A 114184-nucleotide genomic window follows, 5' to 3' on the forward strand; every position below is an offset into this window, starting at 1 on the left:
GCCGGGCCGCCGGTGGCCTGCTGCGTCGTCCCGACCGGCCGACCGTCCTGGTCTGCGACGACGACCAGTTGGCGGCCGGCGCCTACAAGGCGGCGCGGGAGCTGGGCCTGGACGTCCCCGCCGGGCTGTCGATCACCGGGTTCGACGACGTGCTGCTGGCCACCGCGCTGGAGCCGGAGCTGACCACGGTACGGCTGCCCGCCGAGGAACTGGGGGCCGCCGGGATGGCCACCCTGCTGGAGATGCTGGAGGGCGGCGCCCCGCGGTCCCGCTCGCTGCCCGGCGAGCTGGTGGTGCGCGGCTCCACGGCGCCCCCGCCGTGACGCCGCGGCGACCGGCCCGATTCGTCGCCGTCCACCTGCCGAATGTCGGACGACTCGGGTAAAAGATTCACATGTCACATGTGCCGCCGATGGTCCATTCCACGACAGCGAACGGTCCGGTCTACCTGCTCGCCTGGGAACGGTCCCCGGACGGCGCGTGGGAGGCGGACATCGCCTGGATCGAGGTCCACGAGGAGGGCCGACAGGGCCGTACCGCCCGGGTCGCCGCCGACGACATCACCAAGATCGAGGGCCAGGACTACTCCGACGTCCCCCGCCGCTCCGGCTGATCGCACGGGCCGCACCGGCCGCACCTCGGCCGAGCAAGCAGGCGATCTTTCCGGGCAGGCGGGTAGAGGGGGTCCATGTTCTTCTTTTTCTCCAACCGGCTCGGATGCCTCGGATCGCTGGCGATCAGCCTGCTCATCACCGCCGTCCTGCTGCTGGTGTTCATGCGGTGACGCGTCAGGGGCGGGGAGAGGTGCGGGTCCAGCGGCGCTGACCGAGACGGCGCCCCATGGCCGCCGCGCAGCGCGGGCACACCCGCTGGACCCTGTCGACCGCCCCGCGCCTCCGCCGGATCGGGAGCCCCGGCGCCCTCGTGGTCAGGGGAACGCGTGCTCCACACGCAGGTGCTCGCGCAGGGAGGTCAGCTCCAGCAGCGCCTGGTGACAGCGGCCGCAGATCCACACGCCGTCGGGCACCGTGAGACCGCGCGCGGCCGCGTCGTCGCGGGCGCAGACCAGAAGATAGGACCGAACGGCCCGCCGCCATGCCCGCCGACAGTGACCGACCACCAAGGACATCTACCGCTCCTTCCCGACACCATCCTGCGATCGGCCCAGAATAGGACAAAAGGAAGGTAAACGGGCATGGAGCCGGGCTCCGGCGCGCACACCGGTCCGCCGTCGTCGCGGCGGCCGGCGTGCGGCGCGGAGCCCGCGTCAGGTCCGCGTCAGGTCCGCGTCAGGTCCGCGGCGGGTCCGCGGCGGGTCACTGACCGATTTTCACCCCCGGCTGGCCGTACCGGTACTCCAGCGGCCGGTAGTCCCGGCTGCCCGGGACGTGGGCCGCGGCACGGTGCCTGCCCAGCGGCAGGACCGTGCGGCCGAAGCTGTTCTCGAACATCATCGCCGCGGCCGTGTAGAGGGCGATCACGGAAGAGATCACGAACAGCCATCCTCCGATGCGCTGCGCCCACGTGGCGCCCGCGAAGAAGCCGGCCGCGGTGAACCCCGACGCCACGGCGAGGACCGCCAGGGTCGCGGCCAGGCCCAGGTTCTGGCCCAGCGCGGCCACCGCCCCCAGGGCGGTGATCACGGTCAGCACCACGAACCAGAACGCGAAGCTCGAGCTCGCCGCCCCGATCAGCGGGATCTGCGTCAAGGGAAGCGCGCCCAGGGCGGCCACCAGGAACAGCAGCCCCCACGCCAGCCAGAACGCGCCCCACATCCCGTGCATCGCGGTGGCCAGCCCGTCCCGCGCCCGGTAGGACCACATGCCGGACAGGAACTGGGCGAGCCCACCGAAGGTCAGCACGAACGGGAACACCACCAGCGGCGTGGCCGCGTTGCCGTACCAGCCCGCCTGCCAGGCGCCCACCATCATGAGGGCGCCCGCGAGCCCGAACAGGCCCAGGATCGACGGCGCCGCGACCGGCTGGAGGAAGACCCGGGTCCTACCCTCCCAGAGGGCGTGCTCCTCCCCCGCGCGCTCCAGGTGCTCCGTACCTCCGGGTGCCATCGGCGCGGCGGGCTCCCTGCCTCCGGCCCCCATCGGTGTGGCGGGTTGTCTTCGTTCCGTCATGATTCCCCCCTTGGACACTGGGTCCCTGCATTCGCCCGTAACCGGGATTGAGCAGCTCAAACCGCTATCAAGAGACGATCAGGGCGACACCCCGCAGGCGGCGGCCCGGATCCGTTCACCGGGCACGAGCCGCCTGCGCCGCTCACGGTGGAGGGGGGATACGCCGGATGACCCGGAATCCATGGAGCCGGGGATCACCCCGGCCCGGTGCGGAAAACCCTCACTCCCCCGAGGAGGACCGCTCGGGCCGGAGGCCCCTGATCGTCGATACGGTCAGGGCGCTCTCGACCACCGCATCGGCGAGCGCCGGTCGGCGCCATCGCGAGGCGAACGGTGCCACCGCCAGGCAACTGGCGACGTGCAGCACGTCGACGGCACCGCCCACCGCGCACGCGACCGGGGTCGGATGCCGCACGTACAACCCGGCCTGTACCAGGTGCCGAAGGCCCAGGACGCGCAGCACCCACCGGTCGGCGGGGCTCGTGGGCCGACCGGCCGACGCCCGCAGCAGGAGCCCCGGAGCAACGAGCAGGGCCGCACCCCAGCAACCTCGGGCCAGGAGAGCCGACGCCCCCGGATGCGGCCGCTTTCCCGGCCGGCCGTCGCCCGGTGCCCTGCGGGAGGCGGTCAGCATCCCGCATCCCTCGAAACCGGCGTCCGAGCCCGGGAGCGGGCCATGGCATCGGGGATCCACATGAGCTCAGCATATTCAGCCGCCGCCGTGGACCCAGACCACGTCTCCGCAGGGCAACCGCCGCTTTATCCAGGCCGAGTCCGTACCCGGTGTCCTTCCAGAAATCCTGGTACGGCTCGGCCGGAACGGTCCTCTTCATCTCCCCCGGCAGCGCCGGGCGCAGCAGCCGGGCGGACCCAGCGCTGAGGCACCCGGATGCCCGCCGTCACGGTTCCGATACGGCGCAGCGTCCGGTCAGGAACCACAATCCCCTGATGTCTCGTTAGGGGAACACTTTTCACGGGCCCCGGCGTCCCGGACCCGCGGACCGTCGGCCGCCAGGACCAGGCGGGTTCCGACGTTGATGACCATCCGCAGCTGCTCCTTCCGCCTGCCGTGCCCCGGCGCGGCCTCGACCTCCCCGGCTCTGCCTGTGACCAGCAGTTCGCTGGTCCGCAGGCGCAGGTGCGGCACGGGCTGCAGCGCCAGATGGGGGCCGAGCCGCTTGATCGTGCGGCCCACCGCCGAATGCGTCACTCCGAACAGGACGGCCAGTTGCCGAACGCTCGCGTTCGAGCGGTAGTAGCAGGCCACCAGCAGGATCCGGTCGACTAGGGAGAGCGCCCAGGGCCGGCCTGTCCGCCCGCGGTCGGCGCCGTCGCCGGTCCGGGCCCGCACCGTGGCCGCCAACGTCATGAATTCCGGCAGGGACAGCCCGGTGAACCACTCGACCGACCGGGCATCAACAGAGTTGATCGAGCATGAGCCAAGATCGCCGCGTTCCACGGCACCTCAGCACCCCAGGGCGCGGGAATACATGTGAGCCCGACCGAAAATGGCCGCCGCCCTGCGGCCTCCGGCGAAGGCGGCGTGAACCGGCTGCCGGTGTGCGGCGGCCGCCTGGGCAGGCCGCACCGGTGACCGCAACAGGCCAGAGAACGGCCGTTGTCGGTCAAGGAGCTGTGGAAGGATTGCGAGCGTCATGGGGCTCCGGTCGGTGGTGCGCTGGTTGCGCGCGGCGGCGTTCGCCGCGTCCTGCGCCGGGCTGGCCGCGGCAGGGCACCTGATCGGCGGCGGCGCCGTCGACCCGCCGACCCTGCTGCTCGGATTCCTGATCATCTTCGTCCCGGGCCTGCTGCTGACCGCACGCGAGCGCACCCTCGCGACGATCCTGCCGGCGGTCGCGCTCTCCCAGGTCGTCCTGCACGTCCTGCTGACGCGGTCGGCCGCCGAGACGGCGCCGGCGCCGTTCCCGGACCCCGCGGTCGCCGCGCCTCATCACGGCGGCTCGCCGGGGCTGGCCATGTTCCTCATGCACACGGTGTCGGTGCTCGTCACGGCATGGTGGCTGGAGTACGGGGAGGCCAGACTCTGCGGCCTGGCCCGGCAACTGGCCCTATGGGTGCTGCGGCCCCTGCTGCTCCTGATCGGGTACGCCGCGCCCGGCGACCCGTCCCGTCCGTCGGTCTGGTTCTGGACACGGCCCCGGCCCGTGGTCGCGGTGCTCCGTCACAGCGTGGTCGGGCGGGGACCGCCGGCGTCCGGTCGCCCTGGGACCATCAGGCCGCCGGCCACCGCGCTTCCCGTCATGCGGTGAGGACGGCCTGACGTTCCTGGGCGGCCGAGGGCCGGGGGCGATGCACGCCGCCCGGCTCGTACGCGTTCCCTCGTACTCCCGGGAGTCGTCGAACGCCGTGCCGTGCGCGCGGTCGTTCCCGGCGTCGCGCCCGAGACATCCGTACGGGTGATCCGGCCGCGTTCGTTCGCCGACGACTCCTCCACCTGCCGTGGAGGAACAACCTGTGATCTCGCAATCCCGGACCCGCCGCTGTGCGCCGGGCGTCGTGGCCTTGGCGCTCGCCTCGTCCCTGACCGCCTGCGGAGGTTCACCCCCCACCAGCGCGGAAGGCCGCACACCGTCCTTCGGCCCGGCACAGCGGACGTCCTATCCGCTCACCCTGGACAACTGCGGCCAAAAGCTCACGTTCTCGCAGCCCCCGCGCCGCGTGCTGATCCTCAACGGCGCCTCGGTGGGTGAGGTGGAAAGCCTCCTCGCGCTCGGCCTGGGCAAGAGCGTCATCGCCAACGCGCAGTCCTACGGCGTCTCCGACGATCCCTCGATGGTCGCGGCCATCAAGGCGCTGCCGACGGGCGGCCTGAGCACCAACGGCAACTTCGACGTGCCCGCCGAACAGGTCCTGGCGGCCAAGCCCGACCTGGTGATCTCCACCTGGTCGGGTGGGTTCGACGCCAAGAAGGGGTTCGCCACCCGCGAGCGGCTGGCCGCCGCCGGGATCCAGACGCTGGTCAATCCGGCCAACTGCGCGCTGGGCAAGCCCGAGGCCACCCCCGAGGAGAAGCGGGCCCTCAAGAACCAGTCGACCAACTCCTCACTGGAGTTCATCGCCCTGCTCGGCCGGGTCTTCGACGTCCAGCAGCGGGCGGTCGAGCTGATCGGCCGGATCCGCGCGCGGATCGACGCGGTCCGCACCAGGGTCGCCGGCCGACCGCCCAAGAAGGTGCTGATCGTGTACCCGGGCATGGCGGCGATGAACGCCAACGGGCTGCCCGCCGTGATGACCGGCGGCATCTACGACGACATCGTCACGGCCGCGGGCGGCGTCAACGCCTTCGCCGGCCGCGGCGAGGAGACCACCCGCACCCTCACCAAGGAACAGTTGGCCACCGCCCAGGTCGACGTCCTCGTGGTCGGCCGGTACACCCCCGCCGAGCGGCCCGAGGCCGAGGCCACGAAGCTGTTCGCCCAGTTCCCGCACTGGAACGCAGCCAAGACCAGGACGTTCACGGTCGTCTCCGACAGCGTCTACCTCGGACCGCTCAACGCCGTGGCGGTCGAGCGGCTGGCCCAGGTGATGCACCGATGACCACGGAAATGACCACGGAATCGGTACCTGCACCGCGGTACCGGGGACCGCACCTGGTGCCGGCCCCCGCGACCGGACTGCTCATCTCCGCCCTGGCCGCGGCCTGGCTCCTCGCCTCCCTGCTCGCCATCTCGCTCGGCTCGGTCCACCTGCCGCTGAGCTCCGTCTGGGAGGTCGTCGGCGCCCACCTGACCGGACGCGCGGAGACCGCCGATCCGCTGCACGACCAGGTGGTGTGGGACATCCGCACCCCTCGCGTCCTGCTGGCCGCGCTGGTCGGGGCCGGCCTCAGCGTCGCCGGAGTCGTCTTCCAGGCGCTGGTGCGCAACCCGCTGGCCGACCCGTACGTGCTGGGCGTGTCCTCCGGGGCCTCGCTGGGCGCCGTCCTGGTCACCGCGGCCGGCACCGCCGCCCTCGGCGGGCTCGGCGGGCTCGGCGTCACCGGCGCGGCGTTCACCACTGCCCTGCTGACCGTCCTGGTCGTTTACCTGCTCGCCCAGCGCGGCGGGCGCCTGCTGGACTCGTGGCTGCTCCTGGTCGGGGTGGCGGTCGGCTACTTGTGCGCCGCCGCCACCACCTACGCCCAGCTCCAGCTCGACCCGAGCGAACTGCAGGGCGTCATGTTCTGGCTGATGGGCAGCGTGGCCGGCGCGACCTGGCAGCAGCTCGGCGTTCCCGCCGCCGTGATCGCGGTCTGCCTGGCCTACCTGATGGTGCAGGCGCGCGCCCTGAACGCCCTGCTGGCCGGGGAGGACACCGCCGCCGGGCTCGGCGTGCCGGTGCACGCCCAGCGGATCGCGCTGCTGGTGATCGGCTCGCTGCTCACCGCCACCATGGTCAGCGTCGCCGGCGGCATCGGCTTCGTCGGGCTGATGGTGCCGCACATGGCCCGCCTCATCGTCGGCCCCGACCACCGCCGGCTGCTGCCGGTGGCGATGCTGTCCGGGGCCGTGTTCCTCGTCCTGGTCGACCTGGCCGCCCGCACCGCCCACCGGCCCGAGGAACTGCCGGTCGGCGTCTTCACCACCGGGCTCGGCGTGCCCTTCTTCCTGTGGCTGCTGCGCCGCCGTTCCGCACGGAGGACCTGATGCGTCTCGACCTCACCGGCATCGATGCCGAGATCGACTCCCGGCCGATCCTCACCGACGTCCACCTGTCGGCCGCCCCGGGCGACTTCGTCGCCCTTATCGGCCCCAACGGCAGCGGCAAGTCCACGTTGCTGCGCACCGTCTACCGGGCGCTGCGCCCGACCGGCGGCGTCGTACGGCTGGACGGCGCCGACCTGTGGGGCATGCCGGCCCGCCGGGCGGCCCGCCACCGCGCGGTGCTCACCCAGCACTCCGACGCGGACGTCGACTTCTCCGTGACCGAGCTCGTGACCACCGGCCGGATTCCCCACAAGCGCCTGCTGGAACGCGAGAACGAGACCGACCGCGCCATCGTCGAACACTGCCTCGACCGGGTCGGCATGCGCTGGGCGGCGGACCGTCTCGTCTCGACCCTCTCCGGCGGCGAGCGGCAACGCGTCCTGCTGGCGCGCGCCCTCGCCCAGCAGGCCCCCCTGCTCGTTCTGGACGAGCCGACCAACCACCTGGACGTACGCGCCCAGCTCGACCTCCTCGACCTGGTGCGTTCTCTGGGCCTCACCGTCCTGGCCGCACTCCACGACCTCGACCATGCCGCCGCCTACGCCGACCATGTGGTCGTCCTGTCCAAAGGCCGCGTCGTGGGTCACGGCCCGCCGTTGGACGTGCTCACGCCGGCCTTCATCGAGGAGGTCTTCGGTGTACGGGCGCATGTGGACGTCCACCCCCTGACGGGACGGCCGCACATCGCCCTGGCGTCCCTGGCACCGCAGGCCGTGTCGTAGTGCGCTGCGCGGTCATTCGTCCGGGCTGACCAGTCCTGTCCGGTAGGCGATGACGACCAGTTGCGCACGGTCGCGCGCACCCAGTTTCGCCATCGCGCGGCTGACATGGGTGCGCGCGGTGGCCGGGCTGAGGAACAGTTCGGCGCCGATCTCCTGGTTGCTCAGGCCCTGCCCCACCAGGGCCAGCACCTCCCGCTCGCGCTCGGTGAGCACGGCCAGCCGGTCCTGTGCGGACTTGGCCGCGGTGCGCCGCGCGGTGAACTGGCCGATCAGGCGTCTGGTGATCCGCGGCGCGAGCAGGGCCTCCCCCGCGGCGACCACCCGGATGGCGTGCAGGAGCTCGGCCGGCCCGGCGTCCTTGAGCAGAAAGCCGCTGGCGCCGGCCTGCAGCGCCTCGAAGACGTGGGCGTCGGTGTCGTAGGTGGTGAGGATGAGGATCCGGACGCCCTCCAGCCCGCGCATCCGGGTGATCTCGGCTGTGGCCTGGATTCCGTCCAGCTTCGGCATGCGGATGTCCATGAGGACGACGTCGGGGCGGGCGGCGCGGGCGCGCTCGACGGCTTCGGCGCCGTCGGCCGCCTCCGCGACCACGGTGATGTCGTCTTCGAGGTCGAGCAGCACTTTGAACCCCGAGCGCACCAGCCCCTCGTCGTCGGCGAGCAGCACCCTGATCGCAGCGGTGGCCGGCGGTTCCGCGGACGCCGTGTTCACAGCCGCGCCCCGGTCGGTGCGAGCGGCAGCCGGGCGGTGACCTCGAACCCTCCGCCCGGAAGCGGCCCGGCGTCGAGCTCCCCGCCGAGCAGCCGGCAGCGTTCGCGCATGCCCAGGATTCCGCGGCCGGGCTTGGCCGGCGTGTCCACGCCGTTGCCGGGCGGCCGATCCGCACGGCCGTCACCGGAGCCGGTGCGGCGGCCCTCGTCGGTCACCCGGATCTCCAGGACGTCGATCCCCGGGTTCAGTGCGACCGTCACCCGGGTCGGGCCGACGTGCCGGATCACATTGGTGATCGACTCCTGGAGGATCCGGTAGGCGGCACCGCCCACCGCGCTCGGCAGCGGCGTCGGGGGCTCGGTCGCCTGGAGCGTGACGTCCAGCCCGGCTTCGCGTGCCTTGGCGGTGAGTTCGTCGATCTGTTCCAGGCCGGGGTGCGGCGCGCGGCCGTCGTTGTCGTCACGGAGCACGCCGAGGATGGCGCGCATCTCCCGCAGCGCCCGGGAACTGGTCTGCTCGATGGCCCGCAGCGCCTCGCGCGCCTGTTCGGGCCGCTTGTCGAGCACGTGCGCGGTGACCCCGGCCTGCACGTTGATGATCGCGATGGCGTGCGCGACGGTGTCGTGGACCTCGCGCGCGATCCGGAGCCGTTCGGCGTCGACCCGTGCGCGCGCCTCCTCCTCGCGGGTCCGTTCGGCCAGTTCCGCGCGTTCCTGGGCTTCGGCCGCGATGACCCGCCGGGACCGGACGGACTCGCCGAGAGCCGCGCTCAGAACCGACACGCCGATGCGGAAGAACACCCAGCCGATGGCGGCGCGCGGCTCGATGTCGGCCGCCGCCACCAGCCACCCGGCGGCCAGCACCGCGATGCCCGCGCCGGCGATCACCAGTGACCGGCGCCCGTCACCATAGGCGGCGAGGGTGTACAGGGAGACGAAGAGCCCGATCCAGGCCGGCCCGTCCGGGAAGTCGAGCCCGTAGTACACCAGGCCGGCGAGTGCGGTGGTGACGAACACCGGTACCGGCCACCGGCGGCGGACGGCCACCACCAGGCCGCTCACCACCAGCAGCGTGAAGCCGAGGTTTCCGAAGTCGGTGAGCGGACGCGGTGCCCCCTCGGCGGCGGCGCGGGCGACCGTGCCCTGCACCTGCATCACGGTGACGAAGAGCGCGAGCACCACGTCCTGCACCGCCGCACGCAGGGGGAACGGTCCGGCGCGGCGTTCCATGCCGTGATCGTACAGTTCCGGCGCGCGGACGAGGCTCCGCCCGAACGCGTGACCTGCTACGTCGACGGGCGTAGCGGAACCCGGTCCGGCTACGCCCGACTGCGTAGCCGCCGCCGTCCGCGGTCCGAGGCCACGGCCGCCGCATCGGCGCGACGATCGCCGCCATGAACGATCACCCTCACCCCTCTCGCGGAGCGCGCCATGCGTAGATCCTTCACCGGCCTGGCGGCCCTGCTGACGCTGGCCGTGGTCGCCCAGTTCTTCCTGGCCGCGGCCGGCGCGTTCGACACCGCGCCCAACGACGAGTCCTTCCAGCCGCACCGCGCGCTGGGCTACGGGATCATCCTGCTCGCGGTCCTGGCGACCGTCGCCGCCGCGGCGGCCCGGATGCCCGGACGGATCATCGGGATGAGCGGCCTGGTCGCCGGGCTCGCGGTCGTCCAGGTCGTGATCCGGGGGATCGCCAAGGCGTTCGATGACACCGGCGGCAGCACGGCCGCCGGCGAGCTCGTCTTCGGCCTGCACGCGGTCAACGGCCTGGCCATCCTGGCGGTGGCCGTGATGCTCGTCCGCCAGGCCCGGCAGCCGTCCAGGGCGGCCGCGCCCACCGGGCAGGCACCATGACCACCGGGCTGTGGATTGCCCTGGACCATGGCGTCGCGCTGCTGAGCGCGGCCACCTGGTTTGCGGCCGGGGTCACGCTGGCGCTGCGGCGCGCCCGGTCGGCGCTCGCCGCCCTCGTCGCGGCGGTGCTCGTGACGCTCGCCCGGGTCGTCACCGTGGCGATCCTGGCCGGCCGGGGCTGGTGGTTCGTCCAGGAGAAGGTGCTCCTGGGGCTGCCGATGCTGGGGGCCGCCGGGGCCGTCGCCGTGCTGCTCGCCGGCCCGCGGCTGTTCGCGGCGACGCGGGGGCGGGGCGACGGCGGGTCGGCGGGCGGCGTGATCTCGGTGTTCACCGCGGCTTACGCGGCGCTGGCCGGTCTCGCGGTGACCTTCCTGGTCGGGTACCCGCTCACCGTGAGCACGGCCTTGATCACGATCTCGCTCGTGTGCGCCGGTGCGCTGCTGACCGCGCGAGTGGTCGCGCCCCCCGCCGAGAACGCCCATGGCCGTCCTTCGGGCGAAGTCCTGGGGACCGTGGGGTCCGTCCCCGGAGGAGACGCCGAGGCGGGCGCCGCGCGGGCACCGGAGGGCCGAAGCGCGATCTCACGCCGCCGGTTCATCGGCTGGACCGGCGGCGCGGTCGCAGTGACCGCGGCCGGTGCCGGCACCGGGCTGTCGTTCCTCCCCGCCGAATCGGTGACCACGGGAGGCGGCCCCGGACGCACGTCCCGGGCGGCCGTGTCAGTGGCCGGCCTGCGGGGCTCCGGCTCACCGGCGCCGGGGGGCATCGTGCGGCGGCATGTGCTCACCGCGAAGAAGGCCACCGTGCAGCTCCCGTCCGGACGCCGGATCGACGCGTGGACCTACAACGGCCAGGTCCCCGGTCCGGCGATCACCGCGACCCAGGGCGACCTGATCGAAGTGCGGCTGCACAACACCGACATCGGGGACGGCGTGACCCTGCACTGGCACGGCTACGACGTACCGTGCGGCGAGGACGGCGCGCCGGGTGTGACCCAGCGGGCTGTGGGACCCGGTGAGGACTTCGTCTACCGGTTCCGCGCCGACCAGGCGGGCACCTACTGGTACCACACCCATCACGCGTCCCACGTCGGCGTACGCAAGGGGTTGTACGGAACCCTCGTCGTGAAACCGCGCGACGGACGGCGAGCCGACGAGCACTCCGCGGCGGAGCAGGTGGACCTGACCCTGCCCGTGCACACCTTCGACGGCACCGTCGTGATCGCAGGCGGGGACGGCCGGACCGAACACCCCGCGCCACCCGGTGCGCCCGTGCGGCTGCGATTGATCAACACCGACTCGGATCCGCACCGGATCGTCCTCACCGGAACCCCGTTCCGGGTGGTGGCCGTCGACGGCCGGGACCTCAACCGGCCCGGCGAGGTCGGCGACGTCGGGCTGCGCCTGCCCGCAGGCGGCCGGTACGACCTGGTGTTCCGTATGCCGGACACGTCCGTGGCGCTCGTCATCGACGACGATCGTGACGGCGGAGTGCGCCTGCGCCCGCAGGGCGGTGCCCCCGGTGAGGCGCGCGTCGAGGACACCTCCGGCCTGCCCGAGCTCGACCTGCTGCGGTACGGGACTCCGGCCGCCGTGCCCTTCGACGCCCGCAACGCCGACCGGCACTTCACCATGGTCCTCGACCGCGGAGTGGCCATGGTCGACGGTCGCCCGGCGTATGCGCACACCGTCAACGGCCGGGGCCACCCCGCCATCCCCGACCAGCTCGTCACCGAAGGCGACATCGTCCGGTTCACGGTCGTCAACCGGAGCCTGGAAACGCATCCCTGGCATCTGCACGGCCATCCCGTGCTGATTCTGTCCAGGGACGGGACACCGTCGAGGGGCAGTCCGCTGTGGGTGGACACCTTCGACGTCCGGCCGGGCGAGAAATGGGAGGTCGCATTCCGCGCCGCGAATCCCGGAATCTGGATGAACCACTGCCACAATCTGCCCCACGCGCATCAGGGCATGATGCTCCAGCTCCGCTACGACGGCGTCACCACGCCATTCGGCGGCTCGCACCACGGCAGCCCGGGCCATGGCCACTGACCTCCCGCGCCGCCCATCGTCGTCCTCGGGATCGCCGTATGACCGGACTCCCACGATCCGCCCTATCGGCCAGAGCCCGCAATTGAGCGCAATGCGCAAAGAATCAAGGAGAAAATGATGACGGCCGAAACTCCCCGTACGGGGGGAGCCCTGGCGGGACTGGCCCGGTTCTGTTACCGGCGCCGCCGCCTGGTCCTCCTGGCCTGGATCGCCGGCGTGATCGCCGTGGCGTTCGCCGGCTTCGGCTATGGCGCCGCCTCCGACAACGACTTCTCCGGCGGGGACTCCGGGTCCGCCAGGGCGCAGGAACTGATCGACAAGCACTTCCCCGAGCAGCGGGGGGACACGCTGACCCTCGCGATCAAGGCGGACCGGGGCATCGACGACCCCGCCGCCCGGCAAAAGATCGAGAGGGTCATCGCCGAACTGGCCGCCTCACCCGTCACCGGACCGGTGATCTCGCCGTACCAGGACGAGGATCTGGTGACGCAGGATCGCCGTATCGCCCGTACGACCATCCCGCTGACCGACAAGGAGGTGAAGAAGAGCGAGGTCGAGCCCCTGGTGACCACGGTCCGGGACGCCTCCGGCGACGGCGTGACACTGGGGCTGGGCGGGGACCGGGCGGAGAAGGCCGAGACGCCCGGGCAGGGGCCGGCCGAGAGCGTGGGTGTCCTGGCGGCGGCGGTGATCCTGTTCGTCGCCTTCGGGTCGCTGGTGGCGATGGGCCTGCCGATCGTGACCGCGCTGCTGGCGATCCTCGGCGGCATCGCCCTGATGAAGCTGGTGGGGCACGTGGTCCCCGCGCCGGACTTCACCGTGGTCCTCGCCGCGATGATCGGGCTCGGCGTGGGCATCGACTACGCACTGTTCATCGTGACCCGCTACAAGGACGCCCTGCGGGACGGCGACGAGCCCGAGAGCGCCACGGTCCGGGCCATCACCACCGCGGGTCACGCGGTGCTGTTCGCGGGCACGACCGTCGTGATCGCGCTGCTGGGCCTGGTCGTCATGGGGCAACGGCTGATGACCGGCGTGGCCGTCGCCGCGTCGGTGACCGTGCTGGTGACGATGATCGCCGCGGTGACCCTGCTGCCGGCGTTCCTGGGCTTCACCGGCCACCGGATCGACGCGCTGCGCCTGCCCCGTCGCGCGTCCCGCCATCAGGGGGCCGGCGGTGCCCCATCCCGGGAGCGCCGCACTCCCGCCGAGCGCTGGGCCGGTGTGGTGCAGCGCAGGCCGCTGGTCGCCGCGCTCGTGGCCGTCGCGGTCTTGCTGGTGCTGGCCGCCCCCGCGCTGTCGATGCGGCTGAGCCTGCCCGACGCCAGTGTCCAGCCCCGCGACAGGAGCAGCTACATCTCGTACGAGATCCTCTCCGAGGGCTTCGGTCCCGGCTACGGCGCGCCCCTAATCTTCGCCACTCGGGTCGGCTCTCGGGACGCCGACCTGCGCCCCGTCGTCGAAGCGGTCGGCAGGACCGAGGGCATCGCCCACGTCACCCCGCCTCGGATCAGCGAGGACGGGCGGGCCGCGACCTTCATGGCCTTCCCCACGACCGGGTACCAGGAGGAGGCGACCGCGGACCTGGTGCACAGGCTCCGTGACGACGTGCTGCCCAGGGCACCCGGCGGCGAAGGGGTCCACGTCGGCGGCCCCAACGCCGGCACGATCGACTTCGCCGAGGAGGTCGGCTCACGGCTGCCCCTGATGATCGCGGTCGTCATCGCGTTGTCCCTGGTGCTACTGATCGCGCTGGTCCGGTCGGTCACGATCGCGCTGCAGGCCGCCGTGCTGAACCTGCTGTCGATCGGCGCCGCCTACGGGGTGATCGTCGCGGTCGTGCAGTGGGGATGGCTGGGCCCGGCCCTCGGCTTCCCCACCGAGATGCCGATCACGGCCTGGGTGCCGATGATGATGTTCCCGGTGTTGTTCGGCCTGTCCATGGACTACGAGGTCTTCCTGATCTCACGGGTCCGTGAGGAGTACGGGCGCACCGGCGACACCCGGACGGCCGTCACCCGCGGGCTGGCGCGCACCGCCAAGGTCATCACGGCCGCGGCCGCCATCATGATCGCCGTCTTCACCACCTCCCTGCTCGGCCCCGACGTCTCAGTTAAGCAGGGCGGGCTGGGCATGGCCGTCGCCGTGCTCATCGACGCCTCCATCATCCGGATGGTCCTCGTCCCTGCGGTGATGGAACTGTGCGGCAAGGCCAACTGGTGGATGCCCGGACGCCGGGAGCCGAAGGCGACCTCGGCTCCACCGGCCGGAGTCGAGGCAGAGGCCGGGGTCTGACCCTTCCGACTCGGAGCGCCGGGGAGCCCTCGGAAAGGGTTCCCCGGGACCGAGGGCCGCCTACGGGTCGTTCACCGGGGTGCCGCCGCCGTCGGATGCGGGAAAGTCCGCCTCCACGGACGACTTCGCCCGGGAGGTGATCACGAGGTCCGGCTCCGGGTGAGGTCGCGCAGGGCGGCGGCGAGGCGGTCGACGTCGTCGGCCGAGGTGAACAGCGCCGGGGTGACGCGGACGCAGGCGCCCCTGGCGGGACCGGCCTTGTGCACGGTGAAGATCTTGTACCGGTCGAACAGGCGCTCGGCGATCGTGACGTTGTCGGCCTCGGAGGTGTGCCCGGCCAGCCGGAACGCGGTGATGGCCCCATACATGGCGGGATCGTCGGGGGTGAGGATCTGCAGGCCGGGCAGGTCGCGCACCTGGTGGACCCAGCGGTCGCGCAGATGGCGCAGGCGTGCCTGCTTGGCCGGGGCGCCGAGGGCGTGGTGGAAGTCCAGGGCGGTGGGCACGGTGAGGAAGGGCGCGACGTTGTGGGTGCCGGAGTGCACCCGGGAGCGGATGTCGTCGGCGGGGTGGGTCTCGTCGGCGAAGGCCGGGTCGATGTGCGCCAGGCGGCCGCGGCGGATGTAGAGGAATCCGGTTCCCAGCGGCACTCCCATCCACTTGTGGAGGGAGAACCCGGCGAAGTCCGCTCCCAGGTCGTCGATGGTGAAGTCGAGTTGGCCCCAGGAGTGGGCGGCGTCGACGATCACGTCCACGCCCCTGTCCCGGGCCATCGTGACGATCTGGCGGACCGGTACGACCAGGCCGGTGCGGTTGTTCATGTGGCTGAGCAGGAGCAGCCTCACCTCGGGGTGGTCGCGCAGCGCCCTGGCGTAGGCGTCCAGCACCGCCTGGCGGGTGGCGGGTTCCGGGACGGTGATCTTCTCGACGCGTACGCCGCGCCGCTCGCGCAGCCAGTTCATGGCGTACTGCGCGCTGTGGTAGTCGAGGTCGGCGTACATGACGGCGTCGCCCGGCCGGAGCCGGTTGTAGCCGGCGATCAGGTTCTGCAGGGCCTCGGTGCCGCCGCGGGTGAGGGCGATCTCCTCCCGGGAGGCGCCGAGGACGGCGGCGACACGCTCCCTGATCTGGTCGGCCTGGGCCTTGTAGGTGGTGCGCAGCAGGTGGGAGTTGCGCTCGTTGAGGTGGTCGACGTTGCGGTGGTAGGCGTGGCGCACCGGCTCGGGCATGATCCCGTAGTAGCCGTTCTCCAGGTTGGTGAAGGCCGGGCTGACCCGGTACTGCCGTGCGACGGTACGCCAGAACCCCTCGTCGCGGGCGAGCCGGTCGGGTGAAACGCCGGCCGGGACCACCGGCACCGTAGCCGGCGTCGGATCCGCGGCCGGTGACGGGTTCGGCGCGGGAAAGGCGGCCAGCGCCCCTAACCCGGCGACCATCTCACGCCTGGACGGGGCCATCGAACCTCCCGGCACGGTCCGGCCGAAACCCCCCGCAGGCTCCGGCGCTCGTCGGTGTCCAGGGTTCCAGTGTGCGCGGCCCGGCCCCGCCAGGGCGGCATCCCCGCTGTTCAGGCGTGGCGCGTGGGGCTGACCGGGCACGATGACTTGCACCCGTTGTTACTGTTTCAACACGGATAGTGATGTACGTTGATTGTGTGATCTTGTCGTCTCGGTGGGCGCCGCGACGCGGCGGAACATTGGTCACCGTGCTGGTGGCCCTGCTCGCGATGGCCGCGACCCTCCACGCCGGCCACCATCTCGCCTTCCGGCTGACGGCGGCCTCCCAGCAGACGACGGCCTCGGCGCCCGCACCTGGATCGGCGGCTCCGTCGGCGGACGAGGCCACCGCGCCTCGCTCCGAGGAGCCCTCGCCGCATTCCCCGGTCGATGAGGACCACCACGTCTGCGGGGCGACGACCCCCGCGGGCGTGTTCCTCATGCCCGCGCCCACCCTGGCGTCATGGACGCTTTCGGTGGACCAGATCGCCTGCGCGTTCCCCCTGGTGTCCTGGGTGACCGGACGGGCCGCCGACCCGGCCCGGCCGGGTGCGGGCGGGCTCGCGTTGCTCCAACTGCTGTCCATCTCCCGTACGTGACGGCCCTCCTCGGGTGCGCCGAGGGCCACGCCCATGCCGAACGAGGCGTGCGCGCCCTGGCTCCGGCCTGCCCGCGAGCAGTGATCGAGGAGGCGTACGAACACGTTCGGGGATGAACGATGACCGAGATGATCGCCGGCTTCGGCATGCCGTCGCCGAGTCAACTGGTGGCGGGCGCCACCTGTCACACGCCGGAACGGGTGGTGGGGAACACCCCGGTCCTGTGGATACCGGAGCTCATAGAGGGCGGGGGCGGCTTCTGGGCGAAGCTCGAAGGCGGTAATCCCGGCGGGATCAAAGACCGTGCCGCGCTGCACATCGTCGAGCGGGCACGCCGGCGGGGCGACCTGGCGCCCGGCGCGCCGATCGTGGAGTCCACCAGCGGCACCTTCGGTCTCGGCCTGGCGTTGGCCGGGATCGTCCACGGCCACCCGGTGACGCTGGTCACCGATCCCGGCATGGAGCCGCTGATGCGTCACCTGCTGGGCGCCTACGGCGCGCGCATCGAGATGGTCGACCGGCCGCACCCACGCGGCGGCTGGCAGCAGGCGCGCCGGGAACGGGTCGAGTCGCTGATGGCGCCGGGGGCCTACTGGCCGGACCAGTACAACAACCCCGACAACGTCACCGCCTACCAGGGCCTGGCGGCCGAGCTCGCCGGGCAGCTCGGCCGCATCGACGTGCTGGTGTGCAGTGTCGGGACCGGCGGCCACAGCGCCGGGGTGTCCCGGGCGCTGCGCGGCTACTATCCCGACCTGCGGCTGGTGGGAGTCGACACGATCGGGTCGACGATCTTCGGGCAGCCCGCCCGGCCCCGGCTGATGCGCGGGCTGGGCAGCAGCGTCCACCCCCGCAACGTCGACTACGGGGCGTTCTCCGAGGTGCACTGGGTCGCCCCCGGCGAGGCGGTCTGGACCTGCCGGCGGCTGGCCGCGCTCCGCTACGCCACCGGCGGCTGGAGCGTCGGAGCGGTCGCCCTGGTGGCCTCCTGGCTGGCCCGCACACTGCCCGGCCACACCCGCATCGCCGCGGTCTTCCCCGACGGCCCGCACCGCTACTTCGACACCGTCTACAACGACGACTACTGCGCCGCCAACCGCCTGCTGGAAGCGCCTCCCGCGGCCGACCCCGACCAGATCGCCCACCCGTCCGAACGTGAGCCGGTGCGCTGGACGCGCTGCACCACCGTCATCGACCCGCTGGGGAGCTCCCGGCCCGCGTCCGGCGGCAACGGGAGCGGGTCATGCTGAGCACCCTGGCGCTGGCCCGTTCGTTCGACCGTCCGGTCCGGCTCCTGCTGATCAACCAGCTCACCATCAACACCGGGTTCTACATGCTCATGCCCTACCTGGCCGGGCACCTGTCGGGGAACCTGGGCCTGTCGGCGGCCCTGGTCGGGCTGGTCCTGGGCGTGCGCAACCTCAGCCAGCAGGGGATGTTCCTGATCGGCGGCAGTCTGGCCGACCGGCTCGGCTGCAAGCCGATGATCGTCGCGGGCTGCGCGCTGCGGACCGTCGCGTTCCTGCTGCTCGGGGTGGCGGGCTCGGTGCCGGTCCTCATCGTCGCCTCGGCGCTCACCGGCCTGGCCGGGGCCCTGTTCAACCCGGCCGTCCGCGCCTACCTCACCCACCGGGCGGGGGACCGCAAGGTCGAGGCGTTCGCCGCGTTCAACGCCTTCTACCAACTGGGCATCCTGATCGGCCCGCTGATCGGGCTCGTCCTGAACGGCGTGGCCTTCCGCCTGGTGTGCCTGACCGCCGGCCTGATGTTCGCCGTCCTGACGGTCGCGCAGATCCGCGCGCTGCCAGCGCAGGCGGGCGGGGCCGCCGGCACGCGGCGCACGATGCTGGCCGACTGGCGCGAGGCGCTGGCCAACCGCGCCTTCCTGATGTTCTCCGCCGCGATGGCCGGCTCCTACATCCTCAATTTTCAGGTCTACCTCGGGCTGCCGCTGGAGGTACGGCGCACCACCGCGAGCCAGGCCGGCGTCACGGCCATCTTCGTGATCTCCGGTGTGCTGACCATCGCCGGCCAGGCCCGCGTCACCGGATGGGCCCAGCGGCACTGGCGGCCGGCCCGGGCCATCACCTGGGGGCTGGTGCTCATGGCCGGGGCGTTCGTGCCCGTGGCGCTCGCCGCTCCGTTCCTGCGCACCGCCGCGACGTCCCCCGGCTGGCCGGCCCACCTGCTCGCCCTGCTCCCCATCATGGCCGCCGCGGCACTGCTCACCCTCGCCACGATGATCGTCTATCCGTTCGAGATGGCCACGATCACCACACTGGGTGGCGAACGCATGGTCGGCACCTACTACGGGCTCTACAGCACCCTGTCCGGGGTCGGCATCGCAGCGGGAAATCTGCTGTCCGGCGCCGCACTCGACGCCGGACGGGCCATCGGCATGCCCGGCCTTCCCTGGCTCGCCCTCACGCTGACGGGTGTCATCTCCGCGCTCGCCCTGTACGTCCTCGACCGGACAAACCGGCTGACGCCCGTCCCCGACCTCACAACGCACCCACCCGAAAACACAGCACAACCGGCCAGGCCGGCGACCGGAACGGGATGACCCGCTGACGGACGGGTCTTGCTCTCACCACCGGCACGGAGAGGCGACCTGCCGAGTGGGTCGACGCCGTACGGCCCCGCCCCGCCGGACCGCGGAGGCGGGGCCGGGCAATCCGCCGGCGCGCGTTCCCGGAATCTGCGGGTTGACAGGTCACTGGGAAACCGCTGAAGTACATCTATGAACAGATCTTCATACGATCGGATGACAGAGTTCGACGGGGGCGCAGGGCGGGTGGTGGACGCACCCTCGGGCGGCCTCGGTGCGCGGGCGCAGGTGAGCCGAACGGGAGCCGATCAGCATCGCCGAGGTGACCGGACCGCAGCCGGACCTGGGCCGGGCCACAGGCGCCGGTACCACGCCTGGTAACCCCCGCACCGACCCTGGAGAACGTCATGGCGACAGCCGCATTGATCATTTATCTCGTTTGGGCCGCCCTGGCCTTCGGGCTCCGCAGTTGGGTGCAATGGCGGCGCACCGGCGACGCCGGGTTCCGCGGTTCCGGACTGCGCCCGGGCAGCATGCAGTGGTGGGTCCGGCTGCTGTTCACCAGCGCCATGGTCATCGGCGCCGCGGGGCCGATCGCCGCCCTGGCCGGCCTGGCCCCGATCGACGTTCTGGATCGGCCTGTGGTCCAGGTGGCCGGGGCCGTCCTGGCACTGGGCGGTGTCGCCGCGACCCTGGCGGCCCAGACCTCGATGGGCGCCTCCTGGCGCATCGGCGTGGACGAGGCCGAACGCACCGCGCTGGTCACCACGGGGGCGTTCGCGTTGGCCCGCAATCCCATCTTCACCGCCATGATGGCCACCGCTACGGGGCTGACCGCGATGGTGCCCAACCCGGTGTCGCTGTTCGGCCTGCTGCTGACAGTGCTGGCGATCCAGTTGCAGGTTCGCGTGGTCGAGGAGCCTTACCTGCAACGTGTCCACGGTGACGCCTACGCCCGCTACGCCGCCGCCGTCGGTCGGTTCCTGCCGGGGCTCGGGCATCTGCGGTCACCACTGCGGCACCGACCGCATCACACCCCGGCGCCTGCCGATGAACCACCCTCCGTTTCCGATATGTCGGCGGATCGGTGACAGGCGTGGGCCTGCCGGCTGGCGGCAGGCCCACACAACGATTCAACGCTTCCCGCCGCCGGTGAGCGCCTCAACCAGCGGCGGGATCAGGAGGTGGGGTGCAGGCGGTGGGCGAGGGCGGTGTGGCGGCGGCCTGCTCCCGGGGTGCGTACTGCGGCGGCCAGGGCGCGGCGGGAACCGACGAGCACGACGAGCTTCTTGGCGCGGGTGACGGCGGTGTAGAGCAGGTTGCGTTGCAGCATCGTCCAGGCGCTGGTGGTCAGCGGGATGACCACGGCGGGGTACTCGCTGCCCTGGGAGCGATGGACGGTGACGGCGTAGGCGTGGGCGAGCTCGTCGAGTTCGGCGAAGTCGTAGTCGATGAGCTCGTCCTCGTCGGTGCGTACCGTCAACGCGCCTTCTTCCGAGGACAGGGCGGTGACGACGCCGACGGTGCCGTTGAAGACGCCGGCCTTGCCCTTGTCGTAGTTGTTGCGCAACTGGGTGACCTTGTCGCCGGGGCGGAAGACCCGGCCGCCGTAGCGGCGTTCGGGTACGCCGTCGCGGTGCGGGGTCAGCGCCTCCTGCAACAGTACGTTGAGGTTGCCCGCCCCGGCCGGACCCCGGTGCATCGGGGCCAGGACCTGGACGTCGCGGCGAGGGTCCAGGCCGAAGCGGGCCGGGATGCGGCGGGCGACGATGTCGACGACGAGCTTGGCGGTCTCCTCGGCCGGGTGCAGCCCGGAGTCCTCGGGCGGCTCGCAGCCGAACCAGAAGAAGTCCGCGAACCCCGTCAGCGCCGGGGACGTGCCCGCGTTGATCTTGTGGGCGTTGACCACGATCCCCGACCGCTGGGCCTGCCGGAAGACCTTCCGCAGCCGAACGCGCGGGATGGCCTCGGCGGCCAGCAGGTCGCGCAGGACCTCACCGGCGCCGACGGAGGGGAGTTGGTCGACATCGCCCACCAGCAGCAGGTGCGCTCCGGGCGGAACGGCCTTGACCAGCTTGTTCGCCAGGATCACGTCCATCATCGAGGACTCGTCCACCACGACCAGGTCGGCGTCCAGCGGATGGTCCCGGTCGTAGGCGGGATCACCGCCGGGCTGCAGCTCCAGCAGGCGGTGGACGGTGGAGGCCTCATGGCCGGTCAGCTCGGCCAGCCGCTTGGCGGCACGGCCGGTCGGTGCGACCAGCAGCACGGTGGCCTTCTTGGCCCGCGCCAGTTCCACCACCGAGCGGACGGTGAAGCTCTTGCCGCAGCCGGGACCGCCGGTGAGCACCGCGACCTTACGGGTCAGCGCCAGCCGGACGGCCTCGGCCTGTTCGTCGGCCAGCTGCTGGCCGGTACGCCGTTGCAGCCAGCCCCACGCCGCCTCCCAGTCCACCTCGGCAAAGGCGGGCAGCCGTTCGGCGCCGGAGTGCAGCAGGCCCAGCAGTCCGGCGGCCAGCGAACGTTCGGCTCGGTGGAAGGGCAGCAGGTACACCGCCGGCACCTGGTGACCGTCAGCGGTGTGCACCGTCTCGCGGACCACGCCCTCGGCGGCGGCCAGATCATCCAGGCAGGGCCCGACCAGGTCGTGGTCGACCTCCAGGATCTTGGTGGCTTCGGTGAGCAGGTTCGGCTCGGGCAGGTAGCAGTGCCCGGCCTCGGCGGCCTGCGACAACGTGTACTGCACCCCGGCCTTGATCCGCTCGGGGCTGTCGTGCGGGATGCCGACCGCCTGGGCGATGGTGTCAGCGGTCTTGAACCCGATGCCCCACACGTCGGCGGCCAGCCGGTAGGGCTCGTGACGCACCACATCGATGGAGGCGTCACCGTACCTCTTGTAGATGCGCACCGCCAGGGAGGTCGACACGCCCACCCCGGCCAGGAACACCATCACCTCCTTGATCGCCTTCTGTTCCTCCCAGGCGTCGGCGATCCGCCGCATCCGCTTGGGGCCGAGCCCGTACACCTCGGTCAGCCGGGCGGGCTCCTCCTCGATGATCCGCAGGATGTCGGTGCCGAAATGGTCGACCATCCGCTCGGCCATCATGGGGCCGATCCCCTTGATCAGCCCCGATCCCAGATACCGCCGCAATCCCTGCACGGTGGCCGGTAGCACCGTGGTGAAGGAGTGCACCTGGAACTGCCGCCCGTACTTGGGATGAGAGGCCCACCGGCCGCGCAACCGCAGGCTCTCACCGATCTGGGCGCCCAGCAGCGGCCCCACCACGGTCAGCAGATCGGGTCCGGTCCGCTCGGTGGCCACCCGGGCGATGGTGTACCCGGTGTCCTCGTTGGCGAAGGTGATGCGCTCCAACACCGCCTCCAGCACCACCTCCCGCTGCGGCACGCCTGGCGCAGCGCCGGAGGAAGAGGCGGCGGACGAAGGACGCGGATCGCTCACACCCGCCTATTGTGCCGGGCACATGCGCCCCCCCGTGCCGACCGCTGCCGTTCCCCGTGGGCCGGACAGCGCGGACGGCTTGGCCGTTGCCGGTCCTTACCTTCGCGGCGTTGTGGGAGCCTGATGGACTTCTTCCACCGTGAGATGGTGCCGGTTCCTGCGGGCCGAGGTCTTGCCGCGGTCATCTCCGTTGACGTCTTTGTCGGCGCGGTGGGCGGCCGTCCTGCTGGAGCGCCCGGGCGAGGCGGTCTGGTCGAGGGCCGGTGGGCTGCCATGTCCAGGCGACGGTGCGGGTTTCCTTGGAAGTGATGGTCAGCGGGGTGAGGCGATCGGGGCCGGGCAGGCCAAGCCTGTGGACGGCCGCCTCCTCGTACAGGTAGCCGGAGACGATGAGGGCCAGGTCACCAGTGGCGGCGGCCTTGAAAGCGGGGGCCTCCAGGAGACGGAACAGGTGGTTGACGGCGGTGCCGGTGACACCGTACGGGTCGGCGTACACGAAACCGGCGTGCACGGCCATCCGCAGTCGCAGGCGGGCCGAACGGCCGGCGACCTTGTTGTGAGCGCGCAGCCCGGCGAGCAGGTGACCGACGAGGGGGTGCAGCAGGATGTGGACGCCTGCGGCCGGTGGGGCGATCAGCAGTAGCCCGTCGCCGCGGTCCTCACGGTGACATGCGTCCCAGTCCAGTCCGGCCGACCGGCAGGCCTCGTGGGTGATGCGGTAGAGGGCCTGCCGTAGGTGAAGTTGGAGGTGCGGGTCGGCTCGGCGCGCGAAGCCGGTGATGTCCAAGGCGATCATGCCGCAGTGGACCGGCCACTGCCGTGCGGGCGGGCGCAACACGGCGGCGTGCTGGGTGAGGTCGGGCGGCGGGGGGTCGCCGAAGGCGGGTGGTGGCGCGGTGTTCATCGCTACCTGCTTCATCGTTGAAGGAGGGATCGAGCAAGGCCCGGCGCCGGGGGCGCAGGGACGGGCGGCCCGGGGAACAGGACCGCTGCGGCCGGAGGGCTCACACGGGTTCGGCCCAGAACTCCAGCAGCTGGTCGGCGGGCAGGTGATGGGCCAGCGGCGGCTGGTTCAGCCGCCGCCCGGTGGCCAGCATCCATGTCGTGGTCAACGCCACGCCCAAGGTGACTTCCTCGGCCGAGCACGGACCATGGTCGGCGGGTCTCATCGGTGCGGTGACGGCCTGCCTGCCAGGCCGTCGTTCGATGACCGGTACGGGCCGGCGCGTCGGCGGCCCGGCGGCCACTGGGACCGAGGTCTTCGCACGACGGTGCGGCATCGTGGTGATCATCGGCGGATCACACCGCCGTCGTCATGGCCGGCGTCGTTCGAGGCGCCGGCGGCCGGGTCTGCGGCGGCTGAGGCTCCGGCGGCCGGGTCCGCGCTGGTGTCGAGGACATCGGCGGGGGCCGCCTGCGGAGGTACGCCGGTCGCGTCGGGGATGGTGTCGGCTTCACCCTCCCGCTGGGCGGGCTCGTACGGCGCTGGACGCTCGCCCGCGGCAGGCTGTTCGCCGGACGCCGCACACTCTGGGGCGAGGGCGGTGCGGGCCTGCTGCAGACGCTCGATCCAGGTGGGCACGGTGTCCACGCCCGGGTCGGCCGAGATGACGAAAGTCTCAAAGGCCCGCCGCTGGCAGGCCAGCACGAAACTCACCACCCAGCCCGCCGACGGCAGCCCCGCCCGCCGGCCGCCGAGCACCTCGGAGATCGCGCTCACCGACAGCTTCGGCAGATTCCGCTCGCGCACCTGCTCGGGATACAGGTCCGCCAGCCGCCCGGAGACGTCCACCAGCGACCGGTACGCCGGCGCCCCGCAGGCGAGGTGAAACTCCCGCAGCTGAGCGACGAAGGCCGCCACCACGGGGTTGTGAACATCTTGTGCCATCACTCCTCGTTCTTGTCGACTTCCGGCATTTACGCCGTTCCCTGCTGTAGGGCCACATGCTGTCAGCCCAAGACGCCTCTCGTCGGCAAAATCGGCAAAAACCAGATATACGAAATGCTCGCTTTTGTTCTGTGTTGTTCTAGAGCTGCGATCAGAGTCGTGACCAGCAAAAACACGCATGGAGTGGACACTCACGAAGAGGGCGTCGAGATGCGCCACCCGCGCTGCACGAGCGACGGTAAGTGCTCTTGCACGTGCGCTCGCACTTGCACCATTAGGCCACCGGAGTGGGGGCTGTGGCCCATCGGTTTCGCGCATGCCAAAAGACGCCGGACCCGGCTTTTACGGGAACGGCGTTGCCGGCGCGCGTCTTGCGCCGGACCCCTCGGCCTGGCCGAGGGAGGCCTGGACGGCCCATGGACAGGCCACGACGGCGCGCTGCCGCCACTGTGACCACTGCCCGAGCGACAGTTCTGCGTCACCTGCCACAGACGGGCGGCACCAGGACCGGCCGCCGATCACCGCCCGCGGGCGGCCGTTCTTGCCGGCCGAGGGTCCGTATGTGGGCGATTTGCAAGGATCAGGGGGTCATGTGCTGGGATGGTGCGCGTCTCGGTGAAGATCCAGAAAGGAGACTCGTCCATGCGCGTGGCGCTGAGTGTCGCGGTCCTCGGGCTGACCGCCGGCCTGCTGTCCGCCTGTGGCGGCGACGGCGACGAGCCGGACGATGCCCAGGCGTCGTCGTCCCCGGCCGCGACCGCTCCGGCGACACAGCAGCCGGCGGAGCAGGCCAACGGCCTGGCCGGAACGTGGAAGCCGATCAACAAGAGCCCGATCGCCACGCTCACGATCACCGGCACGACCGCGCAGACGACCGGCGAACTCGCCTGCCCCGGCACCATCACCGGCGCCGACTCGGCCAAGCCGACCCTCACCCTGGACTGCACCACGCCGAACGAGGACCGCAAGCGCGGAACCCTGAAGCTCAAGCCGGACGGCTCCGCGCTCGTCATCACCTGGGACGGCCCCGCCTGGGGCGGCATGATCGACAGCATGAAGCGAGCCGGCTGATCCCGCCGACGCGACGCCGGGTGATCGAACGCACCTGGCCCGGCTGACCGGCTGCCGCCGCCTTCTTGGCGTTGGCATGGACCAGTGCCGCCGGCCTCAAGGGCCACTGACGCGATCGCTGCGCGACGGCCTACGGCCGCCGTCCTCGGCCCCGGAGACCTCCACGGCCCCTACGGGCGGCAAGGGCGGGCAGGTCCAGGCCTGCCCTCATCACCACCCGGCGCCCGACAAACACAAGATCATTTATTGGGAGTCTCCACGGTTCACGGGCATTGACCCCCTGGCCGTCCCCTCGGATCGTGGAGACCTTCAGTAGCTGGTCCTCATCAGTACAGGGCGGGAACGAGCCCGCCGTCGGCTTCGGCTCCAACGGCGGCGCCCGTCCGGCTGGGACCGCAGCGGGCTGACCCTGCACGCGGTTTACCAGGCCACCGGTCGGCAGATGATCCCTCAAACCTGTATCTGGCGGCTCCGCAAAGACATCAGTGAGCGGCAGGGGCTGCTACCTGCGGTGATGCGAAGCCGTACACCGGACGGGGTAACCATGCTGTCCGGTCGGCCTTCATGGCGGTCCGCCGTGGCTTCAAGAGTTCTCGGCCGCTACGGACGCGGGTCCAGGGAAATGTGCGGGGACAACGCACGGAGGAAGTCGGGGGCGTCGAACATCTCGCCGGCGGAGGCGACGCCGACGGTCCTGGTCCGTCCGGTGAGTATGCGGTCGACCGCTTCCACCACGAGTGGCGCGGTGACGGCGTAGATGTCCTGGCCGCTTGCCGTAGCGCGCCGTTCAGTGCCGCCGGAACGTACGACGACGTCGACGAGGAAGGTCTGCGCGGACCGCCCATGCTCGTCGGCCGCGGCCGGCGCCGGTGTGTCAGGGGCCGCCAGATCCCTGGCCGCCTCGACCGTCATGTAGGTGCACACCTCGGGGACGGACAGGTGGCTGGGAATGGTGACGACGTCAGCCATCGTGAACTCCCCGATGACCTCCCGGGTGCCCATCGGGTCGGGGAAGGACCACTTCAGGGTGGGCGGGGCATCAGCGCGGTACTCCAGCCGCCCGTTCGCATAGCGGACACGTCCGCCGTTCCGCCGGTCCCGGGAGACCTTACCCGAGGCGCGTGTCCCGTCCGTGGGGTGCCAACTGCTCAGCCCGTACGCGATGTGCGCCTCGTCGGCCGCCGTCCAGTCGCCCATCGCCGCGGTGGCCAGCAGGTCGCCGAGGCCGCCGAAGAAGGCCATCGCGGGGACGATCACCGCTCCCGCGGCGCGGGCGCGGTCGGTGAAGTGCGCGAACGTGTCGGCGTTGGCCTCGATCTCGGCCGCCACATCCACGTATGGGATCCCGGCGCGCAGTGCCGCCTCGATCACGGGAGCGGCCGTCGTGGCAAAGGGGCCGGCGCAGTTGATCACCGCCGCCGTATCGGCCAGCGCGCGGTCGAGCGCGACCGGATCGTCGGCCGACGCCACCTGGGTCCGCAGTCCGGGATGGGACGCCGCCAACGCCTGCAGCTTATCGGCGTCGCGGCCGGAGAGAACCGGGACGAACCCGCGCCGCAGCAGCTCTGCCACCACGAACCGGCCGGTGTGCCCGTACGCGCCGAATACCGCCACCATCTGCCCCGATCCCATGGGCTCTCCCCTGTGCTCGAATGATCCGCCACGGACATCCTGATGGAGGCGGGCATCCGACCACGAGTGTCCGGAACGCCATGACCCATACAATTCCGGACATGGGCACTGTCGCGTTGGCCGTCACCGACGGAATGCTGCACTTCGAACTGTCCCAGGCGTACGAGGTCTTCGCCTCCGCTCCGGCCGGCGTAACGGTCCCCTGGTACGACGTCACCGTCTGCGGGCCGGTCGCCGTACGGGTCGGCCGATTCCACCTGGAGCCCGACCTCGGACTCGACCGGCTCCAGCACGCCGACACCGTGATCGTCCCGGGCTGGGCCGACATCGACGAGGAGCCACCCGCCGGTTTGGTCGACGCGGTACGCGCGGCCCACGAGGCAGGCGCACGCGTGGCCTCCCTCTGCACGGGCGCGTTCGTACTGGCCGCCGCCGGCCTGCTGGACGGAAAGCGCGCAACCACGCACTGGGCGCACACCGATGTTCTGGCCGCCCGCTACCCCCGGGTGGAGGTCGACCCGGACGTGCTCTACGTGGACAACGGCAGCGTGCTCACCTCCGCCGGCAAGGCCGCGGCCATGGACCTGTGCCTGCACCTTGTCCGCCTCGACCACGGCTCGTCGATCGCCAACGCGGTCGCCCGTCGCCTGGTCGTGCCACCGCACCGGGCCGGCGGCCAGGCCCAGTTCGTCACCACCCCGGTGCCCGCCCAGGACGACCACCCGCTCGCCGCCCTGTTCCCCTGGATCCTCGAACGACTGGACCAACCGCTGACCGTGGAGGACTTGGCCCGCCAGGCACGGATGAGCTCACGCCACCTGGGCCGCCACTTCAAGTCGGTGACCGGTACCACTCCGCTGCAATGGCTGCTGACCCAGCGGATTCGCCATGCCCAGGAGTTGCTGGAGACCACCGACGACAGCATCGACACCATCGCGGCGGCCACCGGCATGGGCACCGCCACGACACTACGCCGCCACTTCAACCGTACGATCGGCGTGCCTCCGGACACCTACCGCCGCACCTTCCGCGAAGAGCACCCAAAACTCGCATAGTCACGCCCAGGGAAAAAGCAGCGGCGAGCTGTCTTGCCCGGCGGACGCCCGCCCGCCCATGCTGGCCCTCACCGACGCCGGCGAGCCCTGGCCCATGAACGCCTGGGCCACTAGATGGAGAGCTCCACACCCCCTGACCGGAAGGTGCGACCACGGTGGCCGTCCCAAATGAACCGCCCACCAACCAAGACCACACCCTCGCCCATAACAAGGGGGGCCTTGGATTTGGGCGGCACGCCCTGTACTACCCGTACTTCCACGTGCGTGACGAGCGGTGGCTGAAGCTGGCAGCGCTGTACTGGCCCAAGCTGGTGCGCATCGTCCCGGACGGCTACCGGACCCGGGACAGCGACACCGTGCTGGCGCTCGGCGACGAGTTCATCGTGCGTCTGCCTCCAGGTCGGTCGGTGGACGCGGTGGCCCCGTTGTTTGTCCGCCTGTCGGCCGACCACGCCGACCGGGTGCGTCCTGTACTGGGCGTCCTGAACGAGCAGACCGAGCTCGCTCGATGGTTCCAGCGGCGGCGGACGCGGAATCTTCATCCTCTGGCGAGGAGGGCTGAACATCCCTTGACGGGAGTGCATGTGACCCAGGTCGCACCCGCTGTCCTGGAGGCACTGCAGGAGGCCGGGTTGGCCGTGGCGCCTGATACCGGTCTGTGGCACAGCGCGCTCCACCAACAGAACCGCGGCTGGCCGGAGAGCGCACTGGACGGCCGTCCGCACGCGGACTACGCCGAATGGGTCGTGATGCGGGCAGAGTTGGCCGCGGTGTACACCACAGTGCTTGCACAAGACTTCGCCGCGGCCAATAGCCTGCAGCCCACCACGGACCAGGAGGATGCCTACACGGTGGCGACCGATTGGACCACCGACGGCATCGCCGCCGCATTGCTCCACCAGCCGCGGCCACCTTCACCCTCGCAAGGCGAACTGGCACAACGGCTTGGCTTCCTCGCTCTGGACGTGGTCGTGCCCGCTCATCTGGACACGATCCCGGTCCAGAAGATCCTCGAAGTCCGACGGCGCTACGGCGCGGAGTTCTTCGCCTTCGGCCGGGCCGTGGACGAAGCGGCCACAGCGCTGGCCCAAGACCTCCCCCACATTACAGACCAGGTAGTTCTCGAGAACTACCTGCGTGACATCGTCGCCACCCAGTTCGACCAGCCGCGCGAAGAACTCCGCCGTGCGCTACGCAGGGCGATGGGCGACGCGGCGCTAGCGTCGATCAACGTCAAGGTGGACCTGCCCGCCGGGGCCGCGATCGCAGGTGGCGCATGGCTGACCGGGCACCCACTGTTGGCGGGCACCCTAGGCGCCGCGATCGGCCTTATGACCATCGGTCGCGGAGCCCGTCAACAACGCGACGCCGCCCGGCAGTCCTCGCTCGCGGTGAGCTACCTCCTTCACACTGAGAGCTCTTTGCAAGCTCACGGATTGCTGGCGCGCACGCTCGCCAGGCTGACGCACATGACTGGTGACACACACTGACGCGCTCGCGGATCGGGGTCCCTTCCCTCGTGGCGGTTGGATCCACTGACACTAATTCCGCGCATACCACTGTCACTTTCTCCGCGCTCAACACTGGGCACCACGCGGGACGCGGCCGCAGGTGGTGGTGCGCGGCCGAGGCGGCGGCCGGGTGAGCATGGCCGGCGTGGTGTGCTTCCGCCCCGGCGGCCGGCCGCACCTGTTCTCCGTGCTGCGCCTGCACCACGGACGCAAGAGCGAACCCAAGGGCTTTGCCTGGACCGACTACCGTGACTTGATCATCGCGACCCACCGGCACCTGGACGCGCCGGTGGTGTGGTGCCGGGACAACCTGAACGTCCACCTGGCGCCGCAACTGGCCACCTTCGCCGCCGACAACGCCGCATGGCTGCGGGTGTTCCAGTTGCCCTCTTACGCTCCCGAGCTCAACCCGGCCGAGGGCGTCTGGCCACTGCTCAAACGCGCCATGGCCAACTTCGCCGCCGCCAAGAGGTGCGGAACCGAAGCGGGCTCTCACCTCTCAGATAAGGAGACAGACGCACGGAAAGGGGCGGTCCGGTGTCGAAGGTGAAGAATTTCCTCGAATGGTTTTTCATCGTCGCCTGGTTCCTGCCGGGTCCCTGCTTGCTGCTCTGGGCCTCCGTCACGCTAGGAGTGCCGGAGGTCAAGCCGACGTGGGATGCGGTCCGGGGCCGGGGGACCTTGGGTGTCTTCCAGGTCGAGACGGCGTCGCACAACGGGGGCTGGAGCTGGTGGGGGACCTTCACCTCCGGGGACGCACACGTGCGGCGTTCTGTCCGCTATACCGGAGAAGAGCTGCATGGGGAAGCCGTGGGAGAGGTCGTCTACGCACGCGACACCGGGTCGCCCTCGCGGGTCTTCGGCGGACAGGACACCAGCGCTTGGGAACTGATGGTCCCCCTCCTCACGTCCTTGCCGGTACTGCTCGTTCTGCTGCTCGTCCTGCTGTTCCTCCCGTTCCTCTCCCGGAAGGCCGTCGGCTACTGCGCGAGCGTGCAGAGAAGGCTGAGAAGCAGGTACAAGGCCTGGAAGTTCCGGTGAGAGAGGGCATGAGGAGGGGCCGGGACCAAAGACCGGTCACGGTGCTGCCGGCGGGCGTGCCACGGGCCGCAGACGGGGCCGTTCGCTGTTCTTGCATGCAGCGCGTGAAGCCGATGGCACGGGACCGGACAGGCCTGCCCATCGTGGAGGCCGGGGGCGGGTCAGCGTCGGTTCTGGCCGGGTTCGAGGCCTTGGGGGTTCGTCCCGGACGACGGCTCGGAGCCGGTCGCGGAGCCCGGCGGCGGTTCCGCGTCGGGCCCGACAGACATAGCGACACCACATCGCTTTGAAACATGGACGATCCGCCGCGCGACAACGCCCACGAGGTCAGTGCGAAGCCCCGAAGTAGTGGATGATCTTCCCGAGACTCCCTCTACCGTTGATGATCATCCATACCTCAGAGCGATCCCCCTTCCGGTCGTGGCGCACGTGCGTCTCGTGTTCGCGCGGGTAGGATGCGTCGTCAGCGCACGATGACGACTTTTCCGCTGGTGCGCCGGTGCGCGAGGTCTTCGAGCGCTTCCGGGGCCGCCTCGAACGGGCGCCTGTCGACCAGAGGACGGATCCTGCCTTGGTCGAGCAAGTCGAGTAGCTCGGTCAGGGTGTCCCGGACAAGTTCGGGGTCGCGCTGTACATAGGGGCCCCAGTGCAGGCCGACCAGGCTGATATTGCGCATGAGGATCCGGTTGGCGGCGATGGAGGGGATCTCGCCGCCGGCGAAGCCCGCGACGATGACCCTGCCCTCCCAAGCGGTGCACTTGATCGAGTTGCTCAGGACGCTTCCCCCGACCGGGTCCACGATCAGGTCGGCGCCGCGCCCGTCAGTGGCTTCGAGCGTCCGGGATACGAAGTCCTCACTGTTGTAGTCGATGGCGACCTCGGCCCCGAGACGGCGGCAGATCTCCACCTTCTCCGCCGAACCTGCCGTTGCGATCACCCGTGCGCCGGCGGCAACGCCGAGTTGGATGGCCGCCGACCCGACCCCGCCGGCACCGGCGTGGACCAGCAGGGTCTCTCCCGGTTCGATCCGCGCCCGCCTGTGCAGGGCGAAGTGCGCCGTCTGATAGGTGCCGAAAAGGCAGGACACCAGGTCCAAGGGCAAGCTGTCCTTGATGGGATAGATGTGCTGGGCACTGACGACGATTCGCTCGGCCAGAGCACCGGACGGCAGTTGGGGGATCGCGATCGCACGCATGCCGGGCGCTACTCCGGTCACGCCTGGCCCGACTTCGAGGACGGTGCCGGCCGCCTCCAAGCCGGGGGTGAACGGCAGGTCCGGTCGCTGCTGGTAGGCGCCGCGACACAGCAGAACGTCGGGGAAGTTCAGGGAACAGGCGGCCACGTCCAGGACCACCTCTCCGGCACCCGGCCGTGGGGCCGGCCGGTCACGCAGGTCGAGGACCTCGTGCGGTTCACCCAGAGTTTCGACGAGCCATGCACGCAATTCGTGTTTCTCCGTCCTGAGATTCGGGGTGGGTCACCGCCGGCCATCCAGCCAGTCGGAGAAGATCGAAGTCGCGCGGGCTCGCAGGTCGGCGCGGTCGAAGGGCTCTCCGGCTCTGGCCTGGCGCAGCCAGGCCTTCGTGGTCGCGACCGCCGCCGGTGACGGCAGACCCGCGAGCCGTTCGGCGAGCCGCCGGGCCGCCGCGTCCAACTCGGCGTCGGGCACCACCTGCGTGTAGAGGCCGGCCTTCGCCGCCTCACCGGCCCCCATTCGGCGGCCGGTGAGGACGAGTTCCGTGGCCACACCGGGCAGGACCAGCTGTGCCAGCCGGTGAACCGGTGCCGGGAATCCCGCCGCCACCTCCGGTAGGCAGAACCGTGCCGACTCGCCGGCGATCCTCATGTCGCAGGCGAGGGCGAGTTCGGCGGCGCTGCCCTGGCACCACTTGCGGATGACCGCCACGGTGGGGCACGGCAGCCGCTCGACCAGTTCGTACAGGTCGAGTTCGGCGTCGAGCAGGCCCGCGAACTCCTCGGCGGTCATGCGTCCGAGCTCCGTCAGATCCGCCCCGGCGCTGAAGCTCTCGCCGCCGTGGAGCATCACCGCGGCGGGCGGGGCGTCGAGGAACGGCGCAAGCTTCCGGGTGAGCGCGGACAGCGCGCCGACGTCGAGGAGGTTGTGCGGGCCCGAGCCCTCGATCCTCACCCATGCGATGCCCGATTCCGAGCCGGTCATGTGTGGTGTTCCTTCCGGGTCGGGGCCGTGTCAGGCCAGGTAGGCGTCGAAGATGGCGTCGGCGTCGCCCGTGTCGGCGGAATGCTCGCTCAGCTCGCCGTTGCTCAGAACCTGCACGGTGGTGGCCACCCGCGTGGCGACCGCTGCGTTCTGCTCGGCGAGCAGGATCGAGGTCCCCGAGTCGAGGACGCCTTGAAGGCTGGCGATGATCTCGCTGACCATGATCGGAGCGAGTCCCATGGTCGGCTCGTCGATCATGAGCAGTTTCGGGCGGCTCATCAGGCCGCGGGCGACCGCGAGGATCTGCTGCTGGCCGCCGGAGAGCAGACCGGCGCGAGAGCGGCGACGCTCGGAGAGCACCGGGAACATCTCATACATCTCGTCGGCGCGCCGGTCCTGGGTGGAACGATCCAGCCGCTGCCCTCCAAGCCGGAGATTGTCCTCGACGGTCAGGTCGTCGAAGATCCCTCGCCCTTCCGGGACGTGGAGCAGGCCTTGTCTCGCCCGCCGGTGGGCGGGCAGCCGGGTGATGTCGGTACCGCTGAGGATCACGCTTCCGCCGGTCGGCCGGATCAGCCCGGAGAGCGACTTCAGCAGCGTTGTCTTGCCGGCTCCGTTGGGCCCGAGGATCGTGACGATCTGGCCGGGCTCGACGGTGAGCGAGACACCGCGGATGACCGAGAGCGAGCCGTAGCCGGCGTGGACGTCCTTGAGTTCGAGGATCACGAGTCGGCTCCCGTCATGGTCTCCTCGTCGTCACCGAGGTAGGCGCGGCGGACGAGTTGGTTCTGCCAGATGGCCTTCGGTTCGTCCTCGGCGATCACCTTGCCGAAGTCCAGGACCGCGACGCGGTCACAGACCTGGTTGACCAGCGAGATGTTGTGGTCGATCAGCAGCACGGTGATTCCGTGCTCGCGGATGCGCCGGATCAGGCCGGCGACCTCGTCCGACTCGGTGCGGGTCATGCCGGCGGTCGGTTCGTCGAGGAGCAGCAGCCGGGGCTCCAGGGCGAGCGCGCGGGCGATCTCTACTTTCCGGCGCAGGCCGTAGGGCAGACTGTCGACCGGCTCGGCCGCCACGTCACCCAGTCCCACGAAGTCCACCCATTTGAGGGCGGCCGCACGCTGGGACTTTTCGAATTTTCCGCCCAGGAACGGCAGCAGCACGTGACCTTCGAACCACCGGTGCCTCCCGATGAGGACGTTGTCCGCGACGGTGACGCCCTCGAAGAGCCGCAGGCTCTGGAAGGTGCGCGAGACTCCCCGGGCGGCCAGCTGCCGCGGCTTCAGCCGGGTGATCTCCGTGTCCTCGAACCGGATCTGCCCGCTGTCGGGCCGCATGTACGCCGTGATCAGGTTGACCGCGGTCGTCTTGCCGGCGCCGTTCGGGCCGATCAGGCCGAAGATCTCGCCGTCCCCGACCCGGAACGTGACGCCGTCGGAGGCGACGACCCCGCCGAAGCGTTTGCGGACGTCCTGGAGTTCGAGTGTCATACCGCGGCCACCTTCGCCTCGCGCTTCGCCTGGAGCTTCGACTTGAGCCTGCGCCACATCGCCGGATCCGACAGTCCCTGGGGGGCGAGCACCATGGTCACGACCAGCAGCAGTCCGTAGACGATGTCCTCCACCTCGGTGCCGAGCAGGCCGACCCACTCGCGGAGCACGATCACCGCGGCGGTCACCAGCACCGGGCCGACCCAGTGCCCGACACCGCCCACCAGAACATAGGTGAGGATCACGACCAGCAGCCCGAAGTCGAACTGCGAGGGCGCGACGGTGCCGTTGGAGTGGACGTCGAGGGCGCCGGACAGGCCCGCCAGCGCACCGCTGATCACGAACGCCACGAGACGGTAGCGGTACGCGCTGACGCCCAGGCCCTGCGCGGTGCGCTCATCGAGCCGGATCGCGGCCAGTCCGCGGCCGACGTACGAGCGCCGCACCATCTCCAGCGCGGCACAGGCGACCACGACCAGCACCACCAGCAGGACGGTCGGCACACCCATCGGGATGGCGTTGAGACCCAGCTGTCCCCCGGTGAACTCCACGGCACCGATGATCACGACGATCGCCTGTCCCAGGGCCAGGCTGCCCATGGCGAAATAGATGCCTCTGAGCCTGAGCACCGGAACGGCGAAGAGCAGTGCGAGCAGTCCCGTGGTCAGGGCACCGGCGAGGGCGCCGACCGTCATGGAGACCCCTGCCTCAACGGTGAGCAGGGCCGAGGTGTAGGCGCCGAAGGCCATGAACCCGACGGGCGCGAGGTTCAGCAGGCCCGCCTGCATCGCGATCAGGACGCTGATGACCAGCAGCCCGATGATCAGGCTCTGATGGATGAGGATGGCGTTGTAGTAGCCGAGGAAATCAAACACGAGACGCCTCCGCGCGGCCCATCAGGCCGGATGGCCGCAGGACCAGGACGACCAGGATGAAGAGCAGGGCGATCGCGTCCCGCAGCTCGCTGGAAAGGTGCACCTGGGCCATCACCTCGACGACGCCGAGGATCAGGCCGCCCGCGCAGGCGCCGGCCACCGACCCCATGCCGCCCAGGATGATCACCGCCACCGCGACCAGCAGCAGATGGCTGGCCGAGGAATAGGACAGGCTCGCGGTCGACGCGGCGATGAAGACGCCGGCCAGGACCGTGATCATCCCGGAGATGAAGAACGCGACCCGGTACGCGGCCCCGGAGTTGATACCGAGCAGCTCGGCGTCGTCCCGGGAGTAGGCCACGGCGCGGAGCGAACGGCCGAAGGAGCTGCGGTGCAGCCATAGCGACAGGGCGGCCACGCACAGGAGTCCGATCGCAAGGGTGGCCAGGTGGAGCCACGGGAGCGAAAGAGACCCGATCCGCAGCGCCCCCTGGGGAAAGCCGTCCCGGGGGAACGCTTCGGTGCTGCCGTCGGTGAGCATGCGCAGCACGGTCTCCAAGACCAGCGCCAGTCCGATCGTCACGATGACGTAGGAGAACTCGCCGGCGTTCCGCGAGCGGAGCGGACGCAGGACCGTCGCGTCGATGGCGATATAGACGACGCCGCCGAACAGCATCCCGGCCAGCACCGCCAGCGGCACCGGAAGCCCCGTCCGCAGCAGCCACAGCGTGACGAAGGTTCCCCACGTGAGCACCTGCACGTGGACGAAGGTCAGGATCCGCAGGAGCCCCCAGATCAGCGTTACGCCAACGCCGACCAGCACGTAGGTGCTCCCGAGCGCGAGCCCGTTGATCAGTTGTTGCATGTCACCGTCCTCGCGCCGGTGCGGGACGGTCGGAGGCGGGTCAGGCCGTGCACGACTGGCCGCTCTCGTACGCCTTGGCCTTGCCACCGTCGATGATCATCGCCTCGCCGCTCAGGGTGGGGGCGCCGGTGCCCTGGGTGTAGTCGTAGGTGCCCAGCGCGCCCTGGTGGTCCTTGATCTTCAGTAGGGCCTCGCGGACTTTGCCGGGCTGCGTGGAGTTGGCGGCCTTCATGGCCGTCGCCAGGACCCACAGCCCGTCATAGGACGCCGCGGCGAACGTGTCCGGCTCGCGCTCGCTGCGCTTGTCGAACTCCTTGATGAAGTGCTCGTTGTTCCCCTTGGTGCTGATGGTGGACCAGACCGCCTGGAACACGGCGCACTGCAGCTCCTCACCCGCCGCCTTGAGGGTCGCCGGCGTCTGCGTGCCGTCAACGGTGATCATGCGGGAGTCGAGACCGACCTCGGCCGCCTGGGAGGCGAACGCCGGGACCTGCCCCGGAGTGGTGCTGGCGACCACGACGTCAGGGGAGGCCCCCTTGAGCTTGGTCAGGGCCGCCCGCAGCTCGGTGTCCTGGGAACCGATCGCGACGTTCTCCACGACCTTGACGCCGGCCTTCTCCAGGGCTTCCTTGCGCGCCTTGTTGATCGCGACCGAGGAGTCGTTGTCACTGGCGTAGATCAGCCCGGCGGTCTTGGCGCCGAAGTCCTTGGCGAAGGCCACGTCTGCCGGCGGGTAGACGGTCGTGGCGACGTTGGGATACGTGCGGAACACGAGGTCACCGGTCTCTTCGACCCCGCCGCCACTGAGACCGACGGCGACCACCGGGATCTTGGTGCGCTGCGCGACCGGTGCCGCGGCGGCGAAGGAGGGAGTGAGCGTGAACCCGACGATGCCGTGGACACCCTTGTCGACGTACTGGGTCACGGCCTTCACCGCCTCGTTGCGGTTGGCGGCGGTGTCGGTCTCCATCAAGACGATCTTGGAGTCGCCCAGGAGGCCGGACTCGTTGATCTCCGCCGCCGCGACGCGGATGCCCTCGCGCTCGCTGAGACCGATCTCGACCACCGGGCCGACGGGGCCGGAGGTGTCGAGCGGGACGCCGATCCGGATCTCACGGGGGAACCCTTCCGCGGGCTGCTCCGCCTGTCCGGGAGCCGAGCACGCGGAGACGGCCGCCACGCCGAGAACAACGGCCGCCGTGACCGGCCTGAGCTTCCTCGTGAACATGCGATTCTCCTCACATGGCGATGATTGTATGCAACAATGAGCCGCGACATGGGGAAACGTCAAGGGATGAGGCGATGAAGGATCCAGATCGCACACAATTTGGTCCCAGCGGCTACGCGCTGATCGATGAGCCGACCCTGCCGGCGCTGGTCTCGGAGTGGGCTCAGGTCAGTCCGGACCGCGGTTTCCTGGACCCCGTCGGCGGGACCCCGAGGACGTTCGGACAGGTGCACGAGGCCGCGAACCGGTGGGCCGTGGCGCACGCCGGCGCGGGTGTCGGCCGTGGGGATCTGGTGCTGAGCATGCTGCGTCCCGGAAGCGTCGCGGTCGAGCAGTGGCTGGGAACCGCCCGGGCAGGAGCGATCGACGTCGGCGTCAACACCGACCTCATCGGTACGGCGCTGCACTACGTGCTACGCGACACCGCCGCCCGGGTCGCCGTCGTGGAGCCCGACTACCTCGACCGGTTCGCGGCCCTGCCCGACCTGGCGGAACTAACCCTCATCGTGGTCGCGGGCGACGTGCCGCCAGAGGCGGCGTCCCTCCCGTGTGCCGTGGTCACCACGGAGGCGCACCTCGCAGCGGCCGACGCGGACGCGGCGCCGGTGGAGCAGCCCGCACGCCACGACATCGCCTGCATCATCTACACCTCGGGGACGACGGGTTCCCCCAAGGGAGTGATGATGCCGTGGGGCCAGTTCTCGGCGCTCCTGCCCGAGCAGTGGCAGAGCGGCGCGGAGCACGAGGCACAGTACGTGCCGTTCCCCTTCTACCACGTGGCCGGACGCATGACGGTCCATCTGATGGCCCGCCTCGGTGGGCGCGCGGTACTCCGGTCGCGGTTCAGCCTCAGCGCCTTCTGGGACGACATCAAACGCCACAACTGCACGATGGTCCTGCTGGCAGGCGCCGTCCCCCAGATGCTTCTCGGCGCGAAACGACCCGAGCACACCGACAACCCGCTACGGCGAGTGATCATGGCCCCGGTCATCGAGGCACACGAGGAGTTCACGTCCGCGTTCGGGGTCGACATCGTCACCGGCTACAACATGACCGAGACGAGCCTCCCCTTCTACCAGCCGGACGGCGTGCGGGACTGGCGATCCTGCGGGCGGCTGCGCGACGGCTTCCCCTACTACGAGGCCCGCCTGGTCGACGAGAACGACCAGGAAGTCCCCACTGGGCAGGTCGGCGAGCTCATGGTCCGGACCGGCGTCCCTTGGACCCTCAACGCCGGGTACTTCGGCAAGCCCGAGGCCACCGTGCGGGCATGGCGGAACGGCTGGTTCCACACGGGGGACGCGTTCCGCCGCGACGACGAGGGCAGCTACTACTTCGTGGACCGGATGACCGACAGCATCCGCCGCCGCGGAGAGAACATCTCCTCCGCGGACATCGAAGCGGCAGTCCTCAATGTCGAGTCGGTCGCCGAGTGCGCGGCCATCGGAGTCCCCTCGCCCTTGGGCGAACAGGACATCAAGATCGTGGTCCGCCTGCACCAGGGGGTCAGGCCGGCAGAGGCCGAACTACTCGACGGGCTGACTCGGGTACTTCCCCGTTTCATGGTTCCCCGGTACGTCGAGTACGTGACAGACTTTCCTCGCACGGAGGCCACTCACCGCATCCGCAAGACGACACTCCGAGCAAAGTGGCGAAATGAGCGGGTGTGGGACGGTGAGCGTGGTGACTGGCTCCCCGAGGACCCCGCGAGCTGAACGGATAAGATCACCGTTCATGGCGGCAAGTGTCCTGGAAGGGCTTGAACCATGACCGGAATCAAGGGCAATGGACTCCTCGCGTACGAGCGGATCCGCCAGCAGATCATCGAGGGGAACTATTTGCCCGGCTCGCGCCTGGTCGAACAGCGTCTCGGTATCGAGCTGGGACTTTCCCGAACACCGGTACGCGAGGCATTGCGGCGGCTGGAGGCCGAAGGGCTGGTCCGCAGCGAACCCAACCGCGGCGCCGTCGTCCGCTCCGTGACCTACAACGAAGTCCGTGACATTTACGGTCTCCGTGCTCAACTGGAATCCTACGGCGCCGGCCTGGCCGCCGAGAACGCCACCCATGAGGACTTGGAGCGCATCGACGAAGGCATCGAACTCTTCGGACACCTGATCCATCAACTATCCGGGGACTCCTTGGGCAGCGTCCGCGCCGTCCACGACGCGAACGAGGAGATTCACGCGGCGATCGTCGCGAGCGCCCACCACCAACGGCTCGGATACCTCCTCGCCCGCACAGTCGACGTACCTTTGGTCTTCCAGTCGTTCCGCCATTTCGACCTGGCCAGGAGCCAGCGTTCGCATCTGTTCCATCAAATGATCCGCGATGCGATCGCAGCCCGCGATCCGATCAGGGCAGCCAACCTCATGACCGAGCACATTTTGCAAGGCCGAGATGTATTGCTGGAGCAATTGCAGCGGAACGAGGGGCCTCCCCCGGAGCTTTTCAACACCAGTGAATAAACTCTGGACCCCAAAATTCCCGCACCCGCAAAATGACGCACCGCCGCAAAGGCCCAGTCCGTCGCCCTTCTGACTCAAGCCTTCGCCGCCCAGGACAACGGACGCCCGGTGGGCAGGTGTGAGGGGCCCTGCGTTTTTCGGACAGCGTCCTGATGGGTGACCTACGCGGCCTGCTGTCGGCTCAGGTACTCGGTGTGGACCTCCAGAGGGGTCCGGTACCCGATCGCCGAGTGAAGCCTGCGTCGATTATAGAAACCTTCGATGTATTGCACGACCGCGCGGCGGGCCTTGGCGCGTGTGACAAATACCATGCGGCTGAGCCACTCACTCTTCAGGGCACCGAAGAACGACTCGGCCATGGCATTATCCCAGCACACTCCGGTCCGCCCTACCGAGCGACGCATCTGGTACTTGCTCAGCTGGCGGCCAAACTCGTCGCTGGTGTAGTTCTTGGGTTCAAGGAGTCGTTGCAACGTTGCTGTTCGGTGAGCATAGATGCTGGTTGAAGGCTTCGGCGGGGGTCTTCCAACCGAAGGTTTTGCGGGGGCGGCTGCTGCATCGGGCCAGTTGAACCCAGGGCGGCTTTTTTCAGGAACTCGTTCTCTTCGCGGAGTTTGCGGTTTTCTCGCTCGAGCTGGAGTTCCCGCTCGCTCTTGTGCTCGCCTCCGCCAGTGTCGGCGGCGGCCGCGTCGCCGTGTCTTCTGCGGTATGCCTTCACCCAGTTGCCCAGGGTGGTGTCGTGGATCCCGACCTCACGCGCAACGTGCGCGATCGGTCTCGGGCCGTCCAGGACCATGCGGACGATCTCGTCCTTGTGCTCCTGGGTGAAATGCCGCCTCTGTCGCGCCAACGACCTTCCTTTCCGGTTCTCCCCAACTCTAGTTGGGGAGCTGTCCGGAAGATCCGGGGTACCTCACACCCGCGGCACCGTCCGCGGTCCCGGCCGTTGCAGCAGGCCGGCGATCCGCGTCGGCGACAGCGGCCCGCCCAACGGTGGCCGCCACTGCGCGGCCGGTCGGCCAGGGCGGCCGCCCCACGATCGTTGAACCGGGCGATCCAGCGGCGCACCGTGCCCGCATCACGGTCCAGCGGCACGGCGATCTGCGCCGCCGACAAACCGTGCAGCGACAGCAGCACCATCACCGCCCGCACCGCCACCCGCCACCCGCCACCGGCCCCGCAGATCGGGGCGCAACTGGTGCACCTGGACGTCCGAGCGGTTGGCGAACACACTGAGCGGGCGCATACCGGCCACGACCTCGCCGGGCGGGGTGGACGTTGCGGGCAACTTCGATCCAACCCCCGGCGAGGCCGGTGTCAACGCCCTCCCACCCCGGCGATCTCACACCCGGTTACACGCAGAACCTTTGGATACGCGCTTAGGAACCGGCCTCTGACCTGCACCTTTGGGTCGGGTGGCGGGATTTGAACCCACGACCTCTTCGTCCCGAACAAGGATCACCCACGCCTCTGACCTGGGAGCATGAAGTATTCCCAGGTCAGAGGCATGGCATCGCCTCACCTGACGTGGGTTGACCCCGCCTGACCCGCCACCCCGTCCCACAGATTTCCCACAGGATGAACCGGCCTCATCGCCTGGGGGCTCACGCCAACGACCCGTGTGCCTGACGTCCAGCTCCATAGCAGAGGGTCTGACAGATGGTCTCGTGACAGACATGCCACCCAGACTTGCCGGGGTGCTCGACGCGCAGTCACGCGGCTATCTACTGCGGGCTCCACTCCAGCTCCAGCTTGGCCTGCACCAGGGAGCGCAGCGCGCCGTCCTGCATCAGCTTGCCGGCGCGTTCGCGCCGTGCGTTGGCCGGGCGCGGGCGATCTCGCGCACGCCGTGGCCACGCTCATGCAGGGTGGCGATGCGCTGTCGCTCCAGCAGCGACAGGTACCGCGACGAGCGGGACGCCTCGGCCACCCGCGCGAGAAGGATGCCGCCCCGCTCGGCCCGCCACCGGTATCCGGTCTTGCGGCCGATCCCCACCCGGCGGCACGCCTCGACCGTCCCGACACCGGCCAGGATCAGCCTCCAGTACTCGTCCTCGAGCTCCAACTGCCGCTTACGTCCCCGCCGCCCCAACTCCACACCCCTTCACATAGCAGGAGTGTTGCGACAAGTACTGGAACCCGCCCGTCGCCAGGGGATCAAGATTCGAGCTTCATTGACATCTACTGCCCTCGATCCTGGACCTGCTCTCTCGCGGTGTGTGGGCTTCGCCGTGGACGGCCACCATGACACCGCCCCGACCAAGGTCGCCTCGCAAGCCGCCTCACGGTACGCGGCGGAGCGGTCGATGAGATCATCACGCACACTGACCTGGCTCGAGCATCGAGCCCGCCAGCGGGCCTGGCATGAGTTCCTGTGCGTGCCCGGCGGACAGCATCGAGACCATGTGGTCAACTAGCAGGAGACCAGGGCTTGCGTAGGGATACGACGGGAGCAACCACAAGATCGTCTTCATCGATTTCAGCAAACCCCCCGGCTCAGATGCACAACCGGAGGTTCACTGCAAAACCAAGCCGTATCAGCCCGTCCTCATCCCCGTTGGCCTGGGCCTTTACTTTGGGGGGTCCTCATCGCCCCTGCGAGGGGTCGCAACGACACGAGCAAGATTCGGCCGCGTCGCATGTAGTCGGGTCCTCATCGCCCCTGCGAGGGGTCGCAACGTGCGTCCCACCGCGCCCTCGGCCTACGGCCATAGGGTCCTCATCGCCCCTGCGAGGGGTCGCAACTCGTCGCCCTCGTCCCAGGTGTCCAGGTCCCACGAGGTCCTCATCGCCCCTGCGAGGGGTCGCAACGACACGAGCAAGATTCGGCCGCGTCGCATGTAGTCGGGTCCTCATCGCCCCTGCGAGGGGTCGCAACACGCCGTAGGCGGCGAACTGCCCCTTGATGTCGGCGTCCTCATCGCCCCTGCGAGGGGTCGCAACGCGTCGAACTGCGCCGCCAGCGCACGCGCGACGGGTCCTCATCGCCCCTGCGAGGGGTCGCAACACACGGGTCGTCCCGTCCCCTCCGCCCTGCGGATCGCGTCCTCATCGCCCCTGCGAGGGGTCACAGCGCGGGGCTTCGAAGTCCTGCCAGACGCGCAGTAGGCGTCCTCATCGCCCCCACGAGGTGACGGCGTCAGAGACGGCGGTGGGTGGACATCGCGTTGATACCGGCGAACTGCTGGCGCCTCGCGCCGACGCCCCGGCCGGGGGCAGGCTCTGGGGACAGCCTGCTTCGGGGAGCTGAACCGGCCCCGAGAATGAGATCACCTTTAACTCTTCCTACTCAGCGCAGGCATCCAGTGCCCGCATGTACACGTTGACCAGTGCATATACGTGAGTATAGATTCAGATCACCACGTTCACTCAAGTAGGTTCCAGGTCGGCGTTGGCTGAGCGTGGAGGTCCAGGGTCCATGCCTGGGTGGTTTGTCCCGGCGGGTGCGAGTTGCCACGACCGGGTCTGTACGGTTTTCGGCACCTCTCTGTGTCAAGCCGCAGTGAGCAGAGAGGTGCCTTTAGCTGGACAGACCCATCTGGAGTCCGTACGGGCCCGCGCGGCATCGGCGGCTGATGCGCCGAGCGAGGAGAACGCAGCGGGAGATCGTCTCCAGGTCAGGCCATGGGCGAGGGCGAGGGCTCGCCCAGGTGTTCACGGATCTGCAGGGCGAGTTCGTCCCGCTGTTCGGTGCTGAGGTCCTCCTCGTCGGGGCGGCCGAGCAGTGTGAACACCTTCGGTCCGCGTAGCTCCGCCGGCATGTGGCCGCTGCGCGCGATGATGTGGAAGTGGACATGGCCGAAGCCCTCGGCTTCGGCGAACTGGGCGACATAGGTCTTGACGCAACCGGTCACCGCGTGCAGTGCCCGCGACAGCCGCACCTGCCAGATCCCCAGCGCGGCGGCCTCGGCGTCGGTCAGCTCGGCGACGGCCGTCACGTGACGGCGGGGTAGGAGCACCAGCCAGCCGGGCAGCCTGGTGCCGAACGCGTGCGCCACCCGCCAGTACGGATCGGCGGCGATCAGCTCACGCGGCGGAAGCCGATCAAAGCGCGCGTTATTCGCACAGACCATGCATGCCGCCGAGCCCGTCACGGTGCCGACCCTACGAAAGAAGGCGGCACCAGTGTCAGCCAGACAGCCCAGGATGGGGCCGCGGCCCTGGAATGGACCCCTCCCAGACGACGCCCCCGAGGGGGTTGGGCGTCGCTCCTCCAGGGCCGCGGCGTCATGGTCGGCTCACCGGCCGGTGGCCGGGAGCCGGTGGGACCGCGGCGGGTCAGGGACTCCAAGCGCGTTTTCTCGTGTCGGCCTGGCCCGCCGCGGGGTTCAGAACAGCCGTGACCGTTCGATGAAGGTGCGCTCCCTGCGGTCGGTGCGGCTGCGCGACCAGCGGGCGTACTGGTCCCACAGGTCGAACCGGGTGATGATCTCCTCGTCCAGATGGGCGACGGCCTCCGTGTAGGCGTCCAGCTGACCGCGGAGATCGGCCAGGTCGGCCTTGCCGCCCTGCAGGCGCTGCGATGCCCGGGTCAGGTGGTCCACCCGGTCGGTGAGGATCTTGCGGAACTGTCCGATGGCCTCGGCCAGGTCGGTCAGGGTCTCGCTCTCGTTCAGGTCCTTGGGCAGGACGAGCACCAGGTCCGGTGTCCGGGTGGTGCGGCTGATCAGCGAACGCCGTCGAATAGACATGGGCAGGCTCCCTGGGAATGTCGTGGTCGGCAGGACGGGCGGCGATGGTCGCGTAAGCCGGGCACGCGCACGGGTCGTGCCCTGTGGGGTGAAGCACGCAGTGAGGCGACTCCAGCCGTGAAGGCAGCCGCGGTCATGCTGGGCCGGGCTGCGCAGGCGGTCACCGGGCTCCGGCTGCGGTTCATCCAGCCACCAGGGCGCGGTCGGTCGCCCACGGGTTCCACCAGGCCAGGACGACCTTGCCTCCTGCCGGGCTGGAATAGGAGTTCCAGCCCATGGCGTAGGCCGCGACCAGGAACAGCCCGCGGCCGTTCTCGTCCAGGAGCCCTGGAACGGTGGTGGGAACGGGCGGTAGCGGGCTGCTGTCCCAGACCTCGCAGACCAGGCGGTGCCTGGTCAGCCTCAGTTGCAGGACGATGACCGCCGGGGTGCGATCGTGCAGTGCGGTGTGGCCGGAGGGGATGGTTCGGCTGCCGGTCGCGGTGACCGCGTTGGTGACGAGTTCGGAGGCGACGAGTTCGCAGGCCTCGGCCAGCCGGTCCAGGTCCCACTTGTGCAGCCGTGCCCTCACGAACCGGCGGGCGTGGCCGGCCGCGCTGGGCAGGGCGGCCAGGTGCAGCTCCTCGCGGTCGCGGTCGGGGTCGTGGGGGTGGGAGCGAAAACGTGCGGGCGGCATCGGGGTGCGCCGTTCTGTGGGGAGCACGGACATGTACGGCTCCAGACGAATACGGGAATTCCGAGGGCTGAAGCAGTTCCCGGACCTCAGGGGTGGGGTTCTGTTCACCGAGACCAAGTGAACGCCTTCCCAAGCCGCCCGTCACCAGGCGTGACGACATGCTTTCCATGCTCCCGGCAACCCGCCTGACCTGCTGATTCACCTCTTCGGAGCATCGGTCCATGTCACCGGGAAGGACAGTGCCCGGTTTGTGCGGTTGCCGCATTCACCGCCGCCGGTGAATCTGGCTTCACGAGCCCCACACAAGGAGATCTTTATGGGCGGGTGGAGCAAACGGGACGTTAACCGGTTACGCGCACAAATGGCACGACAGGGCCGCAGTCTGGAGGAAATGGCGGCCGAGATCCGGCAGATGACCGGATGCTCGCCGCTGGCGTCCTTCCGGACGGCGCTCGGCTGGTCCCAGCCCGAGGTCGTGGAGCGCTACGCCGAGTCGGCTCCCGGCTCCGTCATGGACCAGCCGCTGCTGTCCCGGCTGGAGGGCTTCCCGGCGGCCGGCTCACGCCCGCCGCAGGCCACCCAGATCATCACGCTGGCGTCGCTGTACGGCACCAGCCCGCTGCGGTTGCTGTCCCCCACGGCGCTCGACCGGCTTGACGAGCACGAACGCGCCGTGCTGATCCGCTGCAACGCCGCGTTCACCGCCGTCCCGGCTCCTGCCGGACCACCGGCCCGCGAGAACAGCACCGCCCTCGCGATCTCCCAACCCCCGACGACACCGCGGGCGCTGTCCGCAACCGATCATCTGGAAAGGCAGGTTGACATGGCTGCACGCCGCGCCCTGCGGTTCGCCGTCACCGCCGAAGGCAGCAACATCGGCCCCGAAACCCTCGACCAGCTCCGCGACGAGGTGGCCTGGATCGCCGCCGCCTACCCGCAACAACCCCTCCCGTCGCTGCTCGGCGACCTGATCGACCTCCAGGACGTCGCGTTCCGGCTGCTGGAGGGACGGCAGCGTCCCACCGAGACCTCCGAGCTGTACGTGCTGGCCGGAGCGATCAGCGGAATGCTCGCCAAGGCCTCTCACGACCTGGGCAACCCGCAGGCGGCCATGACCCAGGCCCGCACCGCCTACGTGTGCGCCGACAACGCCGGTCACGACGGGCTGCGCGCTTGGACCCGCTGCCTGCAGTCGATGATCGCCTACTGGGCGGGCTGGCCCAACGACTCCGTCCGCTACGCCCGGCTCGGCGCCCAGCCCGCCGCCCGTACCACCGGCACCTCCTCCGTCTGGCTGCACGCCCAGGAGGCTCGCGCCTGGGCCATCCTCGGCGACGCCGACAAGGCCGAAGCCGCCATCATCCGCGCCGCCGACGCCCGCGACGCCGTCCGGGGCGATGACCTGGACGCCCTGGGCGGCATCATGGCCTTCTCCCGGCCCCGTCAGCTGTACTACGCCGCCGACGCCCGCACCTGGCTGCCCGGCGCCGACGACCTCGCCGAACAGGCCGCCACCGAGGCCATCGACGCCTACGAAACCGCCGACCCGGCCGAACGCTCCTTCAGCGACGAGGCCGGCGCGCGCACCGACCAGGCCCTCGCCCGCGTCAACACCGGCAACCTCGACGGCGCCGCCGAGGCTCTCCGCCCCGTCCTGGACCTGCCACCCGGCCAGCGCATCGGCGGCATCCTCACCAGCGTCATGCGCGTCCACAACGCCCTACGCCACTCCGAACACCGGGCGGCCTCCATCGCCCGCGACACCCAGCTCGCCATCGAGGCCTACACCCAGGTCCCAGCCGCCGCTGCCCTGCCCAACGGTCGCTGAAAGAACTGCCAGGCCGACGACGAGACCGCTAGCGAACAAGCACAGGTGAGCCGTCAGACCGGCAACTGACGGGCCCGTGCCTGGCAGCGGGTTCAAGCAACCCGGCGGGAATGAGAAATTCCCTTCCCACGGCTGCCAGGCACCGGACTCACCACGTCCAGCTCTTTTCAGCAGAACGCAGAACAGCCGGACAGGAACGCACTCACCCAGCGCACCTGATCCACCATCCGGCAACGCTCCGCAACTGAGTGCCCGTGCCGTCTCATCGGCCATGACGCCGCTCGATAACCTCGCTGAACATGTATCCGGTCACGGTCCCAGGACAGCGCCTCGTCCTCCGCGAGTTCACCGAAGCCGACATCGACGCCGTCATTGCCATCTACGGCGACCCCATCGTCACCGAACACCTCAGCTTCGAACCCCGCACCCGAGACCAGGTGACCACCACCATCCAGACCGTGACCAAAGCCGCCCGCGCACAGCCGCGGACCGAGTACTCCCTCGCCGCAGCGCTGGCCTCCACCAACGAGGCCATCGGCTTCGCCCGCCTGGCCATCGACACCGGGCATCCCGGCCAGTCCAGCGCCCAGCTCGGCTTCGCCCTCCGCAAAGACCACTGGGGCCAGGGCCTGGGCTCGGAGATGCTCCAGCTCCTGCTCGCCCTCGGCTTCGACCACCTCGGCCTGCACCGCCTCTGGGGCGCACGCTCCCCCGCCAACATCACCTCCGACCAGCTCATGCGCAAACACGGCATGGTCGAAGAAGGCCGTATCCGCCACCACCTGCGCATCCGCGACCAGTGGCGCGACTCCATCGTCCACTCCATCCTCGAACACGAACGACAGGCGTCCTCGTGACAGAGCGCCGATGGCTTCGCCGCCGAGCAGATCACAACGGACGATCCTGCAAAGAAGACCTCCGCCGGCATCCAGCCACCGAAACTCGACGAGATCAGCAATGCTGACCTGCGTCTATACGGAATACCTCCTGCGGCGCGGCCAGTGTGCGACGGTCATGCCGAGTAAACATCAATGATCTCGCCCTCGTGCTTTCCGTCCGATGTGTAGGGTCAGACCAAGATCGAAAACGAGGTCCGGCGTTGTTGATGCCGGACCTGTGACCCCCCGGAGACCACGTGCGGCGGCTTGGCTCTTGTGCCCTCGTCCTTGTGCTGGCGGGCAGCATGGTCGTCGGGCCGATCGCCGGGCACGCGGCGGCGGACAACACGGGTATCGCGGTCTGGGCGACGCTCGACCGGATGGATCCGGCGCATCCCGTCGATCTCGATCTGTGGGCTAGCTCCCCGAAGGGCATTACGGCCGTCCGGGTGAAGCTCCGTCACCTCAAGCGCGATGCCGAGCCGTACGCCGTCGTCGAGGACTTCACCCTCTATCAGGGAGACGACAAGGACGGCAGGTGGCGGGCCGCCTATCCGGTCGACATCGAGGCCCGGCCGGGTCTGACCTTCGTCGAGGCCGAGGCCGACGTGGCCGACGGCACCGTCAAGAACGGCTGGTTCGCCCCCTTCACCGCCTGCTACAAATCCACGCTCACCGAGATGTCGGTGCAGCCGGACGTCATCGACATCGACCATCGCGACATCGTCGTCCGCGGCCGCGCCACCTTCCAAAGGTCACGCGACCACGCCCCGGAACCGGTGGTGAACGCACAGGCCTATCTGCAGGGGCAACGTAACAGCGCGGCGCACACGGATGCCGACGGCCGATTCGAGTACCAGGCCGTGGCGGGCTCAGACTCGGTGATCTCGTATGTGGACCCGAGCCCTCATGCGCCGTCATGCACCGCGTCCACATGGGTGAACCTGCAGACGGTGCCGCAGGAGACGCAGATCTCCGCCCGGCTGGTCGAGCCCACCGGACGCATCAATGCTGGCGACCCGATCGTCATCGAGGGCAGGGTGCTGCGCAAGGCGGCCTCCGGGATGGTGCCGGCCCAGGTCACCGTCCAGGCCATGCTCGACACCGGACCCGGCGAGAACGACCACACCTACCTGCCCGACGGGGTCTCCACGGCGGCGGACGGGACGTTCCGGCTCCAGACCCCCGCGCCGCGATCAGGACGGCTGTCGGTACGCAACGGGTCGACCCCCTTCCTCACCGAGAACTCCGTACCGGTCGGAGAGATCGACGTAGTCCACCCGACCAAGTTCATCCAATTCTTCGCCTCCAAGGCCGGCAGCGGTGTCGTGACGGTGCAGGGAATCCTGTCCAGGCAGGAGGCCACGGGCCTCTTCACGTTGCCGTACCGCCGAGTGATCATCGAGTCCTCCACCAACGGCAAGACCTGGTCACAGCAGGGCGACGCCCTCACCGACGGCAACGGCCAGTTCCGCACGCACGTTGCAACACGGATCGAAGGTCACTGGCGGGCACGCTACGTGGGCGAAGGCGCCGAAGTGTCCTCGCACAGCCCGGCACGATACGTGCAGCTCTACACGCCCACCCGATTCGCGGGGTTCAACGTCACCCCCGAACCGGTTGGCAAGGGCTCGACCGTGACCGCTAGGGGGCGCCTGCTCCAGACCTCCGCAGACGACGGCACCGAGTTCGGCCTGGCGAACACGCCGGTGGCACTGGAGTTCTCCACCGACGGCGTCCGCTGGCGGACGGTCAGACAAGGCCGCACCGGGTCGGACGCGTGGGCGACCCTGAAAGCGCCCGCCACCACAGACGGCCAGTGGCGGATGCGGTACGCCGGAGACGCCGAACTTCGTGCGGTGCACAGCACCGCCGACCATGTGGACGTGCGCTTGCGTACCTCCGTCACCGCGTTCAACGCCGCCCCCGAGCCCGTCCGCAAGGGCGCGATGCTGACGGTGAGCGGACGCCTGAACCGCTACGACACCAGCTGGGGACCGATCACCGGCCGGCGCAAGCTCACCGTCTACTTCCGCGCCAAAGGCGCGACCAAGTGGACGAAGGTGGGCACGGTGACCACCGACACCAAGGGCCGGTTCAGCAAGCGGTACAAGGCCACCAAGCACGGCAGCTGGCGGGTCTCCTTCGCCGGCGACCTGAACCACCTGCCCACGGTCAGCGCCGCCGACCACGTCAACGTCCGCTGAGACCTATCGCGAAACCATCCACAGCAGCCCTCCCCAAATCGGTCAGGGCCTGGGACCTGCCCCCGACCACGCCGCACCACTGCACACCGCAGGCCAGGCTGCCATCCACCAGATCCAGCCGACCACGGCCGCCAGCAAGGCCCGCGCGGAAGGCCCAGGAGCGGCAACAGGACAGCACTGCCACCACCACGATCCGCCGCGCGGGCCGGGTCGGGCCCATCCGTGTCCTAGTCACCCATGATGCGCCGATGGGCTCGCTCGGCTCGACGCCAACCACCTGAAAACCAGGCGGTCACCGTAGCTGCGGCCCCTCACAGGGCTGATGAGGACACGGGATGGACATCGAGCACCCGGCCGACTGCCCCACGTTGCGACCCCTCGTAGGGCTGATGAGGACCCCCCGGGGAGGCGGCGTGATCACCCGCCTGGTGTTGTTGCGACCCCTCCTAGGGCTGATGAGGACGCCTACGCCAGTGCGGACGCGCCTTTCACGGTCATGTTGCGACCCCTCGTAGGGCTGATGAGGACATCAGGAAAAGGTCATCGCGTTCGGTGTGGACGACATGTTGCGACCCCTCGTAGGGCTGATGAGGACGGGTTCTCCACCGGCCTCGGTCACGTCGTCCTGGCGTCGTTGCGACCCCTCGTAGGGCTGATGAGGACCACCGAGGGCGACACCACGAAGTTCGCCGTCGCCCTGTTGCGACCCCTCGTAGGGCTGATGAGGACCCCCCCAGAGTAAAGCGGCAGGTTGAGCGGGGGAAGGGGATGGGGTTGGAGGCCAATTTTGCAGCGGACCTCCGGTTGTGCATCTGGGCCGGGAGGTTTGCTGAAATCATTGATGGTGATCTTGGCTTGGGGTTAAAGGATGTCCGTGGGGGAGTCTTGCGGGCGTCCCCAGGACTGGCGTTCTGGGGTGGCGCCGGGGGGATAGGTGTAGACGAGGACGCTGTCGTAGCCGGAGTCGATGCAGGACTCGACGGCGGCCTTGAAGCGGCGGAGCTGGGCGGGGCTCAGGGAGCCCTCGAAGACGCTGCGTTGGACGTGGTGCAGGTACTGGCGGCAGGTACGGAGGATCTTGGGGTTGCGTTCGGCTGCCGTGTCGTAGACGACGACCACGTACATCGATCACCACCAGATCCGGAACGGCTTGTAGGGGGTGCCTTCCAGGAGGCGGCGGGTGAGGCGGAGGGCCTCGAGGTAGAGGAGTTCTTCGTAGGCGACCTTGCGGCCCAGGGTTCGGTGGTGGACGGTGACGCCGAGTTCGTCGCGGATGGTTTGGACGACCAGCTTGCGGCCCGCCTCGCTCAGCATGGCGTGGTTGGTGCCGGTGTCGAAGTGGTGGGGCTTGAGCTGGCCCCGGTTGCTGAGGCGGAGGAGCAGGCGTTCGGCAAACAGGGGCTTGAAGACCTCGGCCAGGTCCAGCACGAGGGTGTGGCGCTGGCGTTCCATCGTGCTGTGCAGGAAGCCGATGCCGGTGTGGAGCGGCGTCAGGCGCAGCGCGGTGAGCACGCGGGCGTAGGTGATGCCGTTGGTGTACGAGATGAAGGCGTTGCCGGCATTGGCGGGCGGGCGGCGGCTGCGGCCGTTCAGCTGGAGCCAGGCGGGGAGCTTGGTGTCCAGGACGTCCCAGGCCGAGCGGCGGTAGATGCCCTCGGCGCCCATCAGTCCGGCTTGGCCGGTGGCTGCGGCGGCGGATTTCTGCAGGACTTCGTACGGGGTCTTGAGCAAGTCTCGGTCGATGACGCGGCGGATGTTAAACGCCGTGGCCAGCACCAGGTCGCGGGCGATCTGCAGGCCGGCCTCTTCGTCCATCGCCACGCGGGCTTGGGCCAGGACGGTTTCGCCGGAGGTGCTGGTGTCGGAGGTCAGCAGGGATCCGGCGTAGTCGCCGTAGTGGCCGAGCAGGTGGATGCTGATGCGGTGACGGTTGAGCAGGGACACGACCGCGGTGTTCACGTCGACGGGTTCGCAGGCCACGATGTCGCGGACGTCGGTGATGGGGATGTGCACGTTCCCGCCGCTTTCTCGCTCGATGAGCAAGGACTGATCCTTGCGCCGGATCCGGCATGGGGTGGTCAGCCAGTAGGTGCGTCCGGCGGCGGGCATCATTCGCTCCAGCAGTAGTCGGTGTAGCTGCAGCCTCGGCAGGCGGTTCGTGACAGGCGAGGCGGTGACTCCGGTGCCCCGGCGACGGCGAGGACCTGGGCGATGTCGGCCTCGGCCTGGGCCGCTCGTTCCTCGGTGTACTCCAGGCGCGTGGTCCGCCGGGTCTTGGGGTAGTGCAGGATGCCGCCGGCGGCCGGGACGCCCACCTCGTGCAGCCGGTAGCAGTAGTGGATCACCTGCGCCGTGTCCGCCGAGGTGGGGCGGTTGGACGACTTGACCTCGTGGACCCAGTGCCGGCCGTCGAGGTGGTCGAGGCGGGCTGCGCCGAGGTCGACGGGGGTGCTGCGGGTGTAGGAGGTCTCGTGGACGGCCTCCCCGAGCTGGACGGTGGCGCTGAGGTGTTCGGGACGGATGCCGCGTGCGTACAGCCAGAGCTGGCGATGGCAGTGGTGCAGGTACTTGATGTGGACTCCGCCCACGTTGGCGGGCTGCATCAGATCAGTTCTCCCAGCTGGTAGGACGCCTGGACCGGGCCGTGCACGGTCAGCAGCCCGCGGTCTTCGTCGTAGTCGCCGTCCACGATCCGGATGCCGAGTTCGCGTTCCCAGCTGGCGAGGGGCGCGGCCCAGTGCGGCATGGGGATCAGGTAGTCCTCCGCGAGGAGCCGTCCGGCCGCACCGTCGGCGGTGCTCAGGGCCTCGCGGTAGGCGTCCAGGTCGGACTGAAGGATCGCTTCGGTGCCGTCGAAGAGTTCGTCGAACGCCTCGGCCAGGTCGCTGCGGTCGTGGAACGGGTGGCCGAACGTCAGGAACGTGTCCTGGAACGCCTTTCGGCACTCCCTGACCTCGGTCGACCACGTGCCGCCCCACGGGGTGGCGTACACGTCGTTCAGCCAGGTCGTTGCCTGGGCCTCGTCCACCACCGCGCCCTGGTGGCGGAGCAGGATGTCGAAGCCGACCTCGACCGGCTCGCGCGGGTAGACGCCGTCGGCGTAGTCCTCCTGCCCCTTCCTGCGCGGCGCGTAGGTGGGAGTGTGGACGATGACGTCCGCCGGGGGCAGCAGGCCGACCCGGTTGACCCGGCCGAACCTCTGGAGCAGTGCCTCCAGCGGCGCGGCCGAGGTGAACAGCATGTCGAAGTCCACGTCGAGAGAGACCTCGACGACCTGGGTGGCCACCACGAGACCGGGTCGGCGGTCGCCGCCCGTGCCGTATCGGGTCCGGAGCCGTTCCTCGATGTTCAGGCGGTCCTTCCGGCGGAAGCGGGAGTGCAGGAGTACCGCGGCATCGGAGTCGTCCCCGGCGACAGGCGCGAGTTCGTCGAACAAGTGCTGGGCGTCCTTGATGTTGTTGGCGACGACCAGGACGGAACGGCCTCCGCGGATCCGTTCGCCGATCTCTGCGATCGCCGCGGGGTCGGTCAGGTGGTGGGAGCGGATCCGCAGCCGGTGGCGTTGCGGGAGCCCGAGGTCGGGAGTGCTGATCTCGGGGACGTCCTCCCCCAGCGTTTCCCGGAGCAGCTCGGCCAGAGCCTGCGGGAGCGTGGCCGACAGCACCGCGACGCTGCCGCCGAGGCGGTCCCAAAAGGAGGCCGTGGCCAGCAGGTAGCCGAGCCGTTTGGGGTCGTAGGCGTGCAGCTCGTCCAGGACGAACACCGAGTTGGCCGCATCGACGAGAACGCTCGAATGGGACGGGCCGGCGAGCGCCCCGCGCATGAGCTGGTATGGGGTGCCGACTCTGACGGTCTCCCGGAACAGCCGGGTGGCCTTGGCCCGGGACACCGCCTTGTGGGCGGCGTCCGCGCGGTCGGGCTCGTCGTCCTCGGGGGTGATCGCGGTGGTCAGGTGGTACGACGCGGCTCGTGAGTGCGCCACTCCGATCAGTTCGTTGTCGCCCAGCAGCTTCCCGAGGCGGCGGGCCATCGAGTTGATCGAGGCCAGGTACGGCAGGGTGTAGAAGACCCGCGGCACTCCCCTGCCCGCGCTCATGAGCCGGGCGACCTGCGTACTGGACCACAGCAGTCCCGCTTCGGTCTTGCCGCTTCCGGTGGGAGCCCGCAGGAGCAGGTGGCCGTTCACCTCTGCGGCGCGCTTTTGGTGCTCACGTAGTTCACGGCCTTGCCGGATGAAGTGCCGTTCCAGTAGAGCGGGGAAGCCGGGGCCGAGCGGCTGAACGGAGTGCAGAGAGCCGTGGGCCGACGACAGATGGTCGGCGAGGGTGACGGCTCCCTGGAGCAGAACAGCGCCGATGCCCTCGGAGTCTTCGTATACAGGCGGCCACCAGGTTTCCAAGACTTCGTTCAGCTGGTGATGTGCCTCTGCGACGACATCCATGGGCAGCGTGGATGCAACAGGGAGGCCGGCGCCTTGGGCTGTCGTGGCGAGCCAGGCCGCCAGCGCTTGCGCGTCCGCCGGTGGGAGCGGCTCCACGAGGGTCCGGAACTCCTCTAGCGCCACGTCACCGTAGAGAGCGGTCAGCGACCGTCCTCGTTCGTCACTCAATGGCCGATGGTGGGTGGCGACGGCCACCGCGACCCACCGCCGCAGGTCGGGATCAGGGATCAGCGCGGGCAGCCACCCCAGGGAGACGACCTCGTGGCGCTGCCCCCAGCTCTTCGAACGCCCCCAGACGACGTCCTGGAAACACTCGCAGGCCTTTCCGCAGTCGTGGCAGAGGATGCCCAGCAGCACGGCCGTCCAGAAGTCCTCCCCGAAGACAGGGGTGAGTGCCTCGATCCGGCCGACCCGTTCACGCAATGCTTGGGCGGCCGCCAGCCCAGCCTGCAGGTGGTCGGTGAGTTCCTCGGCGGATCGGCCACCTTGTGCGCTCTTGGCCCGCAAGTGCGGCAACGGCCCCATCTACTCGCCGCTCCTCGCCTCGGCGTGTGCGGGATGGGCCGGCGGCAGCAGCACGACCGCCCGGCCTTCGGAGTCCGCCTGGCCGAGCGGCAGGTCGGCCTTCCCCGAGGTGTCGTAGCGGTAGCCGTCCCAGCGGGTGTGGCCGCGGTCGAGTGACACTGCGGTGGGCAGCCGCAGCAGCCGCCCCTGCACGCTGAGATCGGCCGGGACCACAGCCTGCCCTTGCCGGCCCGGGGCGTCATCCAGCTCCACGCACCGGGTCCGGACCGCGACGAGGTCCTGGCTGCGGCCCAGTCGCAGGGGCCAGCGGGGGCGCCGGAGCCGGCGTTCCCACAGCGGGATGTCGTCCACCAGCCAGACGGTCAGCGTGACGTCGGCGAGGAAGGCGCGTTCCCGGGGCGTGGGGTCGGCCTTCTTCCCGGTGGCCTCCAGCGGGTGGTACGTCTCCAGGTCCACGCCCTCGCCACGGCACCGGAACGCCATCGCGAAGCGGGTCTGCGGATCCATCTCCGACCAGCCCCCGGCAGCCGCCGCAAGCATCCCGCCGACCGTCGCCGGAGGAGGGCACGGCAACGACACCTGCACCCCCGCGTACAGGGGATTGCGGAACGAGGCGACCGGAGCGGTGACCGTCACCTCCAGCGCTTGCGAGCTCACGCCTTGGGGTCCTCGAACCAGCCGTCCCGTCGACCGGCCTGGATGTCGACGGCAAGCTCGTTCAGCACCTTGCGGGGATGGCCGAGCACCAGCCGTTCGTCGGTGATCAGGTCGGTGAGCTCGGTTTCGGCCCGGGCGCGCTGCCTGCCGAGGAACCCCGGCGCCCAGCCGAGCAGCACCGGGCCGTCCAGCTCGTCGGCCCAGGCGTCCAGTTCCTCGCGCAGCACGTCGGTGGAGAACACGACCTTGTCGTTCTCGACGCCGAGCACCCGGGTGAACGGGTTGACGCCGCCCTTCATTGGAGCCAGCAGTACCAGCGCGGGAGTCCGGTCGCCGTAGTGCAGCGACTGCTTGGCCCCGCCCCGCAGCCCCGCCAGGGTCCGCAGGAGCACTGCGACGCGGCGGCGGCGTTCGTCGATCGGCAGCCGCAGCGCCCGTGTCCCGCACAGCTCCACCGGCTCGGCGCCGCCCTGCTCGGCCTCGGTGGCGGCCGTGGCGGTCAGCGCGACCTTCAGCCCGGTGCCGTCCGTCTCGAAGACGCCGACCCTGGGCAGGTCCACCAGCAGGTCGCCGGCCAGCTCTGCGGTGTAGAACTCGTGCTCGTGGATGACCGGGTTCTCGCCCGCCGCGAAGTCCCGGCTCATGGTGCCCCAGTCCTTCTCGGGCCTGCGCGGCGCCACCGCCACCAGCGTGCCGTTGGCCACGACGGTGTCGCGCTGGCAGGTGTCGGCCCCCTTGACCGCGACCATGTAGCCGAACAGGTCGTCGTCCAGGTAGCGGTCGGGGCGGCCGGCCGTGTACGCCTGCTGCTTCTTGCCGCTCCCCGAACGGACCACCGTGGACCGCGGCTCGTCCGCCGGCAGCGAGTCGCGCAGCCACCGCCGGAACGCCTGCGCCGAGACGTACGGGTGAACGTCACGGCCGACCCGCATCTGCTTGACCTTGGCCACGTTGTCCTGGCCGAGGCCGTTGTTGGGCGCCCCCGCGACCACGTCGAGCGCGATCTTCCCCACCAGAAACGTCATCGTGCCTCCACTTCCTCCTCCAGGGCCTGCAGGCCCTCGGCACCGTGTTCTTCGGCCAGCTCCTCGGCCACCTGCGCTCCGTCCTTGGGCCGCCAGCCCCGGGTGTGCAGCTCCTCCAGCACGGCGACCAGCAGCATCTGCCGGTTGAGCCACGCCTGGATGTCGGGGTCGGGGTCGAACAGCAGCTCCATGGCACGGCTGGTCATCAGTGGGCCGTCGGCGTCCTTCGGCCCGACCAGCGCCCAGTCGACGCCCCGTCTCATCAGCCAGTGCCGCATCCGGGCGGGCTCCTTGAGCGTGGCGTAGAACTCCTTGAGCCTCCCGCCGCTCTCCTGGGTGCCCAGCACGGTGGCGACCCTGGCCGCGGTCGCCTGGATCTCGGTCATGTCCTTGGGGTTCATGCTCATCACCTCGATGGCGAAGGAACGGCACAGCTCGGCGAGGTCGGCCGTGTAGTCGGGAATGACGCCGCGTTCACCACGTTCGGCCAGCAGCCGGGCCGCCGCGCCGAGGATCCTGGCCGGTTCACGGAACGCGTTGCGGGCCAGCCCGACAGCCGCGGTTTGTCTGGGCGTCCAGTGGGCCCCGAGCAGGGCTTTGAAGCCTCGCTTGAGCTGGGGAGACCGCATGGTGCGGCGCAGCCATTCGGCCAGCGGCTGCTCCATGGACTCGATGGTCAGCGCCTGCCCGCGGTTGTTGTTGGTGAAGACCAGCAGCTCCACGCCCGACCTGATCGGCTCCCCGTAGCGGCGCAGCTCCCAGAGCGCGACCACCTCGCTGTCGACCGTCTTGTCCCGCGGGGAGCCGCCCAGCGTGAACGACTGCCGGTTGTGCCCGACCCGGCGGGCCGTCGTTCCGCCGAGGAACGCGTCATGCCAGCTGTGCAGGGCGGTCAGCGGCCCACCGGTCAGCCGGCAGCCGTACGGGAGGGCGTAGAAGCAGACCACGCACGGCCAGCACAACGCCATCCCGTCATGACCACGCGGAGTGGTGTTGCGATAGATGTCGCTCTCCGCCAGCGGAACGTCCACCTTGCCGAAGAACTCCACCGCCTGCCGACCGCACAGCACACAGTCGGCGTCCGGCCAGCCCGTAGGGTCCGGCATCGTCCGCCACCGCCGAACGGCGGACCTGATCGTCTCGTCGTCCTTCTTCCCGTTGCTGGGATGCGCCATCGGCGAGTTCGGGAAGACCGAGAAACTGCACTTGAGCCAGAAGTCCCGCTTGGTGTCCCGCACCAGCGCCGACCGGACCGCATCCTCCCGCAGGACCCCTTCAACCTCGGCGAACGCCCCGGCATCCACATCCTCGGGACGGCGCCGCCTGGCCAGCGCCGCCACCGCATAGGTCCCGACGCGCTGCAGCGGATGCGCGGTTAACACCAGCCGCGCCTGCTCGTCCCGGCTCACGCCGACACCCAGCCGAAGCCGGCGGAGTTGTCTTGCCCCAACCCCCAGCTCCACAGCGCCTGCAGAGTCTCGGGAGCCCCCCGCAACTCCACCTCGATCGGCGCTCCCGGTTTCCTCCCCCTGCCTACGTTGAACGTGCGCCGGGCTCCCATCCAGGTGATCCGTTCCAGGCTGACGTCCGGGTCCAGCCCCAGCGTCTCGGCCTTGCGACGCAGATTCCCCTCGAAGTACGCCGGGAACTCCGAGTCGGTGGGCATCAGCCACGCCTGCCGGGACCGCCGCACCCCCTGCTCGTCCCGCCCGGACCCCTTCATGACGACCGGCGTGGCCGTCCTCAACCGCGCCCGTCCCGCGGCGAACGCCGGCGCGTCCACGATCGTGACCCCCAGCAGCCGGAACGCCACCCCGCCCCAGTCGATCAGCTCCCGCTGCCGCAACCCCGTCGCCCAGGCCTCCACCACCGCCAGCAGCGGACTCCCCAGCTCCAGGAAGCCCTTGCCCCCGGCCGCGTACACCCCCCGCTGCCGTCTCGCCTCCGGGAACATCGGCGCCCCGTACCCGAACGGCGTCATCCCGTGCGGCCCCCACCCGGACTCGTGCAGCTTCCGCCCCAACTCCGGCGCCGTACGAGCCAGCAGGTCATAGACCAGCGACCGCCCAGGCGACAACACCGCCGACCACGGAATGGCCTCCGCAGACGTCACGAACTCCACCTGCAACCGCACAGCCACTCCTTCCTCAGATTTCCACAAACGGTACGACCCACCACCGACAAATTCGCCACCCCCAATCCAACGACCCCAAGATCAACAATTCCAAGAATCCCAAACAAGATCCAAAAACCGAAAATCACCCAAATACACCATTCGGGTCCTGTTCGGCGGCAAGCACGCCACCCAGGACACCCCGCCCGTGCCCATCCGGCCCCCCTCGGTCCTCCGTGAGCGCCTTCCACCACGTACTGATGGACGAAGGACGACCCGGGCGCGACGTGCTTCGACAGCTCACCGCCCTCCAGGAGGCCGGAGAGCACAGTCTTCGCCGGAGCGATGCAAGCGGATGAGACCCCGCCCACTCTCGTGCAGCGTCCAAAGCCGCAGCCCACCAGGCGCGTCGATGACTATGAACTGAGCCTCGCCAGCACTGGGGACTGCGGCCTCTCATAGAGCCAACAAGAATGCCGGGTGAGCGAGGTGCGTCAGGGGTGCAAGTTACGACCCCTCGTAGGGCTGATGAGGACCTGTCGCAGGCCGACGACGCCTGGTACGCCCAGTGGTTGTTGCGACCCCTCGTAGGGCTGATGAGGACCCTCAGGAGCAACAGCAATGAGTCTGTGTCAGTTCTCGGTTGCGACTCCTCGTAGGGCTGATGAGGACGCCTGGCGGCCCGACGAGATCGTCGTGGTGATCGTCACGTTGCGACCCCTCGTAGGGCTGATGAGGACCATCGGCGTCACCCGCCGCACCGGCGACCGCTACGCCGCGTTGCGACCCCTCGTAGGGCTGATGAGGACCGCGATCACCAGCTACCGGCTGTTGGAGTACGTCCTGTTGCGACCCCTCGTAGGGCTGATGAGGACCCCGCGCGGCTCGACGTGCGGGCCGGGCAAGCCGCTGTTGCGACCCCTCGTAGGGCTGATGAGGACCATGTGCTGGTGTTCCTCGACCGGCGGCTCTCGGCGTTGCGACCCCTCGTAGGGCTGATGAGGACCCGGAGGGTCGGTGGGAGTTCTCCGAGACGCTCACGGTGTTGCGACCCCTCGTAGGGCTGATGAGGACCCCCAGAGTAAAGCCGCAGGTGGGTGATGGCGGGGGCGGGGCTGAACGGGGTGGTTTTGCAGCGGACCTCCGGTTGTGCGGATGGGCCGGGGGGTTTGCTGAAATCCGAGCTGATGATCTTAGGGGTTCGGTGTTGTGCACGGAGTGAATCATGAGGGCGACGGGGCGGGGAAGGGCTCGTAGGTGTTGGTGGTGTTGTCGAAGGTGTAGGCGGTCCAGCGGTCGGGGTGGGCGGCGGCCAGGCGGGCTCCGAGGGCTATCGAGATGGCGACGGGGCCGCTGAGGAACACTGCGTGGTGGCCGTTGCGGGCGGCGGTGGGCAAGGGGGCCTCGCGCCAGGCGCGGCAGGTCTGCTCCACCACGGCGCCGAACGTCTTCGCGTTCTCCTCCAGGGTGTCGGTGGTGTTCCGCAGCAGGAGGAGGGTGCCGATGCCGTGTTGTCGGCAGGCCGCCCTGACCGGCTGGCGGAAGTCCTCGCCCCGGCCCTGCAGGTCCAGTGCGAGAGCGACCCGCAACGGGTCGCCGCCGTCGATGGTCTCCAGCGGCTCCACGGTCAGTGGCTCCATCGTGGTCGCCATGGCCCGCAGCGTGGTGGCGGGGAAGTAGGCGGGTGCGCCGTCCGCCTGGCGTATCGCGTGGACGGCGATTTCCCGTGCGTGGGTGTGCCCGATCCTGGCTCCGAACCGGAAGCCGGTGTGCAGGGGCATGGTGGGGATCAGGTTGATCCGGGTGGCGCCGGCGGTCAGCCGTTCCGCCATCGTCACGGCTGTGAGGGTCTCGTCGGCGAGGGCGTCGATCCCCTCTCGCGGCCACGGTCGGGTCTCGGGCAACCGCAGGCCCGTCTTCAATGTCACCGCACAGGTGTCCCGGCTGTAGGTCTCGGCCTGCTCCTCCAGCCGGGCCGCCCTGGCCGCGCCGCGTCCGGTGTCGGCGGCCGTGACCACGATGCCGACCTGGACCTTGGCCGCCGCGCGGGCCCTCAGCCACAGGCCGACGCCCACGAGCGCGATCCCGAGGACGCACAGGAGCACGAACCACCAGCGTCCGGCGGGGTCGCCGACTATCACCGACTTGGCCGCCTCCACTCCGAATCCGGTCACCAATCCCCCGCCGATCTGGAAGACGGTGCCGTCGGCGACGGCACGGCCGAACGCTGATCCGGTCGGGGCGTTGGACGCCCCGACCACGGTCAGCCGGGGGTCGTTCGTCTCTTCCTGAATCGTCATCGGCAGGCCTCCGCTCCGAGTCGCGCCCCGGCTCCGTGTCGGCCACGGGTGGGCGCGGATGTCCACAACGTACGGATGGACGGTGCGTCCGGGCGGCCACTTCCGGCCAGCCGACAGCCGGGGCAAATCCCCGATGCGGCCGATCACACCTGGTTGGCTCACATCCAGGGATCCCGACCTATCCGGCATAGCGCGAACGGTCAGCCTGACCTGCGGTGATGTGTTTCGTCCATCGGAATAGAGCGGAGGCCGGGCGAGGAGGTCCGGCACGACGGGGAGGACGATCTGTTGAGTCGTGATCCGAGGGCACGGCAGGCACGGGGGTCGGGGTGAGGGTTCATGTCGTCGTGATCGCCACGTCCGGCAACCAGCGGTTCATCTTCGCCTCCAACAAGCGGAGGGAGAACGTCGGCGCCTCGCACCTGATCACCCGGGTCGAGGAGAGGTGGCTGGACGAGGCGCTGCTGGCCGTCACCGGCAGCGAGGAACGCCACCGGTCCATCACCGGGCATCCGGTGGAGATCGTGACCGCGAACGCCGGCGGGATCACCGCGCTGGTCCGGGAGCCCGAGATCGGGCGGGAACTGGTCACGCGGATCACGCTTCAGGCGTTGCGGGAGGCACCGGGGCTCGACGTGTGCGGCGTTGTCGGTGAGGCCGTGGAGTGGGACGGGCTCGGGGCCTCCGCTCTGGCGAAGCTCATCCGCCAGACCCGTGGCATGCTGCCGGCGGCGCAGATGAGCCGGCCCGGACCGCAGTTGCGGTTCCCCGGCGTGCCGATCGCCGCGCGGTGTCTGTCCAGCGGGCTGCCCGCCGCCCAGATCGTCCAATCCACGTCCCGGGAACGTCCCGAGCCTCGCTCCGCGCCGAGCATGGCCAAGCTCAACGCGTTCCCAGAGGCGCTGGACCGCCTGGCGGACGAGATGGGAATGAGCGGTCTTGGGAAACAGGAGGCCCACCGGAGGCTGGCCCGGGTCGTCGACTGGCTGAACAACAAGGCCGAGTGGGTGGCCGTCGTACACGCGGACGGCAACGGCATGGGCCGGGTCTTCCAGGAGTTCTCCGCGATCGTGGAGAAGCTGGGCCACACCACCGCCGAGGAGTACGTACGTCACCTGCGCGATTTCTCCCAGGGGGTGGACGACTGCGCGGCCGAGGCGCTGCGGAGGGTGGTCGCCGCCATGAAGAAGCCGGACGGCGAGGGCAGGCGGCCGTTCCGGTTGATCGCCGGCGAGCCGGCGCTGCTGCCGCTCGTCCTCGGCGGTGACGACCTGACCGTGGTCTGCGACGGGTCGATCGCTCTGCCGTTCGCCGAGCAGTATCTGACCGAGTTCGCCCGCCTGGCCCGAGAGAACAAGCGCGTCGGGGGGCTGCTGCGACAAGCGGAACGGCAGGGGCTGGGAGCCTGTGCCGGGGTCGCGATCGTCAAGCGGCACTACCCGTTCCACAGCGCGGTCGGCCTCGCCGAGGAGCTGACCAAGGAGGCCAAGGCCGTCAAGGGCGCCTTGGGTCAGGATCACTGCGCGCTGTCGTTCCACGTGCTGTACGAGAGCGCGGTGGCGGAACTGTCCCGGCTGCGGGAGGAGACGACACTGCCGGACGGCACCCGGCTGACCGCCCAGCCGTACGTGGTCGGTGACGTCACCAAGGATCCGCACGGCTGGGCCAGGCACCGGCACTGGAACGACCTGCTGCGCCGCATCGCCGCGTTGACCCGGACCGATGAGGAGGACGGCCGCCGGGTGCTGTCCGGTGCGCAGGCGCATGACCTGCGCGGCGGCCTGTTCCACGGACGCGGAGTGGCCGACGCCCGCTACCGGCTGCTGGCCGATCGGCTCGGCCGTGACGCCGACGACCTGGCGGGCGAGGGACGCTCGCTGTTCTGGAAGGTCGAGGGCCAGGCGCTCACCGGCCTGTTGGACGCGATGAACGCGACCGGCTTCCTGCCCCGTCCCGAGCGGACCGAACGTACCGAGCAGGAGCAGCCCGCATGAGCGACTCCACGGTCATCATCTCGCTGACGCTGCGGATGCTGAGCGACTGGCACATCGGCACCGGTACCGCGGCGCACGGCCACATCAGCCGTCGGGTGCTCCGTGATGAGCACGGCCTGCCCTACGTCCCGGCCAAGACGCTGAACGGGGTGTGGCGGGACGCCTGCGAAGTGGCCGCCCACGCCTTGGACTCCGGCCCGGCGGGGGTGTGGCACGACTGGGTCGAGTACCTGTTCGGCAGCCAGCCCGCATACCCCGGAGAGGAGGCGACCCGGGAGCCGGACGCCATCGCACGGCATCCCCGATCGGCCGCCCTGCGGCTGCGAGGACCGCTGCGCCTGCCCGGCAAGCTCGGGCCGGCGCTGGTCGGCCGCAAGGAGCTCCGCGACGCCGTGACGTTCGTCAGGCCCGGGGTCGCCATCGACGCATGCACCGGAACGGCCGCCGAGGACAAGCTGCGCTTCGACGAGATGGCGCGTGGCGGCCTGAGCCTGGTGGGAAAGGCCGAGCTGCCCGCATCCCTGAACGAGGCAGAGCGCGGCTGCGCGTTGGCGCTGCTGTGGGCGGGAGCGGCGCTGGTGGAGGGCATCGGCGCCAAACGTCGGCGCGGTGCGGGACGCTGCCGCCTGGAGCCGTCCGGTCCCGGCATGCCGCCCAGCCCGCAACGGCTGCGGGAGCTGGCGCAGGCCCCTGTCCCTCCGCCGGAGGCCGACCAGCCGGCCGGTCCTGATCCGGTCGAGGTACCGCAGGCGTCCGGTCCCGGCTGGGAACGCGCCCTGCTGCGGATGGAACTGGTGACCCCGCTGATCGCCTACGACCGTACGATCGGCAACGCCGTCCAAAGCCGTGACCATGCGCCGGGGTGGATGCTGCTGCGCGAGGTGCTGTCGCGGCTCGGATCCCAGGCCGCGGCGGCGGCGCGGCGCGGCGACCTGGTGGTGACGCCTGCGACCCCGATGATCGACGACATGCCGGGGCGGCCCGTGCCTCGGGTGCTGGCTCAGGGCAAGGACTCCCCGGAGCAGTTCGTCAACCGGATGGCGGGCCGGGAGCCGGAATCCGACGAGGTCTTCAAGCGGGTCCGGTCGGGATACCTTCCGGCCGTTCCCGGGCACGGGCTCACCCTGAGCAGGCCGCGGACCGTGCTGCGAATGCACAACACGATCGCCGACGCCTCCCAGCGGCCCAGTGCCCGCCTCGGCGGGGTGTACGTCTACCGGGCGCTGGCGGCGGGCACCGTGCTGGCCGCCGAGGTCCGGGTCCGTTCGGAGCTGCTGGAGAAGGGGTGGCCCGAACGGCTGGCGGGTGAATGGCGGCTGGGGCGTTCCCGTAAGGACGACTACGGCTTGGTGAGGGTCACCATCGTCCCGGAGGTTCGCTCCGATCCACCGCACCGCGAACTCCGAGAGGGCGATCGGCTGAAGGTCTGGCTGCTGTCGGACACCCTGGTCCGCAACCTCAGGCTGGCCCCGAGCACGGATCCCGCCGATCTGGCCCGCGCGCTCCAGAACGCCTTCGCCGCCGCGGGCGCCTCCGGGGTCGTCCTACAGGCGGTGGACGCAGACGACGGTCTGATGCACGCCTCGTTCGAGACGTCCCGCACCGACTCCTGGCATACCGGCTGGCGGCTGCCTCGCCCCACCTTGCTGGGGTTCGCCGCCGGTGGCTGCCTGGAGTTCAGGGTCGTCGCCGGGCGAATCGACGCTGATGCGCTGGTGGCCGTGGAGATGGCGGGCATCGGCGAGCGGCGCGGCGAGGGCTTCGGCCGGATAAGGCTGAACGATCCGCTGCTCGACGAGGCGCACCCCGCCATCGCTTCTTCCGAGCGCGCCGCCCGGCCGCCGGTCTCCGAGGGCACACCGCTGCCGTTCGAGGTCGGCAAGCCCGGTCACGCCGAGGCGCGGATCATCGAGGAGGCCGCCTGGCGGACGGAGATCTGGCGGTGCAGTGAGAAGCGGGCCGCCGACCTGGACAGACCGGTGCTGGGAGACCTGACTGCGCTGTCCCCCACCCAGCTCAACGCGATCCGGACCCTGTTCGGCCACCTGGACGAGCCCGAACCGAGACTCCGAGCCCGTATCGAACGGCTCACCCGCCGGTGGAACAGGCAGTCGGGCGCCCGGCAGGCCCTGGAGGACCTGCTGCTCACGCCCACTCAGCCCTGGGAACTGCTGAACCTCCCCGAAAGTACGTTGAGCCTGACCAAGGACGGCCCCCAGCGGCTGCAACGTGAGCTGCGTTCCGAGGCGTTGCGCAGTCTGCTCACCGCCTGCATGGCCGCCCACTCCCGCCACCAGGCCCACCTGTCCCCCCAGGAGGCACGATGACACGGCGCCGCGGACGTCCCATGGACCTGCGGCTGCGGGTCCGGGGCTGGCTCGAGATCCGGACTCCGCTGCATGTGGGCGGCATCGCCCGCGACCCGGCCGATGCGCTGCCGGTGGCGGTCGACGGGCAGGGCCGGGTGTACGTGCCGGGCACCGGGCTGGCCGGGGCGTTGCGTGGCTGGATGCGCGGCGTTCCCGATGCCGAGGACCCGCTGCGGGAGCTGTGGGGCTTCTCCGCCGAACCGGGCGACGAACAGACGCCGCGCAATGACGGCAGCCGTGTCCTGAGCGCCGCCGACCCGCAGCGCAACGGGCAGGCCCCGCACACCGGCCCGATGCCGGGCTGGGACGACGATCTCAATGATGGGCAGGCCAGCCGGGTCGTTATCCGCGACGCGGTCATCGCAACCTCGACCCGTACCGATGCCGACGGGCTGCCCGCCGACCCCCTCGCGCCGGCGTCCCTGCCGGTGCGGCACGGTGTGGGCATCGACCGGGTCACCGGGGCGGCGGCAACCGAGTTCCTGTACGCCCGTACCGTCGTTCCACCTGGCCACTACCTGCGGCTGGAGCTCGATATCGAGACGATCGCGAAGCACCAGGACCGGGACAGGGCACGTCTGCACGCCCTGCTGTCGGCGTTGTCCTCGGAGCAGATCCGGCTCGGCGGGGCCAGGGGCAGGGGGCTGGGCGTGGTCCGTCTGCTGGGTTCGCCGCTGGCCGTCCACGAACACGACTTCACCGGCCCTGCCGGACTGCTCGCCCTGCTGAGCGGTGAGCCGACACGGCTGGAGCCGGCGGACCTGACCGGATCCCCCGCCGAGCTGCCGGACCGCAGGGAGCTGCTGAGCGTGCGCATCGAGTGGCGTCCCGCTGCTCCGGTCATGGTTCGGGAGGGCGAGGAGGGCGCCTACGTCGGAACCCTCCCGCTGACCACCCGGGCCTCCGGCGACACGGTGGCCCTCGCGCTGACCGGCGGCTCCATCAAGGGCGCCCTGCGCAGCCATGCCGAGTTCATCGAGCGCACCGCTCGAAGGATCGACGCCCCTCGGGCCTCGGTGAACGCCCCCGCTCGTGAGCACAGCCGGGACTTCCTTGACCAGCTCGACGAACTGCGCGCCGTCAGGGCCCTGTTCGGGACGGCCCGTACGTCACCGAACCCCGGCGACGAGCGCCCCCTGGGCGCGGGGGCTCTGATCGCGGAGGAGTGCGTCAGCCGCACCCGTCTGCCCGCCGACCTGTGGGACCTGGTGCTCCAGGGACCGTCGGACGACGAGCAGGCCGCATCGGAGAAGAGCTCCGGCGAAGAGCGCTGGACACCGCGCAGCGACGAGGGCGGCAGGCGGCCTCTGTCATTGCCCCCGGCGGTGCGGGAACGGCTGTCGGCGCTCGGCCTGGACCAGGCCGAGCATGTCGCCATCGACCGCTGGACCGGTGGCGCCGCCGACAAGCTGCTGTTCTCCGTGCTGGAGCCGCACGACGTCGAGTGGGAGCCGATCCGCCTCACCGTGGACCTCACCCGCCTGGGCCCCGACCGGGACGTCGCGCTCGCCCTGCTGTTGCTCGTCCTGCGCGATCTGCGGCACGGCCTGATCCGGCTGGGCGGCATGGTCAACCGCGGCTTCGGCGACGTCGAGGTCGACTCGATCGTCCTCACCGGCGGCGCCTGGCCCGACGGCACAGCGCTCGAAGACGCGCTGCGGCCCTCCGACGAGACCTGTACCGCCCTGGAAGAGGCATGGTTCACCTACCTGGATTCGCGCTGATGAACGTCGTCCTGCACACCGCCGCCCGTGACGGCCTGTCCTTCCCCGAGGTGCTGGCGTACGCCCCGGACGGCGTGGCACTGCTCATCACCCCGTGGCGCTACCACGTGGCCCTCGTCCGTGACGGCCGGGTGCTGCCCCACCGCGACGAGATCGACTTGACGGAGACCTTCGACGTCCGGGTCTTCAACGAGAACGCCGAGCTGCGCTGGCTGCAAAGCGGCGGGAGTGGCCGGGCCGTCCTGCTGACCGAGGACGCCACCGCGCTTCCCGCCGACTTCACCGAACGCGACGGTGACGTCCACGCGATCGCCGTTCAGAAGGGCCAGTACCTGCTGTGGGGCCGTTCGGTCGGCACGAGCGGCGGCTGGACCACCCTGACCACCGAACGCATCGGCGCCATCCGCGTCCCCGTGGACATCCCGCGGCGGCCGGGATACGCCGCCCTGACCACCCGCGAGTACATCGCCCGCGACCCCCGGCACGGCAACGCCTATGTCGCGGAGGAACGCCTGCTGGGCTTTGCCCCGACCTCGATCACCCGTCCCCGAGCCGAGGACACCGCCTCATGACAGACCAGCGTTCCACCAGGCCCGTCCCTGGCCCCACCAAGCGTCCAGGCTCCGGCTCGTCCGGCAACGGTGGGGGAGGGCGCCGAGGGAACACCACTTCGAAGAAAAAGTCCGAGACCACCTACGTGTCGGATCCGAAGGCGAAGTTCCTCAATCCCTACACCTTCGTTCCGGCGCCGCCCCGAGCGGGGCTGCCCGGACCGCTGGGTGAGGACTCCAAGCCTCGCGGGCACGACCGGCTGCACGAAGACTGCTGGACCGGGTCGATCGCCGTCACGCTCACGGTGCGCACACCCCTGCTGCTGCTCGACACCGCCCGCGACGTCGCCCCCGAGTCCGGGGCGCAGGAGCACCGCGTCTACCCGGTGCTGACCCGACGGGGGAAGCCGTACCTGCCGGCGACCTCGGTCAAGGGGATGCTGCGGTCGGCGTACGAGGCCATCACCGGCTCCCGGTTCGGGGTGTTCCACTCCAACGACCTGCCCCTGGGATGGCGGCGGACCGCCGAGGACGCGCTGTCCATGAAACCGGCGAGGGTGAGCAACGACGGCACCAGGTTGGAGATCCACGAAGCGGTGGCCCGGCTCCCCTACTACCCCTCCAAGGACTCCTCCAAGGATTTGCCCAGGTATCCCGGTGGGGCCGCCCCTGAGCCTCTGGACGAGGTGCACGTGCGCATCAAGAAGAAGGGGAACGTCAGCACGGTCACCGACATCAGGAAGGGGCCGCCGCCCGACGGTGCCAAGGACTGGAAGCACGGCTATGTGTGCGTCACCGGGAACAACGCCCCCGGCAAGACGCATGAGCGGGTCTTCTTGGTGTCCAAGGACCCTCAGCGGCCCGCGATCACCACAGCGATGCACGAGCGGTGGAACGCCCTCATGCGCAGTTACGGCGACGCGCACGACCCCGGGGAGATCTGGGGCCGGGACGGAGCGAAGGACGAGCCGGGCAAGCGGCTGGGCGACGAGCCCGGAAAGCTCGGCTGGAGCGCGCACCTATGGCAGCAGGAGCGCAGCGAACTGCACCCTGGGGCGCTGTGTTACGTCCGGCTGAAGAGAGGTGTCGTGGCCGGCATCTATCCGGTGACCGTCACCCGCGACATCGCGGCCGAGACCCCCGGCGAGATGCTGCCGGACGACCTGCACCCGGCACCGGATCTGGCGAGCCTGTCCATCGCCGACCGAGTGTTCGGCTGGGTCGCGCCGAAGGGGTCGAGCACCCGTCCCGCCGGATACCGGGGACGCGTGCGGATCGGCCCGGTCGAATGCACGGCCGACGAACGGCAGACGGTGACCGAGTTCGACGGAGACGGGCTGCCGCTGGCCGTCCTCAGTGCGCCCAAACCCGCCCAGGGGCGCTTCTACCTGTCGGAGGTGTCCGACCCCAGCAGGCCGGTGAAGGCGCGAGCCTCCAAAGAGGAGGTGTACACGGCCAAGGGCCGGAAGCTGCGAGGCCGCAAGGTCTACTGGCACCACGCCGCCGTCACCGACGACCCCGACTACTGGGACGCGGCCGGCAAGGGCTCCGCCGACCCGACCCAGCAGCCGGTCAACGACAAGGGCCACCGCGAGTACCGGCGGCCCCGCAAGCCCGCCGAGGGCGACGGCGTCATCTCCGGCGGCCGGTTCGTCACTCGAGACGAGGAGCAGCGCGACAGCCAGAACCGTTCGGTGCGCGGCTGGGTGAAGCCGGGAACGACCTTCACCTTCCGGGTGGACGTCCACGACCTCGATGACGTCGAGCTCGGGGCGCTGATCTGGCTGCTGCGACTGCCCGAGGACTGCTTCCACCGGCTCGGCCTCGGCAAGCCCCTCGGTTTCGGCAGCGTCCGTCTCGACATCGATCCGGACGGAACGACGCTGCATTCGGGCCAGGATTGGTCCGATTACTACCACCTCCTGACGGACCCGCTGGCCGACAACGACGCCTCGTCCATCCTGGACCGCTGCGCGCAGGCGTTCGAGGAGCTGCTCGGCCAGGGCGAAATGCCGAAGATCCGGGACGTCTTCCTCGCCACCGCCCGTGGACACGCAGACCTGCCCGTGCACTACCCACGCGTCCGTCCCCTGGAGCTGAAGGCCGGCCGTCTCATTCCACCCGACCCGCGTGGACTGGCGTACGAGTGGTTCACCGCCAACGAACGTATGGAGGGCAAGGAGGTCGCCAAAGGCCACGGCCAGTCACTGCCCGACCCCACCGGCTCCCCTTCCCTGGTCGCCTACAAAGAGGCGGAGAAGAAGAACGACTCCAGCAATGGCCGGGGACGATAGCCCTTTCCTGTCGGAACAGCCACGCCCGGCGCGCACCACAGCAGGTACGTCTCGTGCCGCCTTCCCGAAGAGCGGAGTGCGAGAATTCCGGCTGACGGAACCGGCGACCGAGGAGGCCGATGGGGTCGAGGATGGCCCTCCTGTTGCATGCCATCGGGGCAGGCGACCTCGGGATCGACTGGCGCGGCGAGACCACCGCGCCAGTCGACATCGAAGGTGACCCGGACGCGACGGGAAAGCAGCGCAGGCCGCTGCGCAAGGTGTTCGGGGGGCTCGCCGAGGCGGGCATCCCCATCGATGCCGTCGCGCTGATCGCCACCCGCAACGGCAACCCCTTCGGCGACGAACCGTTCACCGAACACGCCCGCCGGATCCGGGAACGGCTGCGCTCCCCCGAGGGCCTGTTCGGCCGCCGCTTCTCCGCCGACCGGGTACGGGTGGTGGAGGTGGCCTCACCGGCAATGCGGCACACGGTCCGTCCGGTCGCCGAGACGCTCGACGAACTCGCTCCCGGCACCTGCCTGGTCACCTCCGGGGTGGGCTCGTACGCCCTCGGCGCGGGGGCGTTGCTGGCCGCCATCGAGGCCGATGTGCCAGTGAGCCTGGTGCCGGTGGACGACGTGTCCGCCGTCTACCGGTTGAAGGAACTGGTCTCGCCCGCCGAGCCGCTGCGTGCCTGGCTGGTACGGCACCGGTTCTGGGACGAGCTGGCCGAACTCTGCCCGGAGGACGCCAAGGTCTGGCGGCTGCTGGCCGCCCGGCAACGCGGCGACGTCACCGCCGCCCGCCAGGCCCGGGCCGCCGGAGGAGCGCCGGGCCTGTCCTCGGGGCAACTCGGGAAACTGACCGAGCCCTGGCAGACCGTGCAGGCGGCATTCTTCGAGCGCGTCGCCCGGGGCGAGGCCATCGACCAGTCACTGCTGCGCACCTGGTACGGGCACCGGCTGGCCGGCCGGTTGAAGAAAGAGCGCGACCGACTCCCACCCCGCACCGTCGCGATGGTCTCCGAGCTGGTCGACGCGCTGAACCATCGCGAGGAAGGGCGGCGCGGCGGCGCGGCGTTGATCGACCAAGCCCGGCAACGGCTTCCCTTGACGGCGGACGGTGGCTGCGCGGCGATGCTCCAAGACACCGAGCTGACGAACTTCTACCGCGATGCCGCCACCCACAGCGCCCACCTGCGCGAACCGGGCGCCGAGATGCGCCCGCTCCCTCGGACGGTCATCGACCAGGCCGACGCCTGGGAAGGCGGCGACTTCGTCCCCGCGCTCCTGGCCACTCGCGGGCTGCCCCCGTGGCCGGTGCTGGGCAGCGGTGACGTACTGGCTCTCATGGGCGTCGGCCTTCCCCACCATGACGATCCCACCGACGAACAGGGCCGCCGGGCGCTGCACGAGGTCATCTCCTGGGCGTCCGGTCGCCGCGACCGCCTCGCCCGCCGCGGCCGGATCCGCCTGCGCCTGCTGGCCAGTGCCGAGACCATGCAGCGAGCCGAGTCCCAGGTGTCGCTGGCGTTGTCCATGGCCCCGGAGGGCACCATCGACGCCCGCGTCCTGGGGCCGCTGCCCGTCGAGCCCGGTGCCGCAGCGCGGATCCGCGAGGCCGTCCTGCGTTCCCTGGCCGATGAGGGATCGCCGACCGGCCGCTTCGGCTCGTCATCCCTGCGGGACGTCGACGAGGTCGTCCTCGTCGCCAACCCGGGCAAGCCCGTCATCCTCAACGGCATGATCGCCGCCGGCGTCGAATGGTCCCTGACCGCCGCCTGTCCCCTGCAGGTCATCGAACTCACCCGCGACCACGGCGTCACCTCACTCGCCCGGGACGGCGACCGCATTCTGTGCCGTCTCGGCCTGGACCACCAGCTCGCCCGCCTCGCCGGCTACGCCCTGGCCCGCCTGGACACCCGTACGGCCTGGCAGCTCCTCGGCCACGGATCTCCCGCACTCGCCGACGTCCGCAAGACCACCGCCCGCCTCCACCATGACCTGCACGCCGACCCCGGCCCGTCCGTCGACCTCGCCCAACGCCGCGCCTTGGCCCGCCGACGCCTGACCCTGATCGCCCACGTTCTGGCCGACCGGCCCTGGCCCGCCTGCTACCTGGCCGTCGAAGCCCTGCGCCCCAACCTCTTCGACTGGCCCACCTGGAACGCGCTCCTCTCCCTCAGGGAAGAGGCCCGCCCGTTCAGGGAGCTGAACCGCCTGCGTAACCAGACCCCGTACGCCCACCTCCTCAGCCGCATGCGCCAGAGCAACCGCCGCCGCCCGGAGCTCCCGCCCTCACCTCAGCGAGTGACCGACCTGCTCACCCAGGCCATCGCCGCCCTCCGCGCCCCAGCCCCTTCCCCGTTGAACGACCACAAGCTGGTCACCGACTACGACCGCCTCCGCACCGCCCTCGCCGGCTTGTCCGCCAGTCCCCGCGAAGGCTCGTCCCGTTCCTGACCCCGGGCGCCGGAGGCGTCGTGCGGAACGTGGACGCGGATCTGCAAGCCCATATCCGGCAGCCCCCTCGGGGTCGGGCATTTCAGGACGCCGAGCGGCGTCACCATGCCATACTGGGGCTCGTTCGACGGCTGTTGCCGGAGAGCGTTTCGAGGCCTGTCGGCCTCCTGAGGTTGGCCCGTTCGCGGACGTCACGTCCGGAACGCGGCCGAGTTCTGCTGACCTCAGGAGGGACAGTATGCGGCCCGTCTCCCATCTGGCCGATCGCAGCGATGCCATTGCCTTCCCCGCGTTCAACGCCCTGGTCGGTCCCGCACTGCGTGCCGCCACCCGCAAACCGCTGCGCCGGGCCCGGCACGCGGACCGTGACTGCTGGGCGCCGGTCGAGCCGGGATGGTGCGCCGACTGCGAGACCACAGCCGGCGACCTGATGATGGCCGGTTTCACCCGCCTCCGTGAGGTCCTCAACGGCTCGGTCCCCGTCACCAGAACCGGCGAACCGGTCCGGGAATGGGCCGTGCTGCGCGCCCACCTGACCTCCCCCGAGGCCGAGCACGAGAACACCGCCGAACTCGCCACCGCGCTGTGCCACCCCGCCGCCGACGACGAGGCCCCCTGGCTGCGCGCCGCCCGCGCCCAGCTCGTTCACTATCCGCTGCGGCACCTGGAGGAACGGACCCGACGAGAGGACGCCGTCGCCCGCGGCGCAGCGGCCCGCCCCGAACGTGACCTGAACCAGGCACGCTGGGCGGCCCCGCTGCGCACCGACCCAATGCTGCTCGACCTGCTGATCGTCGCGGTGTTCCGCACCCGCCGCGGCCTCACCGACCTGCTCTACGTCCCCGACGACGTGCGCGAACGCCACAACCTGACCCCCGCCCAGGCCACCGAGGCGATGCGCAAGGCCCTGACGGCCCTGCACACCGTCAACCCCGCCTTCTTCGCCGCCAACCTCGGCGACACGGCCGTCTCCCTGCTCCGTCCCGCCCCTTCGGGGATCCGGCCACACCACGCCGACCCATTCACCCCCCTCACCGCGGCCATGGAACGAGCCCAGGCACGAGTTACCCTGCGCCGGCTCGTCACCCCAGCCCACCGCCGGCACCCCGACCACCGCCCGGTCATCGCCGCCATATGCGACATCGACGCAGGCGAGAACACCGACCCCGTCAAAGTCGCCCGCCGCACCCTCGGACTGGCCCCCGAACCCGCCCACCGCCTCGTCCGCCGCCTGGTCACCCTGGTCGCGACAGCAGGCATCGACTGGACCGAGCAGCTCGTCACCCCACTCACCCGGCCAACGTCCGCCTCTCATCACGGCGCGGCCGGTGGACGGCCTTGGCTGTAGCCGGGACGGCGGGCCTTGCCCTCCCGGGTGGTTGTGGTGTTGCGCCGGCCTGGCGGAGGGAAACCCGGCTCTCGCTGCGCTCGTTCCGGCCGGGTGGCCCTCCGCGGGCGGCCGTCGCACGTGGTCTTCCCTCCGGGAAGGCAGGCCCTTGGCCCTCCCCCGGGATCCGGAAGGGACCACACATCCATGACCACATTCGCATCGGCCGCAGAGTCCGCCACCCGGCACGCCGAGCTGAAGGACCTGGTGGCGTTGCTGCGTGACCAGCAGGGCCGCAAGGTCGACATCGTCGCCCCGCCCTCGGCGCTGCGGGCCGAGGGCGGGCAGTTGCTGATCTCGGGCACCGAGCCGATCCTGACTCCGACCGGGGTCACCTGCGCCGACGGCGTCTACCGGTCGACCGCCACCTGTGAGAAGGGCATCGCCGAGAAGCTGAAGATCAACCTGCCGTACCTGCGTAAGTGCCGTGACGAGGCGATCGAGTTGTGGGACGCCAACGGCAACGGCTGGCTGGAGCGGGCGCCGGCCTCGGCCAAGTTCCTGATCCGGGGGTTTCGCGGGTCGGGCGGTGAGGGTGTCGCGCGGGCGTTGCTGTCGGATGCCTACAAGCGGGTCGATCACCTCGACGTGCTGACCGCCGCCCTGGAAGGGGTGGAGCGGGCGGGGGTCCCGATCACCGTCCAGGGCTGTGACCTGACCGAGCAGCGCATGTACGTACGGGTCTACTCATCGGCCGTCGAGGTGCTGGCGCCCCGGCTGCTGGAGGGGTACCGGTCCCCGTTCACCGGCGCGCAAGGGGCGGCCAACCCGGTGGTGTGGGGCGGGTTCGTGATCACCAACTCCGAGACCGGCTGCGGCGCCGCCGCGATCACCCCGCGGATCGTGGTCAAGGTCTGCGACAACGGCTACACCATCACCGCCGACGCACACCGGGCCGTGCACCTGGGCGGCAAGCTCGACGAGGGAATCATCGACTGGAGCGGCCAGACGCACCAGAAGAACCTGGAGCTGATCACGGCCAAGACCACCGACGCCGTCCACCGGTTCTTCACCCCCGCCTACGTGCAGAAGATCGTGACCACGATGCAGGCCGAGGCCGGCGTCCCGATCGAGCGTCCCGCCGAGACCATCCAGGTGGTCTCCCAGCGGCTGCGGTTCTCCGAGGAGCAGCAGGACGCGATCCTGGGCCACTTCATCCGGGGCGGTGACCTGACCGCGGGCGGGGTGATGCACGCGGTCACCTCCGTCGCCCGTACCCTGCCCGACGCCGACACCGCGCACGAGATGGAGTCACGGGCCTTGCAGGCGCTCCAGCTGGCCACACGCGGCTGATCCCCGTTCGCTCTCTGGCTCCGCCCCGGCATCCGCCTGGGGCGGAGCCATCTCATGACCAGCCTCTTTGTCAGAAAGGAGTGGCCGATGGCACGCCACCTCAAGGCCGTCCCGGAGCCTCCTTCGGGGTCCGCTCACGCCGCCTCGCCTGGTGGTCGGCCTGCCGAGCCGGCGGACGAGACGTTCCTCCACCGTGTGCTGGCCGCGACGCTGGCCCGTGTGCAACCCGGGGCCGGGCAGATCACGGTGGAACGCCTCGAACGCGACGACGGCACACTGATCACCTACCTCGACGCCGCCGACGTGGTGGCCGTCTACACCGGTCAGACCACCCACGGCAGCCCGCAGGCCGACAGCGGTACCGACGCCGGGCCGGTGGTGATCGACGTGCATCGGCGTACCGACGCCGCCCAACGCCGCCTCCGGTTCCTTCTCGACGATGCACCAGCGTGGCTGCTCGCACTGGAGCCCGCCCAGTTCCGAGTGGTCGCCTCCGCAGGCTCACCGCAGGGCTCTCTGGAGCTGATCTGCGTGCGCTGCCAGGACAGCGTGCCGGCCGAACCGTCAGGTCTTCTCCACATGCTGCTGGAGACCGCCGCCCAGCGCTCCTGCCCCGCCGAACCCGCCTGGGCGAACGGAGCCGACCCATGCGACTGACCAGCAAGAACGCCTACCACGGGCACGCCCTGTGCAAGACCCCGGACACCGAGGTGACCAGCGGCTGGTGGTTCGTCCCCGACCTGAGGATGCACCTCAAACTCCACCAGCGGTGGCGGGCGGAGATCTGGCTGCCGGCGGACAGCCTGCACCTGGCCCGCCTGCAGATCTACGACCATTTCAGCGGCGCCGAATGGCTGGACGCCTCCTACCCACCCGACACCAGCGGCGTGGTGCCGTTCCAGCGGGCCGACCGGTTCATGCTGGACGGCCGGATGCCCGGCTGGGGCGAATGGCCGAGCGAACCCACCAGCAACGGGCGTGTCCCGATGCTCGCCTGCCTGTACTGCCACAGCCCGGTCAGCCGAACCGAAGTGGTGGTCATCGGCCCCGGACCGGTACTCGGCCGCATCTATCCGGTCCTGACCGTGCGGGCTCCCCGCGCCCACCGCTCCTGCCATCGAAGCCACCAGCGCAAGCAGAGCACGGCAGACCACCCACAGCCCTGAGGACGGACATGAGCAACGACACCACCATCACCGTGGTCGGCGACCTCGTCGCCGACCCCTCGATATCAGGACGCGACCACCGCGGAGTGGAAGGACGCCGACACCCTGCTCATCACCTGCAACACATGGGGCCGCCAAGCCGAGAACACAGCCGAAAGCCTCTGCGCGGGTCGACGGTTGATCGTTAGGGTGAGCATCGTCGTTTGACGACGGTCTCGGGGATTGCCCGGTGACCTCGATGGATCGGGCGCGTATCCGCGGTTTGCGCACGGTGGGGCCAGCGCGGGAGCCGACGGGGACGTTTGACCGGCAGCCGGAGCGCCGGCATCGGCTGCCCCTTACCGACCGAGGGGCGTAAGCGTGGCCGTGCTCTTTTTCGGAGATCCGGTGCCTCCGCCTCGAGCCTGGCTGCTCGGGCTGGCCAAGAATGCGCAGGCTCCTGCGTCGGTCCTGTTGCGTCTACTCGACCATGATGCCGAGGCGGCCGTGTCGGAGCTCGCCTGGCGCAGGCTTCCCGAACAGGTGGTCGCCGCCGTCATAGACCACCCGGACCCCCGCGTCCGCAGGATTTTCGCCGGCGGCCACGGAGCGCCGATGGAGCATAAGGCACGGCTGGCCGATGATCCGGATCCGAAGGTCCGCCGTGCTCTGGTCGGGGCCGCTGTGGACTTCGGCTTCTCCGTGCCGGAGGGGGTCCTGGAGAAGCTGCTGAATGATCCGGACACCGGTGTCAGGCGGGAGATCAGCATGTTGCCGCTGCCGGCCCGGTTGCGCGTCGCACTGGCGCGCGACCCGGATCCGGAGATCCGCGCCAAGACGTGCGTCAGTGCCTGGGAACACCTGCCGGCGGGAGACCGGAACCGGCTCCTGGCCGACACCGATCCCCGGGTGCGCAGCGAAGCCGAACTCGCCGCGTTCGGGCGGCATCCGATCCCGGTGGAATGCTTCGACCGGATCCCCGATACGTACCGCCGCGAGTCCGTCGCCCAGAGCCGGATGCTCGCGCGTGACCTGGCGGAACGGCTGGCCACGCACCAGGAGGCACGGTGGCGCAGCCGAGTTGCCGAAAATCCGCATCTGCCCGTCGACCTGGTCAGGCGGCTCGCCGAGGACGATGACTCGGAGGTCCGCCGCAAGGTCTCGACACATCCCGCGCTCACCGAGGAGGAACGGTCGGCGATCGAGGTGGGGTTCGATCCCGTGGTCCGCTACCACCTGCCCGCCTGGGTGCGCGCACGGCAGGATGACGCCCAGTTCATGCGAGCCTGCGCCGCCTCGTCCAACGTACTGATCCGCCGTGCGGCCGCCTGCGCGGAGAACCTCCCCGCCGATGTCGTGGAACGGCTCACCGAGGACGAGGACTACGCGGTGCGCCTGCTGCTGGCCGAGCACTGCCGCCAGGCCCCTGCCTCCCTCCTGCTCTTCATCTGGGGCAGTTGGAAGGGCCTATCCCGCCACCGGCTGCGCGCGCACCCGAACTTCCCCCGCCAAGGGCTGGCGCGGTTCGCCGATGACCCCAATCCCCGGATGCGTGAACTGGTCTTCTTCGATGACCAGGCACCCGCCGAACTGATCCACCGGCTCAGTCACGACGAGAATCCCGAAGCCCGCTGGCATGCCCTGCACGACGCAAGACTGAGCCTTGAGCGTGTCATCGAGCTCCTCCAGGACCCCGATCCCAACCTGCACCGGGGAGCAGCGGCAGACCCACGACTGCCGTTGGAAACCCTGCTGGAGCTGCTCGACGACGAGAAGCTGGCCGAACCCGCGGCGACCAACCCGGCGTTGCCCGTGGAGACCATGCACCGGCTTCTGGACCGAGCCGGAGTCGCCTGATCACAACCGCCTGGGGAAGATGAGCAGGAACGCTTCCTGCCGATGGCGCTCACACCACCGACGCCGAAGAGCTCCGCCGACCCACTGAGCCGATTCCACCCTCACCCCCTGCCACCAGGTCGGACGAAGATGGAATGAGCTCCCCGAAGGCCGCAGCCGATTCCCTTGGCTGCGACCTTCGTCATTCCTGCTCACGGAAAGGATGGAGCAGACGTGGACAAGGTCGTTTTGTCGCTGGGCATGGGTATGCATTCCGTGGGAGTGCTCACCCGGTTCCTGCTCGAACCCGACACCCGTGGCTTCGAACTGGACGACCTGACCGTGATGACGGCCATGACCAGGGACGAGTTCACCGGAACCGCCGAACACATGGAGCGCTTCGCACTCCCACCAATGCGCAAATTCTCCATCCGGCACATCCAGCTTTCCCGAGATGGTCGGCTCGCCACATCCCGGTACGCAGCGCTGGACGACGCTTAATTGAAACCGATGCCGACCTCCAGGAGGCCGTCAAAACCCTCCTCACCCCACTTCTGTTCCCTCGCAGCAGGCGTTAAATTGGAACATCTCGGTCATCAACTCGATATACGAGCGCGGCGCGTTTCCATGCCCTCGTATCGGGCGTTGAACTGGAACATCAGTGAGGGAATGGCCTGGGCGCTGCCGCTCGCAGGTTTCTATGCCCTCATAGCGGGCGTTGAATTGAAACACAATATGCCGAGCTTTGGCGACTGGGGATAGATCATCGGGTCGCCGAGTTTCTATGCCCTTATGGCGGGCGTTGAATTGAAACCCTTCGGGGTTTCTTGGGGGTCTGGCCTGCGGGAACGGTGTCCGTTGCGCGCGATCTCGGTTGTGAGGGTCTGCGGCCGGGTGTTCCGGGCCACAGTGTAGCCGACAAGGCTGGGACGTGCGGCGATGGATCGCGCGCGATCACGGGTTTTCAGGGGCCGGAGGGTTGTGCTGTACCGGGGTGCCAGGTGGACGGTAGCGGCCGGGGCGGGCGGCCCCGCAGTGGTGCGGACCGGGTCCGGCACCGGCCGGTTCGGTGGATGTCGCCGGTCGAGTCAGGTGCGGGTGGTTACGGTGGCCTGCGAGTGACTGTACGGGAAGGGCTGGGCGTATGCCGGTGTCGTGGGGGCTGGAACTCGCCGGGCAGCCGTCGCGGCCTCTTCGGTGGCGTTTTGACGTGCTGCACGCGATCGCCTGCCGGTTCTTCGAGGGGCCGGACGCCGTACATGAGGCCAACGAGAAGTGTTTCAGCGTCCGGGTCGGCGAGAACGGGCGCCGGGTGGTGTTGACATGGCTGGACGACCGTGCGGTGCCGCAGGTGGTGATCCCGGGCAGGCTGCAGGTCGGCAGCGACGAGGAGATCGCCGTCGCGGCGGCCGAGCGGACCGCCGTGGGGTTCGAGGACATCGAAACCGGCCCGGTGCGGACCAGGTGGCGGCTGATGGTGCAGACGCCGGCGTTGTTCCGGCACCACGGGCTCAACTACCCGTTGCCGGATCCGCAGGTGATGTTCGCGGGGCTGGCACGCCGCTACCGGGCGCTGCGGCCGGACGCCGCGCCGGACGAGGAGGTCGTGCGGCAGATGGGCCGCAGGGTCGCGACGCTGCGGTACCGGCTGCGGACCGAGCGGTTCAGCTGGCACGGGCGGACCGATGCAGGGTTCGTGGGGCAGGTCGAGCTGGGACTGGCACGGTCGGCGACCACGGAGGCGGCCAGGGCCTTCACCACGTTGGGGATCTTCGCGGGGCTGGCGGGTCTGGGACGTGGCACCACGCATGGGCTGGGATCCACGGTGGTGACGTCGGATGACCGACAACGGCCGCCTTGATGGCATCCGGAACGGCCGGCCGGGAGGTGCGCCACCTCTGTGGCCGAAGCCTTGCGGGAAGTGAACAGGGCACAGGGGCGGTGATCGCCTAACGCCATGCTGGAGGACGCATCGGGGCTCGATCTGGTCGCCGCGGCGATCGCCGGCATGCAGGCGTTCGTGGCCGAGTCGCGGCATACGGCCGATCTCCTCGCCTCGAACGCGTTCCTCCCACTCCCACCACTCGTCATGCCGCGCGGCGGCAAGCCATCCCAGGGTGTCCGAGACCGCACGCTCACGAGTCTCGGACACCAGGACGCCCCCGTGGTGATCGACGGGCCGTTGGTGTTGCCGCGGGGCTCGGTCAAACACGTCGCGGTGCGCAGCCCTTCCCACGGTGCCTGTCTTCTGTGCTTTGAAATCGAAGATCCCGGCTCGTTCATCACCTGTGTCCCGGTCCCGGCGCACTGGTGTTGGGAAGGGCTCGCTAATCGGCTCAGGACCCTGCTGTGCATCGATCCGGAACGGTACTGGGACGGTGTCACGCCGTTTGCCAGTCAAAGCCGACTCGTCGGTGCTTTGGGCATCGCACCACGAAGCCCAGGCCGTTGTCGCCCCAGGTGTGGGGTACGCCCTCGCCGGAACAAATCTGCAGCACCAGCTGGGTCATCCGGTGCGGTGCTCCTTGAGGGCAGGTCGGATAGTTCGCGTCCTGGACCCAGTTCGGCCAGCCGCCGAGCTTGTCGCCCTGTCGGTTGAGCCGGAACGCCGCGCCTCGTTCCTCGGGCAGGAGAACGGATTCGTCACCGTCACGGTACGGATAATCCTTGACCGCGTGACCCCAGCCGACGATCGGCCGGGCGGGGAATATCTCGGCCTTGTCCGGCACCGCGTCCGGGACCGCTGTTCCCGCCGGGTCGATGACCCGCACCTGCCGGATGTCGGTGACGGCGCTCGGCATGCAGGTCGTGCAGTGGAACAACTGCAGCAGGCCTTCGCCGAAGATCTCACGGGCGGCCTTCGGCGTGCGTCCCAGGTCGACCTGGACGACGAAGGTCAACGGGGCCTGGCAGCGGGCGCAGCAAGGCCATTCCTCGCCTTGGCGCAGCCAAGGCAGTCCGCCGAAACACGACGGGTCGCCGGGTGCGGCCGCTGTGCTCAGACGTGGTGTCCAAGCGGTACGTGCCTGGTCGGCGAGCTTTTTCCTGGTCGACCGTTCGATCGCGGCGGCGGTTCGCGCGGTCGCTCCCGCGGCCCGCAGCATCTGCACGATCTCCGTGTGACCGCCGGAACGGGCTTTGGCCAGCGCGTTCTCGGTGTCCCACCTTCCATGCTCCTGAAGGTCGGCTCCGGCGTCCACCAGGGCCCGTACCGCCCAGACGCGCCCGCGTTCGGCGGCCAGAACGAGCGGAGGCGCGCTGTAAGGAGTATCGGATGAGTCGATGTCGACCCCCGCCGCCAGCAGCGGCGGCAGGACCTCGGGGACGTCGTAGACGATGCTCTGCGCCATGGTGTCCCGCAACCGGCCAGGCTCGATCCCGCCATGACCGAGGATCTCCACCGCGGTCTCGGCCTGCCGCTTCTGCACGGCATGGACCAGGGCCAGCCCGCGCTCCTCGACACTGGCCGACGGCAGCAACTCCCGTACCCGCGCCACGAATCCTCGCTCCGCCGCCTGGCCGATCTCCAGATCCTCCGGCGCGACCCGCCGCGCACCGCGCTCACGCAGGAGCCGGACGATGTCAGGATTTCCGAGGCTCTCGGCGATGTCGAGGGGACGCAGCACCTGCGGTGTGATCACGTCGATGTCGGCGCCCGCGTCGAGCAACACCGTGACGGCCTCGACGGACGCGCAGGAGATCGCCGCGAGAAGGGGGAGTTTGAGGCCGCCCGGTGCATCTGTGTCCTCCATGAAGGTGTCCGGGTCGGCGCCCGCGTCGAGCAGCAGGCGTAGGGATCCGACGCTCCCGGACTCAGCCGCCGCCCACAGCGGGGCAACGTAGGTGTGGCACGCATCGGGCGAGGCACCGGCCGCGAGCAGCGCCCTGACCATGGCCACGGCGTCCCGCCTGACGGCATGGTCGAGCGCCGCGTCGAGATCCCACTGCGACGGCCGGTGCTTGAGAACGCATTCGAGCACCGGGATGCGGTCCTTCTGCGCCGCCTGCTGCAGGGCGAAGCCCACCTCATCCGGATGCCGTGTCAGGTGCGTCGACAGCGCGCCCTCATCGAAAAGTCGACCAAGATCCACCCGGCGACACTACGGCGGAGGTGTGTCACTGCGCTGCCCGATCAGGGCCGAAGCATGAAGGTGGTGCCGGACTCGTTGACGGTGGTGGGCGTAGCGGCCGCCGGCCTTCGATGAGCTTGGCGGGCTCGGCCTCGACATCGACGTTGATGAAGCCGAAACGGCCGCGCCACGTACTGAACGAGTCCATGACAGACGTCGAGCGTGGCAGGATGGGGAATCACGTGGAGTTTTCCGGGTGAACAAGGTCTTGTGGTGATCCCTTCATTTCCATATCGGAAGGTGGACGGCAGGTGCAGTCGCAGGTAGCGGCCTTGGCGGACTTCGAGATCGCTCACCTCTACCCCGAGCGGGGTTTGGTCATGACCGGAGCATTGGACGAGCTTCGAACAGAGGCGCTGGAAACCCTGTCCCCGGGGTCCTACCGGTCCACGCACGGTGATGTGATCACGGCGCCGGAGGAGGTCTTCAGGCTGCTTGACACCTTCCTCGAAAAGCGGCTGGTGGAGGCGTTCGGCTCGCTGGAAGAACGGAAGCACTGGGACGACGACGAGGAGGCCGGGCCGCTGCCCGCCGGGCCCGGACCGTACGGTTCGGGAATACGAGCGCTCGGCGGCACTGGCGAGCGGATCGAGCTGGCGGCCGGCTGGAATTCACGTCAGCTCCTGGCCTCATTCGCCGAGGAGGACGAGGGGCCCGATGATGATGCCCCGCATGCGCGGGAGCCATGGCAAGAAGTGATCGGCGACCGCGGCATGTTGCGGGAATGGCTCTGCCACATGATGCGGTGGACCGACAACGACGGCCACTTCACCATGTATCCACGAACCGAGCAGGAGCGGGCCTGGTTGACGGAAACGAAAGCCAGCAGGATCGAATTGGCCGACCGGCTGCTGATGGCGTTTCCTCCGGAGAGCAGCCGGTACTTTATCGGCGGACACGCCGGCTGGGACCGGTGGAGTGAGGACTACCTGTCACGGGATGAGGTGATCGCGTTCGTCTCCGGAGATGATGTCGCGGTCTTGTGGTTGAGCTTTTACCGCTTCTACGGCTGACAGCACCACCGGCCTCGCCCCGTTCGACGTCGAGGCATGGTGCCTGCGCCTGGGCCGTGGCCTGCCTTGCGGGCATCCCGTGCTGGGGCTGTCGGCGCTGTGCATCGGGCATCTGTCGCGTCGCTTCGGACACCTCAGCGGCGAGGCGCGCGCCCTGGTCGAGGAACTGGCGGCGCGCTGCCGCCGTGATCCCACCGACGTCGACGGGAACGCTCTGTCCGGGCTTGAAGACGTCGAATGGTACGCACCCCGACGTCCCCGGCTCGTGAAGCTCACGCGATGGCATCGCCGTACCTGGAACCAGATCCGGTGGGCGTTCAGCCGCTCCTGACGGCTGCGGCCGCGACGGGAACCGCTGCAGGGAACCCCGACGGCTTCGCTCTCCGAAATCGGAGGGCAGTTCCGAACCGGCGACGCCGGTCCTGTCCGGACTCATCTTTCAACTCGCAGCTCAGCGAGCCGACGGCTGTCCCGGCTCCGTACGGGGCCGCGCGAGCTGGACGAGGCTCTTGCCGCAACCCTCCTGCGCATCCACTGGATCACCAGCCCGTGCTCGGAATCCCACCTGCCAGGGATGTCCATGTCCGTGTGCATCGGTGATGAGGAGCTTCGCCCCATGCCTTACCGGCAGCGGGACGCCTGATGCCGCTGCCGTACCGCCACGAAGCTGGGAGCAAGCCCTGCGCTCGGGCGGCCGTTGTCGGTGAGCGGTATCCGGAGCCATAGGACGCTGCTGGTGGCAAGGGCCGGGAAAGGCGCGTCGCCTCTCCTCGATCTCCGGTTCACGCCCTTGCCTGGCGCGGGGCATCGAGGGATGCTCCCGGGCCCGGGTCTTGGGCTCGCAAGCTTTGCTCGGTCGTCCGTGCGATCGGGGCGCTCGCTGGGCCCGGTCGGCCTTGAAGCTTGCTGCCCTGGTCAGGAAGCTCCAGCCGTTCCGGGACAACCGGTGTGCGCTCCTCGCCCTGTCCGCCCGCGCACGGCCTCACCCTCAAGGCCGTCTCCCCGGATTCACGCGCACGGACAACGGAGGGCCGGCGTACGGTGTGCTGCCGAGCCGGCCGCGGTCGGGAGCCGATCCGGTCATGGGGCCGACGGGGCGTGTCGAGGTCTCCGGCGAGGGTGACTCGCTAGCCTGGCCGCCATGAGTTTTGCCGGTCCCGCCTTCGACATCTCCCGCTCCGCTCCCCCGATCGCCGGGCATCCGCAGGAGGGTGGTCGAAACACCGGTGCGGCGGCGGTCGGTGGGCCGTGCCCGCTGTGCGGCGAACGGGTCCGCCAGACCCGTCAGGAGGACGGACTCGCGCTGATGGTCATGCTGCCCTGCGGATGTGCCGTCTGAGCGATCCGCTTTCGCCGGTGGCCGCCCATCACACCTGGTGTCGCCAGGTCAACGACAGGCCGGACCGGGCGAGGGGCCACCCCCGGCTGTCGTTTGGGGCACTGGCGCGGTGTCAGGTAGTGGGTCTTCCGGACCGGCGCAATCTGGCCTGCCGATGGCCCCGGTCGAGGTGAGGCGTTCGGCCTCTGTCGGCCCCGGTCCTGTCACGGTATCCGTTTGACAGAGCACGGGGCTCGCGAGAAGGTCCCGCCGATGGAGATCGCCGATCTGACGCCCGCCGAGCGCCGTGTGTGGCAGGCGTTCCCCCGGGGCGAGGTGGTCGACTTCCGCCGCTCCGATGACGAGGACGCCGAGGACGGCCACGCCTGGGGGCCGGAGCGCACCGTACGCGCCAAGGTCCTGCGCGCCCTTCTGCTTTCTGGCACCGCCGAGGAGGGCGAGGTCGCGGCACTACGGGTCGTCGGTGCCCGGATCACCGGCATACTCGACCTGCAGTACGCGACCGTCGAGCACGCCGTCCGTCTGTGGGGTTGCCACTTCGAGCGCGCGGCCATCTTGTACGGCGCGCACGTCCGCCAGCTCAATCTCAGCCACTCCTACCTGCCCGCCCTGGAGGCGGCCACCCTCCACGTCGAGGGCGTCCTGCGGCTCACCGACTGCCGCGTCCCGGGACAGGTCCGGCTCGGCGGCGCACGGCTGTCCGGCATCACCCGCACCGTCAGCCGCCAGTAGAACCACCGGGACCCGTCCCGAAGGACCGCGGGCTGATGTAGTCACAGATCAGCGGGGTCGGCGGCCGGAGTGAGGCTGTCAGTCCTTGATCGGTGCCAACGCTGCGGTGGTCATGACCGGCCTGCCCGTTCCCGTGTCGCCGGGGTCGTGAAGAACTCGGCGAGCGGGTTGACCAGTCTCGGGCGTGCCCTGTTGATGGCGTCGTGGCCGCTGCGGGGAATCTGCAGGGTCCGTACCCGGGGCAGGGCGTGTGCCAGCGCCTCGTTGACTTCGACGTAGTAGGGCGGGCCGTCGGCGCCGCAGGCCAGCAGCACCTCGGCGGTGACCCCGGCCCACTGGTCGGCGGGACCGTCGTGCGCTCGTATCAGCTCGGTCTCGTCCAGGGTCATCGGCAGCAGGTCGCCCATGGTCCGCCCGATCGGGGTGCGCAGGAACAGGCCGCAGATCGCGGTCCGGACACGGAGCGGAAGCTTCGCGGCCGCCGACTGCGTGTTGATGCCGGCGCTGGTGATCGCGAGGCCCCGGGCGGTGTCGCCGGCCCGCAGCGCCTCCCGCGCGGCCTCCAGCCAGGCGGCGGGGAAGACGCCGTCGATGGAGATCGCCGCGTCGTAGAGCGCGAGCCGGTCCATCGGCAGCCGCAGCGCGGCCTGCAGCGCGATGAAGCCACCAGAGCTGTGCCCGATGACGTTCCGGGCGCCGGTGTGCTCCAGCACGACGGCGAGGTCGTCGATGTCCTGCTCGAACGTGTAGGGCTCCGACCTGGGCGGGGCGTCGGCCCGCCCCCGCCGGTTGTAGAGGTGCACCGTGAACCGGTCGGCCAGCGCCGCGGCCAGCCGGCGGTAGACGCCGATGGTGACCCCGCCTCCGTGCACCACGACGATGCCGGGTCCGCTTCCCGTGGAGTGCAGCGCGATGCTCGCGCCGTCCCGTGCCGTGATCGGTTCCATGACTCACCCGTCCTCTCCGGCCAAAACTGCGAACGATGTTCGCAGTTTACAATGGATCGGTGAGCGACGCACCCACGGATTCCGGCAGGGGCGGTTCCGACCGGCGGCCCATCTGGGCCAGGCCCGAACGCGGCACCCGTGGCCCGGTCCCCGCGCACAGCCGGAACGCCATCGTCACGGCCGCCGTCGCCCTGGCGGACGCCGAGGGACTCGCCGCGGTGTCGATGCGGGCCATCGCCGCCGCGCTGGGCACCAGCGCCGGATCGCTCTACCGGTACCTGTCGTCCCGTGACGACCTGCTGGACCTGATGACCGACCAGGTCGTGGGCGAGTTGCAGCCGTACCCTGAGGCCGACGGCGACTGGCTGGACGGGATGCTGCTGCTGGCCCGCCGGCAACTGGCGCTGTACCAGCGCCACCCGTGGCTGCTGGAGGTGATGCATCGGACGTCCGGCATCGGCCCGCAGAGCCTGGCCTGGTTCGACAACTGCCTGCGGGTCCTGGAGCCCGTCCCCTGCGCCGTCACCGCCAAGTTCGAGGCGATCGCGATGATGACCGGCCTGGTCAGCCTCTTCGCCCGCAGCCAGACCGCCTCTCCCCCGTTCACCTTCGACGGCGTCGACCTCGCGGTGTATCCGCACCTGGCTGCGGCCTTCACCCAACCCCCCGCGCCCACTCCCCAGGGGGACCTTTTCGAGCGGACCCTCCGGAGCCTGCTGGCCGGGCTACTCGTCCCCGAGCCTCCAGACCGGCCCTGAACACCGGCGTACAACCGTTTATCGCCGGCCGTTCCCAAAGCCCGGCCGCAGCGCCGAGCCCCCATCTGCAATGCCGATCACCTGGGACCCGTCGGGGAACGCAGTCGCAGTCGCGGATGACCGCCCGGTCCGCCGGGCAAAGGCGCAGGCCGATGAGGGCGCTTGCCAGGGAGCCGGCCTACAGAGCGGCCCCTGATGACTGCTCGCGAGTCGGCCTGACGCGGCAGACTCCGGCCTGAACAGCCACTGGCGGGTGAGCGCTCCTGACCCCTTGGACACTCGAGCCCTGAAGAAAGATCGTGCCCCTGCCCGCATGGGTCTTCTCGATCACGCACTCGTCATCACCCCCGGCATGGCCCTTGCAGGCGTTCGTTGTCGGGCTGCACCCGGCAGACGTAGCCGAAACCAGTCGTTCCCGTGATGGCCAGTGGGATCGGCTAGGGCGTTGCGGGGCCGGGCACCGCAGGGTCCCGGCTCGTGCAGGGCTCGTCTCTGGGGTGTAGGCCGGTGTGGGGTCCGCCTGGGCTGGTGGGCCTGTCTGCACTCCCTGATCCCGGCTTGGCCGCCTACGTCGCACTTGCCGTTACCGCCACCGGTCTTGAGCGAGCTCATCCCCGGCCGGCAGGCGGTCCCGTCCGCGCGCGTCGTGGTCGTCTGCCTGCCGGGAACGGGGCAGACGGCCCCAGGCCGCCGACACGGCGGACCGATCCGCCCGGCCAGACCCGGGAGGCATCCCATGAACAGCCAGCTGTCCGCTCACATCGTCGGCCACCTCATCGCCGAGCCCCGCATCTTCGAGCTGCGCAACGGCGTCGGCTGCGATCTGCGGGTCCTGGTCACCCGCCGCTACTACGACGGCCTGGGCATCCCCAGCACCGCCGAGACCCGCCTCAAGGTCGTCACCTACGACACCGTGATGGCCGAGCGGCTGGTCAGCGAGTTCAAGGCGGGCAACTTCGTGGAGCTCATCGCCGACAACGTCCGGGGCGAGAAGGCATGGGAGAACAAGGACGGCAAGTGGGTCTCCGGGAGTGCCGTCTTCCACCTGGCCAAGATCCGGCACGTGCCCGTCGAGGCCCCCACCGAGGCGCCGGCCGAGCAGGCCACTGAGACACCCGAAGTCCTCGCCAGGGTCGTCGCTTCCTGACCCGCGCCCTGTCCCGGGCGGCCGGTGGCCGCCCGGGACGGGGCGGCTTCCGCTTCTGCGGCTCGGTGCACCGCACGCACTGAGCTCCGTTCTTCTCCGGCCGCTTCGGCTGCGGCCGTTGAGTCTTCTCACGACAAGGACTTCACCCATGGACAAGACCCCGAAGCTCGTCATCACCAGCCCGGCCGACGCCGTCGCCGTCATCCCCTACCTGCTGGGCTTCCACCCCGACAACTCCCTGGTGATCCTGTGCTGGAACACCCAAAGCAACTTCGCGGCTCGGCTGGACCTGGTGGACCGCGAGCACTACAGCGACCTGCTGATGCAGGTGCTCGGGATGGTGATCCGCAACGCGGCCGACGCCGCGATCCTGCTCGGCTACGGCGGCAAGGATCTGGCGCTGCCGCTGCTGGCCGAGGTCAAGGACGCGCTGGAGGACGTCCTGACCGTCAAGGAGGTCCTGCACGTCGACGGCGGCCGGTGGCGGTCGCTGGTGTGCCACAACCGCGACTGCTGCCCCGAAGAGGGCACCCCCTACGACATCACGACCTCCAAGGTGGCGGCCCAGGCCACCTACGCCGGGCTGGTCGCCTACGGCAGCCGCCAGGACAAGGCGGCCACCCTCACCCCGGTCGAGGGCCAAGACCGGGTGTGGATGGTGGCCGAGACCGAACGCGCCGAGGCCGACCTGCTGCGCGAAGGGTCCAGCTCGGATCTGCTGGTCCGCGAAGGCCTGCCGATGGTCCGCTCGCTCATCGGCCAGGACCGTAGGCTCACCGACCAGGAGGCGGCCCGGCTGTCGGTCGTGTTAACCCACCTTCGGGTTCGTGATGAGGCCTGGATCCGGATCGCCGGCCACGACCCCATGCAGCAGCTGCGGTTGTGGCAGGACGTGACCCGCCGCGCGGTCGAGGCGTACGCGGCGGCGCCCGCGGCCCTGCTCGCCTACACCGCTTACCTGAGCGGTGATGGCGGGCTGGCCCAGATGGCGCTGGCCCGCTGCCGCCAGGCGTCGCCGTCCTACGCCCTGGCCTGGCTGCTTCAGCAATGCCTGGACTACGCCGTTCCGCCGAAAGTGATCCGGGAGCGTTTCAGCCTCACGCCGGAGGCGCTCGCCCAAGCCTGGGGCGATTCCACAGAGGCCACCTGACGGTCTCACGCAGGGGTGGCGGGCAGCACCCGGCCACCCCTGCGCAGGTCTCACACCCCTGGAGCACTCCTCGTCTCCAGAGCGTCTGCATGACTCTCAGGCGAAGGACTTCTTGGATCGCTGCGAGTTCGGTCCATGCGTCCCCGGCCCGCAGACGAGGGTGTGGGTCGCCGTGATCCCACCATTACCTCGAGCCGGTTGACGGCGGTCATGAGGTGCGTTGCCGTTGGCGGGCTGATCGAGGAGCTGGGCCGCCTGATGGCAGGCAGGGAGTGACTCAGGTAGCGCCCCATGTCAGACCTGAGGCCGGATCGGGGTCGTTGCCCGCCTCCTGGACGGGTCCTCATCACCCCTACGAGGGGTCGCAACAGGTAGGTCGCGACGATCCCGCCCCAGTGGCTAACTAGTCCTCATCGCCCCTACGAGGGGTCGCAACAGGGCCTGCAGCCGCACCCTGTAGGTGGTGATCTAGGTCCTCATCGCCCCTACGAAGAGTCGCTGCCCTGCATTGGGAGCTTCTGATCAGGTCGGAGCTGGTGCGCGGTCCGGCGGTTCGCCGCCCGGTGACCGGCGCCGCCGCTCTTGATCCTAAAAACTGAATTCGGCAGGGTTCTGGCCACCGCCCGATCATGACCTGGGGCGAGAACGGATCCTCGAGTTACCCCTGGCGTCCGAGGTTTCGGCGACTCTCTGCCAACGGCGCCAAGGGGCTTGAGGGGCTGTTCTCGGTCTCTTCGGGGTAACCAGAAATTGGACAGTCTCTATCTCACCGGCGGCCGCGAGCTCGCTGGCAGAAGTCATGTCTCAGTCTCCTGCATCGTCCTCCGGCCCACTGCACATCACACCGCTACTCCCAGCGTCGCCTCAACACGTCGGCTGGGAGGTGAGAACTCAGTCAGGGCCTACCAGGAGTAGCCAGTGGCATCCTCACCCGCCGGCGGAGGCGGGCGCCGCCCCCTCACCGGCGGTGGCAAGCCCGACCCGGCCGTTGCGGCCCTCGAGTGCGTGGGCCCTGCGCGACCACTGATCAAGGACGGTGTAGTCGGCGTCGGTGAGGCCTTGGCGGGCATCGACGCGGTGGAGGAGGGCCTCACCCGGATGGTGAGCGGTGACCCAGGCTTGATCGATGTCGGTGATCTCGTCATCGACCCAGGCGAACGCGTGCCCCGCCGCCCAGGCGACCAGGGCCCGGGTCTTCCAGTGCAGTCCGCTTCGTTCGTCCTGCTCATCGAGGTCGGACGGCTCCGGCCAGTTCACCACCGGCAACTGCGGCAAGCCCAGACGCGGGCAGATGCACTCGTTGGCGTCGGCCATCCAGCTCGACGCCCAGACCAGCTCGCACGGCAGTGCCCTGAGCCGGAGCCCGTGCTCGGGATCGATCCTGTTCAGGAGCGGATGAGAACCAGACCCTTCTGGCCGAGGTCCCACGTGGTAGGTCGGGTACTGCTGTGCCGCCCCGAAAGGGATGAGCGGCCCGTCGACGTCGAGGAACAGCAGCGGAGGCTGCGCACAGCCGGTCACGTCCGCACCATAGCGCGCGCCCACGTTGCCGCCGTGAGGTCCGACCCAAGTGATCGCACCGGGCCGACACGTCCTGCAGCAGCAGTCAGATCTCGCGGTGCCGTCGCAGTTTGGTCCCGTCCATCGCTATGGCCGCTCGGTTGCCACCGCCCGACCACCTGCGCGGCCCTTGCCGTACGGCACCCTCACCCCGTACGCGGTCACCGAGGCCATCCCGCCGCCCCGCCCGTGCGCGGCACCTGGAACCACACCGTCGTGTACCCGTTCCGATCGCGCGACCAGTCCCAGCGGGCCGCCAGCTCCTGCACGATCAGCAGACCTCGGCCGCTCAGTACCGGATACGGCGGGATCCACGGTTCGCTCCTCGCTTCGCTCTGATCGATGACCTCGACCCGGACCTGTTCGTCCGTGGCGATCACAGCCGCCCACACCTGCCCACCCGGCCGGCCGCTGGCGGTGTGCCGTACCGCGTTGGTGACGATCTCGGCGGCCATCAGGTCCACGTCGTCCAGGTCCGCTCCCGCGCCGTCCAGCGCCTCGCGCAGGTAGGCCGGCACCTCTCGCACGTTCACCTGTGCCTCTGGCGAGACGTTCTCGACCGGGAACCGGACCACTTCCACAAAGCGTCCCGTGGGCACTGCCCGGCGCTCCATTGCTGGGGCTGGAGTCGATCTCTCATGCCGATGAGCGGACGTCCGATCTTCACTCCGTACAGCGTTCGGCGAGTTGCTTGAAGGTGAGCAGCTGCCGTCGGGCCATGACCAGGTCCCCGACGGACAACCCGAGAGCGACCACACGGTTTGTTCGCATCACGACCTTGAGCAGCAGGCGCGTGGTGTTGTGCTCCTCGGGTACCAGGACGTAGGACATGACGGCATTCATGATCCTTCCGGTCAGTTGTTTCCCGGGCTCGACCGAGAGGATTCTGCCCCGCTTCCGCCCACCGGCGGTGGTGAACGCCTCTCCCACTCGAGGTTCGGGGAGGCCGACCAGCTGCCGAGGTGAGCGGCGGCCGAGATTGTCGATCCAGTCGTAGGAGTAGGGCGCCAGCCGCACCTGGGCGACCCACGGCCATACCACTGTGGCAGGCGCGTTCACTCCTACCCCTCGCCATGCCCGCAGTGTGGGTGAGACGACGAAGTCGTCGCACGGATAGGCGCGCAAGATCTCCCTGTCGGTCACGCCCCACCGGTCACCGAGCATGTATCCGCCTTCCACCCTGGCCCAGCACCAGCGTGGTGCGCAGATCGAGTACGACGGTGCCGCCGAAGTCGTCGACCAGTCGGCCGAGGGCGGTCAGTCCACGCTGTTGCTGCTCCGGCGACCGGGACAGGTACGGCCCGAAGGTACGCACCAGGTCGAGATAGCGTTCCCTGTCGAGTGGCAGGTCGCGCCGGAAGACCTCCTTGCGGACGTTGACGAACCGCCCGTGGTCGACGACGTCCTGGTGGAACCAGTCCGCGGGTCGCTCCCGTACGGTGGGGTCGATGGCGTGCAGCGCGGATCGGATCGCCGCCCGCTGGCCGGGGTCGGCGTAGTCATAGCGATGCCCGAAGAGCGCCAGTGTGCCGCCGGGCGCGAGTGCTTGCCGCGCGTGCGTGTTGCGGGTGGCCGGGTCCAGCCAGTGCCAGGCCATGGCGCAGGCCAGCACACCGACCCCACCGGCGGGTGGCGACCACCGTTCGAAGGTGCTGGCGCGGATGCGAACGTCGGGAAATCGCGTGGCCAGCAACGCCGCCATCCGGGGATCTGGCTCGAGGCAGGTCAAGGGTGCGCCGATACGGGCGAGCACTTCGGTTCCCTTGCCCGTGCCGGCGCCGATCTCGACCACGGACGCCGGCGTGCCGCCGTGGTAGGCGACGATCTCCTCGGCGATCTCGGGCGGATAGCCCGGCCGGGCGGTCTCGTACAGGTCGGCCACCGACCCGAAGACGTCCACCACCTCACCTCTTTCGATCAAGGTCGATGTGCGCTGCTACCACCCGGGCCTGGAGCCGGTATCCGGCTGCCCGAGGGGTGGAGCCGGTTCGCGCCGAAGAAGCCGCGCGGGGGGAACCTTTCGGCGGCCCCGGATCCACGTCGTTCCCCCCGGGCACTGCGGGCAGACCTGCCGGGAGACCGCGTCCACGGCCGCCGCCCGTTCGCCGAGGTGAGGCAGGAGCCGGTCCGGCGAGTCGCGGCGCCGAACCGACCCACCGCACCCCGGTCGACGGGCCGGCCGGCACAGGCGGCAGGAGCGGGTTCACAACGTCGCCTCCACGCCTCGCAGGGAGTCGATCGCGGCCTGGCTGCCCTCGCTCAAATCCACGTTCAACGCCTGCAGCATCACCACCAACGCGCCGAGCGCGAGCGTGTCCCGCAACTCCCGCGGTCCTGCCGTGGACCGATGCTCGGCCTCGTCCAGGATCCCGCCGATCATCGCCCGGCAGCGCGCCGCGACCGCCTCGTCGGAGCGGGCCGCCGCGCAGGCCTGCAACCACAGGCCGGTGACGACGCCGTCGGCGATCAGCGCCCGGAAGTCGGCGCGTATCGCCGGCAGCGGGTCACCCGGGTTCTGGGCCGCCGCCTGCTGGAGCACCCGCCGGATACGGGCCTCCATCTCATCCACGCAGGCCAGAAAGAAGTCGCGCTTACTGCCGAACAGCCGGAAAACGTACGGCTGTGACACACCCATCTGGTCGGCCACCTTCTGCACCGACGCGGTCGTCAGTCCGTGGTCGGCGAAGACTCGCATGCCGATGTCGACCGCGTCCGTACGTCGCCGCGATGCCGTACTGCGCTGCGTTCCCATGCCTGCAGCATTACATTAGTAACCACTTACAAACAAGGTCGGTGCGTGACGTACAGGCAATCCCCGCCTCACTCCTGATCAAGTGCGTACATCCGCCGCTGTCCGCGCTGCCGTGCGTCGGTTGGGAACAGTGAAACAGGAGGTCCCCCATCGTGATCCCGACACTGATCCTGTTCGGCCTTCTACTCGGACGCTGGTGGCGGTCGTCACTCATCGCCGCCGGTCTGGGATGGCCGATCTTGCTGGTCACAAGCGACGTGATGAGCGTCGAGCCGGGGTTGCTCGGCGCGTCTGGGCTCGCCATGGCCAACACCGGCGTCGGCGTGTTGATCCATCAGGGCATCCTGCTCATGGTCCGGACACGGCGACGTTCTCGGTCGCCGGATTCGAACGCATGACCTGTGCGCCCACCCGTTCCTGCGGCTTGCGATGCGAGCGACGCCCCCAACTGCCGTTGAGCGGAAACTCGATCATGCCGGCAGCGAAGCGCTTGCTCCTCGCCGGTGACGGGTGGGTCGCTGTGGTCGGCCGGCCAGTGGCCACCGCTGCGGTATCTGCCGGGGTAGGTGGGGAAGCCGGCGGAGTAGGTGGCCGGTCGTCCGCTCATTCCGGCGTGCGCGGCCGTCTGGTCGATGCCGCGTCCCAGGCTGTTGATCACCTTCTGCGCGGTCTGGACGCCCGCCATGAGCGCTGCGGGACCCACCGCTCCCCCGCCTCGCCCGCCGCCGAAGGTCGCCATGGTGCGGGCCTCGGCTTCCCGGGAGAACTGGTCAGGCTCCACCCCGGCGGGTGCTCTACCGCTGCCGCCGCCGGTGTGCCCGGCCGCGGCCCCCAGGAGGGCGCCGAATCCGGTGCTGCCGCCGACCGCGGCCGAGGCGAAGGAGAAGAACCGGGCGATCGCCGGCCACGCGAACACCGCCAGCAGCAGGATCAGCATCCCGGCCAGCAGTCCCTGGATGTCCTTGCTCTGCCCTGTCATGCCGAAGCCGAGCGCGAACACCAGCGCGATCACCGGCTTGAGGACGATCAGTTGGGCGGTGGCCACGGCGGTCTTGGTCCACCACTGCCGGGTGGACTCCGTTACCAGGCCAGCCGCCGCGATCGGGGAGGTGGCCACCAGCGCCGCGATCGCCGCGTTACGCAGCAGCAGCTCGAACCACAGCACCAGCGTGAGCACGATGCCGACGACGGCCAGGATCAGCAGCAACGCGGAGGCCTCCGCCAGGCCCTGGGTCTGGTTCCAGACGATCAGGTGCGCCAGCTTGTCGGTCAGTGCCCTGGTCGAGCCGAAGGAGCGCACCACGATGTAGTCGGTCAGCTCGTCGGAGGCCCGCAGCGCCGTCCCGGTGATCGCGACGGTGAGCAGGATCGCCAGCGCCGCCTTGATCAGGCCGACGACTCCCTGCGCCAGGGCGGAGCCGTCCTGGGTCACCGCCGTCCGGATCACCTGGCCCAGTAACAGCAGCGCCGCGACGACCGTGGCCAGGCCCAGGCTGGTGCCGTAGATGCCGGTGATGCCGGGCGAGTCCAGATCGATGGGCGGAATCGCCACGAACGCCTTGGCGAACGCCTCCAGCAGGGTGTTGGCGGCGGAGATGAACGACCGCACGATCGCATCGAAGGCGCTGCCGGCCAGGGTGTCCAAGCCGTCGCGCAGGAGACCTCGGCACAGGCCCGGGGTGAACAAGCCGCAGGACATGGGGAGCTCCGTCCGGAGAAGTCGGGGTCAGTACCACAGGGGCCGCCAGCCCAGGGCCATGGCCTCAGCGGATCCGGGCGGGGCCCTCAGCTCGGAGTAGTCGGCGTCCTGGGTGGGGGCGGGCAGCTTCCAGTCCCCTGCGATCCAGCGCAGCTGCGCGGGGAAGACACCTGGGCCGGTTTCCGGTTCCCAGCCGGGGACGGTGGTCTCGTAGTAGGCCAGGAGCAGGACGAACACCGCATCGGGCGTGACGTCCCGGAGCTGGTAGGCCATCGGCGTCAGCCGCACGGCGGCCCCTTGCGGCACCGGTCCGGCTGTCGGCAGCCCGAGCATGCGGCGGGTGTGGACCGGGCCTTGTGCCAGGTCCTGCGGGGCGGTCTTCCATGCCGGATCGGCCACGATGCGCCCGATCACGTAGGCACGCGCGGGCTTGAGCGTGGAGCCGATCTGGCCCCAGTAGTGCACCGCGGCTGAGACCGCACCGGCCGTCGTGTGCGGGAAACCGACCGGTACGTCCTTGACGACGGCCCTGCCCGCCAAGACCCGCAGCGGCCCTGCGGTCAGCGTGTCATCGTCTCCTGGAGCGATTCCGGCTGGAAGAGTGGCCGCGGGACGCCGGGTGCCGGGTTCGGTGTGCGTTGTCAGTGCTTGGACCAGCAGCCAGGCGATGAGGCAGCCCACCACCACGATCACCGCGACGGCCAGGCATGAGGTGCTCGGGCGACGGCGGCGCAGGAAGAAGTTGTCCATGAGTGTCTCCCCGGTCCGCTCAGGCCGCCGCGCTGAAGACCGTGTTGACCATCGGGATCGCGATCGCGGTGACCACGACCCCGGCCAGCGACCAGATCAGCGCCCGTTTGCCCTTGTCGGCGCTGTCGGGACGGTTGGTCAGGGTTCCCACGGCGAGCAGGCCGCCGGAGACCACCGCACAGATCGCACACGCCGTCAGGGCGCCTCACTTGGCGTAGCTGAGCAGCAGGCTGATCCCCTTGGACCCGTTCGTCGGGTCGGCCGGCGCGGGGTTGTCGATGGGATCGGCCAGCAGCCTGACCAGCCCGGCCGCGCCCGAGGCGACGTCATGGACGCACAGCAGAAGGGACATGCACGGCTCCTTGAAGGGGCGGGTCCTGGAGAGGTGGATCCGCCCGGGTCGCAAGAGGTGGACCGCCACGTGTTCGCAGCGGTAGAGGCGACCTGCTCATTTGCCACAGCAAACGTCAAGGTTCTGTAATGGCGAGTTGCCATTGCTACAGCAGATTGGGCATTCTGGCCGGGAGAGGCGACCCCGATGACGACCACACCGCGGCAGCCCGCCGCCCCCGCCCCGGATCCAGACCCCGGCCCGATCGCCCGGCGTCTGGATCACCTGTTCCGCACCGTCCATCCACGCGACCGCGGCCCGTACACGCACAAGGAAGCGGCCGAGGCGATCAACGCCGCGGCCGGCGAACAGGTGATCTCACCCGCCTACCTGTGGCAACTACGCAAGGGCACCCGCACCGAGCCCGGCCACAAACGCCTGGTGGCCATCGCGAAGTTCTTCGGCGTCGACGTCACCTACTTCACCGACGACCAGACCGCCGCGCACGCCGCCTCGATCGTCGCGCCCCCTCGATCGCCTCCAGCGCGGCCGCGGGCACGCCGGACGCCCGGCGGGCCCTGGTCGGGTATCCGGTCGGCGACCGCGCGGTACCCGGCGATCAGGTCGGCCCGTGAGCAGCAACCGAACGGTGGACGGCGGTAACTCCGCCCGAACTGGCTCGCCATCGCCGTTGGCCGTTCGGTTGTTGGTCAAGGGCCGACTAACCGGCTAGTGGACGGTGAACCTGTCGGATGAAGGCCGGCGTCCCGGCCGCTGGATGTGGCCGACTCGATCGTTGACTACGGTGAACGTAGACGCCCTACAGGCCGTTGGGTGACATCCAGGACCCCGGCTTTGAGGAACAGCGGTACAGCCGACGTCTACCGCGTTGTCGAACGCGCCTCAGCGCTATCGACCCAGAGACGATGCAGGTCGGTGCGCTACTTCACGCCCCAACGCGTGAGACGACCGTAGCCGGGCCGGTAGATCGTACGCGTGACCGGGTAACGAGCCTTCTTAACCGCATACCACGCTTCCTCGGCCCCGCGCAGCCGCCACCAGCGCCAGAACTCGACATCCTCATAACTGTTCTTCATCTCAAAGCACAGTCCGTACTCCAGGCCATCTCTGCACACATAGACCTTGGCTGGTCTTCCCCCCGTTGTTCGGACACCTGACCTGAGGTGACCGTCGGATCACCGAGGGGAAGGAGTCGTTCGTGCCTGCACCTCACCCGCCGGAGTTCCGGCAACGCGCCGTTGAGCTGGCCCGCCAAGGCGGCAAGCCGATCTCGTTGATCGCCAAGAGCCTGGGGATCAGCGAGTCGTGCCTGCGGAACTGGATGGCCCAGGCCGACGCCGATGACAACGGCGGCCCAGGGCGGCTGACCACGGCGGAAAGGAAGGAACTGGCCCGGCTGCGGCGTAAGACGCGGCAGCTGGAGATGGAGAACGAGATCCTCAAGCGGGCGGCCGCTTACTTCGCCCGAGAGAACGTGCTCCCAAAATAAAGTACTCGCTGGTGCATGAACTCGCCGCCGACGGTATCCCGGTTGCGATCGCCTGCCGAGTGTTGGGCGTTTCCCGGTCGGGATACCACGACTGGGCCGGCCGGCCCGTCTCCGCCCGTGAGCAACGCAATCAGGAGCTGACCAAATTGATCAAAGAGATTCATGAGGAGTCCCGGGGCAGCTATGGCGCGCCCCGCGTCCACGCCGAGTTACGGCTCGGCCTGGGCGAGCATGTCAACCGCAAGCGGGTCGAGCGGCTCATGCGCATCGCCGGCCTGCAGGGGCTGCCCCGCCGCAAGGGACACCGCAACCTCGCAGGCCAGGCCACCGCAGAGGACCTGCTGCACCGTGACTTCACCGCCACCGCTGCGGACCGGCTGTGGCTGACCGACATCACCGAGCACCCCACCACCGAGGGGAAACTGTACTGCGCGGCCATCCTGGACGCCTACTCCCGGCGCATCATCGGCTGGTCCATCGACAAACGCCAGACCAGCGAACTCGTCGTCGCCGCCCTGGCCATGGCCGTGGCCCGCAGGAACCCGCACAACGGGTCCACGATCCTGCACTCAGATCACGGTGCCCAATACACATCTCTGGCGTTCGGGAAACGCCTCCGCGCCGCCGGGCTGCTCGGCTCCATGGGCACCATCGGAGACTGCTACGACAACGCCATGATGGAAGCGTTCTGGGCAACGATGCAACGCGAACTCCTTGACGCCAAGTCCTGGGAGACCCGCGATGAACTCGCCACCGCCATGTTTGAATGGATGGAGTGCTGGTACAACCCGCATAGGCGCCATTCCAGCATCGGAATGCACAGCCCCATCACCTACGAAGGGCTCTACGAACCGCCCGACACCATCACCTGACCCCACACCACCGGTGTCCGAGCAACGGGGGAACCCCGGGCCACTTCATCCCGCGGAATCGGATAGTCGCCTTTCCGGCTCCGGAGCCACACCTCGCCCTCACCCACGACGAGCCAGCAATACCTGAACCAGGCATACCTGAGCCAGGAAGACCCGTACTCCGCCATCCTGCTCTTGGGCAAGGCCACAAAGGCCGAACCTCGCCACGTGCGGACCACCGCAAAACCTCCTCGGCCTTGCCCTCCAGTCTGCCGCAGTCAAGCATTCGACGCCACGGGTGATCGACGCACAGTCCAAGAGGGCGCCGGTATCTCTTGCGCCTGCCGACAGCCACTGGCCGAGCAGGTAGAGCACGTGCGGGCACCAGCGCTTGCCGAGGATCGCGAACACGGCCAAGGCCTGGTCGGGCATCGTCAACGCAGCCGACGCGCAGACTGACGCACCCGGTCCGCTCTCACCGAAGCCTGCCGTGACGTCGATGTGATCGCTCAGTTCCTTAACACCCGGCTGTACTGAGCTCGCAAGCGCCGCCGACATCGGCACGTATTCGGCACAGACGGCCGTACGTTGCCATAGACAGCCGTAGACCGTCGCACACGGACAAGACAGCGCTCTACCGCGTTCCCGCAGGTAGGGCACTATTAGCGCTGCTCTGGAGAGTGCGCCCGGCAGGATTCGAACCTGCGGCACACGGTTTGGGAACACCCCAAAGCCCACCCCGGTGACCTGCGGACACACGCCGCAGCAACCAGCCGTACCCGTGCCCTACCCGTCCGAGGGGTTACCTCGCGGCCCTTGACCCCAGACAGCGGACGTCGTCGGCGATCGCTCGGGGCCGGCTCGAAGAGATCGCACGCCGGGCCGCCGACAACGTCCGTCCAGTTGGCGGTGTGGGCCACGTTCGGGAGAAGGACGCCAGCCTGGCGCGGGCCTGCGCGGTGGGCGCGGTGCCGCAGAGGACACCGGCAGTGGTCACCTACAGCAGCGGCAGACCATGATCAAGATGTCGAGACGTTCATGGGTGGAGGAAGCGCTCGGCGGTGTCCGCGAGCCGGCGCAGCTCCTCACCGGCTTCCAGGGACAGGACGATCCGGGCTGACCATCCGCCAGGGTCGTGAGGACAGTCGCGCAGGGTAACTGCGATCGACACGTACGCCCGACCGTCGTGGCCGGCCTCGAGTGTCATCTCGCCGTCCATCGACGTCCAGGAACGGACGCCCGGCCAGCCCCGCCAGTCCTTTGCCAGCCCGAGCAGGAAGTCCTGCAAGTTCTCTGGGGTCCGGCCCTCGAAGGTCGCATGCCCGCTGGCCGTGAGCCCCTCATCGCTGAGCTCGACGAGCATGGTGTGGACGTAGCCCTCGCCGTAGGGGTCGATCGGCCTGTGCACGACCCAGCGTGGCGTCGAGCCGCTCGAGGGGATGACGAAACGGTCCTCCTCATCGATCACCGGGCCATCCTCCCATTCCGTTATCGGACCAGCCCTGGCCGCCTGAGGAGACCAGCCCCGCTCTTCGCTCCACCGGCGCCGTGGCCGTTCCAGCCGAGCCGGACGTCCGCACCGAACCGCAGTCTCTCCAAACGTCATTGGCGGCGGCCGATGGTCAGGACGGCGGACCAGTGGCGGGTGAGTCGCCGGTCCGGGCGGGTGGCGAGGCGGTGGCGTATCTCGCGGTGGAGGCGTTCGCGTTTGGCGGGGGCCATGGCGATGTGGCCGGAGAAGGTGTCCAGCAGGGCAAGGTATTCGTCGGCGGTGTAGCGCAGGGCCCACACGTAGCGGCGTGTGCCGACGACGGTGAAGCGTCCGGAGGTCTCGAACTCGGTGGCGGTGGGGTCGGGCCGCTCCTGTGGGGGTGGCGGTGGCCAGGGGCCGCCGTCGCCTTCGCCGAGCTCGTCGTAGACCTGCTGGATCTCGGTGAAGAACGGGTCGAAGCCGGCGGGGAAGGCGTGCCCGGCGTTCCATACCGCCAGGTGGCCGCCTTGCGGGAGGAGGGCGGCGGCCTTGGCGTACTTGACCTGCGGGTCCACCCATTTCCAGGCGGTGGCCGCATAGACGAGGTCGAACAGGACGCCGGCCGGTGGCTGCCAGTCCTCGAACGAGGAGGTGATGACCGAGACGTCGGGGAAGCCGGCCAGGTGGCGGCGGGCCTGCGCCGCCAGGGCGTCACCGAGTTCGATCGCGGTGATCTGGAAGCCTCTGCGGGCCAGTGGCAGCGTGGCCTTCCCCGGGCCGCAGCCCACTTCGAGCAGGTGCGCGGGGGGTGCGATCCCCGTGATCGCGAGCAGGTCGCCATACAGCTCGGCCGGATAGTCGGGACGCGCGTTCTGGTAGAGGGCGGCGGCTGCGTCGAAGGCGGCTCGCAGCCGACGGTCACCGGACATGCTCCCCATCTCCCCATGGTGCACGGCGGGACGGCAGCCCTCTCATCGTCGGCCCGGCCATCGGACATCACCACCCCCCTTTGATCCGCCGGCTCTGCGGGCGCTCCCGGCCGAGCCGGGCATCCCTACCGATACGACAGCAAACTCAGCACCCGCAAAGCACCGCCGACGTTTGCTGTAGCTGGCGAGCACTCTCCGTGACCGTAGAGTCGCATCCCATTCGGCGTTTGCTACAGCAAAGCACAGTGGCGTCCGCAGTCTTCCCACCCGTCAGTGTCTCCGGCACCATTCCAGGACCTCGCATGCACATGATCATTCTCGTCGCCGTCCCTCGTCCGGCCGCATGAGCCCGCCCAGCAGCCTGCTCGGGGTCGTGGCGGCCGGGGCCGTCGCGCCGATCACGCTGGCGGTCGGGATCGGGCTGGGTACGGCGTCCGGCTCCGAGAACACTCAGGTGCCGGGCACCGATCCCTCCTGTCTGGGCACCACGGGCGCCGGCATGGACGCCGGCCAGGGGAAGATCAACGAGGCCCAGGCGCGCAACGCGCAGACGATCTACCAGGTCGCCACCGCCGCCAAGCTGCCCGCACGAGCCGCAGTGATCGCGATCGCCACGGCCATGCAGAAGCCGCGGCTGGTCAACCACACCACCACCGACCACGACAGCCTGGGGTTGTTCCAGCAGCGCCCCTCCCAGGGCTGGGGAACCCCGGCCCAGGTCACCGACCCCGCCCACGCCGCCAAACGGTTCTATGCCCGCCTGGTCGAAGTCCCCCGCTGGCAGAACATCCCGCTGACCCGCGCCGCTCAAGCCGTGCAGCGCTCCGCATACCCGGACGCCTATGCCCGCTGAGAGCCGTTCGCCACCGCGCTCGTGGCCGCCCTCCAGGCCAAGGCCGCCACCTGCCCTCCCCCGGTCCCCTCCGGCGGCCTCGGCGGCCGGATCCTCTTCCACGCGCAGCGGTGGGTGGGCACCCCGTACCAGTACGGAGGTGGCAACGAGAACGGGCCCACCGTCGGCTTTGACTCCAACGGCAGCGGCCGACCCGGCTGGGACTGCAGCGGGCTGACCCTGCACGCGGTCCACCAGGCCACCGGCGGCCGAGTGAAACTGGCCCGGGTGGCCGCCGCCCAGTTCAACGACCGCCGCTTCCCACGCATCCCCTACGACCAGCTCCAACCGGGCGACCTAGTGTTCTGGGCCGGCTCCCACGGCACCGCCACCGCCCCCGGCCACGTAGGCATCTACGCGGGCGACCAGCGGTTCCTGCACGCCCCGCAGACCGGCGACAAGGTCCGCTTCGCATCCATGGCCCCGGGCACCCATCGGCACCGCACCTTCCTGGCAGGCCTCCGCATCACCTACTGAACCTTTCAACACATGGCCCAGGGTCGGCCAGTTCCCTCAGGTCAAGCGGCGGTCGTGAGGCCGTCGCCGCGGGGGTGGAGACCCAGGGAGTGAGAACGGTCCCATCCCTTGGACCTGACCGATGAGCGGTGGGCGAACAGATCATGACGGTGTTACGCCGCCGGCCGCTCGCCCGATCCGCCGGCGGTGCCGGACTCCCAGCGCGTCAAGGGAGCCGGCACCGTCGGCGCCGGCTCCCGGGGCCATGGCGACCACGAGCGGATCAACAGCCGCAGACGGTTCGTCGTCACCGGCACTCTCGGGCGGCCGATCGCGGTGGTGGTCCGTCCGCCCGGCGAGCAGGACCTCACCCTCTGGAACACCTCCGATGATCGCCTGTCGAACGCTCACTGAACGTGACAAGGCGTCATCTCCGTCACCACCGGAAGAACGACAGAGCCGGACTCTTTCAGACAGTCCCCGTGGCGCCTGGTGGGTGACGGTCGAAGGACATCGCGATTCGGTTCGGGTCGAGTTTGACGTCGACCATGAGAGGAAGCCGCGCTTCGTGGATCATCTGGGTCACGGTGTCGAGGTCGCCTGGTTTCTTGACTTCGACGCCGTGGCCGCCGAGCGCGCGTCCGATCGGGGCGAAGTCCGGCCATTCGAAGTACGACATGGTCGGAGCGACGCCGCGTCGGGTCATCTGGTGGTGTTCGGCGCCATAGCATCCGTCGTTCATCACGAAGACGGCGAGTTTGCTTCGGTTGCGGACGGCGGTGGTGAACTCGGACAGTCCCCCGAGCATCAGGCCGCCGTCCCCGGTCACCAGAACAGACAGGCGTTCCGGGTCCGCGAAGGAGGCTCCCAGCGCGAGGCCCACGCCGAGCCCGATGGAACCCATGCTCATCGTGTGCACATAGTCGTGCGGAGTCGCCACTGACAGCCGCCGGACCGACTCGAAGAACATCCGGCCGCCGTCAACGGTGAGCAGACGGTCGGGAGGCAGAACCCGGTCGAGGGTGTCCAGTGTCCGGAGGAAGTCCACGGTGTTCGGACGGCCTTCCCCCATGGGGCGGTGGGGCTTCGGGGACGGGACTTCGTTCGCAAGGTCCCAGGGCTCCTGGTCTTCGGTGAAGCCCAGGTCTTCGAGATGCCTGAGGAGGAGCGGCACCGTGGTGTCGACGCTTCCGTGGACGAAGGATTCCGCCCTGGCGTGTTCCGATCGGTCGTCGATCTGCAGGAGGTGTTTGCCGTGCAGTCCGGCGCCCTGCGAGGTGGTGTAGGAATTCAGGCTCGCACCGACCGAGATAATGGTGTCCGCGGCGTCGAAGTACGCGTTCGCGCGGCTGGTGGCCAGTCCACCGAAGATGCCCAGGTCCGCCGGATCACCGGTGAAGAGGTCCTTCGCCCGCAACGTGGTGGCGACGCGGGCACCTACGCGGTGGGCGAGTTCGAGCAAGGATTCGCGGTCGTTGGGTGCTATGGCCCCGCGTCCGGCGAGGAGAACCGGGCGCTGTGCCCGCGCGAGCACGTTCGCGGCCCTCGCGACGGCGGCCTCATCCGGGGTGACCTGTGCAGGCGGCCTGAGGGGGGTGATCCGGGGGAGGGGGCCTTGCCGGTTCATGAGATCGCTCGGGACGCCGAGGACCACCGGGCCGGGAGTACGGGCGGCACGTCCGAAGGCCAGGGACAGGACGTGGCCGGCTTCCGCCAGGTCGTCGATGCGCAGGTACTCCGCTCCCGTTGACCGCGCGATCTGTCCGGTGGGGACGTGCTGAACGTTGTCGGTGTCCCATTGCGGGGTCTCTCCGGTGAGCAGTACCAGGGGGTGGTGCGACCGCGCCGCGTCCGCCAGCGCCGTGACGGTGTTGGTGATGGCGCCCTGGGTGATGGTGGCGATGCCGACGCGGCCGGACACGCTGGCGTAACCGGCCGCCATGAGTACCGCGCCGCCCTCGTGCGTGGCCGCGACGTACAGGCCGCCCAGTCTCGCGAAGGAGTCGACGAGGAAGAGGTTCGAGTCGCCCGCGACTCCGAAGACCGGCACGTTCCGGGCTAGGAGCGCCTCTGCGAGTCCCTCGTGGAAGGTGCTTTCGTTCACCGCGCCTCTCCGGTCGTGAGGGCCGCTCGATGGGCGTGTTCGGGGGCGTACAGGCCTTCGAACCCGCGTTCTTCGATGGCGGCGCGGAGGTGGCCAAGGGTCGTGGTCATGTCGGTCGGGAGTCTCAGTGCGGGCTGCGCATGACGCGCGAGGACCGAGATGTCGTACTCGTCCGCCAGCCCGGCGGCACCATGGAACTGCTGGGACATGCGCAGGACGTTGCGAACCACCCGTTGTGCCTCATGCTTGGCGGCGAGCGCGTCCGGCAGCGCGTCCGACGATCCGGTGAAGATCTGCCACAGGGCGAAGCGGCACAGGAGCGCCAGGCCTTCGAGGCCGACCGAGAGATCGGCCACGCTGTGACGGATCACCTGGAAGCCACTGAGGGGCCGGCCGAACTGTTCTCGTTCGCGTGTGTGCTTGATGGCCAGTTCGAGAGCCTGTTGGCCTGTTCCAAGCAGCTGGAACGCGCTGAGGGCCAGGGCGAGCTGGACGTCCTGTGGTGAGGCGGGTTCGTCGTCGAGCCGCGTCAGGCCGACTTTCATGGCGAACGGCGACAGGTTCGAACCGGTGCGTTGCACGACCCTGGCCTCGTAGACGTCACCGGACAGGGTCGCGGCCCGCCAGAGCGGTGCGGCCGCCGCATGGTCGATGATCGGGCATTCGTCCGAGACGAGCGCGAACGGCTTGTCGGCCGGGTCTCTCAAGATGATGCCCACGACGGGGCACGGGGCGGCTTGTGCCCCGGCCACGCGGCAGAGCTCGGCCGCCGCGGCCGCCGAGTCGAGGTCGTCGCGCGGGTCGATGTCGTACATGCCTACCTGCGACAACGCTTTCAGTGCGAGGTCGGCCGCTGCGTAGTCGGCTTCGGCGTCCCGCGCCAGGCCGATGCCACCGGCGCGCTGGAGCGCGCTGTCGACGCTTCGGCCGAAGTCGAGGATCGGTTCGGGCATTGTGGTGCGCATCGGCTCGCCGCCTACCTTCCGAGCAGTTCGCGCGAGACGATTTCGCGCTGGATCTCGATGGTTCCCGAGGCGACGGTGGCCGCCTGGGCGTATCTCCAGTGGTCCTCGAACGCACCGTGGAGCGGCGCCTCACCGGCCGGGCCGAGCAGCGACCGGCCGCCGAGGAGTTCGGCGAGGACCTCGGCCACCATCTGGTCGCAGGTCGTCGAGGCGATTCGCGCCTGGCTGGCCTGGCGATCGACACGGTCGCTGAGCTGCTGCTCCTCCACGGTCCGGTAGGCGAGGAGCCGTGCCACCCGGGTCTGGACGAGCGCGTCGGCCCACCGGTCGCGCAGTGACTCCGGCAGACCGGCCCATTCCTCACCGATGCTCGACCGGGCGGACCAGAGGAGACGCTCACAACGCGCATAGCGCGCGATGCCGATGCGCTCGTGGGCGAGTGCGTGCCGGATCACCGCCCAGCCCTCGTTCACGGCTCCGAGCACCTCGTCGTCGGTGGCGTGAACGGAGTCGAAGAAGCACTCGTTGAGGTGGTGCGGGCCGAGCATCGAGCGGATCGGCCGGACGGTGATGCCGGGCCGGTCCATCGGGACCAGGAACAACGAGATGCCGCGGTGGCGACTGTCCTTGTCACCCGTTCGGGCGGCCAGCACGCACCAGGCGGCCATGCCCGCGTACGACGTCCAGATCTTCTGACCGCTTATTTTCCAGCCGCCCTCGATCCGGACGGCGCGCGTCTGCAGCGATGCAAGGTCCGAGCCGCTTTCCGGTTCGCTGAAGCCCTGGCACCAGATCGTTTCGCCGGCGGCGATCGGCGGCAGGTGCCTGTTCTTCTGTTCCGCGGTGCCGTACGCCATGATCGCCGGACCGACCCAGTTCAGGCCCATGTATTGCGCCCCGCGGGGTTCGTGGTGGGCCCACATCTCCTCGCGGACGACCGTCTGCTCCCACACGCTTCCGTCGGCACCGCCGTACTCGCGAGGCCATGCGAGGGTGAGAAGCCCCTCCCGGGCCAGGGTGCGGGAGAACTTCTGGGTGGTCGCGAGGTCCTTCGGGTCGTCGGTGAAGGCCCCGAGGAATCCTTCGGGGAGGTGCTCGCCGACCATCTCCCGGAGCCGGACGCGAAGCGCCGCCGCGCTGTCACCCATGCTGAAGTCAAGCTTGGTCATTGCTTCCTTCCCTGGATCCGAGCCGGTCGACGGCCGTGGCGCCCTCCGGGAGTTTCGGGAGTGCCGCCGTCAGGCTCGCGCCGACGGCCCTGCGGGCTTCGTCGGCGGGTGTCCCGAGTGCCTGGTTGAGCTTCGCGCGGCGGAGCAGCAGGTGGCAGGGGTGCTCCCAGGTGTAACCGACCGCTCCGTGGCTTTGCAGCGCCGAGCGGGTGACCTCGGCGGCGGCTTCGCAGGCGGCGGCCTTCGCCCGCAGACACCTCTCCGCCGCACCCGAGCCGAACCGGGTGACCGCCTCTTCCAGGAGCACTTCGGCGCATTGCACGTGGACGAACATGTCCACGCTGCGGTGCTTGACGGCCTGGAAGGACCCGATCGGAGCACCGAACTGCTCACGCACCTTCGCGTAAGCCAACGTGAGGTCGAGTGCGGCCTTCGCGACTCCCAGGCTGTCGAGCGCCAAGCTCAGGTTCACGCGTTCCTTCAGCTCCGCGACCAGCGCTACGGCCTCATCGTCCCGAGCCAGCACCTGAGTCTGCGCAACGGGCATGGCGTCCGCCGACCAATGCGCGAACGCCCGGGTCGGATCGGAGGAGGAGACCTGCTCAAGGCGGGTGCGTTCGGCGTGGACCGGTACGAGGAGGACCACCGGCCGCCCCTCGTGGTCGGCCGGCGTCAGGAGCCGGGCGTCGGGCGCGCCGCCGAGTACCCAGGGGACGCTCCCTGTCATCTCCAGTTGATCACCTTCGCCGTCCAGTACCGGGGCGTCCGCATCCCGTCGCCACACCGGCGCGGTCCAGGAGACCGCGAATCGGTCCGAGCCGATGCCTCCCTGCGCGACGGTGCTCAGCATGGGGCCGACAGTCAGATTGGTGACCAGCTCTCCGGGCCCGAGGACGGAGCCCAGCTGTTCGAGGACGGTCGCCGTGAACGTGAAGCCGTCCGCATCCTCTTCCAGGTCTCCCCAGCCGAGCTCCTCGGCCAGTGAGAGGAGGCGGCCAGGCACGGGTGGCAGGGACCGCTGCGAACCGTACTCCGGGAGGGGCGGCCAAGCGTCGGCGAGTACCTGCTGGACGACCTCCTGCAGGGCCTCCCTGTCGCTCATCGCGTACCTCCGCGCGGCAGGCCCAGCACCCGTTCTCCGACCACGTTGCGCAGCACGTCGTTGGCCCCTCCACCGATCGTCCACTCCCATGACCCCAGGTAGTCGGCGAACCAGTGGCCGCTCTGCCACGTGCCCGTCCAGCTCGTCCCGTCGACGTGCCCGTCGAGCCCGGCCAGCGACAGCCCGGCATCGGAGATGTCCTGCAGGAGTTCGCTGTACACGAGCTTGAGGATCGAGGCGGCGGCGACGTCGGCTCCTTCCACGGACGCGTCGAGAACGCGCGCGACGAGCAGCCGGAACGCTTCGACCCGTTCGGAGTAGCGGCCGAGGATCCGCAGACCTTCCTCGCGGCTACCGGGTGCCAGACCGGCGACGAGCCGGACGAGGTGCTGCATGCCGGTGGCCATCTCCTCGGAGCGTTCGAGCATCGTCAAGCCGCGCTCTTCGCTGAGGGTCGCGTTGGCGATCCGCCAGCCCTCGTTCTCGGCGCCGACCCGCGATTCTTCGGGGACGAAGACGTCGTTGCAGAAGATCTCGCAGAACTCCTCCTGGCCACTTGCGTTGCGGATGGGGCGCACTTCGACGCCCGGTGACGCGAGGTCGAGCAGGAAGTACGAGATTCCGGCGCGGCCCGGCCCCCCGGTACGGGCGAGCAGAAGACACATGTCGGCATGCGCGGCTCCGGTGGACCATGTTTTGTGACCGGTGACCCGGTAGCCGCCCTCGGCCGGAACCGCCCGGCACCGCAGCGACGCAAGGTCGGAGCCGGCCTCGGGTTCGGAGAAGCCCTGGCACCAGCGCCGACCGGTTCGGATGGCGGGGAGGTGGGTCTCACGCTGCTCGGGTGTGCCCGCCACGATCAAGGTCGCGGCGGCGTGGTACAGGGCGACGAAGTGCAGGTCCAGGCGTGGTGCCCCACCACGGATGAGTTCACGCGCGATGACGAGCTGCTCGGCTCGCGACCGGCCACCGCCCCAGGCGGCGGGCCAGTGCGGATACGCATAACCCTGCTCGGCCAGCCGCAGGAACCACTCTCGCTGGAGGTCAGCGCGTGCCTGTGGGTCGGCGGCGGCCATCCGGGCCGCCCAGCCTGTGGCGTCCCGTACCGCGCACCATTTCCGGACCTCTTGAGCGAGGTCGTCGAGCCCGGTCTCGGTCTCCCCCGCGACCTCTTGACCGGTGTCATGGAGTGACACGGATGGTTCCTCCGTCCACCAGCAGGGCGCTGCCCGCGATCCAGGACGCGCGTTCGGAGCACAGGAAGGCGATGGCATCGGCCACCTCCGCCGGCTCACCGGTCCGTCCCGCCGCGATGGGCTGCAGTTCGAGCATGCGGCGTTCCACGTCCTCGGGTGTGACCCCGAGCCGCTCAGCCTGCTCCTCATAGCCCGCCAACACGCCCTCGGTCCGGGTCAGGCCGGGTAGGACACAGTTGGTGAGGACCCCATGCTTGGCGTACCCGAGCGCCAGCGACTTCGCGGCGTGCAGAAGGGCCGCCTTGGCGGCACCGTACGCGGCGAATCTGGGGTCGGCCTCGCGGCCGGCCGTCGAGCCGACGAAGACGATGCGGCCCCATTTCCTCTCCCGCATCGCCGGCACGCACCGCATGGCGAGGGCGACCGCGCTCAGCACGTTCAGTTCATAGAGTTCGATCCACTGGTCCCAGCTGAAGTCACGCAGTGGGCCGTGGCCTCCGCCCGCTGTGCACACGGCGATGTCGACCTGTCCGTAAGCCGAGATCGCGGCCTCGTAGATACCGTCGATGTCCTCGGCGCGGGCGGCGTCGGCGACGTGCCCGACCGCTTCCACACCATCGTCCCGGAGACGTCCGACCGCGGCCTCCAGATCGGTCTCCCCGCGTGCGCTGAGCACCAGCCTGGCTCCGGCGCGGCCGAGTTCGGTCGCCGCCGCCAGGCCGATGCCCTTGCTGCCACCGGTCACGATGGCAACGCGGTCCTTGATGTTGAGATCCACTGCTCATTCACCAGCTTTCCTGTGCATTGCTCCGCCTGGTTTCGGTGCTCGGCCGGCGGTGGCCGCGGCACGGTCGATGACCTCGCCGTCGAGTCCGGTGGCGCGCAGCATCCCCTTCTCGACCTTCTGCGTGGGCGTACGCGGCAGAGCGGGCAGCACTCTGACGAACCGTGGAACGGCATACCGGGGGAGGCGGTGTTCCACCGCGGCGACGACGGCGGCCCCGTCGGCATCCGGTCGCAGGACCATGGCCGCCATCACCTCGTCCTCCTCGGCGTCCGCCGGGCGCACGGCGTATACGGCGCACTCCACGACGTCCGGGTGGGACAGGAGCACCGACTCGATCTCCCAGGCCGAGATGTTCTCGCCCTTGCGCCGGATCGCGTCTTTGAGACGGTCGGCGAAGAAGAGGTCGCCGTCCTCGCTGAGCCAGCCCGCGTCTCCGGTGTGAAACCACAGGTCCCGTGTTGCGGCGACGGTGTCGGCGTCGCGGCCTAGGTAACCGCGCATGAAGATGTTCGAGCGCTTCGGGCGCAACCGGATCTGGCCGACCTCGCCGGGCGCGGCGGGCTCACCGTCGGACCGGACGACCTGCACGTGGAACAGGTCGCTCTCCCTGCCGGCGGACCCGACCGGAGACCGGTCGACCGACCGGTTGACAGTGGCCATCGGCGCCTCGGTCAGGCCGTAGACCTCGGTGATCGAGACTCCGAACCGGCTCTCGAACGGCGCCCACACCTCGCGCGGCGCACCCGCACCCCACGCCAGCCGTACCGAATGGTCGCGCGCCTCCCGGTCGTCGAGATCCTGGGAAGTCTTGAGGATCATTCCCAGCACCGAGCCGAGGTAGTTGAACGCCGTGACCCGCCCGGCGCGGCAGATGTCCCAGAAACGCGAACTGCTGAACTGGCGGTCGAGCTGGAAACCCGCCCCCGATGCCAGGGCGGCGCCCACTCCCGTGTACCGAGCGTTCTGGTGATAGAGCGGAAAGAAGTTCAGGAGCGTGTCCTCGCTCCCGTAGCCGTTCAGTCGCGCGACCGCACGGGCGAGCTCGACACACGACTCCTGGGAGTGGTGAACCCCCTTGGACGGTCCTGTCGTCCCCGACGTGTAGAGGACCACTCCGCTGGACGTCTTGGAGCACCACCGCCCGAACTCGGCGCTCTCGCCCCGAGAGCCGGCCGCGAGCCCGATGACCGGCCGGTCACCGTCATGCTCGGGGACATCGCCGGCGACGAGCACGTGACGGACCGATGTCCCCGGCAGGCTCTCGGTCAGGGTCCCCAAGAGCTCGGCGTCGCAGAACACGACTTCCACGCCGGAGTCCCGCAGGAGATAACCGAGCAGGTCGCCCCGGTAGTTGGTGTTGAGAGGCACCTCCAGACAGCCGACCATGGCCGAGCCGAACCACACCGCGAGCGCCTCGGTACCGGTGTTCATGAACGTCGCGACGTGAGAGGTGTGGTCCACGCCCAGGGAGCGCAGCTGCTCGGCCACTGCGCAGGCCTGCCCGACCACCATCTCCGCCGCCACGTCCTCGCCGTTGACGCGGAGTCGTGCACCAGTGGCGAGCCAACTGTCGAGCATTTTTGCGAACGGATTCATGCGCGCGGCACATCCTCGGCTGATTCGTCGTCGTCACGGCCGATATAGGCGTCGATCACCTCCGGTGAGTTCAGGACGACGTCGGGCTCACCGACGGCCAGGACCGCGCCCGCGGCGAGGACGACCACGTTGGAGCACAGCTGGTTGATGACCCGCATGTCGTGCTCGACGATCACCAGGGTCGGGCCGTCCTGGACACGGAGCCCGGAGAGGACCTCAACGACCTCCTCCTTCTCCGAGCGCGACAAACCGGCCATGGGCTCGTCCAGCAAGATGCATCGGGGCTCACTGACGAGCGCGCGGGCCAGGTCGACCCTCTTCTGCACTCCATAGGGCAGTTCCTTGGTCGTCTGCTCCGCGTAGCGCAGCAGTCCGACCCGCTCGAGCGCGTGCATCGCACGTTCCCGTGCCTCCCGCTCCGCACGGCGAGCCCTGGGCAGGGACAGTCCTGCCGCGACCATGCCGATGCGGACGGCGAGGTGGTCGCCGACCATCACGTTCTCGACCGCGGTGAGCTCCATCACGAGCTGCGCACCCTGGTAGGACCGGCTGATCCCCATCGCGGCGAGCCGATGTGGTCTGATCCCCGTGCTGCGTTCCTCGTACAGGTAGACCTCGCCCGAGGTGGCCGGCACCAGTCCGCTGACGCAGTTGAGCAATGTCGTCTTGCCCGCCCCGTTGGGACCGATGAGGCCGGACGTCGCGCCCACCGCGAACGAGACGGTCGCCGCGCGCACGGCGTGCGTCCCGCCGAGCCGAACATCGAGTTTCTCGGTACGGACGGCCGCCGGTCCCCCGGCCGCAGGTGCTGTGCCGTTCTCCGCCACCGGCTCAGACCTCCAATCCCAGATAGGTGCGCCGGACCTGCTCGCTCTCGAGCACCTCCCGCGCCGGGCCGCTGAGCGCGAAGGTCCCCGACACCATGACGTGGGCGCGGTCCGCGATCGCGCGTGCCGCCCGCACGTTCTGCTCCACGATCAGCAACGTCATGCCCTTGGCCGCGACCAGGGAGTGAAGCGAGTCGAACACCTTCCTGACGGCGATCGGTGAAAGCCCGAGCGACGCCTCGTCCACCATGAGCAGGCGAGGTTTGAGCAGGAGAGCACGGGCGATTCCGAGTAGCTGGCGCTCCCCGCCGCTGAGTTGTCCCGCGGGCAGGTCCATCCGCTCCCTGATGAAGGGGAACAGCGAGACGACTTCGTCCAGCAGTTCCCGTCGGGAACCGCGGTCGCCCGTCATGGGGGCCGCACGCAGGTTCTCCCCGACCGTCAGCGTCCGGAAGACCTTGTTCTCCTCGGGCACGAGGACGACGCCGTGCCCGACCATCGTGCGCGGCGGACGCCCGGTGACGTCGGCACCACCGATCAGCACCTTTCCGCTCCGGACACGGCCACGCTCGCTTGCGGCGAACCCGCCGATGCCGCGCAGCAGCGAGGTCTTGCCCGCCCCGTTCGCACCGAGCACGAGGCAGACCTCGCCGTCGTGCACGTCGAGGTCGACCTGGTCGACCGCGACGCTGCCGCCGCCGTAGGACACCGTCAGGCCACGGACCTGGAGAAGTGGCTCGTTCACCGCTTCGCGCTCTCGCGCCGGCCCGGTAGGAACATCGTGGACAGGGCGCGGGCCAGTCCCGCGATCCCGTCAGGACGCCAGATCAGGAAGACCACCACCAGGGTTCCGTACATGATCAGTTGGAAGTCGCCCAGGTTCTGCTGCAGAAACCCGGCCGCGTACATATCGGGCGGGAGCAGCGCGATCAGCCTCGACAGGATGGTGGGCAGGAGGATGACGAAGGCCGCTCCGGCGATCGCGCCGCCCGCCGATCCCATCCCGCCGATGATCACCATGGCGATGTACTGGATGGCCAGCTCCAGGGTGAAGCTCTCGATGTAGACCGTCTGCTGGGAGTAGGCCAGGAAGGCACCGGACATCGAGATGAGCGCCGAGGAGATGATGAAGGCGGACAGTTTGTAGGTCGAAAGGGAGATGCCCTGGCTGGCCGCCGCGAGCGGGGTGTCGCGGATGAGCATCCAGGCCCGTCCGTACTTGCTCCTCTTCAGGTTCTGCACCATCCACCAGGTGAACAGCACCACGATGGCGAGGAGCACATACCATTTGAAGGTCGTGTCGATCGCCAGGCCGCCGATCGTGGCGATGGGGAGGAAGAATCCCGCGGAACCGACGGCCTGCGTCTGGTACTCGTTGAACGCGAAGACCACGATGAAGTGAAGAGCGAGCGTTGCGATCGCCAGGTAGATTCCGGTCACGCGCAGGGCGGGCAGGCCCGCGAGCAGGCCGACCAATCCACCGGCCAGCACCGTGCCCACGACCACCACGGGGAAGGGCAGCCCCATTTCGGCTCCGCCCATCGCCGCGCCGTACGCGCCGAGCGCGAGAAGCGCGGCATTGCCCGCCGTCACCAGCCCGACGAAACCCATGACCACCGTGAGGGCCAGCGCGCCCAGCGCGGCGATCAGAGCCGAGTTCACCAGGGACAACTGGTAGTCCTGAAGGACGAGCGGCAGCACGCACACCAGCAGGGCCACCGCACCCGGGCCGGCGAAGCGTCGCAACGGCGCCTGAGCCGGTCGCTC

The 114184-nt window shown here is 69.7% G+C and carries 104 protein-coding genes, 2 pseudogenes and 3 CRISPR repeat arrays (1 of these 109 cut by a window edge); of the genes and pseudogenes, 48 read left to right on the forward strand and 58 right to left on the reverse strand.

Annotated features, from left to right (window positions below; all coding sequences use genetic code 11):
• Positions 1-323, forward strand: the 3' portion of a protein-coding gene (locus C4U03_RS15180; RefSeq protein ID WP_235017877.1) for a LacI family DNA-binding transcriptional regulator. It extends 772 nt beyond the left edge of the window; only the last 323 of its 1095 coding nucleotides appear in the window; its start codon lies beyond the left edge, outside the window; the stop codon is at positions 321-323.
• Positions 324-412: 89 nt separating this feature from the next.
• Positions 413-613: a hypothetical protein gene (locus C4U03_RS15185; RefSeq protein WP_103938379.1), complete on the forward strand. Its 201-nt coding sequence runs from the start codon at positions 413-415 to the stop codon at positions 611-613.
• 315 nt (positions 614-928) lie between these two features.
• Here the strand turns inward: C4U03_RS15185 and C4U03_RS40430 are convergent, their stop codons facing one another.
• The 4 genes from C4U03_RS40430 to C4U03_RS42950 all read right to left on the reverse strand — a co-directional run bounded on the left by C4U03_RS40430 (position 929) and on the right by C4U03_RS42950 (position 3588).
• Positions 929-1129, reverse strand: coding sequence for a hypothetical protein (locus C4U03_RS40430; RefSeq protein ID WP_160146992.1), 201 nt, complete (start codon positions 1127-1129; stop codon positions 929-931).
• A gap of 187 nt (positions 1130-1316) precedes the next feature.
• Positions 1317-2066: an acetate uptake transporter family protein gene (locus C4U03_RS15195; RefSeq protein WP_160146993.1), complete on the reverse strand. Its 750-nt coding sequence runs from the start codon at positions 2064-2066 to the stop codon at positions 1317-1319.
• Between the two features lie 283 nt (positions 2067-2349).
• Positions 2350-2763, reverse strand: a complete 414-nt coding sequence (locus tag C4U03_RS39930) for a hypothetical protein (protein ID WP_146087387.1) — start codon at positions 2761-2763, stop codon at positions 2350-2352.
• A 294-nt stretch (positions 2764-3057) separates the two neighbouring features.
• On the reverse strand, positions 3058-3588 hold the full coding sequence (locus C4U03_RS42950; RefSeq protein WP_103938383.1) for a helix-turn-helix domain-containing protein: 531 nt from the start codon (positions 3586-3588) through the stop codon (positions 3058-3060).
• 196 nt (positions 3589-3784) lie between these two features.
• Between C4U03_RS42950 and C4U03_RS15210 the strand changes: the two genes are divergently transcribed.
• The 4 genes from C4U03_RS15210 (at position 3785) to C4U03_RS15225 (ending at position 7557) form a co-directional block, all read left to right on the forward strand.
• Positions 3785-4399: a hypothetical protein gene (locus tag C4U03_RS15210; RefSeq protein ID WP_103938384.1), complete on the forward strand. Its 615-nt coding sequence runs from the start codon at positions 3785-3787 to the stop codon at positions 4397-4399.
• 205 nt (positions 4400-4604) lie between these two features.
• Positions 4605-5687 carry an ABC transporter substrate-binding protein gene (locus C4U03_RS15215; RefSeq protein ID WP_200827244.1) on the forward strand — a complete coding sequence of 361 codons (1083 nt, stop codon included), beginning with the start codon at positions 4605-4607 and terminating at the stop codon, positions 5685-5687.
• A 56-nt stretch (positions 5688-5743) separates the two neighbouring features.
• The gene (locus C4U03_RS15220) at positions 5744-6775 is read left to right on the forward strand and encodes a FecCD family ABC transporter permease (protein WP_235017878.1); all 1032 of its coding nucleotides are present in this window, start codon (positions 5744-5746) and stop codon (positions 6773-6775) included.
• Entirely contained in the window at positions 6775-7557 is a 783-nt protein-coding gene (locus C4U03_RS15225; RefSeq protein WP_103938386.1) for an ABC transporter ATP-binding protein, read from the forward strand. Before C4U03_RS15220 ends, C4U03_RS15225 begins: the two co-directional genes overlap by 1 nt.
• Positions 7558-7569: 12 nt before the next feature.
• Here C4U03_RS15225 and C4U03_RS15230 read toward each other — a convergent pair whose 3' ends face one another.
• Entirely contained in the window at positions 7570-8268 is a 699-nt protein-coding gene (locus tag C4U03_RS15230; protein ID WP_103938387.1) for a response regulator, read from the reverse strand.
• Positions 8265-9497: a sensor histidine kinase gene (locus tag C4U03_RS15235; protein WP_103938388.1), complete on the reverse strand. Its 1233-nt coding sequence runs from the start codon at positions 9495-9497 to the stop codon at positions 8265-8267. The genes C4U03_RS15230 and C4U03_RS15235 overlap by 4 nt, the downstream gene beginning before the upstream one ends.
• Positions 9498-9698: 201 nt before the next feature.
• On the opposite strand from C4U03_RS15235, the gene C4U03_RS15240 reads away from it, so the two are divergent.
• From C4U03_RS15240 to C4U03_RS15250, 3 genes are all read left to right on the forward strand, one after another.
• Positions 9699-10121 (forward strand): DUF6220 domain-containing protein, encoded by a 423-nt coding sequence (locus C4U03_RS15240; protein ID WP_103938389.1) that lies wholly within the window; start codon positions 9699-9701, stop codon positions 10119-10121.
• Complete coding sequence (locus tag C4U03_RS15245; RefSeq protein WP_103938390.1) at positions 10118-12172, forward strand: multicopper oxidase family protein; 2055 nt, start codon at positions 10118-10120, stop codon at positions 12170-12172. Before C4U03_RS15240 ends, C4U03_RS15245 begins: the two co-directional genes overlap by 4 nt.
• A gap of 117 nt (positions 12173-12289) precedes the next feature.
• Positions 12290-14467, forward strand: a complete 2178-nt coding sequence (locus C4U03_RS15250) for an MMPL family transporter (RefSeq protein ID WP_200827245.1) — start codon at positions 12290-12292, stop codon at positions 14465-14467.
• Between the two features lie 140 nt (positions 14468-14607).
• On the opposite strand, the gene C4U03_RS15255 is transcribed toward C4U03_RS15250, so the two are convergent.
• Positions 14608-15825: an aminotransferase class V-fold PLP-dependent enzyme gene (locus tag C4U03_RS15255; RefSeq protein WP_235017879.1), complete on the reverse strand. Its 1218-nt coding sequence runs from the start codon at positions 15823-15825 to the stop codon at positions 14608-14610.
• A 296-nt stretch (positions 15826-16121) separates the two neighbouring features.
• Between C4U03_RS15255 and C4U03_RS15260 the strand changes: the two genes are divergently transcribed.
• The 4 genes from C4U03_RS15260 to C4U03_RS15275 all read left to right on the forward strand — a co-directional run bounded on the left by C4U03_RS15260 (position 16122) and on the right by C4U03_RS15275 (position 20201).
• On the forward strand, positions 16122-16562 hold the full coding sequence (locus tag C4U03_RS15260) for a hypothetical protein (RefSeq protein WP_146087388.1): 441 nt from the start codon (positions 16122-16124) through the stop codon (positions 16560-16562).
• Between the two features lie 119 nt (positions 16563-16681).
• Entirely contained in the window at positions 16682-17812 is a 1131-nt protein-coding gene (locus C4U03_RS15265; RefSeq protein WP_103938394.1) for a PLP-dependent cysteine synthase family protein, read from the forward strand.
• Positions 17806-19125, forward strand: a complete 1320-nt coding sequence (locus C4U03_RS15270; RefSeq protein WP_103938395.1) for an MFS transporter — start codon at positions 17806-17808, stop codon at positions 19123-19125. Before C4U03_RS15265 ends, C4U03_RS15270 begins: the two co-directional genes overlap by 7 nt.
• A 392-nt stretch (positions 19126-19517) precedes the next feature.
• The gene (locus C4U03_RS15275; protein WP_103938396.1) at positions 19518-20201 is read left to right on the forward strand and encodes a methyltransferase family protein; all 684 of its coding nucleotides are present in this window, start codon (positions 19518-19520) and stop codon (positions 20199-20201) included.
• Positions 20202-20287: 86 nt separating this feature from the next.
• On the opposite strand, the gene recD2 is transcribed toward C4U03_RS15275, so the two are convergent.
• The 3 genes from recD2 to C4U03_RS15290 all read right to left on the reverse strand — a co-directional run bounded on the left by recD2 (position 20288) and on the right by C4U03_RS15290 (position 24458).
• Positions 20288-22516, reverse strand: a complete 2229-nt coding sequence (gene recD2 / locus C4U03_RS15280; protein ID WP_103938397.1) for an SF1B family DNA helicase RecD2 — start codon at positions 22514-22516, stop codon at positions 20288-20290.
• Positions 22517-22751: 235 nt separating this feature from the next.
• A complete protein-coding gene (locus tag C4U03_RS15285) occupies positions 22752-23489 on the reverse strand; it encodes a hypothetical protein (protein ID WP_146087389.1) in 738 nt (245 codons plus the stop codon).
• A 369-nt stretch (positions 23490-23858) separates the two neighbouring features.
• Positions 23859-24458 (reverse strand): hypothetical protein, encoded by a 600-nt coding sequence (locus tag C4U03_RS15290; RefSeq protein WP_146087390.1) that lies wholly within the window; start codon positions 24456-24458, stop codon positions 23859-23861.
• A gap of 642 nt (positions 24459-25100) precedes the next feature.
• Here C4U03_RS15290 and C4U03_RS15295 point away from each other — a divergent pair.
• Positions 25101-25529, forward strand: a complete 429-nt coding sequence (locus C4U03_RS15295; protein WP_146087391.1) for a hypothetical protein — start codon at positions 25101-25103, stop codon at positions 25527-25529.
• Between the two features lie 600 nt (positions 25530-26129).
• On the opposite strand, the gene C4U03_RS15300 is transcribed toward C4U03_RS15295, so the two are convergent.
• A complete protein-coding gene (locus tag C4U03_RS15300) occupies positions 26130-27161 on the reverse strand; it encodes a saccharopine dehydrogenase family protein (protein WP_103938401.1) in 1032 nt (343 codons plus the stop codon).
• A 101-nt stretch (positions 27162-27262) separates the two neighbouring features.
• Between C4U03_RS15300 and C4U03_RS15305 the strand changes: the two genes are divergently transcribed.
• The 4 genes from C4U03_RS15305 (at position 27263) to C4U03_RS15320 (ending at position 30768) form a co-directional block, all read left to right on the forward strand.
• Complete coding sequence (locus C4U03_RS15305; RefSeq protein WP_103938402.1) at positions 27263-28216, forward strand: helix-turn-helix domain-containing protein; 954 nt, start codon at positions 27263-27265, stop codon at positions 28214-28216.
• 155 nt (positions 28217-28371) lie between these two features.
• Entirely contained in the window at positions 28372-29706 is a 1335-nt protein-coding gene (locus C4U03_RS15310) for a DUF6236 family protein (protein WP_200827246.1), read from the forward strand.
• Positions 29707-29863: 157 nt separating this feature from the next.
• Positions 29864-30277, forward strand: coding sequence for a transposase (locus C4U03_RS42830; protein WP_103938542.1), 414 nt, complete (start codon positions 29864-29866; stop codon positions 30275-30277).
• Positions 30265-30768, forward strand: coding sequence for a hypothetical protein (locus C4U03_RS15320; protein ID WP_103938403.1), 504 nt, complete (start codon positions 30265-30267; stop codon positions 30766-30768). The genes C4U03_RS42830 and C4U03_RS15320 overlap by 13 nt, the downstream gene beginning before the upstream one ends.
• Positions 30769-31231: 463 nt before the next feature.
• On the opposite strand, the gene C4U03_RS15325 is transcribed toward C4U03_RS15320, so the two are convergent.
• Genes C4U03_RS15325 through C4U03_RS15355 form a run of 7 tightly spaced genes read right to left on the reverse strand, consistent with a single transcriptional unit; the run spans position 31232 to position 37408 of the window.
• On the reverse strand, positions 31232-32212 hold the full coding sequence (locus C4U03_RS15325; RefSeq protein WP_103938404.1) for an NADPH:quinone oxidoreductase family protein: 981 nt from the start codon (positions 32210-32212) through the stop codon (positions 31232-31234).
• 33 nt (positions 32213-32245) lie between these two features.
• Positions 32246-32947, reverse strand: coding sequence for an enoyl-CoA hydratase/isomerase family protein (locus tag C4U03_RS15330; RefSeq protein WP_103938405.1), 702 nt, complete (start codon positions 32945-32947; stop codon positions 32246-32248).
• Between the two features lie 30 nt (positions 32948-32977).
• A complete protein-coding gene (locus C4U03_RS15335; protein ID WP_103938406.1) occupies positions 32978-33673 on the reverse strand; it encodes an ABC transporter ATP-binding protein in 696 nt (231 codons plus the stop codon).
• Positions 33670-34440 carry an ABC transporter ATP-binding protein gene (locus tag C4U03_RS15340; RefSeq protein WP_103938407.1) on the reverse strand — a complete coding sequence of 257 codons (771 nt, stop codon included), beginning with the start codon at positions 34438-34440 and terminating at the stop codon, positions 33670-33672. The genes C4U03_RS15335 and C4U03_RS15340 overlap by 4 nt, the downstream gene beginning before the upstream one ends.
• A complete protein-coding gene (locus C4U03_RS15345; protein WP_103938408.1) occupies positions 34437-35315 on the reverse strand; it encodes a branched-chain amino acid ABC transporter permease in 879 nt (292 codons plus the stop codon). Before C4U03_RS15345 ends, C4U03_RS15340 begins: the two co-directional genes overlap by 4 nt.
• Positions 35308-36180 carry a branched-chain amino acid ABC transporter permease gene (locus C4U03_RS15350; protein ID WP_103938409.1) on the reverse strand — a complete coding sequence of 291 codons (873 nt, stop codon included), beginning with the start codon at positions 36178-36180 and terminating at the stop codon, positions 35308-35310. The genes C4U03_RS15345 and C4U03_RS15350 overlap by 8 nt, the downstream gene beginning before the upstream one ends.
• Before the next feature lie 40 nt (positions 36181-36220).
• Positions 36221-37408, reverse strand: coding sequence for an ABC transporter substrate-binding protein (locus C4U03_RS15355; protein ID WP_103938410.1), 1188 nt, complete (start codon positions 37406-37408; stop codon positions 36221-36223).
• Positions 37409-37482: 74 nt separating this feature from the next.
• On the opposite strand from C4U03_RS15355, the gene C4U03_RS15360 reads away from it, so the two are divergent.
• Both C4U03_RS15360 and C4U03_RS15365 read left to right on the forward strand, forming a co-directional pair.
• Positions 37483-39123, forward strand: coding sequence for an AMP-binding protein (locus C4U03_RS15360; protein ID WP_160146994.1), 1641 nt, complete (start codon positions 37483-37485; stop codon positions 39121-39123).
• Positions 39124-39174: 51 nt separating this feature from the next.
• Positions 39175-39876, forward strand: coding sequence for a GntR family transcriptional regulator (locus tag C4U03_RS15365; protein WP_103938412.1), 702 nt, complete (start codon positions 39175-39177; stop codon positions 39874-39876).
• Between the two features lie 161 nt (positions 39877-40037).
• Here the strand turns inward: C4U03_RS15365 and C4U03_RS15370 are convergent, their stop codons facing one another.
• From C4U03_RS15370 to C4U03_RS15400, 7 genes and pseudogenes are all read right to left on the reverse strand, one after another.
• Positions 40038-40280 carry an integrase core domain-containing protein gene (locus C4U03_RS15370; RefSeq protein WP_103938413.1) on the reverse strand — a complete coding sequence of 81 codons (243 nt, stop codon included), beginning with the start codon at positions 40278-40280 and terminating at the stop codon, positions 40038-40040.
• A 206-nt stretch (positions 40281-40486) separates the two neighbouring features.
• Positions 40487-40726, reverse strand: a pseudogene (locus C4U03_RS43135) (transposase); the annotation flags it as partial.
• 66 nt (positions 40727-40792) lie between these two features.
• A pseudogene (locus tag C4U03_RS42835) lies at positions 40793-41122 on the reverse strand (helix-turn-helix domain-containing protein); the annotation flags it as partial.
• Between the two features lie 543 nt (positions 41123-41665).
• Positions 41666-41974 (reverse strand): helix-turn-helix domain-containing protein, encoded by a 309-nt coding sequence (locus C4U03_RS15385; protein ID WP_103938416.1) that lies wholly within the window; start codon positions 41972-41974, stop codon positions 41666-41668.
• 484 nt (positions 41975-42458) lie between these two features.
• Positions 42459-42950: direct repeats of the CRISPR family, unit length 30 nt; unit sequence GTCCTCATCGCCCCTGCGAGGGGTCGCAAC.
• Positions 42951-43493: 543 nt separating this feature from the next.
• Positions 43494-43949: an HIT family protein gene (locus C4U03_RS15390; RefSeq protein WP_103938417.1), complete on the reverse strand. Its 456-nt coding sequence runs from the start codon at positions 43947-43949 to the stop codon at positions 43494-43496.
• A gap of 255 nt (positions 43950-44204) precedes the next feature.
• On the reverse strand, positions 44205-44567 hold the full coding sequence (locus C4U03_RS15395) for a hypothetical protein (protein ID WP_103938418.1): 363 nt from the start codon (positions 44565-44567) through the stop codon (positions 44205-44207).
• A 181-nt stretch (positions 44568-44748) separates the two neighbouring features.
• The gene (locus C4U03_RS15400) at positions 44749-45276 is read right to left on the reverse strand and encodes an ATP-binding protein (RefSeq protein ID WP_103938419.1); all 528 of its coding nucleotides are present in this window, start codon (positions 45274-45276) and stop codon (positions 44749-44751) included.
• Between the two features lie 358 nt (positions 45277-45634).
• Between C4U03_RS15400 and C4U03_RS15405 the strand changes: the two genes are divergently transcribed.
• The 3 genes from C4U03_RS15405 (at position 45635) to C4U03_RS15415 (ending at position 50156) form a co-directional block, all read left to right on the forward strand.
• Positions 45635-47071, forward strand: coding sequence for a hypothetical protein (locus tag C4U03_RS15405; RefSeq protein WP_235017880.1), 1437 nt, complete (start codon positions 45635-45637; stop codon positions 47069-47071).
• 299 nt (positions 47072-47370) lie between these two features.
• Positions 47371-47928, forward strand: coding sequence for a GNAT family N-acetyltransferase (locus C4U03_RS15410; protein ID WP_103938420.1), 558 nt, complete (start codon positions 47371-47373; stop codon positions 47926-47928).
• Positions 47929-48239: 311 nt separating this feature from the next.
• Positions 48240-50156, forward strand: coding sequence for an immunoglobulin domain-containing family protein (locus C4U03_RS15415; protein WP_103938421.1), 1917 nt, complete (start codon positions 48240-48242; stop codon positions 50154-50156).
• A gap of 300 nt (positions 50157-50456) precedes the next feature.
• Positions 50457-50886: a CRISPR direct-repeat array (repeat unit 31 nt; unit sequence GTTGCGACCCCTCGTAGGGCTGATGAGGACC).
• A 131-nt stretch (positions 50887-51017) separates the two neighbouring features.
• Here the strand turns inward: C4U03_RS15415 and cas2 are convergent.
• The 9 genes from cas2 to C4U03_RS15460 form a co-directional block, all read right to left on the reverse strand.
• Positions 51018-51281, reverse strand: a complete 264-nt coding sequence (gene cas2 / locus C4U03_RS15420; RefSeq protein ID WP_103938422.1) for a CRISPR-associated endonuclease Cas2 — start codon at positions 51279-51281, stop codon at positions 51018-51020.
• Between the two features lie 3 nt (positions 51282-51284).
• Positions 51285-52268 (reverse strand): CRISPR-associated endonuclease Cas1, encoded by a 984-nt coding sequence (gene cas1, locus C4U03_RS15425; protein WP_200827247.1) that lies wholly within the window; start codon positions 52266-52268, stop codon positions 51285-51287.
• The gene (locus C4U03_RS15430; RefSeq protein WP_103938424.1) at positions 52265-52759 is read right to left on the reverse strand and encodes a CRISPR-associated protein Cas4; all 495 of its coding nucleotides are present in this window, start codon (positions 52757-52759) and stop codon (positions 52265-52267) included. The genes cas1 and C4U03_RS15430 overlap by 4 nt, the downstream gene beginning before the upstream one ends.
• Entirely contained in the window at positions 52759-55122 is a 2364-nt protein-coding gene (locus tag C4U03_RS15435; RefSeq protein WP_103938425.1) for a CRISPR-associated helicase/endonuclease Cas3, read from the reverse strand. Before C4U03_RS15435 ends, C4U03_RS15430 begins: the two co-directional genes overlap by 1 nt.
• Entirely contained in the window at positions 55123-55779 is a 657-nt protein-coding gene (gene cas5 / locus C4U03_RS15440) for a CRISPR-associated protein Cas5 (protein ID WP_103938426.1), read from the reverse strand.
• The gene (gene cas7i, locus C4U03_RS15445) at positions 55776-56804 is read right to left on the reverse strand and encodes a type I-B CRISPR-associated protein Cas7/Cst2/DevR (RefSeq protein ID WP_103938427.1); all 1029 of its coding nucleotides are present in this window, start codon (positions 56802-56804) and stop codon (positions 55776-55778) included. Before cas7i ends, cas5 begins: the two co-directional genes overlap by 4 nt.
• On the reverse strand, positions 56801-58213 hold the full coding sequence (locus C4U03_RS15450; protein WP_235017882.1) for a hypothetical protein: 1413 nt from the start codon (positions 58211-58213) through the stop codon (positions 56801-56803). The genes cas7i and C4U03_RS15450 overlap by 4 nt, the downstream gene beginning before the upstream one ends.
• A complete protein-coding gene (locus C4U03_RS15455) occupies positions 58210-58938 on the reverse strand; it encodes a CRISPR-associated endoribonuclease Cas6 (RefSeq protein ID WP_103938428.1) in 729 nt (242 codons plus the stop codon). Before C4U03_RS15455 ends, C4U03_RS15450 begins: the two co-directional genes overlap by 4 nt.
• A gap of 485 nt (positions 58939-59423) precedes the next feature.
• Positions 59424-59992: direct repeats of the CRISPR family, unit length 31 nt; unit sequence GTTGCGACCCCTCGTAGGGCTGATGAGGACC.
• Positions 59993-60140: 148 nt separating this feature from the next.
• Positions 60141-61217 carry an SAVED domain-containing protein gene (locus tag C4U03_RS15460; protein ID WP_103938429.1) on the reverse strand — a complete coding sequence of 359 codons (1077 nt, stop codon included), beginning with the start codon at positions 61215-61217 and terminating at the stop codon, positions 60141-60143.
• 347 nt (positions 61218-61564) lie between these two features.
• Here C4U03_RS15460 and C4U03_RS15465 point away from each other — a divergent pair, with 347 nt between their 5' ends.
• The 13 genes from C4U03_RS15465 to cas6 all read left to right on the forward strand — a co-directional run bounded on the left by C4U03_RS15465 (position 61565) and on the right by cas6 (position 80115).
• Complete coding sequence (locus tag C4U03_RS15465; RefSeq protein ID WP_103938430.1) at positions 61565-63211, forward strand: Cas10/Cmr2 second palm domain-containing protein; 1647 nt, start codon at positions 61565-61567, stop codon at positions 63209-63211.
• Positions 63208-65538 (forward strand): RAMP superfamily CRISPR-associated protein, encoded by a 2331-nt coding sequence (locus C4U03_RS15470; protein ID WP_103938431.1) that lies wholly within the window; start codon positions 63208-63210, stop codon positions 65536-65538. The genes C4U03_RS15465 and C4U03_RS15470 overlap by 4 nt, the downstream gene beginning before the upstream one ends.
• On the forward strand, positions 65535-67304 hold the full coding sequence (locus C4U03_RS15475) for an RAMP superfamily CRISPR-associated protein (protein ID WP_103938432.1): 1770 nt from the start codon (positions 65535-65537) through the stop codon (positions 67302-67304). The genes C4U03_RS15470 and C4U03_RS15475 overlap by 4 nt, the downstream gene beginning before the upstream one ends.
• On the forward strand, positions 67304-67876 hold the full coding sequence (gene csx19, locus C4U03_RS15480; protein WP_160146997.1) for a type III-D CRISPR-associated protein Csx19: 573 nt from the start codon (positions 67304-67306) through the stop codon (positions 67874-67876). The genes C4U03_RS15475 and csx19 overlap by 1 nt, the downstream gene beginning before the upstream one ends.
• A gap of 125 nt (positions 67877-68001) precedes the next feature.
• Entirely contained in the window at positions 68002-70149 is a 2148-nt protein-coding gene (locus C4U03_RS15485) for a TIGR03986 family type III CRISPR-associated RAMP protein (RefSeq protein WP_160146998.1), read from the forward strand.
• Between the two features lie 119 nt (positions 70150-70268).
• Positions 70269-72593 (forward strand): hypothetical protein, encoded by a 2325-nt coding sequence (locus C4U03_RS15490; RefSeq protein ID WP_146087393.1) that lies wholly within the window; start codon positions 70269-70271, stop codon positions 72591-72593.
• A gap of 238 nt (positions 72594-72831) precedes the next feature.
• Positions 72832-73941 carry a hypothetical protein gene (locus C4U03_RS15495; RefSeq protein ID WP_103938436.1) on the forward strand — a complete coding sequence of 370 codons (1110 nt, stop codon included), beginning with the start codon at positions 72832-72834 and terminating at the stop codon, positions 73939-73941.
• 186 nt (positions 73942-74127) lie between these two features.
• Positions 74128-75273 (forward strand): DUF932 domain-containing protein, encoded by a 1146-nt coding sequence (locus C4U03_RS15500; protein ID WP_103938437.1) that lies wholly within the window; start codon positions 74128-74130, stop codon positions 75271-75273.
• A gap of 87 nt (positions 75274-75360) precedes the next feature.
• Complete coding sequence (locus tag C4U03_RS15505; RefSeq protein WP_146087394.1) at positions 75361-75930, forward strand: hypothetical protein; 570 nt, start codon at positions 75361-75363, stop codon at positions 75928-75930.
• On the forward strand, positions 75921-76439 hold the full coding sequence (locus C4U03_RS15510; protein WP_103938439.1) for a hypothetical protein: 519 nt from the start codon (positions 75921-75923) through the stop codon (positions 76437-76439). Before C4U03_RS15505 ends, C4U03_RS15510 begins: the two co-directional genes overlap by 10 nt.
• 387 nt (positions 76440-76826) lie before the next feature.
• On the forward strand, positions 76827-78275 hold the full coding sequence (locus C4U03_RS15515; protein ID WP_146087395.1) for a PE-PGRS family protein: 1449 nt from the start codon (positions 76827-76829) through the stop codon (positions 78273-78275).
• 213 nt (positions 78276-78488) lie between these two features.
• Positions 78489-78755, forward strand: coding sequence for a hypothetical protein (locus tag C4U03_RS15520; protein ID WP_200827248.1), 267 nt, complete (start codon positions 78489-78491; stop codon positions 78753-78755).
• A gap of 643 nt (positions 78756-79398) precedes the next feature.
• A complete protein-coding gene (gene cas6 / locus C4U03_RS15525; RefSeq protein WP_103938441.1) occupies positions 79399-80115 on the forward strand; it encodes a CRISPR system precrRNA processing endoribonuclease RAMP protein Cas6 in 717 nt (238 codons plus the stop codon).
• A 520-nt stretch (positions 80116-80635) separates the two neighbouring features.
• On the opposite strand, the gene C4U03_RS15530 is transcribed toward cas6, so the two are convergent.
• Entirely contained in the window at positions 80636-82345 is a 1710-nt protein-coding gene (locus tag C4U03_RS15530; RefSeq protein ID WP_146087396.1) for an ankyrin repeat domain-containing protein, read from the reverse strand.
• Positions 82346-82635: 290 nt separating this feature from the next.
• Here C4U03_RS15530 and C4U03_RS15535 point away from each other — a divergent pair, with 290 nt between their 5' ends.
• The 4 genes from C4U03_RS15535 to C4U03_RS15545 all read left to right on the forward strand — a co-directional run bounded on the left by C4U03_RS15535 (position 82636) and on the right by C4U03_RS15545 (position 85468).
• Complete coding sequence (locus C4U03_RS15535; protein WP_103938443.1) at positions 82636-83397, forward strand: hypothetical protein; 762 nt, start codon at positions 82636-82638, stop codon at positions 83395-83397.
• A 79-nt stretch (positions 83398-83476) separates the two neighbouring features.
• Positions 83477-83728, forward strand: coding sequence for a hypothetical protein (locus tag C4U03_RS15540; protein ID WP_103938444.1), 252 nt, complete (start codon positions 83477-83479; stop codon positions 83726-83728).
• 810 nt (positions 83729-84538) lie between these two features.
• A complete protein-coding gene (locus tag C4U03_RS39935; protein ID WP_146087397.1) occupies positions 84539-84736 on the forward strand; it encodes a hypothetical protein in 198 nt (65 codons plus the stop codon).
• Between the two features lie 252 nt (positions 84737-84988).
• Positions 84989-85468 (forward strand): hypothetical protein, encoded by a 480-nt coding sequence (locus C4U03_RS15545; RefSeq protein ID WP_103938445.1) that lies wholly within the window; start codon positions 84989-84991, stop codon positions 85466-85468.
• A gap of 110 nt (positions 85469-85578) precedes the next feature.
• Here the strand turns inward: C4U03_RS15545 and C4U03_RS15550 are convergent, their stop codons facing one another.
• The gene (locus C4U03_RS15550; protein ID WP_103938446.1) at positions 85579-86415 is read right to left on the reverse strand and encodes an alpha/beta fold hydrolase; all 837 of its coding nucleotides are present in this window, start codon (positions 86413-86415) and stop codon (positions 85579-85581) included.
• Between the two features lie 59 nt (positions 86416-86474).
• On the opposite strand from C4U03_RS15550, the gene C4U03_RS15555 reads away from it, so the two are divergent.
• From C4U03_RS15555 to C4U03_RS15565, 3 genes are all read left to right on the forward strand, one after another.
• Positions 86475-87173 carry a TetR/AcrR family transcriptional regulator gene (locus tag C4U03_RS15555; RefSeq protein WP_235017883.1) on the forward strand — a complete coding sequence of 233 codons (699 nt, stop codon included), beginning with the start codon at positions 86475-86477 and terminating at the stop codon, positions 87171-87173.
• Positions 87174-87909: 736 nt separating this feature from the next.
• A complete protein-coding gene (locus C4U03_RS15560) occupies positions 87910-88320 on the forward strand; it encodes a hypothetical protein (protein ID WP_103938448.1) in 411 nt (136 codons plus the stop codon).
• A gap of 148 nt (positions 88321-88468) precedes the next feature.
• Complete coding sequence (locus tag C4U03_RS15565; RefSeq protein ID WP_103938449.1) at positions 88469-89470, forward strand: DUF4192 domain-containing protein; 1002 nt, start codon at positions 88469-88471, stop codon at positions 89468-89470.
• 927 nt (positions 89471-90397) lie between these two features.
• Here C4U03_RS15565 and C4U03_RS15570 read toward each other — a convergent pair.
• From C4U03_RS15570 to C4U03_RS41140, 9 genes are all read right to left on the reverse strand, one after another.
• On the reverse strand, positions 90398-90991 hold the full coding sequence (locus C4U03_RS15570; RefSeq protein WP_160146999.1) for an HAD domain-containing protein: 594 nt from the start codon (positions 90989-90991) through the stop codon (positions 90398-90400).
• A 200-nt stretch (positions 90992-91191) separates the two neighbouring features.
• Positions 91192-91557 (reverse strand): ATP-binding protein, encoded by a 366-nt coding sequence (locus C4U03_RS15575; RefSeq protein WP_235017884.1) that lies wholly within the window; start codon positions 91555-91557, stop codon positions 91192-91194.
• Between the two features lie 136 nt (positions 91558-91693).
• Complete coding sequence (locus C4U03_RS15580) at positions 91694-92194, reverse strand: polyketide cyclase (RefSeq protein ID WP_103938451.1); 501 nt, start codon at positions 92192-92194, stop codon at positions 91694-91696.
• A complete protein-coding gene (locus tag C4U03_RS15585) occupies positions 92184-92930 on the reverse strand; it encodes a class I SAM-dependent methyltransferase (RefSeq protein ID WP_160147000.1) in 747 nt (248 codons plus the stop codon). The genes C4U03_RS15580 and C4U03_RS15585 overlap by 11 nt, the downstream gene beginning before the upstream one ends.
• A gap of 303 nt (positions 92931-93233) precedes the next feature.
• A complete protein-coding gene (locus C4U03_RS15590) occupies positions 93234-93782 on the reverse strand; it encodes a TetR/AcrR family transcriptional regulator (protein ID WP_103938453.1) in 549 nt (182 codons plus the stop codon).
• Between the two features lie 334 nt (positions 93783-94116).
• Entirely contained in the window at positions 94117-95481 is a 1365-nt protein-coding gene (locus C4U03_RS15600) for a hypothetical protein (protein ID WP_103938455.1), read from the reverse strand.
• A gap of 27 nt (positions 95482-95508) precedes the next feature.
• Entirely contained in the window at positions 95509-96231 is a 723-nt protein-coding gene (locus tag C4U03_RS15605; RefSeq protein WP_103938456.1) for a hypothetical protein, read from the reverse strand.
• Positions 96232-96250: 19 nt separating this feature from the next.
• Positions 96251-96406: a hypothetical protein gene (locus tag C4U03_RS41135; protein ID WP_200827249.1), complete on the reverse strand. Its 156-nt coding sequence runs from the start codon at positions 96404-96406 to the stop codon at positions 96251-96253.
• A 30-nt stretch (positions 96407-96436) separates the two neighbouring features.
• Positions 96437-96583, reverse strand: coding sequence for a hypothetical protein (locus C4U03_RS41140; protein WP_200827250.1), 147 nt, complete (start codon positions 96581-96583; stop codon positions 96437-96439).
• 186 nt (positions 96584-96769) lie between these two features.
• Between C4U03_RS41140 and C4U03_RS15615 the strand changes: the two genes are divergently transcribed.
• The gene (locus tag C4U03_RS15615) at positions 96770-97225 is read left to right on the forward strand and encodes a helix-turn-helix domain-containing protein (protein WP_103938457.1); all 456 of its coding nucleotides are present in this window, start codon (positions 96770-96772) and stop codon (positions 97223-97225) included.
• Positions 97226-97503: 278 nt separating this feature from the next.
• On the opposite strand, the gene C4U03_RS40435 is transcribed toward C4U03_RS15615, so the two are convergent.
• Positions 97504-97659 carry a hypothetical protein gene (locus C4U03_RS40435; protein ID WP_160147001.1) on the reverse strand — a complete coding sequence of 52 codons (156 nt, stop codon included), beginning with the start codon at positions 97657-97659 and terminating at the stop codon, positions 97504-97506.
• Between the two features lie 122 nt (positions 97660-97781).
• Between C4U03_RS40435 and C4U03_RS15625 the strand changes: the two genes are divergently transcribed.
• Positions 97782-98944 (forward strand): IS3 family transposase gene (locus C4U03_RS15625; protein ID WP_407701430.1). Its coding sequence is split into 2 segments (ribosomal slippage): positions 97782-98070 and positions 98070-98944, totalling 1164 coding nucleotides; the frame shifts between segments, so codons are not numbered across the junction.
• A 1015-nt stretch (positions 98945-99959) separates the two neighbouring features.
• Here the strand turns inward: C4U03_RS15625 and C4U03_RS15630 are convergent.
• Both C4U03_RS15630 and C4U03_RS15635 read right to left on the reverse strand, forming a co-directional pair.
• Positions 99960-100391 carry a DUF6228 family protein gene (locus C4U03_RS15630; RefSeq protein ID WP_103938460.1) on the reverse strand — a complete coding sequence of 144 codons (432 nt, stop codon included), beginning with the start codon at positions 100389-100391 and terminating at the stop codon, positions 99960-99962.
• 134 nt (positions 100392-100525) lie between these two features.
• Positions 100526-101323, reverse strand: a complete 798-nt coding sequence (locus C4U03_RS15635) for a class I SAM-dependent methyltransferase (RefSeq protein ID WP_103938461.1) — start codon at positions 101321-101323, stop codon at positions 100526-100528.
• A 343-nt stretch (positions 101324-101666) separates the two neighbouring features.
• Here C4U03_RS15635 and C4U03_RS15640 point away from each other — a divergent pair, with 343 nt between their 5' ends.
• From C4U03_RS15640 to C4U03_RS15650, 3 genes are all read left to right on the forward strand, one after another.
• Positions 101667-102176: a hypothetical protein gene (locus tag C4U03_RS15640; RefSeq protein ID WP_103938462.1), complete on the forward strand. Its 510-nt coding sequence runs from the start codon at positions 101667-101669 to the stop codon at positions 102174-102176.
• A gap of 21 nt (positions 102177-102197) precedes the next feature.
• Positions 102198-102692: a C40 family peptidase gene (locus C4U03_RS15645; RefSeq protein WP_103938463.1), complete on the forward strand. Its 495-nt coding sequence runs from the start codon at positions 102198-102200 to the stop codon at positions 102690-102692.
• 186 nt (positions 102693-102878) lie between these two features.
• Positions 102879-103085: a hypothetical protein gene (locus tag C4U03_RS15650; RefSeq protein WP_103938464.1), complete on the forward strand. Its 207-nt coding sequence runs from the start codon at positions 102879-102881 to the stop codon at positions 103083-103085.
• A gap of 55 nt (positions 103086-103140) precedes the next feature.
• On the opposite strand, the gene C4U03_RS15655 is transcribed toward C4U03_RS15650, so the two are convergent.
• Genes C4U03_RS15655 through C4U03_RS15700 form a run of 10 tightly spaced genes read right to left on the reverse strand, consistent with a single transcriptional unit; the run spans position 103141 to position 114136 of the window.
• A complete protein-coding gene (locus tag C4U03_RS15655; RefSeq protein ID WP_103938465.1) occupies positions 103141-104775 on the reverse strand; it encodes a thiamine pyrophosphate-binding protein in 1635 nt (544 codons plus the stop codon).
• Entirely contained in the window at positions 104772-105740 is a 969-nt protein-coding gene (locus C4U03_RS15660) for an acyl-CoA dehydrogenase family protein (RefSeq protein ID WP_103938466.1), read from the reverse strand. Before C4U03_RS15660 ends, C4U03_RS15655 begins: the two co-directional genes overlap by 4 nt.
• A gap of 11 nt (positions 105741-105751) precedes the next feature.
• Positions 105752-106909, reverse strand: coding sequence for an acyl-CoA dehydrogenase family protein (locus C4U03_RS15665; RefSeq protein ID WP_103938467.1), 1158 nt, complete (start codon positions 106907-106909; stop codon positions 105752-105754).
• Entirely contained in the window at positions 106896-108011 is a 1116-nt protein-coding gene (locus C4U03_RS15670; RefSeq protein WP_160147003.1) for an acyl-CoA dehydrogenase family protein, read from the reverse strand. Before C4U03_RS15670 ends, C4U03_RS15665 begins: the two co-directional genes overlap by 14 nt.
• The gene (locus C4U03_RS15675; protein WP_200827251.1) at positions 108008-109207 is read right to left on the reverse strand and encodes an acyl-CoA dehydrogenase family protein; all 1200 of its coding nucleotides are present in this window, start codon (positions 109205-109207) and stop codon (positions 108008-108010) included. The genes C4U03_RS15670 and C4U03_RS15675 overlap by 4 nt, the downstream gene beginning before the upstream one ends.
• A complete protein-coding gene (locus C4U03_RS15680; protein ID WP_103938470.1) occupies positions 109194-109985 on the reverse strand; it encodes an SDR family oxidoreductase in 792 nt (263 codons plus the stop codon). Before C4U03_RS15680 ends, C4U03_RS15675 begins: the two co-directional genes overlap by 14 nt.
• A 3-nt stretch (positions 109986-109988) precedes the next feature.
• On the reverse strand, positions 109989-111590 hold the full coding sequence (locus C4U03_RS15685) for an AMP-binding protein (RefSeq protein WP_103938471.1): 1602 nt from the start codon (positions 111588-111590) through the stop codon (positions 109989-109991).
• Complete coding sequence (locus tag C4U03_RS15690; protein WP_146087399.1) at positions 111587-112417, reverse strand: ABC transporter ATP-binding protein; 831 nt, start codon at positions 112415-112417, stop codon at positions 111587-111589. Before C4U03_RS15690 ends, C4U03_RS15685 begins: the two co-directional genes overlap by 4 nt.
• Positions 112418-112421: 4 nt before the next feature.
• A complete protein-coding gene (locus C4U03_RS15695) occupies positions 112422-113162 on the reverse strand; it encodes an ABC transporter ATP-binding protein (RefSeq protein ID WP_103938473.1) in 741 nt (246 codons plus the stop codon).
• Positions 113159-114136: a branched-chain amino acid ABC transporter permease gene (locus tag C4U03_RS15700; RefSeq protein ID WP_160147004.1), complete on the reverse strand. Its 978-nt coding sequence runs from the start codon at positions 114134-114136 to the stop codon at positions 113159-113161. Before C4U03_RS15700 ends, C4U03_RS15695 begins: the two co-directional genes overlap by 4 nt.
• Positions 114137-114184 lie beyond the last annotated feature (48 nt).

It is taken from the genome of Thermomonospora echinospora, from assembly GCF_900108175.1.
GTDB lineage: Bacteria > Actinomycetota > Actinomycetes > Streptosporangiales > Streptosporangiaceae > Thermomonospora > Thermomonospora echinospora.

Bases quoted from the DNA above. Each gene is read 5' to 3' on its own strand.
- C4U03_RS15185 (WP_103938379.1), top strand. From the start codon at position 413: ATGGTCCATTCCACGACAGCGAACGGTCCGGTCTACCTGCTCGCCTGG.
- C4U03_RS40430 (WP_160146992.1), bottom strand. From the start codon at position 1,129: ATGTCCTTGGTGGTCGGTCACTGTCGGCGGGCATGGCGGCGGGCCGTT.
- C4U03_RS15195 (WP_160146993.1), bottom strand. From the start codon at position 2,066: ATGGCACCCGGAGGTACGGAGCACCTGGAGCGCGCGGGGGAGGAGCAC.
- C4U03_RS39930 (WP_146087387.1), bottom strand. From the start codon at position 2,763: ATGCTGACCGCCTCCCGCAGGGCACCGGGCGACGGCCGGCCGGGAAAG.
- C4U03_RS15210 (WP_103938384.1), top strand. From the start codon at position 3,785: ATGGGGCTCCGGTCGGTGGTGCGCTGGTTGCGCGCGGCGGCGTTCGCC.
- C4U03_RS15225 (WP_103938386.1), top strand. From the start codon at position 6,775: ATGCGTCTCGACCTCACCGGCATCGATGCCGAGATCGACTCCCGGCCG.
- C4U03_RS15235 (WP_103938388.1), bottom strand. From the start codon at position 9,497: ATGGAACGCCGCGCCGGACCGTTCCCCCTGCGTGCGGCGGTGCAGGAC.
- C4U03_RS15240 (WP_103938389.1), top strand. From the start codon at position 9,699: ATGCGTAGATCCTTCACCGGCCTGGCGGCCCTGCTGACGCTGGCCGTG.
- C4U03_RS15245 (WP_103938390.1), top strand. From the start codon at position 10,118: ATGACCACCGGGCTGTGGATTGCCCTGGACCATGGCGTCGCGCTGCTG.
- C4U03_RS15250 (WP_200827245.1), top strand. From the start codon at position 12,290: ATGACGGCCGAAACTCCCCGTACGGGGGGAGCCCTGGCGGGACTGGCC.
- C4U03_RS15265 (WP_103938394.1), top strand. From the start codon at position 16,682: ATGACCGAGATGATCGCCGGCTTCGGCATGCCGTCGCCGAGTCAACTG.
- C4U03_RS15270 (WP_103938395.1), top strand. From the start codon at position 17,806: ATGCTGAGCACCCTGGCGCTGGCCCGTTCGTTCGACCGTCCGGTCCGG.
- C4U03_RS15275 (WP_103938396.1), top strand. From the start codon at position 19,518: ATGGCGACAGCCGCATTGATCATTTATCTCGTTTGGGCCGCCCTGGCC.
- C4U03_RS15285 (WP_146087389.1), bottom strand. From the start codon at position 23,489: ATGAAGCAGGTAGCGATGAACACCGCGCCACCACCCGCCTTCGGCGAC.
- C4U03_RS15290 (WP_146087390.1), bottom strand. From the start codon at position 24,458: ATGGCACAAGATGTTCACAACCCCGTGGTGGCGGCCTTCGTCGCTCAG.
- C4U03_RS15295 (WP_146087391.1), top strand. From the start codon at position 25,101: ATGCGCGTGGCGCTGAGTGTCGCGGTCCTCGGGCTGACCGCCGGCCTG.
- C4U03_RS15300 (WP_103938401.1), bottom strand. From the start codon at position 27,161: ATGGGATCGGGGCAGATGGTGGCGGTATTCGGCGCGTACGGGCACACC.
- C4U03_RS15305 (WP_103938402.1), top strand. From the start codon at position 27,263: ATGGGCACTGTCGCGTTGGCCGTCACCGACGGAATGCTGCACTTCGAA.
- C4U03_RS42830 (WP_103938542.1), top strand. From the start codon at position 29,864: ATGGCCGGCGTGGTGTGCTTCCGCCCCGGCGGCCGGCCGCACCTGTTC.
- C4U03_RS15330 (WP_103938405.1), bottom strand. From the start codon at position 32,947: ATGACCGGCTCGGAATCGGGCATCGCATGGGTGAGGATCGAGGGCTCG.
- C4U03_RS15340 (WP_103938407.1), bottom strand. From the start codon at position 34,440: ATGACACTCGAACTCCAGGACGTCCGCAAACGCTTCGGCGGGGTCGTC.
- C4U03_RS15350 (WP_103938409.1), bottom strand. From the start codon at position 36,180: ATGCAACAACTGATCAACGGGCTCGCGCTCGGGAGCACCTACGTGCTG.
- C4U03_RS15355 (WP_103938410.1), bottom strand. From the start codon at position 37,408: ATGTTCACGAGGAAGCTCAGGCCGGTCACGGCGGCCGTTGTTCTCGGC.
- C4U03_RS15360 (WP_160146994.1), top strand. From the start codon at position 37,483: ATGAAGGATCCAGATCGCACACAATTTGGTCCCAGCGGCTACGCGCTG.
- C4U03_RS15365 (WP_103938412.1), top strand. From the start codon at position 39,175: ATGACCGGAATCAAGGGCAATGGACTCCTCGCGTACGAGCGGATCCGC.
- C4U03_RS15370 (WP_103938413.1), bottom strand. From the start codon at position 40,280: ATGCGTCGCTCGGTAGGGCGGACCGGAGTGTGCTGGGATAATGCCATG.
- C4U03_RS15390 (WP_103938417.1), bottom strand. From the start codon at position 43,949: ATGGTCTGTGCGAATAACGCGCGCTTTGATCGGCTTCCGCCGCGTGAG.
- C4U03_RS15395 (WP_103938418.1), bottom strand. From the start codon at position 44,567: ATGTCTATTCGACGGCGTTCGCTGATCAGCCGCACCACCCGGACACCG.
- C4U03_RS15400 (WP_103938419.1), bottom strand. From the start codon at position 45,276: ATGTCCGTGCTCCCCACAGAACGGCGCACCCCGATGCCGCCCGCACGT.
- C4U03_RS15405 (WP_235017880.1), top strand. From the start codon at position 45,635: ATGGCGGCCGAGATCCGGCAGATGACCGGATGCTCGCCGCTGGCGTCC.
- C4U03_RS15410 (WP_103938420.1), top strand. From the start codon at position 47,371: ATGTATCCGGTCACGGTCCCAGGACAGCGCCTCGTCCTCCGCGAGTTC.
- cas2 (WP_103938422.1), bottom strand. From the start codon at position 51,281: ATGTACGTGGTCGTCGTCTACGACACGGCAGCCGAACGCAACCCCAAG.
- cas1 (WP_200827247.1), bottom strand. From the start codon at position 52,268: ATGATGCCCGCCGCCGGACGCACCTACTGGCTGACCACCCCATGCCGG.
- C4U03_RS15430 (WP_103938424.1), bottom strand. From the start codon at position 52,759: ATGCAGCCCGCCAACGTGGGCGGAGTCCACATCAAGTACCTGCACCAC.
- C4U03_RS15435 (WP_103938425.1), bottom strand. From the start codon at position 55,122: ATGGGGCCGTTGCCGCACTTGCGGGCCAAGAGCGCACAAGGTGGCCGA.
- cas7i (WP_103938427.1), bottom strand. From the start codon at position 56,804: ATGACGTTTCTGGTGGGGAAGATCGCGCTCGACGTGGTCGCGGGGGCG.
- C4U03_RS15460 (WP_103938429.1), bottom strand. From the start codon at position 61,217: ATGACGATTCAGGAAGAGACGAACGACCCCCGGCTGACCGTGGTCGGG.
- C4U03_RS15470 (WP_103938431.1), top strand. From the start codon at position 63,208: ATGAGCGACTCCACGGTCATCATCTCGCTGACGCTGCGGATGCTGAGC.
- C4U03_RS15475 (WP_103938432.1), top strand. From the start codon at position 65,535: ATGACACGGCGCCGCGGACGTCCCATGGACCTGCGGCTGCGGGTCCGG.
- csx19 (WP_160146997.1), top strand. From the start codon at position 67,304: ATGAACGTCGTCCTGCACACCGCCGCCCGTGACGGCCTGTCCTTCCCC.
- C4U03_RS15490 (WP_146087393.1), top strand. From the start codon at position 70,269: ATGGGGTCGAGGATGGCCCTCCTGTTGCATGCCATCGGGGCAGGCGAC.
- C4U03_RS15495 (WP_103938436.1), top strand. From the start codon at position 72,832: ATGCGGCCCGTCTCCCATCTGGCCGATCGCAGCGATGCCATTGCCTTC.
- C4U03_RS15500 (WP_103938437.1), top strand. From the start codon at position 74,128: ATGACCACATTCGCATCGGCCGCAGAGTCCGCCACCCGGCACGCCGAG.
- C4U03_RS15505 (WP_146087394.1), top strand. From the start codon at position 75,361: ATGGCACGCCACCTCAAGGCCGTCCCGGAGCCTCCTTCGGGGTCCGCT.
- C4U03_RS15510 (WP_103938439.1), top strand. From the start codon at position 75,921: ATGCGACTGACCAGCAAGAACGCCTACCACGGGCACGCCCTGTGCAAG.
- cas6 (WP_103938441.1), top strand. From the start codon at position 79,399: ATGCCGGTGTCGTGGGGGCTGGAACTCGCCGGGCAGCCGTCGCGGCCT.
- C4U03_RS39935 (WP_146087397.1), top strand. From the start codon at position 84,539: ATGAGTTTTGCCGGTCCCGCCTTCGACATCTCCCGCTCCGCTCCCCCG.
- C4U03_RS15545 (WP_103938445.1), top strand. From the start codon at position 84,989: ATGGAGATCGCCGATCTGACGCCCGCCGAGCGCCGTGTGTGGCAGGCG.
- C4U03_RS15550 (WP_103938446.1), bottom strand. From the start codon at position 86,415: ATGGAACCGATCACGGCACGGGACGGCGCGAGCATCGCGCTGCACTCC.
- C4U03_RS15560 (WP_103938448.1), top strand. From the start codon at position 87,910: ATGAACAGCCAGCTGTCCGCTCACATCGTCGGCCACCTCATCGCCGAG.
- C4U03_RS15565 (WP_103938449.1), top strand. From the start codon at position 88,469: ATGGACAAGACCCCGAAGCTCGTCATCACCAGCCCGGCCGACGCCGTC.
- C4U03_RS15580 (WP_103938451.1), bottom strand. From the start codon at position 92,194: ATGCTCGGTGACCGGTGGGGCGTGACCGACAGGGAGATCTTGCGCGCC.
- C4U03_RS15590 (WP_103938453.1), bottom strand. From the start codon at position 93,782: ATGGGAACGCAGCGCAGTACGGCATCGCGGCGACGTACGGACGCGGTC.
- C4U03_RS15600 (WP_103938455.1), bottom strand. From the start codon at position 95,481: ATGTCCTGCGGCTTGTTCACCCCGGGCCTGTGCCGAGGTCTCCTGCGC.
- C4U03_RS15605 (WP_103938456.1), bottom strand. From the start codon at position 96,231: ATGGACAACTTCTTCCTGCGCCGCCGTCGCCCGAGCACCTCATGCCTG.
- C4U03_RS41140 (WP_200827250.1), bottom strand. From the start codon at position 96,583: ATGTCCCTTCTGCTGTGCGTCCATGACGTCGCCTCGGGCGCGGCCGGG.
- C4U03_RS15615 (WP_103938457.1), top strand. From the start codon at position 96,770: ATGACGACCACACCGCGGCAGCCCGCCGCCCCCGCCCCGGATCCAGAC.
- C4U03_RS40435 (WP_160147001.1), bottom strand. From the start codon at position 97,659: ATGAAGAACAGTTATGAGGATGTCGAGTTCTGGCGCTGGTGGCGGCTG.
- C4U03_RS15635 (WP_103938461.1), bottom strand. From the start codon at position 101,323: ATGTCCGGTGACCGTCGGCTGCGAGCCGCCTTCGACGCAGCCGCCGCC.
- C4U03_RS15640 (WP_103938462.1), top strand. From the start codon at position 101,667: ATGAGCCCGCCCAGCAGCCTGCTCGGGGTCGTGGCGGCCGGGGCCGTC.
- C4U03_RS15660 (WP_103938466.1), bottom strand. From the start codon at position 105,740: ATGCGCACCACAATGCCCGAACCGATCCTCGACTTCGGCCGAAGCGTC.
- C4U03_RS15665 (WP_103938467.1), bottom strand. From the start codon at position 106,909: ATGACCAAGCTTGACTTCAGCATGGGTGACAGCGCGGCGGCGCTTCGC.
- C4U03_RS15670 (WP_160147003.1), bottom strand. From the start codon at position 108,011: ATGAGCGACAGGGAGGCCCTGCAGGAGGTCGTCCAGCAGGTACTCGCC.
- C4U03_RS15685 (WP_103938471.1), bottom strand. From the start codon at position 111,590: ATGAATCCGTTCGCAAAAATGCTCGACAGTTGGCTCGCCACTGGTGCA.